This window comes from Microbacterium telephonicum (genome assembly GCF_003651225.1).
Lineage (GTDB): Bacteria > Actinomycetota > Actinomycetes > Actinomycetales > Microbacteriaceae > Microbacterium > Microbacterium telephonicum.
Map to the genome: position 1 here is coordinate 1 of NZ_RCDB01000001.1, position 110,871 is coordinate 110,871.

The following is a 110,871-nucleotide window of genomic DNA, read 5'->3' on the forward strand; positions in this document are numbered from 1 at the left end:
TGGCCGGATCACGAAGGGCCAGGTTCAGGTCATCACGGATGCCGGTGACGTCGTCCCCACTCATCGTCGGGCCGAGTTCGAGGCTGAAGCGATCGTCCAGTGTGAGGGGCGCACCCCGAACCGGCTCCGCCCGATCCTGCAGCTCCTCGCGGAACGATTCACCGACCGCACGTTCACCGAACGTCACCAAGACGCCGCCGCGGCCCGGTGCGTGCGGGTGTTTCCGGGACGGGATGGGATGTGCGACGTGGTCGCGACCGTCCCGACGGTGATCGGCGACGGGATCCTCGACCGCCTCACCCAGCAAGCACAGACCGTGATCGACGCCCGCGACCCGGAAGACGGGGATGAGCGCGGGATCGACGCGGTCCGCGCCGACGTGCTCACCGACCTGCTCCTCGCCGGGACGCCCGCCCTCGATCCGACTGCGACCGGTGACCAGCCCGGGACGTTGGGTGCGATTCGCGCGCAGGTGCAGGTGGTCGTCCCGGCGCTCACGCTGGTGGGTGCGGAGGAGGGTCCCGCGGATCTGGTGGGGCGTTCTCCGATCGATGCCGACACGGCTCGGTGTCTTGCCGCACAGTCCCCGTCGTTGACGAGGTTGTTGACGGACCCGGTGCGTGGGTCGGTGATCGCGATCGACGCGTACCGTCCCGCTTGGTCGCAGCGCCGGTTCCTGCGGGCGAGGGATCAGCATTGCCGGTTCCCGGGATGCCGGAGGGCGGCGATCCGGTGCGAGATCGACCACGCCCTCGGCGGCCCCACCACCCTCGGCAACCTCGCTCACCTGTGCCAACGGCATCACTCGATGAAGCAATTCACCCGCTGGCGGGTCCGACAACACCCGGGTGGTGTCCTGGAATGGACCTCACCCCTCGGCAGAACCTACCGCGAAGACGCACCCATGCCTCCCGTGACCTTCACCCCTGCCACCCCACCCGCCAGCACCCGCGGCGTCCTTCGAACCCGCCCCGTTCTGACCCCTCCGGGGGTTGAGTAGCCGGCGCAGCCGGCGTATCGAAACCCGCGCACCCACCCGCCCCGCCGAGGTCCGGGGCGTTTCGACTCGTCGCTACGCTCCTCGCTCAACGACCGGGAGCCGCCGCACCGCACCCACCGGTGGTTGAGTAGCGCGCGACGCGCGCGTATCGAAACCCGCGCACCCACCCGCCCCGCCGAGGTCCAACGCGTTTCGACTCGTCGCTACGCTCCTCACTCAACGACCGGAAGCGGGCGGCGCGGCGCGGGGTTTCGTCGGCGCGGGGCGACGAGCAGGGTAGGGGGATGAGAAGCATCCACGTCAGCCGAGTGATCACGGCTACTCCCGAAGCGGTCTACTCGTACGCCTCCGACCCGAGCAACCTGCCGAAATGGGCGTCGGAGCTGGCCCAGTCCGACGTCGTCCTCGACGGCGACACGCTCCTCGTCGACTCACCCATGGGACACGTCCGCGTGCGATTCGTCCCCCGCAACGACTTCGGCGTGCTCGACCACGGCGTCATACTGCCGTCGGGCGACGTTGTGACGAACCCGTTCCGCGTCGTCGCGCATCCCGAGGGATCGGAGGTCGTCTTCACCGTGCGCCAACTCGAGCTCACCGACGACGAATTCGACCGCGACGCCGCGACGGTCCGCGCCGACCTCGACACGCTCGCCGCCGCACTCAAAGACGAACCCGGAGACGAACCCGGGCGGTGACAGGCTCGACCGCTACGACACCTCGTGCAACACGAACGCCGCGAGGAACCCGAGCGTCGCCCACAAGCCGGTGAGCATCCGCTGCTTCTCGAAAGCCTCCGGGATCATCGTGTTGCACACCATGGCGAGCAGTCCGCCCGCGGCGATCGTCGTGACGACGGCGGTCAGCTCCGCCGGCGCGGACTGGAACAGGAGGTAGCCCGCGCACGCGGCAACCACCGTGATCACCGCGATCCCACCCCACAGGCCGAACACGGCACCTGCGCCGCTGCCCTGACGTTTGAGCGCAGCCGTCGACCCGAGCCCTTCGGGGATGTTGCTGATCGCGACCGCGGCGACGATCGGCACACTGAGCCCACCGCCCCCGACGACCGACAGACCCATCACGATCGACTCGGGGATGCCGTCGATGAGCGCGCCGGCCGCGATCGCGATTCCGCTCCCTCCGGCGAGCCCCGCCGCCGCGCGACGCGGGACGATGCCGGCCGGCCGCTCGGTCGTGCCTGCGGCTCCGCTCCGCGCGCGACGCGGCCGTGAGACCAGCGCGTCCGCGACGATGTAGAGCACCGCCCCCACGACGAATCCGACCACCGTCGCGACGAGCCCGCCGTCCGCACTCGCCTCCTCGACGAGCTCGAACGCCAGCGTCGAGATGAGCACACCGGCACCGATCGCCATGATCGCGGCGACGACCACCTGCGGGATACGCACGAACCACGCGGCGGCCGCGCCGAGCAGAAGCGCGCCGCCACCGATGATGCCGCTCAGCGCGGCGAGCCACAGACCCACGGCGCCACCCTAGACCTCGGCGCCACCCTAGACCTCAGCGCCGCGCGCCGCTCAGCGGCGTCGTGACACGCGGGTCCCACCCGAACGTTCGCGGCTCCATCGAGCCGCCGACGCGCTCAAACCGGGCGCGCGCGACGGTGCACGCCGCACGGCCGGCCGACCGGTCGCACGCGCGTCGACGGTCGGGCGCGAGACGATCGCAGGACGGCGGCGAGGCGCGCGCGCGACGTGCGCGACCAGCGCCGACGGCCGGTGCTCGACCACCGCGACACGCGGCTCGGCCGCCACGACGGCAGCAGCCGCCGGCGCGGGAGCGGTCACCTCCGCGTGCACGGTGTGCGACAGCGTCGCCAGCCAGGCGAAGAAAAGCCCGAACATCACGAGTTCCATCAGCGCGAGCGTGACGACCTCGGCCACGAGCAGACCGACGAACGCCACGAAGACGACGGCGCACACGATCGTGAACATGCGGATGCGGGCGAAGACGACGCGCAGCATCCGCGGGGCGGTCGACATGAGGCCGGCGAACGCGGCCGTCATCATCATCGCGGCCGCGTCGTGCAGCGGCTTGATCGTGTTCTCGGGAACGAGGCCGACCATCATGATGCCGACGCTCGCGAACACGCACAGCGCCGGGATCACCACGGCCGCGCGACGCCGCACACCCCGCGCACGCAACCGGAAGAGGTCGAGCCACAACCGGACCGCGAACGCCGACGACGCGGTCCCCGCGACGATCAGCCCGCCGTTGAACGCGAGCGACGAGAAGTCGCCGAACACCCCCAGCCGGCTGAACGCCTGCGTCCACCACATGCGATCCTGCGTCGTCAGCGCGGAGATGACGACGCTCGTCGACAGCACCGTCATCGACAGCAGGATGAGGCGCAACGACGTCGCTCGAGAGGCGAACGAGCGGGCCAAGACCTCGATGCTTCCCCACCCTCCCGAAGGCGCGGCGAGGGCAGGGGTCGCAGAAGAGAAGGGGGGAAGCATAGCCGAAAGCTACCGGATGTATATGTCCTTATGCACACAGAGGCATTTCCGGTCAGCGGCACGCCCCAGCCGAAAGGTCGGCGACGACGCCCTCGGCGACCGTCCAGTAGCGGGCGTAGTGCTGTGGATCCTTGTTCACTTGCGTCCGATGCGCGACGAGCGTCGGCTCCAGCTGCGACCGCTCGGGCTCCGGAACCCGCACGACCATCGCGTGATAGAACAGCGACGCCGCCGTGTACGGATCGAGCCGCTGCTCCCGCGTACCCCACCCGTCCTGCTGCTGGAACAGCCCGATCGACGTCGTCCGACTGCCGTCGGGGTTCGTGACGCCGTCCGTCTCCCAGTCGCCATAGTCGATGTTGCGCAGGCTCGACTCCCCCATCGCCGTCATCACCGCGATGGTCTGATCGCGCACCGGGAGCCCGGCATCCGCGCCCGCGGCGACGATGGTCTGCGCGTTCGCGAGCTGCTCGTCGCTGAATCGCACGAGCGACGACGTGCACACCGGCGCGACCTCGAGGTCGAGGGAGGCGGCCTGCACAACGGCGAATCCGCCGAGCGCGAGCGCCGGCGCCCACACGCCCGCCACCGCCGCACCCACGCCCCACCGCCGCAGCCGCGCGAGCTGCGCACGACGCGACCTGCCGCGCGAACGTCGGCGGGAGGAGGATGCCGGACGCGCCATGCCGGGAATCATGCCACGCCCCGCTGACCCGAACCCGTGCGCCACCTATCCCGTCAACTCGCCTCGCTCGAGTCCGAGCATCGCCTCGACCGCCAACGCCATCAGGGTGCGCCGCTCCCCGGTGTCGCGCCAGCGCACGAGCGCGTGCGCGTTGAGCCCGTCGATCATCCCGAGGATCTGCACCGCGACGGCCCGCGGATCGGCGACCCGGAACCGCCCCATCGACACCCCGGCCGCCACGAGCGACTCGAGATAGCCCTCCCAGTCGTCCATCGCCGCCCGCACCGCGGCGCCGAGCACCTCGCCGCCGAGCCCCCAGGACTGCACCCACACGCGGGTCACGGCGTCGTGAGTTCCGTCGAGCAGCAGGCTCAGCAGCATCCGCACCGCCGCGGTCGGGTCGGGCGCGGCGTCGGTCAGCGCCCGCAGCTCCGCCAGCTCGTCGGTGACGATGACCGTGAACGTCCGCGCGGTCAGCTCGTCCATGCTCGGCTCGTAGTGCGCCACGAGTCCGGAGGCCACCCGCATCCGCGCCGCCACCGCACGCAGCGTGACACCGCTCAACCCCTGCTCGAGCGCGAGCTCCCGCGCGGCCGCGGCGACCTCGGCGCGACGCTGACCGGCGCTGCGCCGCACGCGGGGCGTGGCACCGCGCTCATCCGTGCCAGGGGAGGCATCCGTTGACGTCACGCCCTCGATTCTGTACTGTCATCCCGAATTGATCAAGTGATCAACAACCATGGAGGTTCCAGATGGCCTGGCGCATGCCCGCGGAGACCGCCCCGCACGAACGCACCTGGATGGCGTTCCCCCGAGAGGGCCTCACCCTCGGCGACACCGACGCGCAGCGCACCGCCGGCTACGAGACCTGGACCGCCGTCGCGCGCGCCGTCGCCGAGTTCGAGCCCGTCACGATGCTCGTCGACCCGACCGAGACCGCCCGCGCCCGCCGACTCCTCGGCGACCACGCCACCCTGCTCGAGACGCCCGTCGACGAGTTCTGGATGCGCGACCACGGCCCCACCTTCGTCGTCGACGACGAGCGCCCCGGCGTGCTCGGCGCCGTCGACTGGATCTTCAACGGGTGGGGTGCCCCCGACTGGGCGCAGTGGCGGCTCTCGGCCGCCCACGCCCGCACGGTCGCTGCCCACCTCGGCGCCGAGCTCGTCAGCTCGGTGCTCGTCAACGAGGGCGGCGGCATCCACGTCGACGGCGAGGGCACCGTGCTGCTGACCGACACCGTGCAGCTCGACCCGCGCCGCAACCCCTTCGCCGACCGCTCCCGCGTCGAGGCCGAGATGGCCCGCACGCTCGGCACGACGACCGCGATCTGGCTGCCGCGCGGCCTCACCCGCGACTACGACGACATGGGCACCAACGGCCACGTCGACATCGTCGCGACCTTCGCGACCCCGGGTCGCGTCCTGCTGCACGCCCAGCAGGATGCCGGCCACCCCGACCATGCGGTCATGCCCGAGATCCGCGCCGCCCTCGCCGAGGCGACGGATGCCGCCGGTCGCCGCCTCGAGATCGTCGACCTGCCCGCTCCCGCCGCGCTGCGCGACGAGGAGGGCTTCGTCGACTGGAGCTACGTCAACCACCTCGTCGTGAACGGCGGCGTCATCGCGTGCGGCTTCGGCGACCCGGTCGCCGACGACCGCGCCCGCGGCATCCTCGCCGACGTCTACCCCGGTCGCCGCGTGGTCACCGTCGACGCGCGCGAGCTGTTCGCCCGGGGCGGCGGCATCCACTGCATCACCCAGCAGCAGCCCGTCACGGCGGTGGCCCCGTGATCGACGTCGTCGAGGCGACGATCGCCGACCTCCGCGCCGCGCTGGAGGCGGGCACGACGACCGCCGTCGACCTCGTCCGCGCCTCCCTCGCACGCATCGACGCCTATGACGGGCCCGACAGCGACACCGCCCTCAACGCCGTCGTGGTGCGCAACCCCGGGGCCCTCGCCGAGGCGGCGGCCTCCGATGCGCGCCGCGCCGCGGGTGCGGTGCTCGGCCCACTCGACGGCATCCCGTACACGGCGAAGGACAGCTACCTCGTCCGCGACCTCACCGCCGCCGCCGGCAGCCCCGCCTTCGCGCACCTCGTCGCCCAGTGGGACGCGTTCACGATCGCGCGGCTGCGCGCGGCGGGCGCCGTCTGCCTCGGGCTCACGAACATGCCCCCGATGGCCAACGGCGGCATGCAGCGCGGCGTCTACGGGCGCGCCGAAAGCCCCTACAACGCCGCCTTCCTCACGGCCCCGTTCGCGTCCGGCTCCTCCAACGGCTCCGGCACCGCCACCGCGGCGAGCTTCGCCGCCTTCGGCCTCGGCGAGGAGACGTGGTCGAGCGGCCGCGGACCGGCCAGCAACAACGCCCTTTGCGCCTACACACCCTCGCGCGGCGTCATCTCCGTGCGCGGCAACTGGCCGCTCGTGCCCACGATGGACGTCGTCGTGCCGCACACGCGCACGATGGCCGACCTCCTCGAGGTGCTCGACGTGATCGTCGCCGACGATCCCGAGACCCGCGGCGACTTCTGGCGCGCGCAGACCTGGGTGCCGCTGCCCCGCGCCGGCGACGTGCGCCCCGCGTCCTACCCCGCCCTCGCCGTCGGCGCGTCGCTGCAGGGGCTGCGCATCGGCATCCCGGCGATGTACCTCGGGCAGGACCCGGATGCCGGCACCGCCGCCCCCGGCGAGACACCCGGTATCGGCGGCCCGACGGGGCAGCGCATCACGCCGCGGCCGTCATCACTCGCCCTGTGGGAGCACGCCCGGGCCGACCTCGAGGCCGCCGGCGCGGAGGTCGTCGTCACCGACTTCCCCGTCGTCTCGCGCTACGAGAACGATCGGCCCGGCGCCGGCTCGATCGCGACGAACGGGCGCGTCACCCCCGAGTTCCTCCGGCACGAGATCGTCGACCTGTCGGCGTGGGCGTGGGACGACTTCCTGCGCGCGAACGGCGACCCGGCGCTCCCCGACCTCTCCGGCGTCGACGGCGCCCGCATCTTCCCGCAGCCGCACGGCGCGCTGCCCGACCGCTACACCGGGTTCGACGACGACATCGCCGAGTACCCCGAGTGGGTGCGCCGTCATCCGCACGTGAAGGCGATCACCGACATCCCGCACCTCGCCGACGGCCTCGCCGGCCTCGAGCGCACCCGCCGCGAAGACCTCGAGGACTGGATGGACGCGCTGTCCCTCGACCTCGTCGTCTTCCCCGCCGTCGCCGACGTCGGGGCCGCCGACATGGATGTCGACACCGCATCCGCCGACCTCGGCTGGCGCAACGGCGTCTGGATCGCCAACGGCAACCTCGCGGTCCGCCACCTCGGCATCCCCACCGTGACCGTCCCGATGGGCACGATGGACGACATCGGCATGCCCGTCGGCCTGACCTTCGCGGGCCGCGCCTATGACGACACCGCGCTGCTGCGGGCGGCATCCGCCTTCGAAGCCCTCCGACCGCGGCGCACCGCCCCGCCCCGCACCCCCCGACTCCCCTCGCCCGACCAGGAGCCCACCCCATGACCGCCCAGCCCTCCCGCATGCACGATGTGACCGACGAGACCCGCGCGATCGTCGACCTCGTGCTCGACTACTCCCACCGACGCCTGCTCTCCGAAGACACACCGCTCGACAAGCCGCTGCCCGCCGCCGAGCTCGCGCGCCTGGCCGGCGCGACGGTGACCGAGTCCGGCATCGGCGCGCGCAAGGCGCTCGGCCTGTTCGAGCACGTGCTGGCCCCGTCGTGCATCACCACCGACGACCCGCGCTACCTCTCCTTCATCCCCTCCGCGCCGTCGAAGGCGGCCGCCGCGTTCGACCTGGTCGTCTCGGCGAGCGCGCTCTACGGCGGATCGTGGCTCGAGGGCGCGGGCGCGGTGCACGCCGAGAACGAGGTGCTGCGCTGGCTCGCCGGCGAGTTCGGCCTGCCGGCCGGCGCCGGCGGCGTGTTCGTGCAGGGCGGCACCCTCGGCAACCTCTCCGCTCTCGTCGCCGCGCGCGAAGCGGCCCGTGACGCGGCGGATGCCGCCGGCACCCGCCCCGACCGCTGGCGCGTGGTCTGCAGCGCCGAGGCGCACTCCTCGATCGCCTCTGCCGCCCGGGTCATGGACATCGAGGTCGTCGCGGTGCCCTCCGACGACGGCGTGTTGCGCGGCGACGCCGTGCGCACCGCACTCGAGCAGCACGGCGCGAGCGTGTTCGCGGTCGTCGCGACCGCCGGCTCGACCAACTTCGGCATCGTCGACGACATCGCCGGCATCGCGGATGCCGCCGCCGACCACGGCGTGTGGCTGCACATCGACGGCGCCTACGGTCTGGCGGCGATGCTGTCGCCGCGCACACGGCACCTCTTCCGCGGCGTCGAGCGCGCGGACTCCGTCATCGTCGACCCGCACAAGTGGCTGTTCGCCCCGTTCGACGCCTGCGCGCTCATCTACCGCGACCCGGAGCTCGGACGCCGCGCCCACACGCAGCACGCCGAATACCTCGACACCCTCACCGAGACCGCCGACTGGAGCCCGTCCGATTTCGCCGCGCACCTCACGCGGCGCCCCCGCGGCCTGCCGCTGTGGTTCTCACTTGCCACCTACGGCGCCGGGGTCTACCGCGACGCGATCACCTCGGCGATCGACCTCGCGCAGCAGATCGCCGACGAGATCGAGCGCCGCCCCGGCTTCACGCTCGTGCGGCGCCCGCAGCTGGGGGTCGTCGTCTTCGAACGCGACGACTGGGAGAAGGCCGACTACGACCGCTGGTCGGCGCGGCTGCTCGACGACCAGCACGCGTTCGTCACGCCTTCCAGCCACGCCGGCCGCACGAACGCGCGCTTCGCGATCCTGAACCCGCGCACGTCGTTCGCGCACCTCACCGGCATCCTCGACACCATGGCCTGAGCCGGCGACGGGCGCCCGCCGTCAGCCCAGCGGCTCGGCGGGCGCGTCGGGCACGGCACGCGCGGCGGCGCGCACGGCACCGATCGAGGCCACGATCACGAGGCCGATGCCGACGATCTCGGCCCAGTGCAGGTGCTGGTCGAGCAGCAGGAATCCGGCGATCGCCGCGGTCGCCGGCGCCAGGCTCATCAGCACGGCGAACGCGGATGCCGCCAGCCGGCGCAGCGCGATGAGCTCCAGCGCATAGGGAATCGTCGACGACAGCACCGCGACCCCCGCCCCGATCAGCAGCACCTCGGGGCGCAGCAGCGCGGCACCGGCATCCGCGATCCCGAACGGCAGCGACAGCAGCGCCCCCACGACCATCGCCAGCGCCAGCCCGTCGAGTTTTGCGAACGCGCCGCCCACCCGCGCCGAGGCGAGGATGTAGAACGCCCAGCTCGCGGCCGCGCCGAGCGCGAAGAGCACGCCCAGCGGGTCGAGGCGGTCCCATCCGCCGCCGCCGAGGGCGAGCACGCCGGCGAACGCCACACCCGCCCAGAGCCACGACGATGCGCGCCTGCTCGCCACGATCGACAGCACGAGCGGGCCGAGCACCTCGATGGTCACGGTGACGCCGAGGGCCAGGCGCTCGAGCGCGAGGTAGAACAGGCCGTTCATGAGCGCGAGCACGGCGCCGAAGGCGACGACCGCGCGCCAGTCGGCGGCCGCGTGACCGCGAAGCCGGGGGCGGGCGATCGCCAGCAGCACGAGCGCCGAGAACCCCAGCCGCAGCATGACCATGCCGAGCGGCCCGGTCTCGGGGAACAGCCGCACCGCCAGCGACGCGCCGATCTCCTGGCACGCGAGTCCCGCGACGACAAGCGCGACCGCCGAGGTGGCGGGCGTCTTCACGGGATCGGGCAGACGGCCCCGGCGACGACCTGCTGACCCTGGCCTTCTGCGTCCCACGGCAGCCCGGCCTCTGGCGCGGTCTGTCCCGACGCGGCGGGTGCCTTCGAGGCGAGCGCCGCGAGCTGCCACGCGAGCGAGCGCACGACGGTGTCGGCGGCCAGCGAGTTGTTCAGCACGACCACGACCGACAGGCCGGTCTCCCGGTCGGCGAACGCCGCGGTGAGGTAGCCGGGCGTCGATCCGTACTGTCCGACGAGGCTGCCCGCCTGGAAGTCGCCGCCCTTGGCCGTGAACCACGACGGGTCACCGAGCGAGATCGGCGTCTCGAAGCGCCCGGCGGCGTCGTACGGCCGCGCACCGGCGGCGACCGCGCGGATGTAGCGCGACAGATCGCCGACGGTCGAGACGACACCGGACGACGTGTACCCGGTGGAGCTGGACAGGGTCGTCATGTCGGCCGGGGCGTCGCACTGCGCGGCGCCGTCGACGACCGGGGTCAGCAGCCCCGCGAGGCGGCCGTCGGTCGACGCGTCGGCATCCGGCAGCGACGAGCTCTCCATCGCGGTCGGCTCGAACACGTACCGCTCGTAGAGGTCGGCGGCCGACAGTCCCGACGCGCGCTCGAGCACGAGTCCGAGCAGGACGTACTCCGTGTCGGAGCCGGTGTACGTCGTGCCGGGGGCGGCGGCGAGACCTCTCGAGAAGCCGTACGCCGCGAGTTCCCGCGGGTTCCAGTCCCGCTCCGGCACCGCCGAGAAGCGCGCGCCGAGCATGGGCGCGTAGGCCTGCAGTCCGCTCGTCCCGTCGCACAGCTGCGCGAGGGTGATCTCGGGGTCGGTCGGATAGCCGGGAAGCCATTCCACGACCGCGTCGTCGAGGGCGACCTTGCCCTCGTGCACCATGCCGTAGAGCACATCGCACGTCATCGACTGCGTCACGTCGCCCGCCTTGAAGGGTGTGTCGACCGTCGCCGCGGCGCCGCCGGGGCTGACCGATCCGATCGCCTCCCGCCATCCGCCCGACCACGGCGCCTGCACGTCGACGATCGCGCCACTCGCGCCGGTGGCGGCGACGGCGGTCTCGACGGCGGCGCGCAGCTGCCCCGTGAGCTCGTCGGGAAGGGCCGCGTCGACGACCGACGGCAGCTCGACCCCCGAGGTCGAGGTGGGCGCGCACGCGGCGAGACCCAGGGCCAGCGTCGCGGATGCCAGAGCGGCGAGCGCCCGCATCGGGCGACGGTTCGGCATTCGGTCTCCCCCCGGATTTCGTCCCTTCGATTACAGCACATCGCACCCGGTCCGCCGGGCGGCGTGACGCGTGAGAAGGTGGGCGCATGCCGCACACCTTCGACGACGCCGCCCTGACGGGCGTGCTCGGCCACATGAACTCCGACCACTCCGACGACAACCTGCTCATCGCGCGGGCGTTCTCCCCGCTCCCCGATGTCGTGGCCGCCGACATGGTCATCTTCGACGGCGATGCGGGCCAGTGGCACGTGGTGACGGCGGACGGCGCGGAAGACGTCATCCGCGTGCCGTGGCCCGGTGGCGCGATCAGCGAGCGGCGCGAGGTGCGACGCGAGATCGTCGCGCTCTACGACGAGGCGTGTGCACGTCTGGGCATCCCGCCTCGCCCGCACGACTGACCGGATGACGGGGGTGGGGCCCCCGGACGAAACCTTCAGATTAGCTGTACCTAACTTGCGCTATGCTCGCCGCATGCCCGAACTCGTCCCGTTCTCCACGGCGCTCCGCGAGCGCTCCAGCGCCGCGCACTCCGGCAGCGAGCACGCCGGCTTCATGGCCGACCTCATGAAGGGCGAGGGCACGCGCGACGACTACGTCGCCCTCGTCGCCCAGCACTGGTTCATCTACGAAGCCCTCGAGGCTACCGCCGACCGGATGAAGGCCGACCCGGTCGCGGCGACGTTCATCACCGAGAAGCTCACCCGCCTGCCGGCGCTCGAAGCCGACCTCGCCTTCCTCATCGGCGACGACTGGCGGGAGCGCATCACGCCGCTGCCGACCACCGAGCGCTACGTCGCTCGCATCCGCGAGGTCGGAACGGTGTGGCCCGGCGGATTCGTCGCCCACCACTACACCCGCTACCTCGGCGACCTGTCGGGCGGCCTGTTCATCGGTCGCCTCATGGCCCGTCGGTTCGGGTTCGAGACGAACGGCATCGGGTTCTACCTGTTCGGCGACATCGCCGACCCGAAGGCGTTCAAAGACGTCTACCGCGAGCAGCTCGACGCCGCCCCGTGGGACGCCGCCGAGCAGGAGCGCATCATCGACGAGGTGCTGGTCGCCTACCAGTTCAACACCGACCTGTTCGCCGACCTCGCCGCCGACAAGCACGCCAAGTCGGCGGTCGCCTGAACCGGCTCACATCCCGGCGGCGCGCACTCCGGCCATGAACCGCCGCACGTCCGCGTCGACGAGGATGTCGCTGGGCCGCAGCGGCCGCGTGAGATACAGCCCGTCGAGCGAGGTCAACCGCGACAGCGCGACATAGGTCTGCCCCGGCGCGAACGCACCCGACCCGAGGTCGACGACCGCGCGGTCGTACGTCTTGCCCTGCGACTTGTGGATGGTGACGGCCCACGCCAGACGCAGTGGGAACTGCGTGAACTCCGCGACGATGTCCCGGGTCAGCTTGCGGGTGCCGGGGTCGTACGCGTACCGGAACCTCTCCCACACCGTCGGCTCGACGTCGTGCTCTTCGCCGTCGAGCTCGACACGGACAGTCCCGCCCGCGATGCGCGTCACCGTGCCGATCGACCCGTTGACCCAGCGCGGACCGTCGGCGTTGTAGCCGGCCGCGTCGTTGCGCAGGAACATCACCTGCGCGCCGACCTTGAGCTGCAGCTCGGCATCCGCCGGGTACGCGTCCCCGCGCCCGAAGTCGCCCGAGACCTCGGCGCGCGCCGTCTGCACCGGGCCGGTGAGGGCGTCGAGATGACGCTGGTTGATGCGGTTGACGATGTCGTTGCGTGTGGCGAGCGTGATGATCGGCGGCTCGCCGTCGACCTGCTCGGGCACCGGACGCGCGCCGGCGCTGTTGAGCTTCTCGGCGATGTCGGCCGTGACGACGCCGTAGCGCACCGCGTTGAGCATGTGTTTGAACCCGGCGTCGGCCTGACGGTGGATCTCGCGCAGCTCGGCGATGTGCAGCGGCGCGCCCACCCGACCGAGATCGAGCAGGCCGTCGGAGCGGATCGCCCCGGCATCCGCCTTCGGCCCCGCCCACACCTGCGCGTCGAAGAACCAGAACGAGCGGTAGTGGTCGTCGATGTAGCGCCGTTCGTCACCGCGCGGCGGCACGGGGGAGAGCTGATAGGGGTCGCCGAACATGACCACCTGCACGCCGCCGAAGGGCTCCGAGCGGCGACGACGCGCCTGGCGCAGCGACCGGTCGATGGCGTCCATGATGTCGGCGTTCACCATCGAGATCTCGTCGATGACGAGCGTGTCGATCGCGTTCATGATCTTGCGCGCCGGCTCGGACTGCTCCAGATCGCTGTCGGCGATGAGCCCGATCGGCAGGCGGAACAGCGAGTGGATCGTCTGGCCCTCGACGTTCAGCGCCGCCACCCCCGTCGGCGCGCACACCGCGATCTGCTTGCTCGTGTTCCACGCGAGATGCTGCAGCAGCGTCGACTTGCCGGTGCCCGCCCGCCCGGTGACGAAGACGTGGTCCCGGGTGTCCTCGATGCGCCGGAACAGCTCCTCCTGTTCGGGTGACAACGGGGGCAGGCTCACCGGATCCATGCTAGCTATCAGGCGCGCTTCCTAGACTGGAGGCGTGGACGGGGTGGAGAAGTCGACGGGCGGGCGCGCGGCCGCGCACTCCGCCGACCGTCGCCGCACCCGCATCCTGGCCCTCGACATCTCCGCGCTCGTCGTCGTCGGCGCCCTGCTGGTCGGCGCGCTGGGAGCGGCCTCCGCCGTCGCCTACCAGAAGCTCTACAGCCCCGAGGCGTTCGTGCTGCACTACCTGTCGCTGCTCTCGGAAGGACGCGCCGCCGATGCCCTCGCCGTGCCCGGCGTCGCCGTCGACTCGCGCGACCTCACGGATGCCGGCCTCCCCGACACGGCGAGCGAGGCGCTGCTGCGCCAGTCCGCCCTCGCCCCCCTCGACGACGTCGCCATCGAGTCGGTCGTCGACGGCGGCGACGCGTACGCCGTCACCGCCTCGTACGCGGCCGGCCCCCACCGCGGGAAGACGACGTTCACGGTCGGCCGGCTCGGCTCGGTCGGCCTCGCACCGACCTGGCGGTTCGTCTCGAGCCCACTCGCCGTCATCGACCTCTCGCTGCGCGGCGCGATGCAGTTCTCGGTCAACGGCTTCGACATCGACAAGCGGCAGGTGCTGACGGCAGGCGCCGACGCCGATCCGCTCGCCGACGTGCCGCTGCTCGTGTTCTCGCCGGGCCTGTACTCGATCTCGGTCGACACCCCCGTCTCGACGAGCCCGGGCGTCGCGGTGCTCTCCGACAAGCCCCGCGCCGTCATCCCGGTCGGCGTGCAGACCGAGCCGACCGCCGAATTCGTCGGCGTCGTGCAGCAGGAGGTCGAGTCCTTCCTCGACTCCTGCACGACCCAGAAGGTGCTGCAGCCGACCGGCTGCCCGTTCGGCTTCTCCGTGCAGAACCGCATCAAGGACGAGCCGACCTGGTCGATGACGACCCAGCCGACGATCACGCTCGAGCCCGACGGCGCCGGGTGGGCGATCCCCCGCACGGAGGCCGTCGCGCACATCCGGGTCGACATCCAGTCGATCTACGACGGATCGGTCCGCGAGGTGGACGTCGACGTGCCGTTCTTCCTCACCGGCACGATCACGATGCTCGCCGACGGGTCGGCGTCCATCCAGGTCGCGCCCGCCGATTGAGCCCGGTCAGCCGCGGCGGGCGTCGCGCTCGGCGAGGGCGGCCAGCCGCGCGTTGTACTCGGCCAGCTCGGCTTCGCCGCTGCGGTCGGCCTGACGGTCGGCGCGGCGCTGCGTGCGCTCGTCCGAGCGGCTCCACTGGATCGCGACGGTCATCGCCAGGATGAGCGTCGGGATCTCGCCGATCGACCAGGCGATGCCGCCGCCGGTGTACTGGTCCTCGAGGGGCGTCGCCCCCCAGGTGCGCCCCATCGCCCCGAACCACTCGGCGACGAACAGACCCGACGACATCATGATCGAGATGCCGAAGAACGCGTGCATCGCCATGACGCCGATGAGGGTCAGCAAGCGGAACGGGTACGGGTAGCGCAGCGGCACGGGGTCGATGCCGACGAGGGACTGCACGAACAGATAGCCCGAGATGAGGAAGTGGGCGATCATCCACTCGTGTCCGATGTGGTCGTACAGCGACCAGCGGAACAGGTCGGTGTAGTAGAACGCCCACAGCGACCCGATGAAGATGGCGGCGGCGAACAGCGGATGGGTGACGACGCGCGCGAACGGCGTGTGCACGGCCCACAGGATCCACTCCCGCCCGCCGCGGGTGCCGTCTTCCCGCTTGCGGATGGCGCGCGCGGCCAGCGTCACCGGAGCGCCGAAGACCAGCATCATCGGGATCGCCATCGTCAGCAGCATGTGCCCGACCATGTGCATGCTGAACAGGTAGTCCTGGTAGGCGTTGACGGGGCCGCACGTGACCCACAGCAGCGTCAGCAGGCCCGCCACCCACAGCACCGTGCGGTACAGCGGCCAGCGGTCGCCGCGGCGGTTCATGCGCCAGACGCCCGCGAGGTAGAAGAACAGGCCGAAGGCGACCACGAACGCCCACAGCAGGTCGATGTCCCACGCCACCAGCCAGCGCTCCGGCGTCAGCTCGGGCGGCAGCGGCGCACCGGTGAGCAGTTCGGCGGGTGTCGGGGCTTCCGGCAGGCTCGTGTCGACCGGCGGCGGCGTGCGGGCCAAGGCCGCGGCCGCGCCGCTCGCGATGCCGAGGAAGACGAGCTCGAGCAGGATGAGCCCCCAGAACGCCCGCGAGGCGGCATCCTCGCGGATGCGGCCGATGAGGCGCAGGCGGTACCAGGCGGCGATGAGGCCGATCGCCACGAGTGCGCCGATCTTGACGAACAGCAGCACGCCGTAGGGCGAGAGCAGGTACTGCCACGACACGACCCCGACGTACGCGCGGGCGACTCCCGAGACCGCCACGACGGCGAACGCCGCGAGCGCGATCGACGAGTACCGGGCGAGCACGTCGGCCAGCTGCGCCCGGGTGAGGGCGGGGCGGATGATCACCAGCAGCACGAGACCGCCGAGCCAGACGGCCGCGCCCACGATGTGCAGCAGCAGCGCGACGACGGCGGTGTTGTGGTTCGCCTCGTCGCCCGAGTGGCCTTGCGTGGCCATCGGCACGAGGGCGGCGAGGGCCAGGATCGCGACGATGAGCGTCGACAGCCAGCCGCGCACGGCGAAGGTGAGCACCGTCAGCACGGCGGCCGCGATCGTCGTGATCAGCCACGCCTGGCCGGGGGCGGTGTCGACGAGGAATCGGCCGAGCTGGCCGCCGAATTCGGCGCCGACGCTGGGCTGCGCGTTGAAGATGCTGAGGAACGTCAGGTAGGCGACGGCGCCGCTGGCGATCGTGAGGATCGCGGCCGACACCGAGGCGACGTCCAGGGCCAGGTCGAACGGCCGCTCGCCGGCCTTGAGAGCGAACAGGGCGACCACGAGGGAGCCGATGAGCCCCGCCGCCGACAGGTTGACGAGCAGCTTCGCGATCGGGAGGCCCCAGCGCACGACGTCACCGGGATCGGCGGCGAGCAGCGGCGCGGCACCACCCCCGTAGGAGAGGCCGAGCAGGAGGGTGAGGATCGCTGCCACCGCGAGGATCACGGGCCCGGCGACCCGGAGCGCGCGCGAGTCCACCCCACCAGCCTACGTGGGCATGCAGAAGGGGGATGCCACGCGGCATCCCCCTTCGACGGTGCGGTTCGAGGGTCTTACTTGACCGCAGCCTTGAGCTTCGAGCCCGCGGTGACCTTGACGCGCTTGCCGGCGGCGATCTCGATGGTCTCACCCGTCTGCGGGTTGCGGCCGGTGCGGGCCGACGTGGCGACCTGCTCGAACGCGATCCAGCCGGGGATCGTGACCTTCTCGCCCTTGGCGACGGCGTCCGAGACGGACGAGAACAGCGCGTCGAGCACGCCCGAGACGGCGGACTGGCTCTGACCCGTCGCGGAAGCGATGCTGGCGACGAGCTCGGTCTTGGTGATGGCCATGGGGTTGTCCTCCAGACGGCGAATGCCGACTTCAGTAACTTCGGACCGCCGGCAGTGCCGGCGGCTGGTCGGATCGACCGCCACCCAATGTACCCATGAACCGCGGAATTCCGCGGATTTCTCGCCCTCAGCGGACAATCTCCCCGGCGTGTCGCGTGTCGGGAGTGCCTGATGTGACGGATGAGGGCGTTTCAGCGCCGGTGAGCCGCGATCACGCCGCGCGCGGTGCGGGCGAACGCGGGAGCCACACGGTCCTTCCCGTCGAGGTATCCGCCCACGAGCGCCGCGTCGCGCAGGAGCACGAGCGAGGCGGCGACCTCCGCCGGCGCATCCAGCTCGGCGGCGGCCGCGAGCGCCTCGAGGGTGCCGCGGAACCATTCCCGGTGGTCGTCGGTGAGCTGCCGCACCGGCCCCGCATCCGGGTACTCCGCGGCCGCGTTGATGAAGGGGCAGCCTCGCGTGTGCCGGTCGCGGATGTCGGCCGAGATGCCCTCCACGACGAGGTCGAGCAGCACGTCGGGATCGTCGGATGCGGTGGATGCCGCGGCGAACAACTGCCGCAGCTGCACGTCCTCGCCCTCGAGATAGGCCAGCACGAGGCCTTCCTTCCCGGCGAACTGCTTGTACATCGTGGCGCGGGTGACTCCGGCCGCGTCGATGATGCGGTCGACCCCGACGGCGTGGATGCCCTCGCCGTTCGGCGTCAACGGCGCCAAGCCGCTGAGCAAGCGCCACTTCCATTTCACGTTCGGCAACGACCTCACCCGCGCCGAATCCGACCTCGAGTGGGAGCGCTCGGCGGTCAACTCCTACAACCGGGTGTTCTTCGAGGGGGTGACACGCACGCACCGCATCGTGAGCCAGGACGGCTGGGAGGAGGTCGCCGACTACGCCCTCACCTGGGCGACGTCCCACGCCGCCGCGGCCCCCGTCGCCTGAACCCCGCGCGAACGACGAAAGCCCGGACCTCCGAGGAGGATCCGGGCTTTCGCGGTGCGCGGGTGCTTACCAGCTGGACTTGGTCACGCCGGGCAGCTCGCCCTTGTGCGCCATGTCGCGGAAGCGGACACGCGAGATGCCGAACTTCGACAGGTGACCACGGGGGCGACCGTCGATGGCGTCGCGGTTGCGCAGACGCACCGGCGACGCGTTGCGCGGGAGCTTCTGCAGGCCGACGCGGGCCGCCTCGCGGGCCTCGTCGGTCGCGTTGGGGTCGATGAGGGTCTTCTTCAGCTCGGCACGCTTCTCGGCGTAGCGGGCGACGACCTCTTCACGCTGCTTGTTGCGCGCGATCTTGCTCTTCTTGGCCATGAGATCAGCGCTCCTCTCGGAACTCGACGTGCTTGCGGATGACCGGGTCGTACTTCTTGAGCACGATGCGGTCGGGGTTGTTGCGACGGTTCTTGCGCGTCACGTAGGTGTACCCCGTGCCCGCGGTCGAACGCAGCTTGATGATCGGACGGACGTCCTGAGCCTTCTTCGCCATTAGAGCTTCACACCCTTCGCGAGGAGGTCCTTCACGACCGACTCGATGCCACGGGCGTCGATGACCTTGATGCCCTTAGCCGACACGTTCAGCGTGATCTTGCGACCGAGCGACGGAACGAAGTAGGTCTTCTTCTGCACGTTCGGGTCGAAGCGGCGCTTCGTCCGGCGGTGCGAGTGCGAGATGTTGTGACCGAAGCCGGGAACAGCACCGGTCACCTGGCACACTGCTGCCATAGTGATGTCTCCTTAGTACCGTGGAGCCGGACGGCCCCACCCAAGATCCCTTGTCTGCGCCCCACACGAGAGCACTCGCATTTCCGATCGTCGAGCGAGCGGGAGGCGAGGAGAAACGCGTGGGGTGCGAACTGCGTGCTGGAGTGCGCGCAGACAAAGGTCAATCCTAGCACGCGACGGCGCGTCGCCTTGACCCGGCCTAGCTCCGGCGCCGCATGGCGAGCCATGCGTCGCCGTTCGACTTCACCGACACCACCCGGTGTCGCGGCTGCTTCGCACCGATCGTGCTGCCCGCCGACGGCGGCGCCGGCGGCGTGCTGCTCATCGTCATCGCGGCGCGCTACGAGAAGCAGCTGCGGGCGCTGCGCACCGCATACAGCGCCGTCACGTCGCTGCGTTAGGCCCGGCGCCGCGCCCCCAGCGGAACGCCGACACGGTGGGATCGCCGGGGATCCAGAACCGCCAGGGGAAGTCCGGCCCGCCGGCGGCGCCGGCCACCCCGACGCGCGGACCGGTCGCGACGGGTGTCACCGGCTCGGCGGGCAGCCAGAGCCGCGCCGAGGCGCCGGCCCGCAGCGCGCCGGTGACCGCGTCGATCCCGTCGTGGATCGGATGCCGCAGGCCCACGGCCCTGCCGAGGCGTCCGGGCCCGCGGGCGAGCTCGCGCGCGGCGCGGGCCGTCGGACGCCGCGCGAAGGCGGCATCCGCTCCCTCGACGACCTCGCCGGCGCGCAGCAGGATCCCGCCGGCGACCTCCTCCGGTCCGCTCACGACGTTGACGCACGAGTGGATCCCGTGGCTGAGGTACACGTAGAGGTGGCCGGGTTCGCCCCACATCGTCGCGTTGCGGGCGGTGGGCCCCATGCGCGCGTGCGACCCGGCGTCGGGCACGTCGCCGGTGCCGCGGCCGTGATACGCCTCGACCTCGGTGAGCCGCACCGCGACCTCGACGTCGTCGACCCGGACCCGCAGCACGGCTCCCAGCAGGCGCGGCGCGACCTCGGCGGGCAGTCCGGCGAGTGCGTCGCGGGTGGCCGGGATCAACGAGGTGCTCACAGCCGTGGCGCGTTCTGGCACCAGGAGAGGTCGAACCCGCTGAGAGCGACGACCTCGTGCCCGTCGGCGATCTCGACGATGTGGGTCTGCAGGCGCTCCGGCAGCGGCAGCATGTACGGGTCGTACGGGTTGTCGACGATGTCGGGGGCGATGGTGACGGCGGCGTAGCGGCCGCTCGGCGAGACGCAGGTGTGCACGAACGCGGCGTCGGTGGGGACGTCGAAGATGTCGCGCGCCGACCCGTCGACGCCCACGACGTTCACCGTCGTGCCGAGCAGGGTGAAGCCGTCGTCGGCCATCCGCGACAGCACCCGCAGGCTGCCGCCCGAGCCGTCGGGCAGGCTCAGCACCGTCTGCGTCAGCCCGAGCGCGGGGTCGGTCGGCGGGATCGGCCGCTCCTCCGCGGTCGCGAGGTCGACCGTGACGAGGTCGCCGTTCGGGCGCTGCACGATCGCGACGGCCGCGCCGCGTCCGATGCCGTCGATCGCGATCGCCAGGCCCAGGGCGACGGGGACGGCATCCGGGGTCACGAGGGTGAGGGCGCCGTCGAAGGTCATCATGAGGATGCTGTCGGTGCCGGGGACGAACCGCCAGTCGTCGACGCGCGAATCGCCGCCGTCGCGGACGACCGCGGTGGGCTCGGCATCGGCCTGATCGTCGAGGAGCGACGCGGTGAACAGCTCGTTCTCGCGGGCGCCGGCCTGCCCCACCGTCTCGTCGGTGTAGGTGTACCCGACGAGGTTGCCCCTGTCGGCGCTCTGCAGGTTCGTCACCAAGCCGTCGCCCGGCAGGGGCAGCTCGCGCCGGCCGCTGCCGTCGAGGCGCGTGACGACCAGGTGGGAGCGCTCGTCGGCGTCGACCGTCGAGACGACGAGGTGACTCCCGGTCGCGCGGAAGTCCTCGATGTGCGTGTCGGTGAACACCGGCTGTGCGGCGTCGCCGGCGAGGTCGGTGCGGAAGATCGTGTCCTCGCCGTCGCCGCGGCGCAGGATGTACGCCTCGAGTGCGGGCGTGGCCAGTGTCTCGGTGATCGTCGCGGCAGGCCCCCCGCCGAGTCCCTCCACATCGCGGATCGTCACCGTGTAGGTCGTGTCGTCCCACATCGGCAGGGCGAAGCGCACGCCGACGCTGCGCCCCGACGTGTCGACGGTGAAGTCGGCCGCGGGCTCGACGGTGACCTGGTCGGGCGACACCTCCTGCAGCGACTCGGTCGTCGTGATGATGAGGCGGGACCCGGATGCCGACACCGCGGCCTGCGGGTCCCACGAGGTCGAGGTCACCCGAGGACCGAGCGCCGTCGTCACGGCGGCGCCGCCGAGGCCGATGACGGCGAGCACGCCGACGACGACCGCGAAGGCGCCGAGGAACGCGCGGCCCCGGCGCCGGCGGGTGCGCTCGCGGCGGGTGGGCCCCGCGGCGCGGCGGGTGGGCTCGGCCGCGCGGCGGGACGGGGTCTCGGTGCTCATGGTCGGTCGGGGTGCGGGATCAGTACTCGTAGGGGTCGGAAGGCTCGTCGACGGTCGAGACCTCGGCGGCCTGCACCTGCAGGGTTCCGTCGACGTCGCGCACCGTGCCGGTGACGGTGACCCACTCACCGGTGTCGGGGGCGTCGGACCCGGTGACGGGCACGAACGCGGGCTGCGCGTCGATGACGCAGTGGGTGATGACCAGGCGGGTGAGCTGGAAGCCGTCGCCGCCGGGTGTCGCGAACCCCGTGAGGGTCACCTGGTCGCCGTCGAAGGCCTCGGGATTGGTCGCGGTCGCGAACACGCTCGCCCACTCGCCGATGCCGAACGACGCGGTGTCGCCGGTCGCGGCCAGCGCGACGGTGTCGGCCCCCTGGAACAGCGGCGCCGATCCCGTGTCGCGCGACATCGCGATCTCGGCCGAGAGGGAGGCCGGCGGGGTGAGCACGATGACCGCGACGGTTCCGAGGGCGACGGCGCCGCCGACGCCGACGAGTACGGACCCGAGCACCGCGGTCGGGCGGCGGGGGGCGGGAGTGCCGTGATCATGCGCGTCGCCATGATCGTGCGGGTGGTCGTGGGCGTGGTCGTGGCCGTGGTCGGCCTCGGCGCCGAGCGGCAGCGCGAAACTCGTCACCGCGCCCACGAGGGCGAGCACCGCCATCGAGACGGCGAACCACGACGACTCCGGGTTGATGTACAGCCCGAGCCGACCGGTGACGGCGAGCGCGACGGTGACGGCGGCGAGGGCGGCGGCGAGCCCCACGCCGAGCACGCGGGTCGCGAGCAGCCGCGTGCGCCGGGAGACGGGCGCGGTCGAGGAGTCAGGCAAGGAGGTTCACCACCCCACCGATGGCGACCGCCGACAGCACGACGATGACGACGATCCCCGCGAGGATGCGGGTGCGGAAGGTGGTGCGCAGCAGCGCGAGCATCTTCACGTCGACGAGCGGGCCGACCAGCAGGAACGCGACGATCGAGCCGGGCGTGAACGTCGAGGCGAACGACAGCGCGAAGAACGAGTCGACGTTGGAGCAGATCGAGACGATCATCGCCAGCGCGATCATCGCGAGGATCGACAGCGCCGGGTTGGAGCCGATCGCCAGCAGCGCGTCGCGCGGCACCAGCACCTGCACGGCACCGGCGAGCGCGGATCCGACGATGAGGGCGGGCATGACGGCGCGCAGCTCGACGACGAACTGTGCGAGGCTGCGGCGCCCCTTGCCGCCCGAGGTGCCGTCTGTGATCTGGGTCTCGACGATCTCGCAGGTCGCCAGGAAGCGCTCAGTCAGCATCCCCTCGGCGTCCGGATGACGCGAGTAGAGCCACCCGATGAGGTTCGCGATGAGGTAACCGCCGACGAGGCGCGCGATGAGGATGCCGTCGTCGAAGCCGAACGCCTGGTGAGTCGTGATGATGACGATCGGGTTCACGATCGGCGCGGCGATGAGGAACGTCAGGGTCTCGGGCACGCCGAATCCGCGCATGAGGAGACCGCGCGCGAACGGCACATTGCCGCACTCGCACACCGGAATCAGCATGCCCAGCAGCGAGAGCACCGCGCGACGGGCCCACGCCCGGCGCGGCATCCAGCGTTCGATGACGCCCGGCGGCACCCACACCTGCACGACGATCGACAGCAGCACGCCGAGCATGACGAACGGCAGCGACTCGATGAGGACGCTGGTCGAGAGGGTCAGGCCGTCCTGCAGCCGCGTCGGCAGCGCCGGGCCGGGGCTGAGCAGCGCGAGGGCCACGAGGGCGGCCACGACGAGCACGCCGAGGCCGATCCCGAGACCCAGCCGGGTGGGCCGGCGGGTCGCGACGTCAGAGGTCACGGGCCGCCGGGGTGTCGGCGGCGCGCGCGGTGCAGGCTGCGCACAGTCCGAAGATGTCGACGACGTGCTCGGCCTGCGTGAAGCCGTTGGCGGCGGCGGTCGACTGCGCCCACTCCTCGACGGCGTGCGCCTCGATCTCCACCGCCGTGCCGCACGAGCGGCAGATGAGGTGGTGGTGGTGGCCGGTGCTCGAGCAGGCGCGGTAGATCGCCTCGCCGTCGGGGCTCTGCAGCTGGTCGGCCTCGCCGGCGGCCGCGAGGGTCGCCAGGGCGCGGTACACGGTGGCCAGGCCGATGCCGGTGTTCTCCTCGCGGAGGGCGGCGTGCAGGTCCTGCGCGCTCACGAAGCCCTGCGCGTCGGAGAGGGCGCCGCGCACCCGCTCGCGCTGCCACGTGTTGCGCTGCTGAACCATGGGCCCGAGTCTACCGAGCGGTTCTCATCGGCGGCTGGGAGCCCTCACATCGCGGTGACGCGGCCCTGACGGGCCCCGACGATGCGGCAGACGAGGTAGATGAGGAACGAGATCGTCGTGATGTACGGACTCACCGGAAGGGTGCCCATGACGGCGAGCAGGATGCCGCCGACGGCCGAGACGACGCCGAACAGCGCGGCCAGCAGCGGCACGGCGACCGCGCCGGAGGACACCCGCATCGCGGCGGCGGCCGGCGTCACCAGCAGCGCCATCACCAGGAGCGCGCCGATGATGTGCACGGCCACGGCGACGATGAGACCCAGCAGCAGCATGAAGCCGAGCGAGACGCCGACCGTCGGAACCCCGCGGGCGGCGGCCGACTGCGGGTCGAGCGAGTCGAACGTGAGCGGGCGCCAGATCAGCAGCAGCGCGATCAGCACGACGGCGGCGATCGCGATGAGCCAGCCCAGCTGCGCGTTCTGCACCGACACGATCTGTCCCGTGAGCAGGCTGAACCGGTTGGCGCTGCGCCCGTTGTACAGAGACAGGAAGAGGATGCCCAGGCCCAGGCCGAACGGCATCAGCACGCCGATGATCGAGTTGCGGTCGCGGGCGCGGGCGCCGAGCCAGCCGATCAGGGCGGCGGCGACGAGCGACCCGAAGATCGAGCCGGTGACGACGTCGAAGCCGAACAGAAGCGCCGCGGCGGCCCCCGCGAACGAGAGCTCGCTGATGCCGTGCACGGCGAAGGCCATGTCACGGCGGATGACGAACACGCCGACGAGGCCGCCGACGAGGCCGAGCACGGCACCGGCCCACACCGAGTTCTGCACGAGGGCGAGGATGTCGCCGTAGTCGGCGAGGCCCCCGAACATGGCGTTCCAGACGTCGGACCAGTTCATGCGTGGTCCTCGCCGTCGTGGTGGTGGTGCGCGTCCTCGGCATCCGGTGCGCCGACGACGACGAGGCGCCCGCCGGCCTGCAACACGAAGACGGGCGCGCCGTAGAGGTCGCTGAGCACGGCGGAGGTGAGCACCTCGGCGGCGGTGCCGAGGGTGAACCGGCCGTTGGCGATGTAGAGGATGCGGTCGACCTTCTCCAGCACCGGGTTGATGTCGTGGGTGACCAGCAGCACGGCGGCGCCCGTCGCGCGGTGGTCGTCGATGAGGCGCACCACGGCCTGCTGGTTGGCGAGGTCGAGGCTCGTGAGCGGCTCGTCGCACAGCAGCAGACGCGGGTCGTCGGCGAGGGCCTGACCGGCGCGCAGCCGCTGCTGCTCGCCGCCGGAGAGCTCCCCCACCGCGCGGTCGGCGAACGACTCCGCCCCGACCGCCCGGATCAGCTCGTCGACGCGGGCACGGTCGGCGGCGCGGCGCAGGGGCAGGCCGAAGCGGTGCCCCTCGACGCCGAGCGCGACGAGGTCGCGGCCGCGCAGCGACGTCTCCCGCGGCAGCGGTCGGGCCTGCGGGAGGTAGCCGATGCGGCGGTTGCCCTTGCGGTGCACGGGCTCGCCGAGCGCGACGATCTCGCCGGAGCTCAGCGGCACCAGGCCGAGGATCGCCTTGAGCAGCGTCGTCTTGCCCGACCCGCTGGGGCCGAGCACCGCGATCAGCTCGCCGGGCTGCACGTCGAGGTCGAGCCCGCTCCACAGTTCGCGGTCACCGCGCCGGAGGCCGGCGCCGCGGATCTGCAGCACCGGGGATCCTGCGGGCGAACTCACTGCGTCAGCGTACCGGCGATGTCGTCGATGTTCTGCTGCATCCAGGAGAAGTAGTCGTCACCGTCGGGGAGGATCTCGGAGAACTCGAGCACCGGGATGGAGGCGTCGCCGGCCCAGCCGATGACCTGGTCGGTCTCGGCGCCGCCCGTCTGCGCGTTGACGATGACGCCGGCGATGTCGCCGGAGCCGAGGATGCGCTGCGCCTCGAGCAGCGTCGCCGGGGGCACGTCCCGGCCCTCTTCGACGGCCTCGCTGAACGCCTCGGGCGTCGCGTTGACCAGGCCCGCCGCCGTGAGCAGGTACACCGGCACCGGCTCGGTGACGAAGAACTGCGCGCCGGCGTGCGCCGACTCGATGTCGGCCAGGCTCGCCTCGAGCTTCTCGATGCCGGCGGCGAAGGTCTCATAGTTCGCCTCGTACGTCGCCGCGTTGGCCGAGTCGAGCTCGCCGAGCTCGTGCGCGATCTCCTCCGCGACGTGCGCGATGGTGTGCGGGTCGTACCAGACGTGCTCGTTGAAGCCCTCGATGTGGTCGTGACCCTCGTGATCGTGGTCGTCGGCCTCGTCCGTCGGCTCGGCCGTGGCGGCATCCGTCTCGTCGGCGTGGTCGTGGTCGTCGTGGGTGTCCGCGCCCGGGTAGTCGTGCGAGTACTCCACCGCCGTGACCACGGGGGCGTCGGTGCCGGAGGCCTCGAGCAGGCTGTCGACGAACGCGTCGTAGCCGCCGCCGTTCTCGATGACGAGGTCGGCCTTCGAGAGCGTGAGCTGGTCCTGGGCGGAGGCCTCGTACTCGTGGGGGTCCTGGCTCGCGGAGGAGATGATCGAGGTCACCTCGACGAGGTCGCCGCCGATCTGCGCCGCGATGTCGCCGTACACGTTGGTCGAGGCGACGATGCTCAGCTTTCCGCCGTCGCTCGTCTCCGTGGCGGTCGAGGTGCCGGCGCAGCCGGCGAGGGCCAGGACGGAGGCGGCCAGGAGGACGGCCGGAGCGAGCACGCGGGAAGTCATGCCCTCGATCGTACGCTCGTGATAATCGTTCTCAAAATCGCAAAGCCGTGAGAATGCCCGGCGAACCGACCCCGCCTGCCCTACTGCTTCGCGCTCAGTCCAGCAGCAGCGCGGGCTCCTCCAGCACCGAGGCGACGTCGGCGATGAAGCGGCTCATGCCGTCGCCGTCGATGACGCGGTGGTCGAACGAACCCGAGACCGTGGTGACGAAGCGCGGCCTCACCTCGCCGTCGACGACCCACGGCTTCTGCCGGATCGTGCCCATCGCCACGATGCCCGATTCGCCCGGGTTGATGATCGGGGTGCCGGCATCCATCCCGAACACGCCGATGTTGGTGATCGTGATCGTGCCGCCCTGCTGATCGGCGGGCGACGTGCGTCCCTCGCGCGCCGTCAGCGTGAGCTTCTCGAGCGCCTTCGCCAGTCCCCGCATGTTGAGGTCCTGGGCGTCCTTGATGTTCGGAACGAGCAGGCCGCGCGGCGTCGCGGCGGCGATGCCGAGGTTCACGAAGTTGCGCACCCGGATCTCGGCCGAGCCGTCGTCGAGCTCGACCCACGCCGCGTTCACGAGCGGCGTGCGCCGAGCGGCCCAGATGACGGCGCGGGCCATGATCAGCAGCGGCGAGACCTTGACATCGGCGAAGTCGGGCGACGCCTTCAGCCGCTTGACGAGCTCCATCGTGCGCGTCGCGTCGACATCGGTCCACACCGACACATGCGGCGCCGTGTAGGCCGAGCGCACCATCGCCGACGAGGTCGCCTTGCGCACGCCCTTGACGGGGATCGCCTCTTCCCGGTGGTCGGCGTCGGGGCCGGCCATCGCGGGACCGGGCACCGGCGGGGCGACGGCGGATGCGGCCACGTCGGCGGTCACGGGGATGCGCTGCTCGCGCTCGAGCGGGGCGGCGGGGGTCGCGATGTTGCGGAAGACGCTCGCCTGCGACGCGTGCTGCACGACGTCGTCCCGCGTCACCTCGCCGGCCGGGCCGCTGGGGGTGACGGTCGCCAGATCGACGCCGAGATCACGGGCGAGCTTGCGCACCGGGGGCTTGGCGACGACGCCGACCGACGCCTTCACGGGACGCTCCGGGCTCTTGCGACGGCGCGAGTGCACGTGGCTGCCGGTGCCGTAGCCCACGAGCACCGCGCCTTCGCCCTCGGCCTCCGCGGGCGGCTCACCGTGGGCGGTGATGCCGGAATCGGCATCCGGGGCGCCCGCGGCCCCCGCGATCGTGATGATCGCGGCGCCGACCGTCACGGTGTCGCCCTCGGCCGCCAGCAGCTCGCCGACGGTGCCGTCGAACGGCGACGGCAGCTCGACGAGCGACTTCGCCGTCTCGATCTCGACGATCACGTCGTTGACCGCGACGCTGTCGCCGGGAGCGACGCGCCACTGCACGATCTCGGCCTCGGTGAGGCCCTCGCCGACGTCGGGCAGATGGAAGGTCTGGGTGCTCATCGGTGCTCCGATTCTTGTGCGAGCGCGCGGATCAGTAGGCGAGGGCGCGGTCGACGGCTTCGAGGATGCGGTCGGCGTCGGGGAGGTACTGCCCCTCGAGCTTCGCGGGTGGGAACGGCACGTCGAACCCCGACACCCGGATGACGGGCGACTCGAGCGAGAAGAACGCCTGCTCCATGACGGTCGCCGCGATCTCCGAGCCGAGCGACGTGAACCCCGGCGCCTCCTGCGCGTAGACCATGCGACCGGTGCGGCGCACCGAATCGAGGATCGGACCGTAATCGACCGGCGAGAGCGAACGCACGTCGACGACCTCACACGAGGTCCCCTCGCCCTCGGCGAGCGCCGCCGCCTGCAGCAGCGTCGTCACCATTGCGCCGTGGCCTACGAGCGTGACATCGGTGCCGCGGCGCACGATGCGCGACGCGTGCAACGGCAGCGCGCGCTCGGCGAGGTCGACCTCGCCCTTGTGCCAGTACTTCGCCTTCGGCTCCAGGAAGACCACGGGGTCGGGCGAGGCGATCGCGTCCTGGATCATCCAGTACGCGTCGTTCGGCGTCGACGGCGAGACCACGCGCAGGCCCGGCGTGTGCGTGAAGTACGCCTCCGGGCTCTCCTGGTGGTGCTCGACCGCGCCGATGTGCCCGCCATACGGGATGCGGACGACGACCGGCATCTGCAGCCGGCCCTCGTGGCGGTTGGTCATCTTCGCCAGCTGAGAGGTGATCTGGTCGAACGCGGGGAAGACGAAGCCGTCGAACTGGATCTCGCAGACGGGACGGAACCCGGCCATCGCGAGGCCGATCGCGGTGCCCAGGATGCCGGACTCGGCGAGCGGGGTGTCGAGCACGCGCTGCTCACCGAACTCGGCCTGCAGCCCCTCGGTGACGCGGAACACGCCACCGAGGCGCCCGATGTCCTCACCCATCAGCAGCACGTGGTCGTCGGCGGCCAGCGCGGCGCGCATGCCCGCGTTGAGGGCCTTCGCGAACGCGAGGTTCTGCACCTGGGCCGTCGTCGTCGCGGCGGCGGTGGGGGCGATGTCGGTCATGCGCGTCCCTCCTCGAAGGATGCCTCGTAGTCGGCCAGCCAGCGCTGCTGCTGGGCGACCAGCGGATGCGGCTCGCTGTAGACGTGGTCGAACATCACGCTCGTGTCGATGCCGCCCAGCGCGTTGGTGCGCACGCGCACATCGTCGGCGTAGGCGGCGGCCGCCGCATCCACCTCGTCGAAGAAGGCCTGGGACGCGCCGCGTGACTGCAGGAACGCGCGCATGCGCGCGATCGGGTCGCGGCGCGCCCAGTACTGCTCCTCGTCGCTCGCGCGGTACTTCGTGGGGTCGTCGCTGGTCGTGTGCGCGCCCATCCGGTAGGTGAGCGCCTCGATCGCACGCGGGCCGTCGCCGGCGCGCGCCTCGTCGAGCGCACGCTTGGTGACGGCGTAGCTGGCGAGCACATCGTTGCCGTCGACGCGGATCGACGGCATCCCGTATCCCTCGCCGCGCTTGTACAGCGGCACGCGCGACTGGGTCGCGACGGGCACCGAGATCGCCCAGTGGTTGTTCTGCAGGAAGAACACCTGCGGCGTCTGGTAGCTCGCGGCGAACACCATCGCCTCGTGCACGTCGCCCTGGCTGGACGCGCCGTCGCCGTAGTAGACGATGAGCGCTTCGTCGCGTTCGGGGTCGCCGGTGCCGGTGCGGCCGTCGAAGACGAGCCCCATGCCGAATCCGGAGGCGTGGAGGGTCTGCGAGCCGAGAACGAGCGTGTAGATGCGCGTGTTGCCGTTGCGGGGATCGGTCGGGTCCCAGCCGCCGTGGGTGAGTCCACGCATGAGGCGGATGATGTCGATCGGATCGACGCCGCGGATCGTGCAGACGACGTGTTCGCGGTACGACGGGAAGAGGTGATCCTGCGGACGGGCGGCACGGGCCGAGCCGACCTGCGCGGCCTCCTGCCCGAACGACGGCGGCCACAGCGCGAGCTGGCCCTGACGCTGCAGGTTGGTGGCCTGCCGGTCGAAGCCGCGCACCACGACCATGTCGCGGTAGAACGTCTCGAGTTCGGCGTCGGTCAGCGCGTCGATGAGGGGCAGATACTCCTCGGCGGCGGCGCTGGGGGCGAACGTTCCGTCGTCCGCCAGGACGCGGACCATGGCGGGATCGTCGGGCGAGGTCATCCCTTCACGCTAGCGCGCACCGTATCCCCGCCACTGCATGTCTTCGACAACGGATGCCGGAATCCCAGGTGTCCTGCTCACAAACCGCGCCGCGCAAGCCGGGGGAAATCCGCTGTCAGTCACGTGCGAGGTCGACGACCGCGCACCCGCACGGCTCGAGGGCGTCCAGTCGCGGGTCTTCGTGGCGGAGGGCGATCGCGGCGCGCACGAAATGCAGCAGCGAGGCGTCGTCGTGCAGCTGCGCGCCGACCGTCGGCCGGTCGCGCACTGCGCGCCTGCACGGCATCGCGGTCACCGCTGACGAGGCGCGTGAAGTCGTGGTTCGAGGTCGGCAGCCCGACGAGTCCGCGGCTTCCCGACGCCTCGATCGGCGCGCGGGCCTCGCGCCACTGCGCCACGAAGTACCCGGCGTCGCCGCGCCCGGCGGCATCCGCCCACGCCGGCTCGTCGTCCCATGCCTCGTGCACGGTGCCGCTGCCGTTGTTCCACAGCGACTTCAGCGGCCGACCGTCGAAGTCGCCGCCGAACTGCAAGAAGAAGTCGACGTCGAACCCGGCCGGCACCGCGCGCGCCGGGTCGCCCCACTCCGAGATGAGCACGCGGCCGGGGTGGCTCTGCTCGATGCGGGCGCGCACGTCGCGCCACAGCCGCGCCGTCTCGACGTGGCCGGGGTCGTCCTTCACGAGCGACGCGGCCATGTCGACGCGGAAGCCCTGCACGCCGCGGTCGAGCCAGTGACGCATGATCTGCACGAGCGCGTCGCGGTTGCGCCGCGGGCCGGGCGCGTCGTGGAACACAAACCTGTCGTCGCCCGGGTCGGCGATCGCCTGCCGGAACCAGGGGTGCTCGTCGGAGGTGTGCCCGGCGACCAGGTCGAACAGCACGGCGATCCCGAGACGGTCGGCCTCGGCGATGAGGGTGTCGAAGGCCGCGTCACCGCCGTAGCGCGGCGCGATGTGCAGGAAGTCGGCCACGTCGTAGCCCGCGTCGCGGAACGGGGAGACGAAGCACGGGCTGATCCACACGGCATCCACCCCGAGCCAGGCGAGGTAGTCGAGACGGGCGGCGAGACCCGCGAGGTCGCCCATACCGTCGCCGTCGGCATCCGCATAGCTCTGCGGATACACCTGGTACAGCACGGTGCGGCCGAGACGGTCGGCGAGCGGAGCGCGAGCGGACATGAGGGCCGAGCCTCAGCGCGCCGCCCGGGCGACCTCCACGATGCGCTCCACCGCCTCGGCCTCACCGACCGAGATGCGCACGCCGTCGCCGTCGAAGGGGCGCACGATGATCCCGGCGGCCTCGAACGCCGCCGCGACGGCGAGCGCACGGTTCCCGGCAGGAAGCCAGACGAAGTTGCCCTGCGCGGCCGGCACGTCCCACCCGGTCTCGCGCAGCCGCTCGGCGAGGCGGTCACGACGTTCGGCGATGACGGCGACGCGCTCGCGCAGGGCGTCTTCGGCGTCGAGGCTCGCCAGCGCCGCCTCCTCGGCGGCGGCCGTCACCGACAGCGGGATGCCGGTCGTGCGCGCGGCGTCGAGGATGCGGCTGTGCCCCACGGCGTAGCCGACGCGCAGACCCGCCAGCCCGTACGCCTTCGAGAACGTGCGCAGCACGACGACGTTCGGTCGCCCCTCGGCGATGACGTCCTCGCCGCGCACCGCGTCGGGGTCGGTGACGAACTCGGCGTAGGCCTCGTCGAGGACGACGAGGACATCGCTCGGCACCGCGGCCACGAAGGCGTCGAAGGCCTCCTGGGTGACGACGGGTCCGGTCGGGTTGTTGGGCGTGCAGACGATCACGAGGCGGGTGCGCTCGGTGATCGCCGCCGCCATCGCGTCGAGGTCGTGCGTGCCGTCGCCGCGATTCGGGACCGGGACGGCGGTCGCCCCGGCGACCGTGGCCAGGCCCGGGTAGGCCTCGAACGAGCGCCACGAGAACAGGATCTCGTCGCCGGGCCCGGACGTCGCCTGCGCGAGCTGGTACAGGATCGACACCGACCCGGCGGCGATGTGCACGGCGTCGGGGGTGATGCCGAACCGGTCGGCGAGACGGGAGCGCAGACGGGTGGCGAGGGCATCCGGATACCGGTTGAACGACGTCGCCGACTGCACCGCGGCCACGACACCCGGCAGCGGGTCGAACGGGTTCTCGTTGCTGGATAGCTTGAACGCGTCGGCACCGGCCTGCTTGCCCTGACGGTACGGCGGAAGCCCGGCGATCTCGGGCCGGACGCGGACGGGGAAGGCAGCGGTCTCGTCGGGGGTCTCACTCACACGCCGAGTCTACGAAACCCGCTGTTCCCCGCGGGCGGGGCCACGTGCGAGACTGACCGCACTATGCGCTTCTTCGTCGGCATCATCATCAACGCCTTCGCGATCTGGGTGGTCAGTCTCATCGACCCGCTGCAGGTGGACGTGATCGCGTTCCCCCCGGGGGAGACCCTGCAGCTGGTGCTGACCCTGCTCGTGGTCGGGCTCATCTTCGCGCTGGTCAACACGATCATCGGCACCGTCATCAAGGTGCTCGCCTTCCCGCTGTACATCCTGACCCTCGGGCTGATCTCGCTCGTGATCAACGGGTTCCTGCTGTGGTTCACCGCGTGGGTGACGACCGGCTGGAGCTGGGGCCTGCGCGTCGAGGACTTCTGGCTCGGCGTCGTCGCCGCCGTCGTCATCTCGCTCATCAACTGGATCCTCGGCATCATCCTGCGCCCGCAGCGCAAGCGCTGACGGTTCGGCAGAGTTCGGGGCGTTTCGACTCGCTGCGCTCGCTCAACGACCGGGGGGATCCCGGTCGTTGAGCGAGGAGCGCAGCGACGAGTCGAAACGCGTATGGCGATTCCTGCGTTTCGGCTCGCTCAACGGCCGGGGGTGAGGGTCACGGCGGCGTAGTCGGTCGTCGTGACGGTCGTCGCGGCGCCGAGGTCGGCGAGGCGGTCGCGCACCGCGTCCATGCGCGGATCGGACGACGCATCCAGCATCCCGGCGGTCTCGGCGTAGCGGTCGAGCCCGTGGGCGCCGAGCAGCCACTCCCCCGGCGGCGCGTCGGGGGCCAGCGCGACCCGTTCGGCGACGAAGCTGCCCGGCGCACCCACGCCGCCCGCGACACCGCCGGCGGCGAGCGCCGACACCGGGTCGTCGACATGCCGCAGCGCGACGCTGAGCGTGCCTCCCCCGACCTCGCCCTGCACGGGCGATCCGATCGTGACGAGCGTCGCCACGTCGTAGGGCGAGTCCATCGCGAGGTGCGTGGCGACCATCGCCCCCTGCGAGTGGCCGACGAGGTGCACGCGGTCTCCCGGTGCCGCGCCGGCCAGCGCGAGCGCCTCGCGCGTCGCCGCGAGCGACGCGCTCTGCTCGTCCCGCAGGTACAGGTCGAGGTTCGAGGCGTTGTCCCACGGCTCACCCGGCTCGTCGCCCTTCGTACCGGTGACGTACGCGACGTACTGACGGGTGCCGTCCGGCATCGCGTACGTCTCCACCCTCACCCGCGCGTCGGGCGCCATCGCCATTCGGCCGACGACCTCACCGAGCGTCCCGGGGGCGACCGCCGCCGCGGCGGCCCGGGTCGGCGTGACGGAGACGGCGGGACTCGGCCCCGACAGCACGCGATCGCGCGGCACGACACCGCGCCCGGAGGCTCCGATCCCCGCGACGATGCCGGTCGCGGCACCCGAGAGCGCGACGACGCCGTACACCGCCACCGGCGAGAACGCGGCGACGACGCCGAAGCGGGCCGCGATCATCGCGAGCCCGTCGTCGCGCCGCGCCACCCAGTCGGCCTCCTCCACCGCCGCGCGCCGGGCGAGGCCGGGATCGCCGAACGCCAGCTCGTGCGCCCGGGCCCGCAGCCGCTGCGCCGCAGCGTGATCGCCGGAGAGCAGCGCGGCGGTGGCGGCGGCATCCAGTTCGACGTACTCGTAGAGATCGGCGAGGGCGTCGAGGTCGCGCGCGAGCCGCTCGAGGTCGTCGGCGGCGGCGCCGGTCGCCTGACTCGCCGCACCGAGCGCGGCCATTGCGATCCAGCCGGATGCCGGGAGCGCGTCGGCGGCGCGGGTGAGGGCGCGTCGCGGCTCGTGCAGATCGCCCGCCAGCAGCCGCAGCCGCCCCGCCGCGCCGCGCAGTTCGCCGGTGTCGACGGCGACGACCCCGCCGCTGCGGATCTCGAGGTCGTCCGCGCTCATCCGCCCACCGGCGCGCCCGCACCCGCGCCGGTGCTCAGCGCAAGACGTCGCGCGACGGCGCGCAGCTCTCCGGCGGCGTCGTCGACGCGGATCTCGACGTCGACGAGTCGGCGCGACGTGTCGCCGAGCGCGATCTGGAAGGCGTCGGCGGCGCGGGACTGCCACGCGGTCGCCCGCCCCACCACCTGCAGCCCCACCCGCACGACGGACACCAGTTCGCGCGCCCGCACGGTGAGGCGCAGCGCGTGCGCGACGGCGTCGGCGTCGTGGATGCCGGGCGGCGCGCTATCGGGGAAGTCCATGCCGGAAGGATGCCGCGCCGCGGACCGCCGTGGGCGACGAGCACCGGCATCCGCGGACCCGATGCGCACCGCGCACAGTGGGGAGGAAATCGCGGTCGCGTCGACGCGCGCGGCGGGCCAGAATGAACGGGTGCCCGAACACGACGATCCTTTCCGCGTCGTCTTCGTCTGCACCGGGAACATCTGCCGATCGCCCATGGCCGAGATCGTGTTCCGGCAGGTCGCGACGGAGTCGGGCTTCGGCGACCGTGTCACATCCTCCAGTGCCGGCACGGGCGACTGGCACGTCGGCGAACGCGCCGACGCCCGCACCCTCGAGGCCCTCGAGCGCCGTGGCTACGACGGGTCCCGGCATCGCGCGCGGCAGTTCACGCACGACGACTTCGACCGCCACGACCTCGTGATCGCCCTGGACCGGTCGCACGAGCGCATCTTGTCGTCGTGGGCGCGCACGCCGACGGATGCCGACAAGCTCGCCCTCCTGCTGACATTCGACGCGGCCGCGCAGGGCGCGCTCGACGTGCCCGACCCGTACTACGCCGGGCCGGCGATGTTCGACGACGTGCTCGGTATGATCGAGTCTGCGAGCCGGGCGCTCTTCCGGCAGCTCGAACCCGCCATCCGTCGCGCGTTCTGAGCCCTCGCCCCGCCGCAGCGATCGGAGCCGTGTGACCACTTCCCTGCCGCCCCAGCCCCTCAGCCCTCTCGACGGCCGCTACCGCCCCGCCGTCGGCGAGCTCGGCGAATACCTCTCCGAGGCCGGACTCAACCGCGCCCGCGTCGAGGTGGAGGTCGAGTGGATCATCGCGCTCACCGCGCGCGGGCTGTTCGGGTCCGCCCCGCTGTCGGATGCCGACACGCAGGCGCTGCGGGCGCTGTACCGCGACTTCGGGCAGGCCGAGATCGACTGGCTCGCCGACAAGGAAGCCGTGACGCGCCACGACGTGAAGGCGGTCGAGTACCTCGTGCGCGACCGGCTGTCGTCGCTGGGACTGGACGCGGTCGCCGAGCTCACGCACTTCGCGTGCACGAGCGAGGACGTCAACTCCGCCTCGTACGCCCTCACCGTCAAGCGCGCCGTCGAGAACGTGTGGCTGCCCAAGCTCCGCGCGGTCATCGCCGCGCTCGGCGATCTCGCCCGAGAGCACCGCGACGCCGCGATGCTCTCACGCACCCACGGTCAGCCGGCGACCCCGTCGACGATGGGCAAGGAGCTCGCCGTCTTCGCGTGGCGCCTCGCGCGGGTGGCCGACCAGATCGAGGGCGGCGAGTACCTCGCGAAGTTCTCGGGCGCCACCGGCACGTGGTCGGCCCACCTGTCGGCCGCGCCCGACGTGGACTGGCCCGCGCTGTCGCGCGAGTTCATCGAGGGTCTCGGCATCGACTTCAACGTGCTGACGACCCAGATCGAGTCGCACGACTGGCAGGTCGAGCTCTACGACCGCGTCCGCCACGCGGGCGGCATCCTGCACAACCTGGCGACGGATGTCTGGACGTACATCTCGATGGGATTCTTCGCGCAGATACCCGTCGCCGGCGCGACCGGCTCGTCGACGATGCCGCACAAGATCAACCCGATCCGGTTCGAGAACGCCGAGGCGAACCTCGAGATCGCCGGCGGCCTGCTGCAGACGCTCGCCTCGACGCTGGTGACCTCGCGCATGCAGCGCGACCTCACCGACTCGACGACGCAGCGCAACATCGGTGTCGCGTTCGGCCACTCGCTGCTCGCGCTGGACAACCTGCAGCGCGGCCTCACCGAGATCCTGCTCGCCCGCGACGTGCTGCTGGCCGACCTCGACGCGAACTGGGAAGTGCTCGCCGAGGCGATCCAGACCGTCGTGCGTGCCGAGATCACGGCGGGCCGCTCGCAGATCACCGACCCCTACGCGCTGCTGAAGGACCTCACCCGCGGGCGCCGCGTCGGGGCGCCCGAGCTCGCGGAGTTCGTGCGGGGCCTCGACATCGGCGACGCCGCGAAGGAGCGTCTGCTCGCGCTGACGCCCGCGACTTACGTGGGCCTGGCCGACGCGCTCGTCGACGAACTCTGAGCCGCGCCCGGCGTCCCGCCCCTCGCGAAGCGCGCGGGGCCTCAGGCGTTCGGCGTCTCGTCTTCGCCCGTGCCGTGCGTCTCGTCCTCGGGCAGCAGCACCGGGCGGTCGACGGGCTTGCTGACCTGAGCGGGGTCGACGGCCAGCATCAGCAGTGCGATGCCGACGAGCGTCGAGATGAACGCGATACCGGCGATCACGAGCGAGACGACCACGACGTGCTCGCGCTCGGGGCCGGTGAGCGACTGGAAGAAGCCCATCGACATGAGGGCGATGAAGCCCGCGAACAGGGCGGCGGCGAAGGCGAAGCCCAGCAGCTGCACGGGCTTGAGGATGTCGCGGCGGGTGGGGCGCTCGTCGGTCATGGGGTCCCTTCCGGCGCTTCGACGCCCGGGGCGCTCGGCGTCGACGCGGCCTCGACGCGACGCGGCGAGAAGCCGGCGATGCCGAGGAAGACGGCGATGATCGCGGCGTAACCGCCGAAGATCCCGACGCCGATCGTGATGCCGGTCAGGGTGAAGCTCTGCCCGGCCTCCTTGATGAAGTACTCGAGGCTGTAGGCGGGGTTGACCAGGAGCAGACCCACGCCGAGGGCGATCGTGATCGATCCGATCAGCACGGCGTCCCTCGCGGCCGGGTCGCCGGAGCGCCGCCCGCGGATGCCGGTCACCAGTTCGATGATGCCCGACAGGAACGCCCACGCGATCACGACGACGAAGAAGAGCGTCGTCGACCGCAGCGCGGGGATACCGGATCCCATGCCGGCCAGCAGCGTCGTGACACCCAGCAGCACGACCGCGGCGCGGGCGCCGGAGGCGTAGACGAGCCAGGCGGCGACGAGTTCGACGATCGCGGCCGCGATCGCGAATCCGCTGAACACCGACAGGCCGACGGTCGCGGAATGGTCGGGCGAGAAGGTGATCATCACCGCGGCGAGCGCCGCGAACAGCGCGCGCGCGAGCTGGAGATGGCGCACCTCGAAGGTGCGGGAAGCGGCAGCTGGCACGGCGGAACTCATCGGGGACGACGGACGCGGGATCCCCTCCAGTCTAGGTCGTCCCGCGCCCGCGTCCCCTTTGTCCCAGCCGCCAGGCCCCCCGGAGGTGGGGACCGCGGCTACACTGCCCGCGTCACGAGGTCCCGGATGCGCGCCTCGACGGCATCCGTCACCGCGATCACGGCGAACGAGGTCGCCCACATGTCGCCGTCGTCGAGGGTCGCCGGCTCGTCGAAGTTGAGCGTCGGATACCGGGTGTCGAACTTCGACTTGGGCTGCACGAAGATGACGACCTTGCCGTCGGCGTTCGCGTAGGCCGGGAACCCGTAGAACGTCTTCGGGTTCAGGTGCGCGGCCTGCTCGGAGACGATCCGGTGCACCGCGCGGGCGACTTCGCCGTCGATGCCCTCGAGCGCCTCGATCGCCGCCACGCACGCCTCGAGCTCCTTCGCGAGCTTCGCGGCCCCCTTGAGTCCCTTCGTCGTGCGCAGCTCGTCGGCGCGCTGCTTCATCGCCTGCTTCTCCTCGTCGGAGAAGCCGACTCCCTCGCTGGTCTTGCCCGCCATGGTGATTCCTTTCCTCAGGCCCGCTGCTGCAGGCGGATGGTGTTGCCGGCGGGGTCGCGGAACGCGCAGTCGCGCACCCCGTAGTCCTGGTCGATCGGTTCCTGCGAGATGTCGGCGCCGCTGGCCTCGATCGCGGCGAAGGCCGCATCCACGTCGTCGGTGAGGAAGCTCGACTGAATCGTGATGTCCATGCCGGTCACGCTACGCGCGGGACGGATGCGGCGCTTCTCGATTCCTGATCGGTCTGGTGATCTGCCGCACGATGCACCCGGGCATCCCCGGCAGGGGGACGGCGCCGTCGTCGCGGTAGACGCTCGGGGCGACGCCCACGAGCTCGCAGAAGCGCGTGCTGAAGGTGCCGAGTGAGCCGTAGCCGACCGCGAAGCACATCTCGGTCACCGACAGCGCGGTGGTGCGCAGCAGCAGCATCGCGCGTTCGATGCGCCGGGTCATGAGGTACTGGTACGGCGATTCGCCGTACGCCCGCACGAACTGGCGGCTGAGGTGCCCGGCAGAGAGGTGCACGCCGCGGGCGAACGCGTCGACGTCGAGCGGCTGCGCGAACTCGCGGTCGATGCGGTCGCGCACCTTGCGCACCCGCACGAGCGTGTCGAGGTCGACTCCGGAAGCCACGTGCTGATCCTGGCACGTGCGCCGGTCGGTCGTGACGACAGCGCGTCAGATCAGGCGCATGCCTTCGCGGATGCGCTCCAGGGTGCGCAGCACGCCGCCGGTGCGGGACTGGTCGGATGCGGCATCCGCCCCGCCGATGAGCTCCGCGAACCGCGAGACCTCGTAGCGCATGTTGTTCTCGGCGGCCTCGACGGTGCGCTCTTCGACGGTGCCGTCCAGGAGCGTGAGGCGCAGGCGGCGCGGCTGGGCGATGTGGTCGATCTCGAGCGAGCCGAGTTCGCCCTCGATCTCGCTGGGCACGTCGCTGCGGGTGATCTTGGAGAAGGTCACCTCGCCGACCATGCCGGGGTAGGCCAGCAGCGCGGTGCCGGTGCCGTCGACGCCGGTCGCGATGCGCGCGGCGAACGCCGCGATGTCGGTCGGCTCGCCGAACAGGGCGATCATCGCGCTGAGCGGGTAGACCCCGAGGTCCATGAGGGCGCCGCCGCCCAGGGCGGGGTCGAAGATGTTGGGGGTCTCGCCGGCGAGCACGAGGTCGTAGCGGGCCGAGCGCTGGCAGTAGGCGAACGCGGCGCGGCGGAGCACGCCGAGCCGCGGCAGCAGCTCGCGGACGGCGGCGAACCCCGGGTCGTAGACGTTGCGCTGACCCTCGAACACGACGACGCCGGCGGCGCGCGCCTCGGTGACGAGCTGCTCCCACTCGGCCGAGGTCGGGGTCGCGGGCTTCTCGACGAACACGTGGGCGCCGGCGGCGATCGCCTCGCGCGCCTGCGCGGCGTGGGCGCCGTTGGGCGATCCGACGTAGACGGCGTCGACCTCGCCGGCGGCGATGAGGCCGGGCAGGTCATCGGATGCCGTGGCCACCCCGGTCTTGTCGGCGAACGCGCGGGCGCGGTCGGCGGTGCGCGAGGTGACCGCCGTGACGGCGATCGACCCGTCGGGGCCGGCCTGCCGGACAGCGTCGATGAAGTGCTCGGTGATGACACTGGTCCCGATGGTGGCGATGCGGATCACGCCTCCAGCGTACGTGCGAGGGGAATGCCGCCGCCCGGGGACGGGTTTCCGGAGGGTATGAAGGCGCTTGCTTACTCCGAGTTCGGCGGTTCCGACCGCTTCACCGTCACCGACCTGCCCGACCCGCACATCGGCCCCGACACCCTGCTGGTGCGGGTCGTCGCGGCGGGGCTGAACCCCGTCGACTACAAGCTGCGCGAGGGCTACCTGCGGGGGCTCATCGACGTCGCCTCGCCCGCCGTCCCGGGCTGGGATGTGGCCGGTATCGTCGAGAAGGTGGGGCTGGACACCCCCGAGTTCGAGGTGGGCGACCGCGTGCTCGCCTACGCCCGCGCCGACGTCGTGCAGCACGGCTCCGTCGCCGAGCTCATGCCCGTGCCGGTGCGCACCGCCGCCCACATCCCCGACGGCCTGTCGTTCGAGGATGCCGCCGCGCTGCCGCTGGCCGGTCTCACGGCGCTGCAGTCGGTGCTGCGCTCCGGTCTCGGCGAGGGCGACACCGTGCTCGTGCACAACGCCGCCGGCGGGGTGGGCTCGTTCGGCGTGCAGCTCGCGCGCTTGCGCGGCGCCCGGGTGATCGGCACCGCATCCGCGGGGAAGCACGACTACGTGCGCGGTCTCGGGGCGGAGCCCGTCGCCTACGGCGAGGGACTCGTGGCGGCGGTCGCCGAGCTCGCTCCGGACGGCGTCGACGTCGTGCTCGACTTCGTCGGAGGTACGGCCCTGGACTCCACGCGCGAGCTGCTGCGCGACGGCGGTTTCGTCGTCTCGATCGCCGACTCACGCGCCGCGACCGAGTTCGGCGGCATCTCGCTGTGGGTGCGCCCGGATGCGGCGCAGCTCGCCGAACTGGCCGGCCTCGCCGCCGACGGGACCCTGAAGATCGAGCGCGCCGCGAGCTACCCCCTCGCGGAGGCCGCCGAGGCATACCGCGAGCTCGAGTCGGGTCACACCCGCGGGAAGATCATCGTCACGATCTGAGCGCGTCTTCGCTCACCAGTCGGTTGTGGCGGGCGCTGCGGCGTCCGACTGTGCGGAAGCGACTGGTGAGCGAGGCGGGGGCCGCGCTCACCGGTCGGTTGCGGCGGGTTCTGCGGCGTGTGGCTGTGCGGAAGCGACTGGTGAACGTCAGGAGACCGCGCTCACGCGAAGGCGAGGGCGCGGTGGACCGAGGCCACCGCGCTCGAGCCCTCGCCGACGGCGGCGGCGACCCGCTTCATCGACCCGCGGCGCACGTCACCGGCGGCGAAGATGCGGGGCGTCGACGTCTCGAACGGCAACGGCTCGCGCCCCAGCATCCCCCAGCGGGTCAGGGACTGCATCGTGAGGTCGTTGCCGGTGCGCAGGAACCCGCTCTCATCCGTCTCGAGCGAGCCGAGCCAGCCGGTGGCGGGGTCGGCGCCGATGAAGCAGAACAGCCCCCGCGCGTCGACGTCGCCGACGGTGTCGATGCGCACCCGCTCCAGCGAGCGTCCACCGTCGAGCTCGGTGACGTTCGCGCCGGTGTGCACGGTGATGCGCGGGTCCTGCGCCAACCGGTCGACGAGGTACGTCGACATGCCGGCGGAGAGCTCGCCGCCGCGCACGACGAGGTGCACCGCAGACCCGCTCGCGGCCAGCGACAACGCCGCCTGACCCGCCGAGTTCGCTCCGCCGACGACGACGACCGGTCCCGACGCGACCTGGCGCACCTCCAGCGGGGTCGCGGCGTAGAAGATGCCGCCGCGCTCGAAGTCCTCCCAGCGGTCCAGCCGCAACCGGCGGTACGCGGCGCCGGCGGCCACGATCGCGCTGCGGGCGCGGATCGGACGCCCGTCGGCGAGCGTGACGTCGAGCGCGTCGCCGGCCGGTTGCAGCGAGACCGCCTCGCACGGCGCGTACACGCGCACTCCGAACTTGAGAGCCTGGAGCGTCGCCTGGCCGATGAGGTCGCCGCCGCTGACGCCGAACGGGAAGCCGAGGAAGTTCTCGATGCGCGACGTCGCCGCCGCCTGACCACCCGGGGCGACGGCATCCAGCAGCACGGTCGTGAGGCCCTCGGATGCTCCGTAGATCGAGGCCGCGAGGCCCGCCGGTCCGCCGCCGATGACGACGAGGTCGACGACGTCGGCCTCCTGGGCCTGGTAGCTCAGGCCGAGCTGCTCGGCGACGAGGCCGGGGGTGGCGTGCACGATCGGCTCGCCCTGCACGAACGCGATCGGCAGGTCGGCCTCGGTCAGCTCGTGCTTCGCGAGCATCTCGGGGTCGTCGTCGGGGCCGACCGAGTAGGCGGTGTGCACGAGGTCGAGCCGCTCGGCGAACCGCCGCAACGCGAGGAAGTCGTTCGAGGTGTCCTCGCCGACGAACTTCAACGCCATCGCGGCCGTGCCGCGGCGCAGCGACTCCCGCCGCGCCCACAGGGCGTGCAGGATGATGTCGCACAGCTCGTCGTCCTCGTTCATCACCTGCCGCAGCTGCGCACGCGAGACGCGGCGCATGACCCCGGGTTCCGTCGCCCGCGCCGACAGGAACGCCGACTGCCCGTTGAGCAGCCCGAGCTCGCCGGCGAACGAGCGGGGCCCCATCGTGGACAGCACCTCCTCGCCCATCCAGCGCAGCGCGTCGCGGACGAGCTCCAGCTCCCCCTCCTCGACGAGGATCATGTCGTACGAGCGGTCGCCGCTGCGGAACACGTGGTCGCCGGGCTGCACCTCGAACCGTTCGCCGTGACGGAGCAGCCGCTCCCACTGGGCGTCGGTGAGCGCGGGCGCGAGCGTGGGGTCGGTCAGGCGCGTCATGCGGTGGCCTCCGGGGTCGTCGGTCGGCCCGCCGGCGGAGCCGCGGTGGGTGCGGCATCCGTCTCGCGGAGCGCGCGGATGAGGCTCTGCGCGTCGTAGGGTCCGGTGTGGCGGCGGCCGTTGATGAAGAAGGTCGGCACCGAGGTGATGCCCATCGCCTCGGCGTCGAGCATGTCGTCGCGCACCCGGGCGGTGACCTCGGCGCCCTCGAGGTCCTTCTCGAAGCGCGGTACGTCCAGACCCAGGTCCGCCGCGATGCGCACGATGTCGGAGGGCAGCTGGTTGTCCTGGTCGGCGAACAGCGCCCGCTCGAACTCGAAGAAGCGACCCTGCATCGAGGCCGCCTCCGACGCCTCGGCACCGGCGAGGGCGTTCGGATGCTGCTGCGTCAGCGGCGCGTGCCGCCACACGTACTGCAGCCGGTCGCCGAGCTCGTCGCGCACCTCTTGGATCGCCCCCGACGCCTTGAGGCAGAAGCCGCACTGGAAATCGCCGTACTCGACGATCGACAGCGGCGCGTCGGGCGAGCCGAACACGTGGTCGCGTCGCGGGTCGACGGGACGCAGCAGCACCCGGCCGGTGTCGGGGTCGCCGGAGGCGGCATCCGAGATGCGGAACACGATCGTCGCGACGACGAACGCGATGACGGAGGCCAGCAGCACGCCGACGCGCGCCTCGTTCTGCACGGCCTCGTCGTCGATGGCGAGGTCGACGATGAACAGTGAGATCGTGAAGCCGATGCCCGACAGGGCCGCGCCGCCCGCGATGCGGTCGAGGGTGAGCCCGGGGCCGAACTCGCCGACGCGGAACAGGCGCATGAGCGCCGTGGAGCCGAAGATGCCGAGGAACTTGCCCGCGACGAGGCCGACGACGATGCCCCACGTGACGGCCGAGCCGAACGCGGCCGCGAGGATCTCGGGGGTCACGAGCACGCCCGCGTTGGCGAGGGCGAACAGCGGCAGGATGACGTAGGCGACATACGGCCCGTAGGCCGACTGGAGTCGCTCGTTGATCGAGATCGACTCGCGCAGGCTGTTGGCGGCGGCGCGCGCGTACTCGGTGTTCGGCGACTGCCGGAACGTGCGAGCCAGCTCCAGGGCGTGCTCGACGTCGCGGCGGTTGGGGCGGTAGACCGGCACGAGCAGGGCGATCGCGACGCCCGCGAGCGTCGGGTGCACGCCGGAGGCGAGGAAGGCGAGCCACACGATCACGGCGAGCGTCGCGTAGACGAGACCCCGGCCGGAGCGCAGGTAGCGCGTGGCGTAGATGCCGGCCAGCCCCACGGCGGCGACGATCAGCGGCATCGGGGTGAACGTCTCGGTGTAGACGAGCGCGATGATGCTGAGCGCGCCGATGTCGTCGACGACGGCGAGCGCGAGCAGGAACACCCGCAGGCGTCCCGGCACGCGCGGCCCGATAAGAGCGAGGGCGCCGACGAGGAACGCCGTGTCGGTGGAGATGACGACGCCCCACGCGTGCGCCTGACCGGTGGGTGCGGCGATGAGCACGTACAGCAGGGCCGGGATCGCGAGCCCCGCGATCGCGGCGATGACCGGCACCATCGCGCGGCGCCAACTGGTGAGCTCGCCGATCGCGAACTCGCGGCGCACCTCGAGGCCCACGGTGAAGAAGAAGATCGCCATCAGCGCGTCGTTGACGAGGGCGTGCAGGGTGAAGTCCAGCTGCAGATCGCCGACGCCGATCGTCATGTGCGTCTCCCAGAACGCGTGGTACGCGCCCTCGGAGACGTTGGCCCACACGATCGCGACGACCGTGGCCAGCAGCAGGAGGAGCGCGCCGGTGCGCTGCTGCCCCATCGCGGAGATCTTCTCGGCGATCGAGCGGCGGCGGGCGGGGCGCCGGGGACGGTCCGGCCGTCGGGGCGTGCGGGGAGGCGGGGTGGTGCTGAGCTGGATCTCCGACTGCGTCATGCCACTTCCGTCCCGGGGCCATGATGGCCGCACCGATGACGGGGGTCAACTGCGCGTCTGCGGGCGGCATTCCCGCCGTGGGGGTGGACGACGGGGCCTGTCGCCCTGCGCGCCGCTCCCCTAAGGTGTCCCGCAGGGGTGTCCCGCAGGGGTGTCCCGCGGAGGGTGCCATGATGACCGTGATCGATCCGACCGTGCCGCCGTCCGGTGCGGGATGCGGCGACTGCGACGCGGTCGGCGGGTGGTGGGTGCACCTGCGCCGGTGCGCCGCGTGCGGACACGTCGGATGCTGCGACTCGTCGCCCGCGCAGCACGCGACGGCGCACTGGCGGGAGAGCGGGCACCCGGTGATCCAGAGCTTCGAGCCGGGCGAGGACTGGTTCTGGGACTACGCCGCCGGCGAGCTGGTGGACGGGCCGGCGCTCGCCCCGCCGACGAGCCGCCCCGCCGGGCAGCCGAGCCCCGGCCCCCGCGGCCGCGTGCCCCTCGACTGGCGCGCGCACATCCACTGAGGCCGCCGCATCCGCCCGCGAGCGGTGTTCACCCGTCGGTTGTGGCGGGTCTTACGGCCTCGGACTGTGCCGAAGCGACGGCGGAGCGTGTCGGCGGCGGCGCGTAGGGTCGCCGCCGTGGACGAGCGGTGCCGGTTGTGCGGGGCGGATGCCGCGGACGGGGCGGATGCCGCGGGTGAGCGGGTCTGCGCGGTGTGCGGGTGGCGGGTGGGCGACGTGCCGGACCCCGACCTGCCGCTGCCGGTGGTGGAGGTCGTCTACTACATCCGCTGGGGCGACCGCGTGAAGATCGGCACGTCGAGGCAGCCGCGGCGGCGGCTGGCGGTGCTGTGGCACGAGGAGCTGCTCGCCTTCGAGCGGGGCGGGCGGATGCGGGAGCGCGAACGCCACGTCGAGTTCGCCGATCTGCGGCTGGGAGGCGAGTGGTTCGCGGCCGAGCCGCGCCTGCTCGCGCACATCGCCCGTGTCGCGGAGGCGGGCGGTGCCGCCGACCCGTGGCACGTCTACGCCCGCTGGCTCGCCGACGCGCTGCGCGGCTGACCGCGCCGCGCGGTCAGGCGGTGAGGAAGGCCAGTGCCTCCTCGCGGAAGACGCGCGAGCCGGGCGCGTTGAAGTGGTGGCGGTCGGGGATCTCGACGAACCGGCCCTGGGGGCACGCGGCGGCGAGCGCCTTCGACCCCTCGATGATGGCGTCCTTCGACCCCGTCGCGAACAGCACCGGCTGGGCCGGAGCGTGCGCCGCATCGGGGTCGACGGTGCCGGAGCGGCGCATGCCCTCCGCGATCGCCAGCAGCGCCCGCAGGTCGTTGCCGCCCACCCGCTCGGTGAGGGCGATGTAGTTCTGCGTGACGGGATCGGTGACGGGAGTGCCGTCGTCGACGTAGGCGCGCGCCTGGGCGAGATCGAGGCGGCCGAGCGGGATCCCGTCGGGGACGCCGCCGAGCACGACACGGCCGATGCGGCCGCTGAGGTCCTGCGCCACCTCCCAGCCGACCCGCGCGCCCAGCGAGTAGCCGACGTAGAACGCCTCGTCGACGAGGTGGGTGTCGAGCACGATCTCGACATCGGCGGCCAGGCCCCTCACGGAGTAGTCCCGCGGGTCGTGGGGCTTGTCGCTCGCGCCGTGACCGAGCTGGTCGACGGCGAGCACGCGGAACCCCGCGCGCAGCAGGTCGCGCACCCACCCCGTCGACACCCAGTTGTCGCGCGCGTTCGACGCGAACCCGTGCACGCAGACGACGGTCGGCGCGTCGAGATCGCCCCACGTATAGGTCGCGATGCGGTGCCCCTCGGTCGACATCACGAACTGCGGATCGGGGAGCGAGGTGAGGGCGGGGATCGCGTCGGCCATGCTGTCCATCTTCCTCCCGGCGCTCACTCGAGGATGACGAGCTCCCGGGTGGCGCGGGTCATCGCGACGTAGCGGTCGACGGCGAGGGTGACCGGATCGTCGCCGCCCCACGATGCCGGTGCGATCAGCACGACGAGGTCGAACTCGAGGCCCTTGCTGAGTTCCGGGGTGAGCGTACGCACCCGATCGCCGTGGTCGCCGGCATCCGGCAGGCCACGGCCGATCACCGCCGCGACGCCGTCGACGTGCGCCGTCGTCCAGGCGGCGAGCACGTCGTCGAGCTCCGCGATCGCGCCGCGGCGCACCGGGATGCCGGTTCTTCGGATCGAGGTCGGCACGTTCGCGTCCGGCAGAGCGGCGCGGATGACGGGTGCGGCGGCGGCCATGATCTCCTCGGGCGTGCGGTAGTTGACGGTGAGGGAGGCGAGCGCGACCTCGCGGAACCCGATGCCCTCGAGCCGCTCCTGCCAGGACTGCGGGAAGCCGTGGCGAGCCTGAGCGCGGTCGCCGACGATCGTGAAGCTGCGCGACGGGCAGCGGCGCAGCAGCATCCGCCATTGCGCGTCGGTGAGTTCCTGCGCCTCGTCGACGATGATGTGCGCGAACGGGCCGGCCAGTTCGTCGACGTCGAGGCTCGGCAGCTCGGCCTCGTCGACCAGGCTCACCTGCGCGTCGGCGCCGCGCAGCATCCGCACCTCGCCGTTCTCGGAGTCGTCGTTGGCGATCAGCTCGTCGACGACGCGCTCCATCTCGTTCCGCCGACGCTCGAGGGCGGCTTCCCGGCGACGCCGCTGCCGGTTCTGGGCGGGGTCGCCGACGCGTCGCCGTGCCGCGTCGAGCAGCGGCAGGTCGGCGTCGGTCCATGCCCGGGGATCGGGGCGCTGGAGGGCGGCGATCTCGTCGGCGGTCAGCCAGGGCGCGCACCGACGAAGGTATGCCGGCACCGAGTACAGGTCGGCGACCACCACCTCGGGGCTCAGCAGGGGCCACGCCTTCGCGAACGCCGCCTGCAGCGCGCCGTCCCGGGTGAGCGCGCGGTGCAGGGCGACCGGCGCGATGTCGTCGTCCGCGTGGCGTTCGATGAGCGCGTCGATCAAGTGCGTCCACACCTCGTCGCGCGCCTCGTTGTGGCTGAGTGCCGGGTCGGCGCTTCCGAACGCGTCGGCCCAGGCGGCGGGCTCGACATCCACGTCGACCCACGGGGTCTCCACGCGGAGGGTGGATGCCGGAGGCTCCTCGTAGAGCGCGACCGCCGGGTCGACCGCATCCGCGAGTCGTGCGGTCGCCTTGACCCGCGCGGCGACCGGGTCGGTCTCGACTCCCGCCGCGCGTCCGCCGGGGACGAGGTCGCGCAGCGTGCAGGTGAGCGCCCCGTCTTCGCCGAGGCTCGGCAGCACGTCGTCGATGTAGGCGAGGTACGGCTGGTGCGGGCCCACGAACAGCACCCCGCCGGTGCCGCCGCGCAGGCGCGGGTCGGTGGCGAGCAGATACGCGGCGCGGTGCAGGGCGACGACGGTCTTGCCGGTGCCCGGCCCGCCGTCCACGACGAGCGCGCCGCGCGAGGTGGCGCGGATGATGGCGTCCTGATCGGCCTGGATGGTCGACAGCACGTCGCGCATCCGGCTCTCGCGCGCCGTGCCGAGCGAGGCGATGAACGCCGACTGGTCGTCGAGGGCGGCGCTGTGGTCCACGCCGTCGGCGGCGAACACCTCGTCCCAGTAGTCGACCACCCGGCCGCCACCCCACCGGTAGCGGCGGCGACTCGTCAGCCCCGACGGCTGCGCGTGCGTCGCGGCGAAGAAGGGCTGCGCGGCGGGCGCCCGCCAGTCCAGCAGCAGCCGGGAGCCATCGGTGTCGGTGAGGCCGAACCGGCCGATGTACGACACCTCACCCGCGCCGTCCCCGCCCGGGGTGCCGGCCGCGGCACCGACGATCCGTCCGAGGCAGGCGTCGAGGCCGAAGCGCCGCAGCACGCGCAGGCGGGCCGACAGCCGCTGGATCTCGAGGTCGCGCTCGAGGGCGCGTTCGCCGCGTCCGGCGGGCATCCGCTTCTGGTCGGCCAGCCGCGCTTCGACGCCGGCGACTTCGGCGCGCAGCGCCGCGCCGATGCGGGCCAGGTGCCGGGCGTCGGCGGCGATCAGCGCGGCGTCCGCCTTCCCCGGCGGCAGCGCCGCGAGATCGAACACGTCGGCGAACTCTCCGGGCTCCGACGCGACAGCGTGGACGTACTGCTTCTCGGACGGCATCCGCTCTCCCCCTCGCGCGGGCTCGGATTCCCGGCGCGACCAGCGATTCTGCCACGCGACGGGGGCCTTGCCGCAACCACCCCCTCATCGCGGATAATGGAAGGGGAAGAGATCAGTCGGAGACGACGATCTCCTTCCAGAACGCGACGTAGCCGGAGAAGTCCTTCCCGACGCGCTCGATTCCCGAGGCGTACGGATGCGGATAGCTCCAGGCGCGGTCGGCGAGCTGCTGCCCGTCGACGGTCACCGTGTAGTACTGGCACTCGCCCTTCCACGGACAGGTGTACGGCGTCGGGCTCTCCACGAGCACATCCGCGCGCACGCTCGACGGCGGGAAGTACCAGTTGCCCTCGATCGAGATGAGGTCGTCGCGATCGGCTTCTGCGATCACGGTGTCACCGAGTGTGGCCTTCATGGCGGCCACGCTACGCCGGTCAGTCGCGGCCGGCACGCCCCTTGACAGCCGCGCGGGTCTCTCGCGGGCGTCGCACGGCGAACCGGCGCCGGCCCGAGCGATCGGGCGCGACGACGGGCACGGATGCGGTGACGACGCTTTCGACGCTCATCGAGCCGTCGACGGGGCCGATGACGGGGATGGCGGTGGTCTCGGTGACGACAGCCGGGCTCACCGGCGCGTGTGCGAGGCGACGGTGCTCGCGCAGGTACGCGGGGATCAGGATCACGCACGCTCCCGCCCAGGCCAGCGGATTGGACCAGGCGACGCCGACGAACCCGGCGAGCTGAGCGAGGATGACGGCGGCGCCGACGCGCATGGCGAGCTCGACGACGCCGGTGACGGTGGGGATCATGGCGTGGCCGAGGCCCTGCAGGGCGCCGCGCAGCACGTAGAGCACGCCGAGCGCCGAGTACGAGACGCCGTTGATGACGAGCATGAGGTGCGCGAGGTCGACGACCTCGGGTGAGGCGTCGCCGACGAACAGCTGCACGGTCCAGGCGCCGAACACGATCATGAGCACACCCAGCAGGGCGGATGCGGCGATCGTCATCCAGACGGCCTGCACGACGCCGCGGCGGATGCGGTCGGGCCGGCCGCCGCCGTGGTTCTGCGCGACGTACATCGATGCGGCGAGGCCGAGCGAGCCGAGCAGGGCGACGGCGAGTCCGTCGACCCGCGACGCCGCGGTGTAGGCGGCGACCGCCTCGGCGCCGAGCGTGTTGAGCGCGACCTGCACGGCGAGGGTGCCGATGCCGATGATGGAGGCCTGGAAGCCCATCGGCAGACCGAGGCGCAGGTGCTCCACGACGTCGGCGCGGGCGACGCACCAGTCGGCGCGGCGCACGTGCAGCACCGGAACGCGGCGGCGCACGTAGTCCAGGCAGAGGACGACCGACACCGCCTGGGCGACGACCGTCGCCAGCGCCGCTCCCGCGACGCCCCACTCGAACACGCCGACCATGACGAGCACGAGCCCGACGTTGAGAGCGCACGAGATGGTCAGGTAGATCAGCGGGGTGCGCGAGTCGCCGATGGCACGGATGATCGCGGCGAGGTAATTGAAGAACAGCATCGCGGCGGAGCCGAGGAAGCTCACCTGGGCGAAGACGGTCGCGTCGGCCAGCAGCTCGGGCGGCGTCTGCAGCAGGCGCAGCAGCGGCTCGGAGATGAGCGGCGCCAAGACGGTGAGCAGCACGGTCACGATGCCCGTGATGATCGTGCCGGTCGCGACCGAGCGCCGCACGGCGGCGTGGTCGCCCGCACCGAAGGCCTGCGCGGTCGGGATCGCGAAACCGCTCGTCATGCCCCAGACGAACCCGAGCAGCAGGAACATCATGCTGCCGGTCGCGCCGACCGCGGCGAGCGCGTCGACGCCGAGGTGGCGGCCGACGACGACGGCGTCGGCGAACTGGTACAGCTGCTGCACGACATTGCCGATGAGCAGGGGGACCGAGAAGGCGAGGATGACGCGCCACGGGCTGCCGGTGGTGAGGGTGCGGGCCATGAGGGACTTTCGTGCACAGGGGGTGGAGGGGGACCGGAGAGCGGCGGCGCGCGGCATCCAGTGTATCGAATCGATTCGGCGCGCGGAATGGCGTGCCGCCGTCGAAATGCCGTCGAAGTGCGGGGGAATCCGTCGGGGATCAGCCGAGTGCGTGCTCGACGACGCCGAGCAGACGCGCGCGCAGCACGGCGGCGCGGTCGGCGAAGGCGCGCTGCGCCGCCACGTACGCGGCCTTCCCGTCGGTGGTCTCGATCGCGATCGGCGTGTACCCGTGGGCCGACAGGTCGTACGGGGAGGCGCGCATGTCGACCTCCCGGATCTCGCGCGCCAGCGTGAAGGCGTCCAGCAGCAGGTCGCCGGGCGTGAGCGGTCCGAGCTTGACCGCCCATTTGTAGAGGTCCATGTTCGCGTGCAGGCAACCCGGCTGCTCGACGGCCTCCTGGTCGGCGCGCGTCGGCGCGGTGCGGTTGCGCGGCACCGCGGCGGGGGTGAAGAAGCGGAACGCATCGTGGTGCGTGCACGTGAGGCGATGGCCGTCGACGACGGCGTCGGTGCCGTCCTGGCCGAGTCGCAGCGGTATCGGATGCCGGTGCTCGCCCTGCCGGTAGACCATCGCCCACTCGTGCAGCCCGAAGCAGCCGTATTCGGCGCGGTGCAGCGCGGTGGCGCGCAGGATGCCGTGCACGGCGCGCAGCAGCGCCCGCTTCTCGTCGACGAAGCCGGCGACGTCGACGGTCAGGTTGGGGCCGACGGTGCGGTATCCGCGCCAGCGGGCACGGTCGGTGGCCGCCGCATCCGCCAGGACGACGTCCGCACCCGGATGCCAGCGGCGCAGCACGGCGGGCTTGTAGCTGTAGTACGTGTAGAGGAAGTCGTCGACCGGGTGCGTCTGCCCGCGGGCGACGCGGGCGCGACGACCCGCGGTGAGTGCGTCGGCGCGGGCCGCGTGCGCGGCCTCGAGCGCGCGCCAGGCGTCGGCCGGGAGGATGCGCGGCGAGCCGGGGGCCGCCGGCGGGGTGGGGGCGAGGCCCTCGGTGGGGGCGACGGGCGCCGTGGGCGCGGCGGCGACGTGCATGTCAGGGTGCGAGGGTGACGGCGATGCCGCCGCCGTCGGCGGGTGCGACCCGAATCTGCAAGGGGGTCGCGACCGTCCAGGTGGGGTGCGCGGCGGCGGCGTGCGGCCCGACCCCGATGACGCGCATCCCGGCGGCCAGGCCCGCGGCGATGCCGTTGGCGGAGTCCTCGACGACGATGCACTCGCGCGGGTCGACACCGAGTCGCTCGGCCGCCAGGAGGAACCCCTCCGGGTCGGGCTTGCTCGCCGACACGTCCTCGGCGGTGACGGCGAGGTCCGGCATCCGCACGCCCGACACCCCCATGCGCGCCGACGCGAGCGGCACGGTCGCCGACGTCACGAGCGCGTGCGGCAGATCCTCGAGCGCCGCGAGCAGGGCGACGGCCCCGTCGAGGGCGACGACACCGTCGGTCTGGGCGGTCTCGGCAGCCAGCAGCTCGCGGTTCTCGGCGAGGTTGACCTCGCGAGGACGGTCCGGCAGCAGCAGCGCCATGCTCTCCTGACCCTGGCGGCCGTGGATGATCGCGAGGGTGCGCGCCGGGTCGATGTCGTGGTCGAGCGACCACTGCGTCCACAGCCGCTCCACGACCGCGGTGGAGTCGACGAGCGTGCCGTCCATGTCGAGCAGGAGTGCGGCGGCCGTGGTCGTCGTCATGCTTCCAGCGTAGGCGCGGCCGGGACTCCGACCGCGCCCGTCCGGATGGGGGTCAGGCCTGCGCGGCGCGGTGCGGCAGCACCCAGCCGGCGCGCGGGAAGTGGCAGGTGTAGCCGTTCGGGATGCGCAGCAGGTAGTCCTGGTGCTCGGGCTCGGCCTCCCAGAACGGGGCGAGCGGCTCGATCGTGGTCACCGCCGGTCCGGGCCACAGCCCGGACGCGTCGACGTCGGCGATCGTGTCGCGGGCGACGCGCTCCTGGTCGTCGGTCAGCGGGAAGATCGCGGAGCGGTAGCTCGTGCCGATGTCGTTGCCCTGGCGGTTGAGCGTAGAGGGGTCGTGGATCTGGAAGAAGAACGCGAGGATGTCGCGGTACGTCGTCTTCTCGGGGTCGAACACGATCTCGACCGCCTCGGCGTGGCCGGGGTGGTTGCGGTAGGTCGCGTCGTCGTTCTCGCCGCCGGTGTAGCCGACCCGGGTGTCGAGCACGCCGGGCTGGCGGCGGATGAGGTCTTCCATTCCCCAGAAGCACCCGCCCGCGAGGATCGCGGTCTCAGTGCCCTCGGTGCGCGTGATCTGCCCTGCGGGGAGGTTGCCGTGCGTCATGATTCGGTGATCCGTTCTGCCGGGTTGTCCGGCTCGTCGGGTACAACAACGGGCATGTCGATTCTGGTCCCGATCGGTGCGCCGTGGGCGCGGATGCCGGAATCGGGCGTCATGCGACCCGGCCGGCGGTCTGGGCCACCAGCGCGTCGAGCACCGTCTGCAGGGCGGGTGAGTCGTTCTGGCTGCGACGGTGCACGGCGGCGATGTCGCGGGTGGAGGCCGGCTGCGCGGTGGGGACGGCGACGAGCCCGTCGGGAAGTGGGGGGCGCCCCATCCGCGGCACGAGCGCGATGCCGAGACCGGCCTGCACGAGGTGCACGTGGTTTTCGAACTCCATAGATTCGTGCACGATGCGCGGGGCGTTCGCGACGCCGTCGAACAGGCGCCGCAGCCACTGGCGGCAGATCGTGGAGTCGAAGGTCGCGATCCACTCCTCGTCGGCGAGATCGGTAGGGGTGAGTTCGGCGTGCGTGGCGAGCGGGTGGTGCGCGGGCAGGATCACGTCGGCCACGTCGGTGAACAGCGGCGTCGCGACGAGATGCTCGGGCATCGCGAGCGCCACCCCGCCCCACCGGTGCACGATGCCGAGGTCGCGTTGGCCGGAGGCGACGAGGGCGACGGTCTCCCACGGCTCGCTCTCGCGCAGCGGCACGCGCAGCGCGGGATGCTCGGCACGCAGACGCGGCAGCACGTCGGTCAGGATGCCGCGCACCGCGGTCGAGAACGCACCGATGCGCACTTCGCCGGTCACCGGGCGGGCGGGGGCCTCTGCGCGCGGTCCGCCGGCGAGATGGAGGTCGGCTTCGAGACGTTCGAGGTCGGCCAGCACCGTCGCCGACGAGGTGACGAGGTGACGTCCCGCGTCGGTGAGCACGACGCCGCGGCCGGCGCGCTCGAGCAGGGCGACGCGGGTGCCGCGTTCGAGGCGCTTGATCTGCTGCGAGACGGCCGACGGCGTGAATCCGAGGGCGTCGGCGGCGGCCGCGACGCTCCCGCCGGTGGCCACGGCGCGCAGTGCGACGACGGCTTCCAGATCGATCATGTACGGATGCTACCGAATCGAGCGAAGGAATGGTCGCTGGTGTTTCCGCATCCGAGGCGCTTCGCTGGACCCATGACGGGACCCATGACACGACGCGACATGCTGCTGGCCGCCCTCGTGGCGACGATGTGGGGCTTCAACTTCGTCGTGATCGACTGGGGGATGGCCGGCATCCCGCCGCTGTTCTTCGTCGCGGTGCGCTTCCTCGTCGTCGCCCTCGCCGTATTCGTCGTACCGCGCCCGCTGGCGTCGTGGAAGACGGTCGTCGGCGTCGGACTGTTCATGAGCCTCGGCCAATTCGCCCTGCTCTACACCTCGATCGCCCTGGGACTTCAGCCGGGGATCGCCGCGCTCCTCCTGCAGGCGCAGGTGGTGCTGACGATCGTGGTCGCCGCGCTCGCGCTGCGGGAGCGCCCGACCGCCCGGCAGGCCGTCGGCGTGCTGGTGGGCACCGTCGGCCTGGGTGTCGTCGCGCTCGGTCGCGGCGGCGACGCACCGGCGGTCGCGGTCGTGCTGTGCCTGCTCGCGGCGCTGTCGTGGGCGATCGGCAATGTGATCTCGCGGCGCGCCGGCGCCGTCGCCCCGCCCAAGCGCCTCGGCGCGCTGTCGCTCACGGTGTGGTCCTCGCTGGTCGTACCGCTCCCGGCGCTCGCCCTGTCGGCGGCGATCGAGGGGCCCGAGGCGATCGCGGCGGGGATCGCGGCGTTCGGGTGGCGACCGATCCTGTCGACGCTGTACACCGCGGGGCTGTGCACGCTCGTCGGCTACGCGATCTTCAACGCCCTGCTCGCCCGCAACCGCTCGGCATCCGTCGTCCCGTGGGTGCTGCTGGCACCCGTCGTCGCGATGGCCTCGGCCGCGGCGCTGCTCGGCCAGATTCCCAACGTGTGGGAAACCGTGGGCGGCGCCGTGCTGGTCGTCGGCGTGTTCGTCGCGAACGCGCCGACGCGGCGGCGCGTTGGCGGTGGGGGCGGGCGAGGGCAGGTGGTCGCGGCCGGCGCGGAGGTGCCCGCGCACGTCACACGAACGGCCGCCCCCGCGGATGCCGACCGGCACAACGCGTGACACGCTCCGCATCCGTGTCACACGAACGGCCGCGCCCACGGATGCCGAGCCGCAGAACGCGTGACACGACCGGCATCCGTGTCACACGAACGGCCGCCCGGGCCGTCCCGCACGGGCGCTTCGCGTGACATGCCCTGGGGCGGAGCGTGCCTCCCCGTCGCGCCGATCAGGCGGTGGGCACGCTGAGGAGGGTCCAGAGCAGCGCGATCATGCCGAACACGACGCCCGCGTAGAGGATTGCGACGCAATCCAGGATGACGCCGACGAGGATCGACCATCCCGGCGCGCGGCGGGCACGGTGCGCGCGCCACGCCACGACCAGCCCGACGACGCCCAGGACGACGCTCGACGCGCAGAGCAGGGTGATCGTCTCGAGCACGTTCGACGGTGCGATCCGCCAGACGAGCGCGGTCGGTGCGACGAGGCCGACGGCGGCCGCCCCGAGACCGATCACGGCGATCGCCGCCGGGGTCGCCGACCGGCGACGGTTCGAGGGTGCGAGGGTCATGCGGGCACGGTAGCGCCCGCCCCGCCCCCGGCACTCCGCCCCTCCACAGCCCCCACCCCTCCTGCCGTCGAGATGACGCGAACGGTCCCGGATCCGCGCGATCGCGTGCGATTCGTGTGATCTCGATCGCCGCCGACCCTGGTCGGTGTCCCCCGGGGTGTTTAGGGTGGCGGCATGGACGGCATCGCAGCGACGACGGACACGATCGAGTGGCTGCTGGCAGGAGACCCGGCCGTGCGGTGGCAGGTGCTGCGCGACCTCACCGACGCCACTGACGAGCAGGTCGCCACGGAACGGGCGAAGGTCGCACACGAGGGATGGGGCGCCGCCGTGCTCGCGGCCCAGGACGACGACGGCCTGTGGCGCGCGCCCGACGAACCCGACTGGGTGCCGAACCTCTACACGATGATGCTGCTGCGGGAGTTCGGTGTCGATCCGGCCGATCCGGCGGTCTCCCGCCGGATCGATGCGTTCGAGCGCGCCTACCGGTGGGACGAGGAGTTCGGCGCCGGCCCTTTCTTCGCAGGCGAGGTCGAACCGTGCATCAACGGGCGGGTGCTCGCGCTCGGCGCGTACTTCAACCGGGCGGATGCCGCCATGGCTGCGCGTCTGACGGGTGACGAACTCGCCGACGGCGGCTGGAATTGCGAGGCACCGGCATCCGCCGTCAGCTCGTTCCACTCCACGATCTGCGTCTTGGAGGGACTGCGCGAGTACGAAGCGGCCGTCGGCGCAACGGAGGCGACGACGACGGCGCGGCGTCGCGGCGAGGAGTACCTGCTCGAGCGTCACCTGCACCGGCGCCGATCGACCGGCGAGACGGCGGCGCCCGGGTTCCTCGACTTCACCTTCCCACCGTCGTGGTACTTCGACGTGCTGTTCGGGCTCGACCACTTCTGGGCGGCGGACATCCGCGATCCGCGCCTCGCCGAGGCCGTCGACATCGTGCGGTCGAAGGCGCAGCCCGATGGCCGATGGCTGCTCGACGGCGACAGCGAGTACGTCGTCGAGTATCCGGGCCGCGAGCAGGTCGGCGAGCCCAGCCGGTGGAACACGCTGCGCGCGCTGCGAGTACTGCGCTGGTGGGATGCGGCACCCGGGCAGGCCTGACGCCGGCCGGCACGCGAGCAATCACCGCGCGCGGTTACAGGCTGCCGCCGAGCAGCGGCCCGGCCGACTCCGAGCGGCGCTCGTCTCCCCCGCGATCGCGGTACGGCGCCGCGACGTCGCCCTCCTGCGGGATGCGCTCGGCAAGCGGCACCGGATCGGCCTCTTCGCGGAGCTTCTCGGTGACGCTGTGCTCGACGACGACGGGGATGTAGTCGCGCACGTGGGCGTCGTCGAGGGTGTGGACCTCGTCGTGGACGACCTGCTCGACGTGGTCATGGTCGAGGGTCGGGAACTTGGTGGCGATCCGGTCGATGACCGCGTCGATGGCGAGCTCTTCCTGCCGGGTGTCGGCGTGCTGGGTGTTCTCCATGCCGCCATCCTGGGTCGTCGTCCCGGTAGCTGCGAGCCCCGTTGCCGCCGCGCCCGCGGGCCGCTATCCTGCGGCGGGATCCGTGATCACGAGGGTCAGCGAGACGTCCGTGTCGACCGCGACCTCGGCCGAGACCGTCGCCCCCTTGACCGTCACCGACGGCAGCGGGACGACGGTCTCGCCGCCGGCGCGCATCTTGTCGCCGATGTCCTGTGTCAGCTGGTCGAGTTGCGCGGTCGTCCATCCCCACTCGGCGGCCATGGCCTGCAGCTGCGAGGTGACCCCGGCCCAGGTCTTCGCACCGTCGAGCAGCAGCCGCACCTCCGTCACGCGATCACCCTCGGTCTCGAGCGAGAAGCTGTCGACGAGCTCGTACGCGAATGCCCCGTCGGGCGCGACGATGACGGCGGTCACCGGAGTGATGGGCGCGAAGTCCTGACGCCCGTCGGCGTCGAGACCGAGCGCGGATGCGGGCGCGGCATCCTCACGCAGTTTCACCCGCATGGTGCCCTGGCGCGTGAAGAAGTCGACGCCGGCTCGGTCGAATCGCGACATGCCGTCGGACATCTGCTGGTCGTCGCTGGCCGTGGGGTCGTCCTGAGTCCACCACGAGTTCTGCATCGCGATCGCCCCGACGACGAACCCCGCGCAGACGAGGGCGACGATCGTGATCGGCACCCACGACAGCAGCGCCTTGCGGCGTCGCTTCTCGGCGAGGGTCATGGCGTCGTCCGGGTGGTCATGAGGTCATCGCATCGAAGTCGGCCTGCGTCCACACCCGGGCCAGGCGGATGCCGCCTTCGACGGCGGCCTCGGGGAAGCGTGCGGCGATCGCGGCGGCACGCGCTTCGTCGGTCACGTCAACGAGGTAGTAGCCCGAGACGGTGATGTCGCCGGTGATCGGGGTGACCACGGCGGATCCGTCGTCGGCGCGGGTGACGGTGCTCTGCGTGTCGGCGGCGACCGCCTTGGAGTCGACGAGTTCACCGGTGTGCTCGAGGTCGCTCTCGATGTCCCAGTACAGCTGGTAGGCGGCGCCGCGCTCGTCGTCGTCCATCGCCGCGAAGAGGGCCTCGACGGCGGGGGCCACGTGGATGAGGATGAGGTATTTCATCGCGTGCTCCTCCGTTCGCGGCGCGGATTCCAGTGCTTCGACGTTACCGGAGGGGTGCGACACCCGTGCGGCCGGAGGCGCGGCGGATGACCTCGCGGCACACGTCGAGCACATCGCCCGGGTGGGTGAAGTGCACGGCGTGCTCGGGCCTTGTCTCAGCCTCCCGGCAGCGGCAGCACCGCCGGACCGGACGACCCGACGACGCGCACCATCGTCAGGCTCCCGCCTCGCGGGCCGCGGCACGGTCGGCGTGCCCGAGGGAGCGGTCGGGGGCGATGACGTCGCGGACGCGACGCTTGAGATCGACGATGTCGGGGAATCCGCCGTCGTCCTTGCGCGACCACAGCCGTACGCCGTCGGCGTGCACCTCGAAGACACCGCCCGTGGCGGGCGCGAGGCTCACGGTTCCGCCCTGCAGTTCGGCCTGGAAGGTGGTCAGCAGCTCCTGCGCGACCCAGGTCGCGCGCAGGAGCCAGTTGCACTGCGTGCAGTAGACGATCCGGACGTCGTGGGCCATGCCGCGATTATCGCAGGGCCTCCGTCGCCGTCGAGTCGCCGTCGCGCCGCCGTCGCGCCTCCCGGCACGTCATCGGAGATCTGCACTTCTGCGGACGACCGGATGCTGCGGGGTCCGAGGTTGCGCAGATCTCCGAAGAACTGCCGCACCCCGCATTCGCACGCCCGCGAGGCCGTGCCCCCGCGGCGACGACTCAGTCCCAGCCGAGGAAGTCCTCGATCAGCACACCGGTCTCCCCCGGGTGCGTGACCGGGAAGAAGTGGCCGCCGCCGTCGAGGGTCGACACACTCACGAGCGCGGGCGCCGCGGCGCGCAGAGCCTCACCGTTCGCGGGGACGGTGACGCGGTCGTCCGACCCCTGGATGACGAGCACCGGGATCGTCGGCTCCAGCACCGCCCACTCCGATTCGGGCGTCGCGGCCAGTGCCGCCTGCTGCAGCGCGGCGACGTCGGCATCCAGAGCCTGGCGCAGGATGCTCCACGTCACCGCCGCATCGCCGTCACCCGCGAGCTCGCCCATGCCGGCGAGGATCGCCGACTCGTCGGCCCCCGCGTGCAGCGTGTCGAGCGCGCGGGCCGCCTCCGCCGTCGCCGGCTGGGCGCCGTCGACGCCCAGCAGCAGCAGACCGAAGATGCGCTCGTCGTGGTCGAGGGCGACGGTGCGCGCCACCGCGCCGCCGAACGAGTGCCCGCCGACCCACGCGTCGCCGAGACCCAGGTGGTCCATGACATCGACGACGTCCTGGGCGAGGTCGTGCAGGGTGACGCCGTCGCGCGAGGCCCCGCGGAAGCCGATGCGGGTGACGCGGAAGCCCTCCTCCTCGAGCACGTGCGCGAGCGTGCCGAGGTAGGTGATGTTCAGGCGCGACCCGGGCACGAGCACGATCGAGGGGCCTTCGCCCTCGTCGACGTACGGAACGGCGCGGCCGTCAGGCTCGAAGATGCGGATCGGGCTCGGTGTCGCAGTCATGGATCTCTCTCGCACGGGGATTCGTCAGGATTCAGGGTCGGGCAGAGCGCGGCGCTCGCGCAAGTTCGCGGATGCGGGGGCCTCCCGCGTCCGGGCTCAGCCGAGCCAGGACGAGCGGCCGAAACGCTCCCACCGCTCGACGACGACGGGTGCGGCATCCGCGGCCGCATCGGCAGGCGGCACGAAGACGGGCCGGCCCTCGATGTAGACGCGCTCGACGCGCGAATCCACGGCCAGCGGGTCGCCCGACCACACGACGACGTCGCCGTCGCGACCCTCTTCGAGGGCGCCGACGCGTGCCTGCAGGCGCAGGATGTCGGCGGGGTTCGTCGTGAGCGCCTCGAGGGCGGTCGACGCCGGCAGGCCGTCGCGCACGGCGAGGATCGCCTGCAGACGGATCTGGTCGATCGGCACGACGGGGTGGTCGGTGGTGATCGCGACCTTCACGCCGGCTTCGGCGATGAGGGCGAGGTTGCCGATCGCGCGGTCGCGCAGCTCGACCTTCGACCGCGACGTGAGCAGCGGGCCGAAGATCACCGGGATCCGCTTCTCGGCGAGCACGTCGGCGATCTTGTGCGCCTCGGTGCCGTGGTTGACCACGAGCGTGTAGCCGAACTCCTCGGCCAGGCGCACAGCGGTCGCGATGTCGTCGTGGCGGTGGCAGTGCTGGTCCCAGACGAGCTCGCCGTCGAGCACGGCCGCGAGCGTCTCCTTGCCGAGGTCGCGCTCGAACGGGTCGCCCTTCTCGGCGGCGGCGTCGCGCTTGGCCTGGTAGTTCTGGGCGGCCACGAACGCGTCGCGCAGCACCGACGCCACACCGAGACGCGTCGAGGGGGTCTGCTTCTTGTCGCCGTAGACGCGCTTCGGGTTCTCGCCGAGCGCCGACTTGACCGACACGTCGTGAGCGAGCACCTGCTCGTCGACGGTGCGGCCGCCCCACGTCTTGATCGCGACGGTGCGGCCGCCGATCGGGTTTCCGGAACCGGGCTTGATCACGGCGGTCGTGACGCCGCCGCGCAGCGCGTCGCGGAAGCCCACCTCTTCGATGTCGATGCCGTCCAGCGCGCGGAAGCGGGACCCGTTCGGGTCGGTCATCTCGTTGGTGTCGTTGCCCGACCAGCCCTCGCCGTCCTCGTGCACACCAAGGTGTCCGTGCGATTCCACGAAGCCGGGGACGACCCAGCGGCCGGTCGCGTCGACGATCTCCGCGCCGTCGGGGATGACGGTGTCGGCACCTCCGACGGCGGTGATGACCCCGTCGGTGACGACGACGGTGCCGCCGTCGATCGGGTCGGAGCTGACGGGGACGACGTAGCCGCCGGTGACGGCGAGGATGCGGGACATGCCTTCCACCGTACGTCGTTGACCTGTGGCGGGCCGCCGGGGAGGATCGGGCCATGGCCCCGCTGTTCTTCCACGGCGCCGGCGGATACGACGACGACCTGCCGCTCGCGACCGGCATCGCGCGGGCGCTCGGCATGCCGCTGGAGTATCCGCGGCTGCCGACGGAGGACTGGGGTCTCGAGGACTGGGCGCGGCCGGTGCGGGAGGGTCTGGATGCGGCATCCGCCGACGATCTGGTCGCCGGACCTCAGCGGTCGTACTGCTGGCGGGTGGGATAGCGGTCGCTGATGTGGCGGTTGAAGTACGCACCGGGGCTGTCGGCATCCATCAGGGCCCGATGGACGGAGGGCGGGACGGCGAAGTACCGGTAGACGTCGCCGCTGGTGAATTCGATCTCCAGCAGCGCCGTTGCCGCGTCGTAGCCGACGCTGCGCAGCACCGACGAGGTGACCGGATGCCGGCGCACGGGCTCAGGAGGCCGTGCGGATGCGCACTTCGCGTTCCATCCGCTTCTCGTGACGCGCCCGCCCCTTGACCGCTTCGAGCTCGCGGTTCTTCGGCGGCGCGTTCGTCACGAGGTCATCGAGCAGCCGACGCGTCGCCGCGGCGATCTCGTCGATCGCCCGGTCGAACGGTTCCGTGTTCGCCCGCGACGGATGCGTGGAACCGCTCACCTTGCGCACGAACTGCAGCGCGGCCTCGCGCACCTCGTCGTCGGTCGTGGGCGGCTCGAAGTTGTGGAGCACGCGGATGTTGCGGCACATGCGGCGAGACTACCCGCGCCATCCGTGCGGCACACCGGGGTCGGGTCCTAGACGAGCTCCTGCAACTCGCGCAGCAGCGGCATCAAGGCCGGCCCCATCTCGACCTGTGTCAGGAGGATGCCGATCGTGCCGTCGGGGTCGACGAAGTAGTCGGTGCCGAGACCTCCCGACCAGCCGACGCGCCCCGCGCGGTCGCCGGTGGTCTGCACGCCGAGCCCGTAGCCCCAGCCCATGCCGTCCCAGAAGCCGCCGCCCGCGGGCTCGACCTCGACGAGCCCGGCCTCGTCGTGCCGGTAGGCGGCGGGAAGGCGGTGCGCCGCGGATGCGGGCGTGCCGTATCCGGTGTCGCCCATCCCCAGCGGCGTGAACAGGTCGTCGCGCAGGTGGTCGTCGAGCGGCCTGTCGGTGACCCGCGGGAGGATGGTGCGGTGGACTCCCCCGCCGCCGCCTTCATCGACCGCACCCTGCGCGCCGAGGCGTCCGAGTGGCGTACCTGGGCCGACGGCGACGACTCGGTCGGCGGGATGCGGGTCTACGGGGCCTCGGTCGGGGCGATCCGCGGGACCGTGCGCGATGCCCTGCGCCGTCACCGCGGGCTCGACCACGACGATGTCACCGCTCTCGCGTCGGAACTGTGGGCGCTGCCGGTGTTCGAGCGGCGTTTCGCGGCGATCGTGCTGCTGCAGGGACAGGTGGGAGCGCTCACCGCCAACGACCTGACCCGGATCGAGGGATTCCTGCGTGACGCGCGCATCGCCGCCCTCATCGAACCCCTCGCGACGGACGTCGTGCGGCCCCTCCTCGCACGCCTCGAGGGTGCGGACGCCGAGCGGGCGGGTCGCATCGTGATGCGGTGGGCGCGGGCGGATGCCGACGGGCTGCGGCAGGCGGCGGCCCTGCTGTGAGCACCCGGCTCGTTCGGCTCGCGCACAGGCGAGCCTCCTAGGCTGTAACGATGCCCGAAAACTCCCTGCTGTCCGTCGCGCCCTCGCCTGCTCGCTCCGTCGAGATCGTGGCGGTGCCGCACGACGACCCGCGGGCGGCCGGGCTGCGCGAGGTGCTCGACCTCGACCTCGACGCGCGCTACCGCGGCGCGGAGCCGGAGCCTCCCGCGGTCAGCGCCGCGCGCGCCGATGCCCTGCGCGTGCACCCCGATCAGCTCGTCGCGACCCTGCTGGCCGTCACCGCCGACGGCGAGGCGCTCGGGCACGTGATGCTGCGCCGTCTCGGCGACGAGTGGGAGCTGAAGCGGCTCGTGGTCGCGCCCGAGGCGCGTGGCGCCGGCGTCGGGCGCCGACTCGTGCAGGCCACCATCGACCTCGCGCGCACGGGCGGTGCCGCGCGCGTGATCCTGCAGACCGGTGCGGCCCAGCCGGAGTCGCTCGCCCTGTACCGCTCGTTCGGCTTCACGCCCATCCCGGTGTACGAGCCGTACGTGGCCACGATGCCCACGTCGCTCTGCTTCACCCTGCCCCTCTGACCTCGGGGCGTTTCGACTCGTCGCTCCGCTCCTCGCTCAACGACCGGGATGGGGGCACACGCCCACTCCGGTCGTTGAGCGAGCAGAGCGAGTCGACCGGGATGGGGGCACACCTCTTCCGGTCGTTGAGCGAGCGGAGCGAGTCGAAACGCCCCGAACCGCTCAGTCCTCCACGGGGGTCGGGGTGACGCGCAGCCCCGCGATGCGGCGGCGGTCGAGCGCCGTAACCTGCAGGGTCGCGCCGGGCACCTCGACGGTGTCGCCGACACGCGCCAGTCGGCCGAGCTGCTCGGTGACGAACCCGGCGACGGTGTCGGACGATCCACGCGGCAGCGCGAGCCCCGTCACCTCTTCGAAGTCGCCGAGGTTGAGGCGGCCGTCGACGATGCCGCCGGCGGCATCCGCGTCTTCGGCGGTGTCGTACTCGTCGAAGATCTCGCCGACGACCTCTTCGACGAGGTCTTCGAGGGTGACGATGCCGTCGGTGCCGCCGTACTCGTCGACGACGACGGCGATCTGGTGGCCGGCGGCGCGCAGGCGCGTGAGCGTCGGCAGCACCCGCGCCGACGACGGCACATACGAGATCGGGCGCGTCAGCGCCGACAGCGGACGATCGGCGTCCTGCGACGCCGCCTCGAACAAGTCGCGCACGTGCACGAACCCGACGATGTCGTCGATCGACTTGTCGGCGACCGGATAGCGCGAGAACGGCAGTTCGCGCACCTGCGCGACGGCCTCGCCGATCGTGCCGGTCTCATCGAGCGCGACGACCTCGGGGCGCGGGCGCATGACCTCGCTCACCTGCCGCCCGCGCAGCGACAGCACGTCGTCGAGGATGCGGCGCTCGTCCTCGGGCAGTCCCTGGTGGGTGGCGACGATGTCGCGCACCTCCTCGTCGCTGAGGTCGTCACCGGTCTTGTGCGGGTCGCCGCCGAGCAGCCGCACGAGGGCGTTCGTCGAGACCGACAGCAGCCAGATCACCGGCTTCATGACCGTCGCGAACCCGTCGAGCACGGGCGCGACGGCGTAGGCGAACTGGGCGTTGCGCTGGATGGCGAGGCGCTTGGGCACGAGTTCGCCGAGCACGAGCGACAGGTAGGCGATGACGAGGGTGAGCACGATCGTCGCGACCGTCAGGGCGGCGGATGCCGGCATCCCCCACGACACGAACAGCGGCGCGACCGAGGGGGCGATCGACGTCGCGCCGTAGGCGGCCGAGGCGAAGCCCGCGACGGTGACGCCGATCTGCACCGCCGAGAGGAACGTGTTGGGGTTGCGCGCCAGACCGGCGACCTTCTCGCCGCGGCGTCCGCGCGCGGCGATCGCGTTGATCTGACTCTCGCGCAGGGTCACGAGGGCCATCTCGGTGGCGGCGAACACGCCGCCGATCAGGACGAACGCGATGACGAGCGCGATGTTCCAGACGAGATCGCCCATCAGCGATGGGCCTCGTCGGCGGCTTCGGCGGTCGCCGCATCCGCCGGACCGACCTGCCCGCGACCACGCGTCTTGATCAGGCTCGCGACCGTCGCAACCGCGATCGTGGTGCCGATGAACAGCAACGAGAACCAGATCGGGATCTCGGGCGCCCACAGCATCGGCTCCCCGCCGTTGATGAACGGCAGCTCGTTGACGTGCATGGCGTGCAGCACGAGCTTCACGCCGATGAAGGCGAGGATGACGGCCAGGCCCTGCGCGAGGTAGACGAGACGCGCGAGCAGGCCACCGATGAGGAAGTACAGCTGGCGCAGACCCATGAGGGCGAACGCGTTCGCGGTGAACACGATGTACGCCTCCTCGGTCAGGCCGTAGATCGCCGGGATCGAGTCGACGGCGAAGATCAGGTCGACGAACCCGATCGCGACGATGACGAGCAGCATCGGGGTGACGAAGCGCCGGCCGTCCTTCTTGACCGTCAGCTTGTCGGCGTTGTATTCGTCGCTGACCGGGAGGATGCGGCGGACGAAGCGCATGAAGCGTCCGTCGGCGGGGTTGGAGTCGCCATGGGCGAACGCCTGGCGGTAGGCGAGCACGAGCAGCAGCGCGCCGAACAGGTAGAAGATCCACGAGAAGTTCGAGATCAGCGTCGCGCCGACGGCGATGAAGACGCCGCGCAGGATGAGCGCGATCACGATGCCGATCATCAGCACCTTCTGCTGGTAGATCTTCGGCACCGCGAAGCTCGTCATCACGATGAGGAAGACGAAGAGGTTGTCGATCGACAGCGCCTTCTCGGTGAGGTAGCCGGCGAAGTATTCGCCGCCGTACGTCCAGCCCGACAACATCCCGACGCCGACGCCGAAGATCAGCGCGAGGCCGATGTAGAACGCCGACCAGCGTGCCGACTCGCCGATGGTGGGCTCGTGCGGCTTGCGCACGTGCGCGAAGAACTCGTAGACGAAGAAGGCGATCGTGACGGCGATCGTGATGATCCACACGAGGGGTGTGATGTTCAAGGAAGACTCCGGGAATGGGCGTTGACTCGGTCAGCGCCAAGGTCTCTTCCATCTCCGGTGCGGAGACCGGGCGCCCGGAGTGCGGCGTTGCACACGTAATGACGAGCTGCCCGTGTCGGAGTACTCCCCTTGGACCCGGCGAGCTTACCGTCCGAAGGTTTCGGATTCCTGTGAATGGATGCCGGCCGCCGGCGGGATCGTCCGACGCATCACGGTCTTGCTCTTGCCGATGTGCCGTTCGAAGGCGAACCCCGCCTTCTCGAACATCGCGCGCGTGCCGTTGTGGAGGAACGACGACGAGGTGCGCTTGCCCGGCGCGAGCTCGTTGGGGAACGAGACGACCTCGCCGCCGCCGGCCTGCGCGATGAGGTCGAGCGCCCCGTCGAGGGCTTCGCGTGCAACACCGCGTCGGCGGTGGTCGCGGTCGACGAAGAAGCAGGTGATGCGCCAGGGGCCCGGACGCCGCTCCTCGGCGTCGTACTGCTTCCGGTGGTAGATGTTGGGCAGCTCGGCCGGGCTGCCGTACTCGCACCACGCGATCGCCGCGTCGCCGTCGAACACGAGCGCCGCATGCGCGACGCCCTCCTCGATGAGCCGGCGTTTGAACGTCGGGCCGTCGTGGTCGCGCTTGATCGTCGTCTCGGTGTCACCGTGGAAGTACGAGCACCAGCATCCGCCCCACACCCCGTTGTGCTTCTGCGCGAGGGCGAGCCAGGCCGGATAGGTCTCGAGCGTGAGCGACTTGATCACGTGGGCCGTCGTCATGTCAGCCAGTGTGCGCCGCGGTGCCGCCCGGCGACAGGGGGTTATCGAATCATGCGGGCGCTCGTGACGCCGACCGCGTGCGGGGAAGCACCGGCCGGCGCCTACGCGACGCTGACCTATCAGAACCACTCGATGCGGGCGAACAAGATGCTGCTCGAATGGGTGGCGGAGCAGGGGCTCGACCTCGATGTCACCCCGGCCGCCGAGGGCGACCGATGGGCGGGACGGTTCGAGACCTACCTCACCGATCCCCGTCTCGAGCCGCGCAAGACCCGATGGGTCACGCAGTTGGCCTTCCGCATCCGCGAGCACTGACCGGCGGCACGGTACGTCGGTGGCGGGCGCGGCGCAAGCCCCGTGCCCGCCGCATCCGCCGTTCGTACGTTGGGATGACCGACCCCACCCGGTCGGATCCCGACGAAAAGGAGTCACGCCATGGCACGCATCGACGGAAAGCGCGTCGCCTTCCTACTCACCGACGGCTTCGAGGACAGCGAACTCACCTCACCCTGGGAGGCGGCCATCGACGCCGGCGCCGTCGCGACGCTCATCGCTCCGGACGGCGGCGAGGTGACCGGCAAGAACGGCCACACCCAGGCCGTCGACCTCACTGCCGATGCTGCCGATGCCGCCGATTTCGACGCCCTCGTGCTTCCCGGCGGTGTGGTGAACGCCGACCATCTGCGGATGGATCAGGATGCTGTCGCATTCGCGCGCGGCTTCTTCGAACAGCACAAGCCCGTCGCCGTGATCTGCCACGGCGGATGGATCCTCACCGAAGCCGATGTCGTGCGCGACCGGCGGATGACGAGCTACCCGAGTCTCGCGACCGATCTGCGCAACGCCGGGGCGAGTTGGGTCGACGAGGAGGTCGTCGTCGACGCCGGCCTCGTCTCGAGCCGCACGCCCGATGATCTGCCTGCCTTCAACGCGAAGCTCGTCGAGGAGATCGCCGAGGGCGCGCACGCCGATCAGACAGCCTGAATCGAAACCGACCGACACACCGAAACGGATAGTCGAGATGACACTGTCGTTCCCCGCCGAAAGCCCCGTGCCGGCCCTGACCCCCGACCCGGCACCCGCTCCCACGCCGGATCCCGGCCCCGCACCGGAACCCGGTCCGCCGCACCCCGACGAACCGCTCGCCCCGAACCCCGTCGAGCCGACACTGCCCTCGACTCCGGAGACGCCCACGACGCCGATGTAGTCGGCGTCGGTGCGATCACCGGCTGACGCCGGTTCGAGTCACTCCGCCGCGCGGATGACCCCCGTCGCTGATCCAGGGGGCAAGATGGGGAGGTCGCGAGTGTGCGAATTCCGTGTCGGCGGCGCGAAGAGAGGTGTGCAATGGCGTTTCGGAGCAAGGAAACCCTGGAGCAGTGGCTCGCAGAGTTCCAGAGCGCCCGGACGGCAGGCGAGTCCATCCGCGTCGCCGTGCAGGACGGCGAGGGCGGGGCCGACACCGGGCTCATCGTCGTGCCCCTGCACAACTCGACGGTCTCGGTGTTCATGGAGCCGGTGGAGATCGGCGCCAGCGCATGGCGCATCACCCTTGAGCCGCAACCCGACACGACGATCCTCAACAGCCATCAGCTGCACGGTATGGCCGTGGAACTCGCCGTCGCCGCCGAACTCTGCGCGTTCCTTGAGGCGAAGTCCGTCGGCCACGAGGAAGACCCCGACGCGTATTCGCCGGTCTCGGGCGACTGAACCATCTCGCGACGTGACGCCGTAGCGTCCTGCCCGACGCGAGCGTGCCTAGCCTGGAGAGATGAGCACCGTCGACGTCAACGCCCTCCTCCGTCCGACTGCTCCTGCAGCACCGCTCGGTGCGCGCGTTCACCGACGACGAGGTCTCCGACGCGACGATCACGGCGATCGTCGCGGCCGCCCAGTCCGCCGCGAGCTCGTCGAACAACCAGTCCTGGAGCGTCGTCGAGGTGCGCGACCCCGACCGGCGTCGGCGCCTCGTGACGGAGCTACGGCATCATGACTGCTGCGCAACGCGGCGCAGCCGCACGGCTCCGATGACACCGAGGAGCAGGAAGACGGATGCCACGACGAGCGACCACCGCGTCGCGTCCGCGAAGCCCTGGGCGAGGGCGCCCACCGCCGCGTCGTCCGATCCACCCGCGCGGAGCTGCGTGATGACCGTGCCCGCCGACTGGCGCGTCGACGCAGCGAGCTCGTCGGCCGCGGTCCCGGTGATGCTGGCTTCGGCGAGAGCCGCGGGGAGCGTGATGGCGAGCGCGACCGACAGGGCTGCGCCCGCGAACGCCGTCCCGAGGGCCGAACCGATCTGGCGGACCGTGCTCTGCGTGGCGGATGCCTGCCCCGACACCCCGACCGGCACGTCGCGCAAGACCGTTCCGGTGAGCTGGGCCGACGCGAGTCCGAGCCCGACGCCGTAGACGACGAGCGGGATCGCCACGACCCACGCGGCGGTGGAGCCGGAGATGAGGAGCACGAGCGCGAGCACGCCCACGAGTTCGAGCGCCAGACCGATGAGGACCGTTCCGGGAGAGCCGAACCGTGCCGCGAGATGACGCGCGGACGCGCCGGAGAAGAACGCGCCGACGGCCATCGCGGCGAGGACCAGGCCCGCGCCCATAACGCTCAGTCCGAGCGCGTTGATGAGGTACAGCGGCAGCACAAAGATGATGGCGAACTCGCCGACCGCCACCATCGCCGCCGTGAGGTTTCCCCACGAGAACGTCGCGAGCGAGAAGAGGCCGAGGTCGAGCAGCGCCGAGCGCTGCACGCGCTCACGATGCCGCTCCCACACGACGAAGAGCGTGAGCGCGACCGCGGAGAGGGCGAGCGCGACGGGCACGGCCGACACCGCCGCATCCGCCGGCCACACCCAGCCGAACAGCTCCAGGTCGCGCTGCGGGGTCCACCAGCCGAGATCCGGACCTTCGATCACCGCGAAGACGAGCGCGCCGAACCCGATCGCCGACAGCAGCGCCCCGTCGACATCGGCGCCCGGTCGCTCACGCCCGCCACGGGTCGCGGGGACGGTGAGCATGCCGGCGACGAAGATCAGCGCGCCGAGGGGCAGGTTCACGAGAAAGATCCAGTGCCACGACGCCCACTGGGTCAGCGCGCCGCCCGCGAGCGGGCCGACTGCGGCGGCGCCGGAGATGACGGCACCCCACACGCCGAACGCGGCCGCGCGGTACTTTCCGCGGAACACGGCGTTCACGGTGGAGAGGGTCGAGGGCATGATCAGCGCGGCGCCGACCGCCTGGACGGCGCGCGCCGCGATGAGCGGCCCTGCGGCATCCGACATCGCCGCGAGCAGACTCCCGCCGACGAAGACGACGAGTCCGGCGAGGAAGAGGGTCTTGCGGCCCCACCGGTCGGCGAGTTTGCCGGTCGACAGCAGGAGCGCCGCGAGTACAACGGCGTAGAGGCTGTTGACCCACTGCGCGTCGGTGAGGTCGAGGCCCAGGTCGGCGATGATGTCGGGCAGGGCGACGCCGACGATCGTGCCGTCGAGCACGATCAGTCCGAGGCCGATCGACAACACCGCCAGCGCGAACCAGTCGCGGCACGTGGGCGGTGCGTCGATCACGGCGTCGGCGGCGCTCACGGTGCGGCGACCGCCAGCGGTTCGGCGGTGGTGACCGCGCCCGCGGCGCGATCGCGCTTCAGAGCGCGACCGAGCGAAAGGAAGAGCAGGACCACCCCGGCGGTGAGCAGGATGTGGCCCGTCCCGGCGATGCCCGCGATCATCTTGCTCGACTCCTCTCCCAGCACGGTGAGGATGCCGTGCCAGATCAGCATGGCCGAGGTGAGGACCACGCCTGCGTTGTACAGCCAGAAGAACCAGCCGAACAGCTTGCTGCGCGAGAGCGCGAAGACCTTCTCGAGCACCAGCACGATGAGAAGCACGATGAACCCGAGGGTGAGCAGGTGGGTGTGCGCGAGGCCGAGCTGCGTGGGCGCACCCTCGGGGAAGCCGTTGAGCTTCGTGAACTCGCGGTAGAACAGGCCGGAGAGGACTCCGGCGGCCATGTAGGCGAACGAGGCGATGTAGAGGCGACGCATGGTTTTCCTTTCGACGTCACTCTCCACTGTGCGCCCCGCGTGGGCGAGGCGGATCGTCCGAACGGTTGAGATCGGCGCGCCGGCATCTCACAGGATGCCGCGCTCACGGGCGACCGCGACGGCCCGCGCACGGCTGTCGACCCCGAGCTTGTCGAAGAGGTGCACGAGGTGCGTCTTGACGGTCGCCTCGGTGACGAACAGGCTCTTCGCGATGTCGCGATTGGATGCCCCGGTGCCGAGCAGCCGCAGCACGTCGGCCTCACGGTCGGTGAGGCGCACGCGGGGCGCGCGCATGACGTGCACCATCCGCGCCGTGAGCTCGGGTGAGAGCACGAGCTCACCCGAGGCGGCTCGCCGGATCGCGGTCGTGATCTCTTCTGCGGGGGCGTCCTTCAGGAGGTAGCCCGCGGCGCCCGCCTCCACCGCCTGCAGGATCTCGGCGTCACGATCGAACGTCGTGAGGATGACGACGACCGGGGCGGGGTCGAGGGCGCGCAGGCGGCGCGTCGTCTCGACGCCGTCGATGCCCGCTCCGAGGCGGAGGTCGCAGAGGACGACGGCGGGCCGCAGGTGCCGGGCGAGGGCAACGGCCTCCTCACCAGTCGCGGCCTCACCGACAACCTGCACGGAACCGTCCGCGGGGAAGAGCGAGCGCATGCCGGCCCGGACGATCGGGTGATCGTCAACGATGATGAGCCGCAGGGGAGCCGCGGGCGCCGGCGCCGTCACTGCGCACCTCCGTGCGAGTCTCCGAACGGGAGCGAGGCGGAGAGGGCGAGTCCGTCGCCGGGGGTGCTCTCGATGTCGAGGTCGCCGCCGAGTTCGCGCAGGCGTGCGCGCATCGCGCGCAGCCCGTACCCCGAACCGTCGGGGCGGCGCGCGGCGCGCCCCCAGCGGGTGGCGTCGAAGCCGACGCCGTCGTCGGCGATGTCGAGGCGGACCGCGTCACCGGCATCCGCCATCGTCACGACGACGCGCGACGCACGCGCGTGCGCGCGGACGTTCGCGAGAGCCGACTGCGCCGTGCGCAGGAGCGCCACCTCGGCGCCCATCGAGAGCGCGGGCAGCCCCTCGTCGATGCGGAGGTCGGTGCGGATGCCGGTGTCTTCCTCGAGCTGGGCGAGCATGCGCCGGAGGGCGTCGCCAAGGGCCGACCCCTCCAGCTCTGTCGGCGCCATCGCGTTGACGATGCGGCGGGCGTCGACGAGTCCGTCGCGCGAGAGTCTGTCGATCTGGTCGAGCGCGTCGGCCATCGCGGGCGCGGAATCGGTGCGCGCCGCGCGTGCGAGCATCCCGATCGACGACAGCGACTGCGCGACGGTGTCGTGGATGTCGCGCGAGATGCGGGTGCGTTCGACGCCCGCACCCGACTCGCGCTGCGTGCGGGCGAGCTCGTCCTGCAGCTGCGCCGTCTCGGCTTGCGCGGCAACGAGCGAGGCGATGAGACGGCGCCGCTCCCGTTCATCGCGGACGAGCTCGAGGTACCCGCGGGCGATGCCGAAGGCGAAGACGCCGCCGACGACCGGTCCGATCACGTTGGCGTAGGTCGTCGTTCCGGAGTGGAGGACGGGCGCGGCGACCACGACGGCGAGGATCGTGAAGCTGAACGCGATCGCCCACGGCAGGCGCAGGATGAAGCCCGCGAGCAGCCACAGCGGAAAGGCGAGCCAGACGAACTCCGCCGAGACGGCGACGGTGCCCGCCCAGATGAGCGCAAGCCCGCCGAGCCACCACGCGGCGAGCGCGGCGTCGCGTGTGCGGGCGCCGAGGATGAGCCCGCCGACGTACCAGCCGGCGAACACGAGCGCGAGCGACACCGCCCACACGAGCGGCGTGCCGTCGCCGGCCGCGCGAACCACCGCGATGACGAGGAGGACGGTCGTGATCGCGGTCTGGCCGAGTCGGATCGCCCAGGCGGCGCCGCCCCGGCGCCCGCGGCGCGCGCCGTCACGCACCTGCGCGGGCCGGGGCTCGATCGACGTCATGGTGCGATTCTTGCGCGTCGCTGCCGTTCGCACCGGCGGAGGCGCGGCTCGGCCACCACATCCGGTCTCCGAGCACCGCGAACAGGGCGGGGACGACGAGCGTGCGGACCACGAGCGTGTCGACGAGCACGCCGATGCCGACGATCAGGCTGATCTGACCGAGCGTCACGAGTGGAAGGAGCCCGAGCGCGGCGAACACGCCGGCCAGGATGACGCCCGCGCTCGTGATCACGCCGCCCGTCGTCGCGAGCGCCGTCACCATTCCGTTCCGCGTTCCGAGGGCGCGGGCTTCGGTGCGGGCGCGGTGCACGAGGAAGATCGTGTAGTCGACGCCGAGGGCCACGAGGAAGAGGAACGACAGCAGCGGCACTTGCAGATCGAGAGCGTCCCAGCCGAACAGCGCGCGCCCCAGCCACGCGCCCGCACCGATCGCCGCGATGGCGCTCAGGGCGTTCACCGCGAGGAGGAGCAGCGGCGCGACGACAGCGCGCAGGAGCACTGTCAGCACCAAGAATGTCAGCAGCAGGATCACGGGCGCGATCAGCAGAAAATCGCGGAGATTCCCGTCACGGGCATCCACCTCGACCGCACCCTGCCCTCCCACCAGCGCGTCCGCACCCGGGACGGCGTGCACAGCGGAACGCAGTTGACCGACGAGCGCGCGACTCTCCGCCGTGCCGGGGGCGGACTCGCCGACGACCGAGAGCCGGGCGAGCGCGCCGTCGTCGCTCGTCGTGGCGACGTTGACGCGCACGACACCCGGGACGGCTTCGGCCGCCGCCGCCACGTCGTCCTGCGATTCGGTGCGGGTGACGATCGTGAAGGGCTGAGCCTGGCCGGCGTCGAAGTGCTCGGAGAGGACCGTCAGACCCGCGGCCGACTCCGACGGCACGCGGAACTTCTCGGTCTGACTGAGCCCGAGCGATGCGCCCAGCAGGCCCGAGGCCATCACGGCGAGCAGGGCGAGGCCGCCGATGAGTGGCATCCACGGCCGACGCACGACGCCCTGCGCGACGCGGCGCCAGACCCGGCCGCGGTCGCGGGTCTCGCCGACGCGCGGAACGAACGGCCAGAACACACCGCGGCCGCAGACCGCGAGGGCGGGCGGCAGCACGAGCAGCACCGCGGCGAGCGCGATCACGAGGCCGAGCGCGCACGCCAGTCCGAGCCCCCGGGTGCCCGGGATGACGGCGAGCACGAGGGTGAGCAGAGACAGGACGACGGTGACGTTGGATGCCACGATCGCCGGTAAGGTCGCACGCCACGCCTGCGCGAGCGCGCGCCGGTGGTCGGGTTCCGCGACGAGACGTTCGCGGTAGCGGGAGATCAGCAGGAGCGCGTAGTTCGTGCCGGCACCGAACACGAGAACGCTCACGATCCCGGTGTCGAACGAGAGACCGAGCGCGGCGCCGAGCGCGGTCGTCGCCTTGCTCGCCGCCTGGTCCGCGAGCGCGACGACGAGGAGGGGGATGAGCCACAGCACGGGCGAGCGGTAGGTGACGATCAGGAGCACCGCGACGATGCCGATCGTGACGAGCAGGAGCGTGAAGTCGGCGCCGTCGAACGCGGATGCCACGTCGACGCCGAACGCCGGTCCGCCGGTGACCTGCAGTGTGAGGCCGTCGATGCCGTGGCCGTGCACGACACCGCGGACCTCGTCGACGAGCGCGCGCTCGGCGTGCGCGTCGTCTCCGCCGACCGCGGCGGTCACCTGCACGACCGCGGCACGGCCGTCGTCGCTCGCGAAGGGACCGAGAACGCGCGCATCCGCGTTGCCCTTCAGCGCGTCGGCGAGGCGCTCGAGGCCGTCGTTCTGGGCGGTTGTCAGTTCCGCTCCGTCGGGGGCCGCCGCGACCACGAGGAGCGTGCGGTCATCTGCATCCGGAAACTCGCCGGTCAGCGCCGCGACGCGCACCGACTCGGAGTTCGGTGGCGCACTCTGATTCGACGCGGCCGTCGTGGCGCGTCCGAACGCGCCGATGAGGCCCAGCAGGATCAGGATGCCGATGATGAGAGAGACCCACGCGCCGCGGCGCGAAGTGAGGACGTGGACGAGAGCGAAGGAGAACGAACGCACACTTCGAGTCCAACGGAGGCGGCCACGTCCGACATCGCCCGGTGAGCCGATCGCGGCATCCATCGAACGGTGGATGCCGCGCACGCCCGCCTCATACCCCGAGCTTCGATCGGCTACCCATTCAGGCGACACGAACGCTTCCTGGACGGGCGCTCGTGGATCACGCCCCCGAAATGTCCCGATGGACCCACCGTGGACATTTCATCCGCGAAACGGACAACTTCAACCGGAACCTACACCTGCGGACGTCACCCGAAGTCGCCGGGTGCCATGTCGGTGAAGCGCGAGAAGTGGCCCTGGAAGGCGACCGTGACGGTGTCGGTGGGTCCGTTGCGGTGCTTGGCGACGATGAGGTCGGCCTCGCCGGCGCGCGGGCTATCCTTCTCGTAGGCGGCTTCACGGTGGAGGAGGATGACGATGTCGGCATCCTGCTCGATCGATCCCGACTCGCGCAGGTCGCTGATGGCGGGCTTCTTGTCGGCGCGCGCCTCGGCGCCACGGTTCAACTGCGACAGCGCGATGACGGGCACCTGCAGTTCCTTCGCGAGCAGCTTGAGCGCGCGGGAGAACTCCGAGACCTCCTGCTGACGCGACTCGACGCGCTTTCCGCTCGTCATCAGCTGCAGGTAGTCGATGACCACCATCTTCAGACCGACGCGCTGCTTGAGCTTGCGGCACTTCGCCCGGATCTCCACAAGCGTCATGTTCGGGCTGTCGTCGATGTAGAGGGGCGCGTCGTTGATGCGTCCGCGCGTGGAGGCGATGGTCGTCCAGTCACGGCTGTCGAGCATGCCCTTGCGCATGCTCTGCAGCGGCACCGCGCCCTCGGCGCTCATGAGGCGCATCGCGATCTCGCTGCGCCCCATCTCGAGCGAGAAGAAGATGGTGGGCTGGTTGTTCTTGATCGCCGCCGCGCGGGCGAAGTCGAGCGCGAGCGTCGACTTTCCCATCGCGGGTCGCGCGGCGACGACGACCATCTGACCGCCGTGCAGGCCGTTGGTGAGCTGGTCGAGCGCCTGGAAGCCGGTCGGGATACCGGTCATCTGCCCGTCGCGACCTCGTGCGGCTTCGATCTCGTCGACGGCCGCGTCGACGGCGATCTGCAGCGGAACGTAGTCCTCGGCCTGCTCGGCACCGGTCACCGAGTAGATCTCGGCCTGCGCGTTGTTGACGAGGTCGAGCGCTTCGCCCTGCCCGTTGTAGCCCATCTGCACGATGCGCGTGCCGGCCTCGACGAGACGGCGCAGCAGCGCGCGCTCGTGCACGATCGACGCGTAGTACGCGGAGTTGGCGGCGGTCGGGACGATCGAGGTGAGCGAGTGCAGATAGTCGGCGCCGCCGGAGCGCTGCAGGTCGCCCGTCTTGATGAGCTCGTCGGTGACAGCGACGACGTCGGTGGGTTCGCCGTGCGAGTAGAGACTGAGGATCGCCTCGAAGATCAGCTCGTGCTTGGGCACGTAGAAGTCGGTGCCGCGCAGCGACTCGACGACGTCGGCGACGGCATCCGGCGAAAGCAGCATGCCGCCGAGGGTGGACTGCTCGGCGAGCATGTCGTGCGGCGGGGTGCGCTCGTTCTCGCGGCGTCCGCCGTAGCGCTCCTCCGAGATGTCCGCGATCGACATTCAGCCTCTTTCCACCGGGTACGGCCCAGCCGGGGTCCCGGGCCACACGCCACGCTAAGGACGGGTTCCGACAGTCGCAAACGAGCCTGTGGATAACTGTGTGGAGAAGATGCGCGAAACGCCGTACATGCTGTGTACAGGTTCTGTGGAGAACTCCCGTGCTCGAGAGGAGTTTTGCGGTCTTAATAGTCGCTGACCGGGAGTTTCACGTTCCCCAGGCTGTGGAGGGAATTGTGGTTTAAGTACCACTTGAAGGTTGGTTGCGCGCTGTGGGTTATACACAGTCCGGTTGTGGATGCAAGTCGGGATTTTGCGCGCAGGGGTGGACAGCCCGGCATCCGCGCGCTAACGTCGCCGCTACCAGGCACCCTCAGTGCGATCGTCGCGGATCGCACGTCGTCTACGACGCGTTGGAGGTGGACATGGAGACGGCACATACCCCCCGATGGGGCCATCTCCGGCGACTCGCGCTGTGCGCGCTCGCCCTCGCGTTCGCCTGGATCGCGCTCGGCCTTGCCCTCGGCCTCGGTTCGACGGCGTCGCGCGCGGCAGACGACGAGGGTGTCCTCGACCCGGTCACCTCGACCGTCGACGGCCTTCTCGGTGCCGTCACCGGCACGGTCGATGCGGTCGTCTCACCGGTCGCCGACCTCGTCGGCGGCACCGTCGAAGGCGTCACGCAGGTGCTCCCGGCGCCGGTGCGCGGACCGGTCGTCGAGGCCGTCGATTCCATCGGAGGCGTCGGGGATGCCGTGACCGACGTCGTCGATGCCGCTCCCGTCACCGCCGTCACCGGCGCCGTCGTCGACACCGTGACGGCCGTGCCGGTCGTCGGCGACGTCGTCGAGGTGTTGGGCGTCGACGACGCCGTGACCGACCTGGGTGAGAGCGTGGACTCCACGCTCGGCGCCACTACGACCACCGTCGACGTCGTCGTCGACGACGTCCTTCCCACCCCCGCTGCCACGGTCACTCGTCCCGCGCTTCCCTCTCCGGATGTGGCGCCTCCGCAGCCCGCAACCGACGAGGCGCACGCGACGGTGGACGCGGTCGCCGCCGGCGACGCCGTGATCCCCGCCGCCACCTCGTCCGTCCCCCTGCGCCCGTCTCAGCTGCGGCAGAACGCCGCCTTCGCCGCCGCATCGTCGGCCCTGGGCGCGGGCGCCGTCGACTCCGCCTCCGACGAGACTGCATCCGATCCTCCCGGCCCGCCCGATGGGCCGTGCCTTGCCCTTGCCGCACCCTCCGGCGCCGCAGGGTCCTCCGCCGCGACATCCGGCGCGCTGCCGCCTTCCGGATCGCTGGACGACCACCGTGCCTGGGGTCGATCCGTGCTCTCCGGCGACGACGCCGTGCCCGGTTCGCCCGCGGCCTCGCCCGACGTCTCTCCCGACTGACGTTGCTGCCGCCGTCCCTCGCGGACGGCAGAGCATCCGCGCGCATCCGCGCGCACGTCACCCACCTTCAAGGAGAGAATCATGCGCACGTTCGTCTCGCGCGCCCTCTGGGGCGTGCTCATCGCCGGCGGCATCTCGCTCGCCGGAGCATCGGTCGCGCAGGCGGCCGAGACCGACGGGGAGGACGGGCTGCTCTCGGGCACCCAGGCGCTCCTCGACGTCAACCTTCCCATCACCATCACCGACACGTCGATCTCGCTGATCGGCGACGCCACGAGCTCCGCGGCCGGAGCGGCAGCACCCGCTGCCGATCCGTCGTCGGAGACCTCGGCTCCGACGACGAGCGGCTCGGACGGCATCGCGTCCGGCACCCAAGGTCTCGTGAGCATCAGCGTCCCGATCACGATCGAGGGCAACGCCTTCTCGCTGCTCGGCGACTCCGCCGGCGAGGGCGCGGATGCTGCGGCACCCGCACCTGCCGAGGCACCGGCGCCCGCACCGGCGACGCCGGCTACGTCCGGAACGGACGGCACCGCCTCCGGCACCCAGGTGACCGCACCGATCTCGGTTCCGATCAGCATCGAGGGCAACGCCATCTCGCTCCTCGGCGACGCCGCATCCACCGGCAGCTCAACTGACTCGGCAGGCACGCCGGCCGCCGCCACTGCCGCGACCGGCACCACGTCGGGAACCGACGGCACCCTGTCAGGCACCCAGGTCACTGCCCCCGTCACGGCACCGGTCACTGTGACCGGCAACGCCATCTCGCTCCTCGGCGACTCGGCATCCACCGGCAGCACCACGGGCACCACGCCCACCGGAACCGGGCCCACGCCAGGGATCGGCGGCGTGACGACCGGCGATGACGGGCTGCTGTCCGGCACGCAGCTCACGGCTCCGCTCGCGCTGCCCATCACCATCGGCGGCAATGCCGTCTCAGTGATCGGCGACACGACGACGACCCCCACCGTCGTCGACCCGGTCGACCCCGTGGACCCGGTCGACCCGGTGGACCCCACCGATCCGACCGACCCGACCGACCCCACCACTCCGGTCGACCCCGCCGACCCCGGCACCACGACGGGCACCACGCCCGGCGCGACCGTGACGGGTTCGGCGGCGACCGTCACGGCGGCGCTCTTCGCCCCGCGCGCGGCGCTGGCCGAGACGGGCGGCGCTCCGATGTGGCCGCTCGCGGCCCTCGCCACCCTGCTGCTGCTCGCGGGAGGGGTGATGCGCCTGACCCGACGCCTCGCAGACTGACCGCGGACCCGGGGACGCCGCCCCCGCCTGGTGCGGCATCCCCGGCATCCGCTTCGAGATGACGCGAAGTGTCGCCCACGCGACGGGATCACGACATTCCGCGTCATCTCGCCTCCGCACACCTCCGGAAACGACGGATGCCGCAGACCCGAAGGGCTGCGGCATCCGTCGTGCGGCGAAGGATTACTTCGCGGCGACCACCTGGAGGGTGATCACGGCGGTGAGGTCGTCGCGGAGGCGAACGGTCGCCTCGTGCTCGCCCACCGACTTGATCGCCGAGGTGATGTGGATCTTGCGCTTGTCGAGGTCGCCGAGACCGGCGGCCTTGACGGCGTCGGCCACGTCGGCGGGCTTGACGGCGCCGAACAGGCGGCCCTCGGCACCGGCCTTGACCGACAGCTTGACCTTGTTGGACTCGAGCGAGTCCTTGAGGGCCACGGCCTCTTCGTGGTCGTGGATCGCGCGGGCCTCGCGAGCGGCGCGGATCGACGCCACCTGCTTCTCGCCACCGCGGGTCCAGGCCACGGCGAAGCCCTGGGGGATGAGGTAGTTGCGGGCGTACCCGTTCTTGACCTCGATGACGTCACCGGCGCTTCCGAGCCCGGCAACCTCGTTCGTGAGAATCAGCTTTGCCATGTCGGTGCTCCTTAGCGGCCAGCGCCGGCGTAAGGCAGGAGCGCCATTTCGCGCGCGTTCTTGATCGCCTTCGCGATCAGACGCTGCTCCTGCACCGAGACACCGGTGATACGACGGGCGCGGATCTTCCCGCGCTCCGAGATGAACTTGCGGAGGGTTGCGACGTCCTTGTAGTCGATGACGCCGACGCGGATCGCCTTTGCGGGAGCGGCGTTCTTCGCGCCCTTCCGCGGCTTGCGGCGATCGCCGGTAGCCTTTCCAGCCATTGGTCTTCCTTTACGAATGTGGATGTCGGAACCGACATCCGAGAATTATGCGAGGTTTTCGACACGCCGCCCTGCGGGCGGCTGCTCAACCTTGACCCGATCGCGCATCAACGCGGCTGCGCCGCACTGATCCGCGCCGCGTCAAAACGGGGTGTCGTCGCCGTAGGCGCCGGGGGCGCTCCAGGCGTCGGGGGCCGCCGAGCCGGGGGTCGCCCACGGCTCGTCCTGGACCTGCTGCTGCGGGCGGGCCTGCTGGCCACCCCCGCCGCCGCCGAAGTTGCCGCCACCCGACGAGGCCGCGCGCGTGACCTGAGCGGTCGCATAGCGCAGCGAGGGGCCGATCTCGTCGACCTCCAGCTCGATCGAGGTGCGGTTGTTGCCTTCGCGGTCCTGGTAGGAGCGCTGCTTCAGGCGACCGGTCGCGATGACACGGGAGCCCTTCGTCAGCGAACCGGCCACGTGCTCGGCGAACTCCCGCCACACCGACGCGCGCAGGAACAGGGCCTCGCCGTCCTTCCACTCGTTCGCCTGACGGTCGAACGTGCGGGGAGTGGACGCGATGGTGAAGTTCGCGACCGGCAGGCCGTTCTGCGTGTAGCGCAGTTCGGGGTCTGCCGTGAGGTTGCCCACGACGGTGATGATGGTTTCGCCGGCCATCGTCTTTACGCCTTCGCAGCCTTGCGGGCAGCCTTGGCCTCGGCGCGCACCTTCTCGGCGGCGACCTGGGCGATCGCCTCCTCGGCACGCAGGACCTTGGTACGCATGATCTGCTCGTTCAGCTTCAGCTGACGGTCGAGCTCCTGCGTGGCCTCGCTCGTGGCGGTGAAGTTCACGACGGCGTAGATGCCTTCGTTCTTCTTCTGGATCTCGTACGCGAGACGGCGCTTGCCCCAGATGTCGACGTTCTCGATCGAGCCACCATCAGCGGTGATGACCTTCAGGAAACCGTCGAGCTTGGGAGCGACCTGGCGCTCGTCGATCTCGGGGTCGAGGATGACCATGAGCTCGTACTGGTGTGAGTGCGTCACTAACCCACCTCCTTCGGACTAGAACGGATGCCGGGCGGTTCCCGGCATCAGGAGGGTTGATGCACGTGTCCGTTTCCGCGCATGGGCGCAGACGGACAACCACAACAGTCTAGCGGATGGGGCGCGGGTCGCGGAATCGTCATCCCACCGCTGCCGACGCCGTCACCCGCGCCAGCACCGCACGGAGCGTCGCGAGCGGATCGGCGGCCGTCATGAGCTCCGCCTGATGCCGGGTCGCCGTGCGGAAGGACGCCTCCGACAGGACCTTCTCGACCGCGTCCCGGACCTGCGCGGGGCGAGGGGTGTTGGTGCGCAGATTGACGCCCACGCCCGCCCAGCCCACGCGCGCCGAGACCTCGATCTTGTCTTCGGTCTGGCCGGCGACGACGAGCGGGATGCCGTGGCTCAATGCCTGCTGCACGCCGCCGTAGCCGCCGTTGGTGACCATCACCGCGGTGCGGGGCAGCAGCGCACCGTAGGGCAGGTACTCGGCGGCCCGGGCGTTGGAGGGCAGCGGCCCGAGCGTCTCGACCGCGCGTCCCCCGGTGGACACGACGGCCAGCACGTCCAGTCCGGCGAGCGCCTCGAGCGCGGGCCGGAGGAGGAGCGACGGATCCGCGTTGGCGACGGTGCCCTGCGTCACGTGCACGACCGGCCGCCCCGCATCGAGATCGCCCCACCAGTCCGGGAGGGGATGCTCCGCTCCCGGACTGGGCAGCAGCGGGCCTGCGAAGACCACCCGGTCGGAGAGATCCGATCGCGGGTACTCGAACGCGGGGACCGTGAACTGCACGATCGCGTCCGCCCCGCTGTGCCAGTCGAGGAAGAAGCGCGAGAAGGGGACGCCGACCGCGCGCCTCGCGACGGCGTCGGCCTCCTTCCGCACCGGACCGAACACGATCCGCTGCGCGACGACGCTCAGCGCGGCGTTCCGCATGCGCCCCACCGCTCCCGCCCGCGGCGGGATCCCCAGTCCGAAGGGCGCCGTGTCACGACTGGTCACTCCGAGCGGCAGGATGCCCAGCGCGATCACCGGGGGGCGGCCGGCGGCGGGCGTCTGCGCCAGCAAGGCGGCGCCGACGAACAGCGGTTCGGTGAGGATGGCGTCGGGCCGATGCGCGTCGATGAGTCCGCGCAGGGCGGCGAACTGGCTCTCTCCCGGGCGCAGGAAGAGATGGAGCATGTCGAATCGGATGGCCGCCGGCCCGGTCAGCCCCGCGCGCCCCGGCACGGACCCCGCGTCATCGAGGTCGACGTCGGCGTCGGCGGGCAGCGCGGCGAACTCCGCGCCGGTCGCGCGGACCCGGTCGGCGTAGCGCGGGGATGTGAGGAACACCACTCGGGCGCCGTCCCCCACGAGGCCTCGAGCGATGGTCAGAAGCGGCGTCACGTGGCCGTGCGCCGGAGTCGAGCAGAGCAGGTACGTCGTCATGATTCCCCCAGGTAGAGTTGATCTGCCCGAGAAAGTATTCACTACCCTGCGAGGATATGCAATATGTCGGATGCCAGTCGTTCGCGGCCGTACCGGTCCGCACTGCGGACCGAGCAGGCGCGGCGGACGCGTCGTCGCATCCTGGAGGCGGCAGGCGAGCTCTTCGCGGCCGGCGGCTTCCAGGCCACCACTCTCGCCGCGATCGCCCGCAGCGCCGGCGTCTCCGCGGAGACCGTCAAGAACGCCGGGACGAAGGCGGAGCTGCTCATCGGTGCCTTCGAGGTGGTCTTCGCCGGCGAGGAGGGAGCCGGGAGCCTGAGCGCCACGGCTGCCGCCGACGGCGTGCTGAGCCTCCCCGACGAGGAGTTCCTCGCCGCGACGGCCGCCACCATCGCCGCCGCGAACGCCCGCAGCTCGCGCCTGTGGACAGTCCTGCTCGGGGCATCCCTCTCGGATTCGCAGGTCGACGCGGCGCTGAGCGGAATGCTGGCCCACCGCCGCGCCGACTATCGGCTGCTGGCCTCCGAGCTGCACCGACGCCGCGTGATCGACGACGGCGCGGGTATCGACGACCTCGCCGCCCGACTCTCCTTCCTGATGTCGCCCGAGAGTCACCAGCAGCTGGTGGTGCAGTCGGGCTGGACCACGGCGCGCTATCACGACTGGATCATGCGGGCGCTCACCGGTCGGTAGCCGCCGGTAGCGTGGGCGCATGGAGTGGGAGCCGGACGTCAGCGCGGGGGACTGGCTGCGGGAGCGCGTGGACGACCCGTGGCGCGGGACCATCCATGACTTCGTGCCCCGCGGCTTTCCGGCCTACGCACGCATCCTGCATCCGGCGTCGGTCCAGTCGCTGCCGGCCGGCGAGCGGCTGCCCGCGCCGGAGGAGTGGGCGACGCTTCCGTGGGACCGGATCGCCTCGCTGAGCAGCCGCCTGCGGTGGGATGCGGTGGGGTGGGCGGAGGCCGCCGCGCTGCGGGAAGTCACCTGGGGGCCCACGACGCCGTGGCACGAGCTCATCGGCCGGCCGTGGGACGCTGCGGGCCACGATGTCCTGCTCGACGACGGCAGCTGGCTCAACCCGCCCGATCAGGGCCGCCTCGACGACGACACGATGCGGGCGCTGCTGCCGGTGATCGAGGCGCACACGGCCGCGCCCGCCGACGCGTACGCCGCCGTGTGGGAGGGCTGGGGCGGGCTGGTCGGCAGCCTCGGCTACACCGCGCCGTCGGCCGCCCTCATCGGGGATGCCGATCCGCGCCACTCGGCCGTGATGTACACGTCGCTCCGCGACGTCTTCGACCGCGGTTTCCGCAAGCCGGTGTGGCGCCCCGGGCTCCTCTCCGACGAGATCTCACGCGGACCGAGACTGGTGCTGCCGCATCGCGACCACGTCCTGTTCCGCGGCCCGCTGCGCGACATCACGCGCGCCGACGTGCCCTGGCGCGAGACGGGCGACGCGGTCGCGGCCACCACGCCGAGCATCATCTGGCCCCGGGACCGAGCGTGGGTCGTGGTCACGGAGGTCGATGCCGACTCGACGATCGTGGGCGGGACGGCGGGCCTCGTCGCGGCGATCGCCTCGACGGACGGCATCGAGGCGGTCGCGCTCGACGAGGGCGCCGTCCTGAGCGGGGATGCCGACGGGGTGGGGCGGTGACCGAGGCCGACTTCCGACCGCTCACCGAACCGGTCGAGCGCGCCGCCGCGCGCGCCCACGTGCAGCAGCTGAAGCAGAGCGGACGCCTCCCCGCCGACGCCGCTCCGGTCATCGCGATCGTCGTCATCGCGATCGTCGTGGGCGTCTTCGTCGTGTTCGGCATCATCGCCGTCGGCATCCTCACGACCGCGCTCGGCGCACTGAGCGGCGGAAGCCCGCTGGGCGGCGTGTTCACGATCGTGCCGCTCCTGGTGATCGGCCTCGGGATCGCGGGCGCGGTGTACGCGATCGTGCGCGCCGTGCGCGGCTCGTCGGGGGAGCGCGTGTATCGGCTCGACAGGTTCGCGCAGGCCAACGGGATGCGGTGGTTCGCTCGCGCCGACGCCCCGCCGCTCCCGGGCATGCTGTTCGGCGTCGGGCACAGCCGCCGCGCGACCGACATCGTGCGCGGCGATCGGCCGCGCCTCGTGGAGTTCGCGAACTACCGCTACAAGACGGGCTCGGGGAAGAACGAGACGACGCACGCCTGGGGCTACGTCGCGGTCAGGCTCGCGCAGCCGCTCCCGCACATCGTCCTCGACGCCACGAGCAACAACTCGCTCTTCGGCTCGAACCTGCCCGCCTCATTCGATCGCGGCCAGCGTCTCAGCCTCGAAGGCGACTTCGACGACCACTTCGCGCTCTACTGCCCCGCCGGCTACGAGCGGGATGCGCTGTACCTCTTCACGCCCGACATCATGGCGCGCTTCATCGACTCCGCCGCCGCCCTCGACGTCGAGATCGTCGACGACTGGCTCTTCCTCTACGCCAAGCGCGACTTCTCCACGCTCGATCCGGCGACCTGGGCGTGGCTGTTCTCGGTCGTGGGCGCCCTGCTCGGCAAACTCGCGCAGTGGGAGCGGTGGCGCGACGACCGCCTGACCGGCGACGCGGCCGGCCTGCCCTTCGCGGCGCCCGCCGGCAGTCTGCGTCCGCCGGTCGGCGTCGCGCCGCAGGGACGTCGGCTCGCGCGCGGCATCCCCTGGGCGGCGATCGTGATCGTCGGCGGGTTCGTCGCCTTCTGGCTCTTCAGTCAGCTGGGCGTGTTCGCAGGGCTCTTCGGCTCGCTGCTGCGTTGATCGGGCCGCGCTCAGCGCCAGGCGCGACGGATGAGCGACTGCACTGCGCCGGTGAGGAACATGAGCAGGAGCGGCCAGTAGCCGAGCACCGGGAACAGCAGAGTCACCCCGAGCGCGATCGCGAACATGATCATCATCGACAGGTCGACGGCGAGATCTCCCCGGGTGGCGCTGGGCGCGGCCGACGAGATCTCGGGGTGGCGGCGCACGTAGAGCCGGATGACGAAGGAGACCGCGCATACGGCGAAGAGGCTTCCGATGTACACGACGCGGACGAGCCCCTCCGCGTCGGAGAACTGCCCCGACATCGACGTCGCCACGGGCAGCCACACGATCGTGAGTAGCCACGCCGAGACGAGCCACATGAGCCCGGTGGGCACGGCCGAGATCCGCCGGAAGAGCCGATGGTGGATCATCCAGAACAGCGCGATCATCACGAAGCTCACGAGGAAGCTCGTGAGCTGTTCCTGATGGTCGCCGAACCAGCGCCCCGCCGATCCGCCCTCGGCGCCGGCATCCGACACCGCCTCCATGAGCGGGAGGATCAGGAGGGTCATCGCGATCGCCACGACCGCGTCGATGAACGCCGCACACCGCTCGGCGCTCAGGTACCGGTCGGACGTCGTCTCGTCGGTCATGACGCGATCGTAGCGAGCACCCGCCTGTGCGGCGATCAGTCTCCTGAGGACCCCGGCGACGCCGCGCGACGAGCGGCCTGCTCCACCGGATCCGGAACCGGCAGCGACGCGATGAGGCGACGCGTGTAGTCGTCCTGCGGGTCGCTGAGCACCGCGGCGGTGCGACCGGCCTCCGCGATCTCGCCGCGGTGCAGCACGACGATCGAGTGGGCGAGCATGTCGACGACCGCGAGGTCGTGCGTGATGAACAGGGTCGCGAAGCCGAACCGCTCCTGCAGGTCGACGAACAGCTCCAGCACGCGCGCCTGCACCGACACGTCGAGGGCACTCGTGGGTTCGTCGGCGATCAGCAGCGGCGGGTCCAGCGCGAGCGCCCGCGCGAGCGAGGCGCGCTGACGCTGCCCACCCGACAGCTCGTGCGGGAACCGGTCGGCGAACCCGCCGCCCAGCTGCACGGCGTCGAGCAGCTCGTCCACGCGCGGCCGCGCGGTGGTCACGTCGGCGGCCGCGCCGTGCACCAGCAGGGGTTCGGCGATGTTCTGGGCGATCGTCAGCAGCGGGTTGAAGCTCGTCGCCGGGTCTTGGAAGACGAAGCCGAGCTGCTTGCGCAGGGGGCGGAACGCCCGTTCCCGGATGCCGTTCATCTCGGCCCCGAGCACCCGCAACGACCCGCCCGCGACGGGGGTGAGCCCCGCGATCGCGCGGCCGATGGTGGTCTTGCCCGACCCGCTCTCGCCGACGAGGCCGACGACCTCGCCGGGGGCGATCGAGAAGCTCACCTCGTTGACGGCGCGGAACCCGGCGCGACCGAACCGCCCCGGATACTCGATGACGAGCCGGTCGGCCACGACGACGGGAGCGGCATCCGCGGCGGTCGCAGGAAGCGCCCGGTCGGCGATCTCGAGCCGCGGCACGGCGGCCAGCAGCTGCTTCGTGTAGTCGTGCCGCGGTGCGGCGAACAGCTCGCGCACCGGCGCGGTCTCGACGATCTCGCCCGCGTACATCACCGCGACGCGGTCGGCGAGGTCGGCGACGACGCCCATGTTGTGGGTGATCAGCACGATCGCGGTGCCGGTCTCGTCGCGTAGCCGTCGTAGCAGGTCGAGGATCTCGGCCTGCACGGTGACGTCGAGCGCCGTCGTCGGCTCGTCGGCGATGATGACCGTCGGCTCGAGCGCGAGCGCCATCGCGATGACGATGCGCTGCTTCTGCCCGCCCGAGAACTGGTGCGGGTAGTCGTCGACGCGCCGCTCCGGCTCGGGGATGCCGACGCGACGCAGCATCTCGACGGCCTTCTCGCGCGCCGACTTCTTCGACACGGAGCCGTGCGCGCGCAGTCCCTCGGCGAGCTGCCAGCCGACCGTGAAGACCGGGTTCAGCGCCGTGGACGGCTCCTGGAAGATCATCGCGGCGCGCGTGCCGCGCACCTCGCGCAGCTTCTGACGGTCGAGGCCGATCACGTCGGTGCCGTCGAGCACGACCGCGCCGTGCGCGATGGCCGTCTCGGGCAGCAGTCCCAGGATCGAACGCGCCGTCACGGTCTTGCCGCTGCCCGACTCGCCGACGATCGCGAGCACCTCGCCGCGGGCCACGTCGAGCGTGACGCCGCGGACGGCGTGCACGTCGCCGCCGTCGGTCGCGAAGGTGACATCGAGCGCGCGGATGTCGACGGCCTGCGTGGCCCGGTCGCCCATCACTCCACCTCTCCCATGAACTCGCGGGATGCCGGCTGCTCGGCGGCGACGGCATCCGCGGGGGTCTTGCCGGCACCGGCGCGGCGGCGGGCCCGCAGGCGCGGGTCGGCCAGGTCGTTGAGGCTCTCGCCGATGAGCGTGATGCCGAGCACGGTCAGCACGATCGCGACACCGGGCGGGATGGAGGTCCACCAGATGCCCGCGGCGACGTCGCTGATCGACTTGTTGAGGTCGTAGCCCCACTCGGCGGCGGCCGTCGGCTCGATGCCGAACCCGAGGAAGCCGAGGGCGGCGAGGGTCGAGATCGCCTCCGAGGCGTTGAGGGTGACGATCAGGGGCAGGGTGCGCGTCGAGTTGCGCAGCACGTGGCGGAACATGATGCGCGGCGTCGAGGCGCCGATCACCTTCGCCGACTCGACGAACGCCTCCGCCTTGACCCGCACCACCTCGGCGCGCACGACGCGGAAGTACTGCGGGATGAAGACGACCGTGATGGATGCCGCCGCCGCGAACACGCCCGGCCACAGGCCGGACTGCCCGCCGCTGATGGCGATGGCCACGACGATGGCCAGCAGCAGTGTCGGGAAGGCGTAGATCGCGTCGGAGACGACGACGAGCACACGGTCGACCCAGCCGCCGAGGTAGCCGGAGACGAGGCCGAGCAGAATGCCGATGAACACCGACAGCACCAGCGCGACCGCGACGACGTAGAGGGCCGTCTGGGCGCCCCAGATGACGCGCGAGAGCACGTCGTAGCCGCCGACGGTCGTGCCGAGCGGGTGTGCGGCGCTCGGCGGTTGCTGCGCGCCGAAGTTGCCGTCGGGTCCGGCCAGCTGGCTGTAGCTGTACGGCGCGACCCATGGCGCCAGCAGGGCCGTGAGCAGGAACACGCCGACGAGCACCAGGCCCGCGATGAGCATGCCGCGCTGAAGGCCGACGCTCTGGCGAAGCTGGTGCACGACGGGGAGGCGCCCGAACACGGAGCGCTTGCGGGCGGGAGTGGAGGTCTGGGTCGTCACGGTCAGTACCTCACTCGCGGGTCGATGAAGGCGGCGATGACGTCGACGAGGAAGTTCGTCACCGCGACGATGATCGCGATCATCGCGACGATGCCCTGCACGGCGACGAAGTCGCGCGCCGACAGGTACTTCACCAGCTGGAACCCGATCCCCTGCCATTCGAAGGTCGTCTCGGTCAGCACGGCGCCGCCCAGCATGAGGGCGATCTGCAGGCCGATGACGGTGATGATCGGGATGAGCGCCGGCCGGTAGGCGTGCGTGCGCACGAGCCTGCTCTCGCGCACGCCTCGCGAGCGGGCGGCATCCACGTAGGGCATGTTGAAGGTGCCGATGACGTTCGTGCGCACGAGGCGCAGGAAGATGCCCGCCGTCAGCAGACCCAGCGTCAGCGCCGGCAGCACGGCGTGCAGCAGCACGTCGGCGATGTAGTCGGGGTTGCCGGAGGCGATCGCGTCGATGAGGTAGATGCCGGTGCCGCCACCCCCGCGTTCGAGGGCGATCTCGGTGCGCACGTTGGCGCGGCCCGAGACGGGCAGCCAGCCGAGCCACACCGAGAAGACGAGCTTGGCGACGAGACCGGCGAAGAAGACGGGCGTCGCGTAGAAGAGGATGGCGCTCACCCGCAGCGTCGCGTCGGGCCAGCGGTCGCGCAGCGCCGCGGCGACCATGCCGAGCGGGATGCCGACGATGAAGGCGACGACCAGCGCGTAGACCACGAGCTCGAAGGTCGCGAGGCCGTAGGTGGCCAGCACCTGCGCGACCGGCTGGTTGTCGGTGATCGTGGTGCCGAAGTCGAGCGTCAGGATCTGGCCGAGGTATTCGATGTACTGCACGAAGATCGGACGGTCGTAGCCCGCCTCGTGGATGCGCTCCTGCAGCTGGTCGGCGGGCAGTCGTCCGCCGAGGGCCGCCGTGATCGGGTCGCCGGTGAGCCGGATCAGGAAGAAGACGAGGGTGACCAGGATGAGGACGGTCGGGATGATGAGCAGGAACCGCACCAGCAGGTAGCGGCCCAGCGTGCCGCCCCCGCCCTTGGTGCGGGCGTGGAGCAGTGCGGGTGGATCGGCGACGTCGGTCGTCATGGGTGAATCCCTTACGAGCGGTGGGGGCGTTTCGACTCGCTGCGCTCGCTCAACGACCGGTGAGGTGCCACCGGTCGTTGAGCGAGGAGCAGAGCGACGAGTCGAAACGCCCGGACCCGCGTGTTACTTGTGGATCGGCGCGAAGCGCAGCTTGAACGACGCGTCGAGCGTGACGCCGGAGACGTCGGCGCCGGTCACGGCGACCTGCGCACCCTGCAGCAGCGGCAGCGTCGAGAGGTCGGCCGCGACGAGCTCCTGGATCTTCTCGATGTCGGCCTGACGCGTGGCGGCATCCGGCTCGACAGCCTGCTCGAGGATCAGGTCGTTGACCTCGGGGTTGTCGTAGTGGTTGCCGAGGAAGTTCTCCTTCAGGAAGAACGGCGTCAGGTAGTTGTCGGCGTCGGAGTAGTCCGGGAACCAGCCCAGCTGGTAGGCCGGGTAGACGTCCGAGGTGCGGTCCTTGGAGTACTGCACCCACTCGGTGGACTGCAGGTTCACCTGGAACAGGCCGTCGGCCTCGAGCTGCTGCTTGACCAGCGCGTACTCGTCACCGGAGGACGGACCGTAGTGGTCGGGGCTGTACTGCAGGCTCAGCTGCACCGGGGTCGTGACGCCGGCCGCCTCGAGCGTGGCCTTGGCCTTCGCGGCATCCGGAGCGCCGGCGCCGTCACCGTAAAGACCCTTCAGCGCCTCGGTCGCACCCGTGAAGCCCTCGGGGACGTAGGAGTACAGCGGGGTATAGGTGCCCTTGTAGACCTGCTCCGAGATGGCGTCGCGGTCGACGAGGTCGGCCACGGCCTGACGGACGGCGAGCGCCTTGGCCGGGTCGGCCTCGGCGGTCGCGGAGCCGTAGGGCTGCGTGTTGAAGTTGAACACGATGTAGCGGATCTCGCCGCCGGGGCCCTCGACGACCTTGACCGCGTCGTTGCCCGAGAGGTCCTCGACGTCGGTGGCCGACAGGCTCCGGTACGCGACGTCGACGTCACCCTCCTGCACGGCGAGCTTCAGGTTCGACGACTCGGCGAAGTAGCTGAGGATCGCCCCGCCGTTCTCGGCGGCCGGGAGCAGGCCCTTGTAGTTCTCGTTCGGGGTGAACTCGACGGTCTTGTTGAAGTCCCACGAGGTGATCGCGTAGGGACCGCCGAAGGCGTTCGCGTCGACGATCTCCTGGTCGGGCGTGATCGCGTCGGCCGAGAAGACGTCCTCGTCGACGATGGCGCCCGGGAAGCTCGTGAGGATGTACGGGAAGACCTGGTCGTTCTCGGTCTTCAGCGTGAAGACGACGGTGGTGTCGTCGGGCGTCTCGACGCTGTCGAGGTTGTACAGCAGGCTCGACGCGCCGTTGGGGTCGGCGATCTTCAGGTTGCGGTCGAACGAGAACTTCACGTCCGACGAGGTGAGGTCGTTGCCGTTGGCCCACTTGAGGCCTGCGGGCAGCGTCACCGTGTACTCGGTCGGCGAGGTGAACTCGGCCGACTCGGCCAGGTCGGGGACGACCTCGGTGGAGTTGTAGTCCGTGTTGACCAGGTACGGGAAGACCTGGGTCTGCACGGCGAGCGAGCCGTTGTCGTACGAACCGGCCGGGTCGAGCGTCGTGACCTTGTCGGTGGTGCCGACGATGATGGGGTCTCCCGACGCTCCGCCGGTGGAACCACCGGTCGAGCCGCCGCCGGCGCAGCCGGCGAGCAGGAGCGATGCGGCGCCGAGCGCGCCGACCGCGAGGCCGATGCGGCCGCGCGTGCTGTGGTGCAGTGACATGCGTTGTACCTCTGCTGTGATGGTGACGCCCGTCGGTGGGCGGGCGTCACTCATCATTCACCTGCCGGTGCCGGATGCGGTTATTCGCGGCCGTTTTGTAACGAGACCGAAACCCTCTCCGAACGGGACCGGATGCCGCATCGCCGCGGATCGGCGGGGCTGCGGGCACCGTTCACGCGGCGTGGACGACAGATTCTGCGGCAGGCGCCGTCCGCGACACGCCGTCGTGATGCGGTGGGGATCGTGTTCGTCCGCATCCGCGCCCGCTGGGCCCTCTTCGCCGCCACCCGTCAGACGCTCGCGCAGTTGATCGTGTTCGCGGTGCTGAACGTCGGCATGACCGTGCTGCAGCTCGTGCTCATGCCGATCATGAAGGCGCTGTTCGGGATGACCGCGCTCGTCGACGTCGGGTTCCAGGCGCTGCCGATCGGCTCGGAGTACTACATCTTCGACTACGCGGCGGGGCCGCTGCCCGACGGCGGCGGCGGGCTCGCGTACTTCCTGGCGGTGCAGCTGACCCTCGCGATCGCGCAGGTGCTGAACTTCTTCGCGCAGCGCAACATCACGTTCAAGTCGAACAGCAACCCGTGGGTCGCGGCCGCCTGGTACACGCTCGCGTACGTCGTGATCTCCTTCGGCGCCGCCGCCCTGCAGGGCCTCTACAAGGCGCCGGTCTACGACCTGTTCATCTCGGTGTGGGGGCTCGGCGCCACCGGAGAGGCGATCGCCGACATGGTGACGATGCTCATCAACGCCCTCATCTCGTGCGCCGTCTACTTCCCGATCTTCAAGATCATCTTCCCGAGCACGCCCGCACCGGTGGTCGTGGTGGCGCGGGAGCACGCCGACGCCTGAGCCCGCCTGCGCGCTCAGGTGCGCGGAGCGAGCCCGAAGTGCACGAGCTCGTCGCCCGTCAGCATCCGGCTGCGGATGATGAACCGCTTGCCGGTGGGCCCCTCGACGCTGAACCCGGCGCCACGCCCCGGCACGGCGTCGATCGTGATGTGCGTGTACTTCCAGTACTCGAACTGCGCCTCCGAGATGAAGACCTCGATGGGGTCATCCAGGCCCACCTCGAGCTGTCCGAGCTTCACGTCGCTCGGGCCGGTGAGGAACATCCCGACGGGATAGCACATCGGTGCGCTGCCGTCGCAGCATCCGCCCGACTGGTGGAACATCAGCGGCCCGTGCTGCACCGTCAGCTCGCGCAGCAGCCCCGCCGCCTCGTCGGTCACCGCGACGCGGCTGAAGGTGTCGGTCGTCGTCATGTCGTGCTCCTTCGTGATCCGTCCGTGCCCAAGGTCGCCGAGATCCGCGAGACCTCAACCGCCGGACGAGACAGTGGGGCGAAACCCAGGTCTCGTCCGTCAGCTGAGGTCTCGCGGGTTGGGGATCAGAAGAAGCCCATCGCGCCTTCGGCGTACGACACGAGCAGGTTCTTGGTCTGCTGGTAGTGGTCCAGCATCCGCAGGTGGTTCTCGCGGCCGATGCCCGACTGCTTGTACCCGCCGAACGCGGCGTGCGCCGGGTACTGGTGGTACGTGTTCGTCCAGACACGACCGGCCTCGATGGCCCGGCCGGCGCGGTAGGCGGTGTCGCCGGAACGGCTCCACACGCCGGCGCCCAGTCCGTAGAGGGTGTCGTTGGCGATGGAGATCGCGTCGTCGAAGTTCTCGAAGCTCGTCACCGAAACGACCGGACCGAAGATCTCCTCTTGGAAGATGCGCATCGAGTTCTGACCCTCGAACACCGTCGGGGCGACGTAGTAGCCCTCGGAGAGGTCGCCGCCGAGGTCGACCCGCTCCCCGCCGGCGAGCACCTTCGCGCCCTCGGCCTTGCCGATGTCGATGTAGCTGAGGATCTTCTCGAGCTGGTCGTTGGATGCCTGCGCGCCGATCATCGTGGCGGGATCGAGCGGGTTGCCCTGCACGATCTTGCCGACGCGGTCGAGCGCATCGCCCAGGAACCGGTCGTAGATCGACCGCTGGATGAGGCCGCGCGAGGGGCACGTGCACACCTCGCCCTGGTTGAGGGCGAAGAACGTGAAGCCCTCGAGCGCCTTGTCGTAATAGGAGTCGTCGGTGGCGCGCGCGACATCCTCGAAGAAGATGTTCGCGCTCTTGCCTCCGAGTTCCAGCGTCACCGGGATGAGGTTCTGGGAGGCGTACTGCATGATGAGGCGCCCGGTCGTGGTCTCACCGGTGAAGGCGACCTTGCGGATGCGCTTGTGCTGCGCGAGCGGCGCGCCCGCCTCGATGCCGAAGCCGTTGACGATGTTCACGACGCCCGCCGGCAGCAGATCGCCGATGATCTCGAACAGGAACAGGATGCTGGCCGGCGTCTGCTCGGCGGGCTTGAGCACGACGCAGTTACCGGCGGCGAGGGCGGGGGCGAGCTTCCACGTGGCCATCAGGATGGGGAAGTTCCACGGGATGATCTGCCCGACCACACCCAGCGGCTCGTGGAAGTGGTACGCCACCGTGTCTTCGTCGATCTGGCTGAGCGAGCCCTCCTGCGCGCGCAGCACGCCGGCGAAGTAGCGGAAGTGGTCGACGGCGAGCGGGATGTCGGCGGCGAGCGTCTCGCGCACCGGCTTGCCGTTCTCCCACGTCTCGGCGACGGCGATCTTCTCGAGGTTCTCCTCCATGCGGTCGGCGATCTTGTTGAGGATGACGGCGCGCTCGGCGGGCGTGGTCTTGCCCCAACCGGCGAACGCCTGCCAAGCGACGTCGACCGCACGGTCGATGTCTTCGACGGTGCCACGGCCCACTTCGCAGAACGGCTTGCCGTTGACGGGCGAGATGTTCTCGAAGTACTGGCCCTTGACGGGATCGACGAACTCGCCGCCGATGTAGTGGCCGTACCGGGGGCGGTAGTCGGCGACAGCTCCGCGCTGGCCGGGTGCGGCGTAGACGCTAGAGACGCCCTCTTCGACGATGGTCATGTCTGTCTCCTTCGACGGTCCATGAATCCGCGGCATCCGTTGCCGCGTTCGGATGCCGGGCACGCTACGCCCCGCAACGTTGCATCCCGTTGCGGGGGAGTTCGGGGCGTTTCGACTCGTCGCTGCGCTCCTCGCTCAACGACCGGGAGGGCGACACCTCCGGTCGTTGAGCGAGCGCAGCGAGTCGAAACGCCCCGATGGGCGGCGTCTCCCGGTCGTTGAGCGAGCGGAGCGAGTCGAAACGCCCCGAACCGGTCAGCGGCGCAGGGCGCGGTCGACGGCGGCGGTCAGCGACAGGAAGCGCTCGTTCGCGGGGAGGTCCTCGACCAGCACCGCCGCACCCGCCGAGTCGGCCAGCGGGATCTGCCAGTTCGGGTATTCGAGGTCGGTGCCGGGCTGGTTCTGCACGCGCCGCTCGCCGACCGCATCCACGAGCGCGACCCCGAGCAGGCGCGAGGGCGACGCCGCGATCAATACGTTGAGCGCCTCGATGATCTCCACCTCGGCATTCTGCGCCGTCGCATCCGGGCGGATGAGCCCGCGCTCGCGCAGCACGGCGAGCATGGCCTCGCGCTCGCGCTCGGCATCCGCCAGCTCGTCCTCGACGGGCCGGGTCAGCAGTCCGAGGCGCGCGCGCAGGGCGACGTGCTCGTCGGCGAGGTAGCCGGCCGTCGGCGGCAGGTCGTGCGTGTTGACGGTCGCCAGCAGCGCCTCGCGGTACTGCTCCGGCGGGCGCGGTCGGTCGCCGTCCTGCTCGAACCACAGCACCGACGTGCCCAGGATGCCGCGCGCCGACAGGTAGTCGCGCACCCACGGTTCGACGAGTCCCAGGTCTTCCCCGATGAGCACGGCGCCGGCACGCTGCGCCTCGAGGGTGAGCACGCCGATCATCGCCTCATGGTCGTAGCGCACGTAGGTGCCGGCGCCCGGTCCGAGGCCGGCGGGGATCCACCACAGCCGGAACAGTCCGATGACGTGGTCGATGCGCAGCGCGCCGGCGTGACGCAGGAGGGTGCGGATCATGTCGCGCAGCGGCGCGTAGCCGGCGCGGGCGAGGGCGGCGGGCAGCCACGGCGGCTGATTCCAGTTCTGACCCTGCTGGTTGTACATGTCCGGCGGGGCGCCCACGGTGATGCCCGGCGCGTACATGTCGCGCAGCGACCACGCGTCGGAGCCGAGCGTGTGCACGCCGACCGCGAGGTCGTGCATGATGCCGATGGTCATGCCCGCGGCGTGGGCGGCGGCCTGCGCCGTCTCGACCTGCTGGTCGGCGATCCACTGCAGCCACACGTGGAACCGCACGCGGTCGTCGACCTCCGCGCGCAGACGGGCGACGAGGGGCGAGCCGATGTCGCGCGCCTCCGCAGGGCGTTCCACGCCGTCGTAGTGCTCCTCGAGCGCGCACCACAGCGCGAAGTCGAGCAGCGGCTGCCCCTCGCGTGCGGTGAAGGCGGCGAGTTGCGCGGCGCGACCGGCCGAACGCGGCACGGCGAAGACGGCCTCCAGCGCGGCCCGCTTGGCGAGCCAGACAGCGTCGCGGTCGATGCGGCCGGGGTCGGTGTCGTGGGCGGCGACGGGAGCGCGCGCCGCGTCGAGTGCGGCCCGGCCGGCGGCATCCAGGTACCCGGCCTCCCGGATGTCTTCCGGTCGCACATAGAGCGGCGCCAGAAAACGCCGGGTCGCCGGCAGGTACGGCGACGGCTCGATGCGCGGCGTCACCTCGGCGGCGTGGATCGGGTTCACGAGCAGGAAGTCCGCGCCCTGCGCACCGGCGACCGCGGCGAGGTCGCCCATATCGGCGAAGTCGCCCATGCCCCACGACCCGCGCGAGCGCACCGAGTACAGCTGCGCCATCAGCCCCCAGCCGCGTCCCCCCTTGTCGGCGCGCGCCGGTACCGGTGCCAGCCGTTCGGGCGTGACGACGAACGGCGCCGAAGCCGTACGGTCGACGTCACCGCCGCCGAACGGCCGCTGCCATGCCCACAGCGTGTGCCAGCCGAGCGGAAGGTCGGCGGGGACCGGCACCTCGAGCCGCCACCGCAGCACCCCGTCGACGAGGCGGGCCGAAGGATGCTGCTCGGGCAGCGCGAGGTCGCGCCAGGCGCCGTCCTCGAGGGCGACCGACAGCGTGACGTCGTGCGCGTCGGCGACGTGCACGACGATGGTGCCCGCACCGGGGCGTGAGACGACCGACGGGGGCAGCAGCTCCCGCCAGGGTCCGTCGGCCGCGGAGGCGGCGGCGGCGGTGATCGCGGCATCCGTCGAGGTGTCCACGCCCATCGCGGTGAGGATGGCCCGCAGGGTGGCGGCGGGCACGACCACCCGGTCACCGAAGAACGACCAGTACTCCGTGGCGATGCCGTGCGCCTCGGCGAGGTGGGTGAGCGCGGGGGTGGGGCGGTCGTCGGTCATGTCGGTCCCTCCGTCTGGCTTCATCCTGCCAGGGTGGATGCCGGGCCGGGCAGTGCCGGAACCGGGCGAAGCGCGTCAGGGCTCGGGAGTCTCGCTCCGCTCGATGCGGGCCACCAGGCCCGAGCGCTTCGGTGAGCGGGCCGGCAGCAGCGACAGGGCCAGGCGCAGCACCTCGACGTCGTCGGCGCCGTCGCTCGTCTCGGCGTAGGCGAGCAGCACGTCGACCGAGGCCTCGGCCAGCAGCGCATCGCGCAGCGTCGTGCGCACCGTGTCGCGGAACTCTTCGACTCCCGGGGCGGTCGAGTCGGGCAGCACCGGGCCGCGGGAGGCGGCGAGCGCGACGCGGTGCGCGCCGCGGCCGAGGAGCGACAGCACCTGATGCGCATCGGTCTCGAGGTCGGTCGTCAGCCGGTAGGGGCGAGAGGCGGGCACGAGATGCGGCGCCGTCTTCTCGAGCACCCGCCGCAGCCGCACGAGCTCGGGGCGCAGGGTCTCCACGGCGGGCTCTCCGTACACGAGGGTCGCGAGCTGCTCGGCCGAGAGCCCCTGCCGGTGCACCGCGAGCATGAGCAGGATCTCGGCGTGCCGGGCCGACAGCTCGGTGAGCGACTTGCCGGTGTCTCCGCCGAGCTCGAGCAGCGCACGGTCGCGACCGAGCACTCGCAGCGTCGCGGTCCGTCGCACCGGCGGGGCCGCGTGACGGCGGGCGAGCCGGGGTGCGGCCGCACGACTGCGCAGGCGCGCGACCATGAGCTCGGCCTCGATCGCGCGGGCGGTCGCATCGACGAGCAGCTGCGCCTGCGGCGAAGCGGCATCCGCGTCACCGGTGACGTCGATGACCCCGAGCAGGGCGCGGGTCTCGGGATCGTGGACGGGCGCGGCGGTGCACGACCACGGCTGCACGAGACGGTTGAAATGCTCGGCGCCGTGGATCTGCACCGACCTGTCGAGGGCGAGCGCGGTCCCGGGCGCGGAGGTGCCGACGGCCTGCTCCGACCAGTTCGTCCCGGCGACGAACCCCATGTCGCCGGTGAGCGCGCGGATGTGCCGGTCGCCTTCGACCCACAGCAGTCGCCCGGCCGCGTCACCGACCGCGACGACGACACCGGCATCCGGTTCGGGAAGCAGGAGGGCGCGGATCATGTCCATGGCGCCCGCGAGCGGGTGGGCGCTGCGGTACGCCTCGAGTTCGGCATCGGTGAGTTCGAGCGGCGGCAGGCCTTCGACGCCGACGAGACCGTCGACGGAGCGGTGCCACGACTCGCGCACGAGCGGACGCACCTGCGCGAGGCGGGCGTCGGCGATGTTGCCGGCGACGAGCTCCTCGTGGGCGCGCTCGATCAGCAGGCGCGAGGACTGCGGCGACAGGTCGCGGCGGGACGACCACGGCGAAGGCACGGCGACTCCGTTCGTCGGCGAGCGGGTGCGACCAGTGTAGGCGGCCGTCCGCGCCACCGCGAGGGTGCCGGCGCGCGGGCACCGGTGGCCGCCGACGTCGCCGGTTCCGCGCCGAGTTCGCCGCTTCGGTGCCGACCTCGCCGGCGAACCCGCGGCCAGAGCGGCGAGCTCGCGTGCAGACCGGCGAACTCGCGCGCCGGCGCGCCCGCGTCAGCGGCGGGTCAGGTTCGCGTCGGCCCAGACGCCGAGCTGGTCGAGGATCGGCACGAGCCGCTCGCCCGCGTCGGTGAGCGCGTACGTGACGGCGACGGGGGGACCGGCGTCGACACGGCGTTCGAGCAGGTTCGCCTCGCCGAGTTCGGTGAGCCGATCCGACAGCACCGCGTCGCTGATGCCGGCGACCGCGCGGCGCAGCCCGACGAACGAGAGCTCTCCGCCGCCGAGGGTGTCGATGATCATGCCGTTCCAGCGCTTTCCCAGCACCGAGAACGCGTGCGACACCGCGGCGTCGCAGACGCGGGGGTCGTGCTCCTCGGGCATGTTCTCATGCTACCCGTGCTACGCTCCCGCTAGTCGCTTTGTTTTTCGTAGTAACTCTGATGGGAGAAGCGAATGTCCCTGTTCCGCCTCGACGCCAGCATCATGCCGGCCACCTCCGCCAGCCGTGCCCTCGGCGACCTCGTCGAGCAGGAGTGGCTCGACGCCCACCCCGGCACCGAGGTCGTCCGCCGTGACGTCGCCGCCGATCCGATCCCCTCCACCGCCTGGACCGACGCCGTCAGCGCCGGATTCACCCCGGCCGAGCACCACACCGAGGCCCAGAAGGCCGCGCTGGCGCTGCGCACCCGCCTCGCCGACGAGCTCATCGACGCCGACGCGATCCTGCTCACGATCCCCCTCTACAACTACGGCGTCTCGCAGCACGCGAAGCTGTGGTTCGACCTGGCCTACACCGATCCGCGCATCGACCCACAGGGCACCGCACTGCGCGGCAAGCCCGCGACGCTGGTCACCGTGCTCGGTGGCAACTACGACGTCGGCACGCCCAAGGAGGGCTGGGACCACTCCACCGGGTGGCTGCGCCGCGTGCTCGAAGACGTCTGGGGCCTCGACCTCACCGTCGTGACCCGCCCGTTCACACTCGTCGGCGTCAACCCGGCGCTCGACGCGTTCGCCGACACCGCCGCCCAGCTGAAGGCGGATGCCGAGGATGCCGCGCGCGACGCCGGCCGATCCCTGGCCGCCGCGCGGGCCTGACGCCCACCCTGGAGCGCCCGTGCCGATCAGGTGCGGGCGCTCCACCATTCCCGCAGCCGACGCTCCGCCTCCGCCTCGTCGATCGCGCCCTCGTCGAGGCGGATGTCCATGAGGAACCGGTACGCCTCGCCCACCTCGCGGCCGGGGCGGATGCCGAGCACCTCCTGGATGCGGTTGCCGTCGAGTGCGGGACGCATCGCGTCGAGCTGCTCCTGCTCCGCGAGCTCGCCGATGCGGCGTTCGATGTCGTCGTAGGCGCCCGCGAGCTTCGCGGCCTTGCGCTTGTTGCGGGTGGTCACGTCGGCGCGGGTGAGGATGTGCAGCCGCTCGAGCTGGTCGCCGGCGTCGCGCACGTAGCGGCGCACGGCCGAGTCGGTCCACGCCCCCTCCGCGTATCCGAAGAAACGCAGATGCTGCTCGATGAGCTGCGCGACGGCGGCGATCGTGTCGGAGTCGAACCGCAGCGCCTGCAGACGCTTGCGGGCCATCCGCGCACCCTTGACGTCGTGGTGGTGAAAGCTCACACCGCCGCCGGGTTCGAGCTTGCGGGTCGCGGGCTTGCCGATGTCGTGCAGCAGCGCCGCCAGGCGCAGCGTGACGTCGGGTGCGGCATCCGGATGCCGCGCGTGCTCGAGGGCGATCGCCTGTCGCAGCACCGTCAGCGAGTGCTCGTAGACGTCTTTGTGGTGGTGGTGCTCGTCGACCTCGAGGCGCAGGGCCGGTACCTCGGGGAGGAACTCCTGCAGCAGCCCGGTGTCGACCATCACCCGCAGGCCGCGCACCGGGTCGTCGGTGGCGAGCAGCTTGACGAGCTCGCCCTGCACGCGCTCGGGGCTGACGATGCGGAGGGTCTCGCGCAGCCGCGCCATGGCCTCCTCGGTGTCGGGGGCGACCGTGAAACCGAGCTGGCTCGTGAAACGCGCGGCCCGCAGCATCCGCAGCGGATCGTCGCCGAAGCTCACGTCGGGGTCGGAGGGGGTGCGCAGGATGCCGGCCACGAGGTCTTCGACACCACCGGTCGGGTCGACCAGGGCGGGACCGGGGATGCGCAGCGCCATCGCGTTGACGGTGAAGTCGCGGCGCAGAAGGTCGGCCTCGAGCGTGTCGCCGAAGGCGACCGTGGGCTTGCGGGTGACGCCGTCGTAGCTGTCGGCGCGGTACGTCGTGATCTCGACTTGGTCGGCGGGAGAGTCGGCGACGCGGATCTTCGCGCCGATGGTGCCGAACGCGCGGCCGATGTCCCACGTTGCCGTCGCGAGCGGCTTCACGATCGCGAGGATGTCGTCGGGGCGGGCGTTGGTCGTGTAGTCGAGGTCGCTGACCCTCCGGCCGAGCAGCGCGTCGCGTACCGGACCGCCGACGATCGCCAGTTCGAACCCGGCCGCGGCGAAGGCCTCGGCGAGGGTGGCGGTCACCGGCGACGCGGCGAGCGCGCCGAGGCGGGCGAGGCCCTCGGCCATGTTGAGCATGGCTTCGAGCCTACGGCGTGGGCGTCACGCGAACGTCAGGAAGCCGGTGAAGAGCAGCTCGCGCACACGGGGAAGCAGGTCGGCGGCGAGCGCGTCGGCATCCACCTCGAGCAGCTCGGCGATCGCCGCCACCAGCACACCCACCGGCAGGTCGCCGTCGCACGCGCCGACGAGGGCGGCGAGCCCGGGGTCGACCGCGATCGTGCGCGCGAACCCGCCGCCCTGTCGCAGTTCGATGACGGTCGGTGCCTCGTCGCCGGGACGGTGGTGGCGTGCCTCGGTCACATCGGGCGCGACCCGCAGCACGGTCCCCGACAGCGCGGCGTCGTCGAGCCCGACCAGCGCGTCCCACGCGGCGAGCGCGTCCCCGAGGTGCACGCCGAGCGATCCGGCCACCGGCTGCGACAGCTCTTCGTAGCGCGCGAGGGTCGCCGATCCGGACACCGGCCGTCGCAGCAGCACGTATCCGAACCCGATCGCGCTCACCCCGCGGGCGGCGAAGTCGGCCAGCCAGGCGTCGATCAGCCGCGCGTACTCGGGCGAACCCGGAACCGTGCCGCCGTCGCGCACCCACAGCTCGGCATAGGCGAGCGGATCGAGCCGCTCGCGTTCCACGACCCACGCGTCCAGGCCCACGGCCGACGCCGCGACCCAGTCGCGCACGCGATCCAGCCCGCCACGGTCGTCGCGGTACTCCCAGTTGCCGAGCAGCTGCGCCGTGCCACCCGGCGCGAGCACGTCGCCGACACCCGAGACGAACGCGGCCACGAGGTCGTCGCCGGCGAATCCCGCGTCGCGGTACTCGTACGCCGGAACGCCCTGCACCCGCGGCGTGATGACGAACGGCGGGTTCGACACGACGCGGTCGAACTCCTCGCCGGTCACCGGCTCGAACAGGCTCCCGTGACGCACCTCGACGGCGTCGGTCTGCGCCAGCAGTGCGTTGAGCCGCGTGAAGGCGAGCGCACGGTGCGAGATGTCGGTCGCGACGACGTGCTCGGCCGACAGCAGGGCGCGCAGCGACTGGATGCCGCATCCGCTGCCCACGTCGAGGGCCCGCGCGACCGGGGTCGCGAGCTGCAGCCCCGCGAGAGTCAGCGAAGCGCCGCCGACCCCGAGCACGTGATCGGTGGGCAGCGCACCACCGAGAGCGGCCTCGTCGAGGTCGCTCGCGATCCACCACCGCACCTCGGTCCCCTCGGCATCCTGGGGACGCACCAACGCGGCCGGTGTCACGGACCCGCCGCGGATGCGGGCGAGCCCCAACCCGGAGAGTCCGGCGGCACCGCAGCGCGGCAGCGCCGCGTCGACGGCCGCGACGGGCTGGGCGATTCCGAGGAACAGCATCCGCGCCAGCGTGGCGAACGCATCGTCGCGGCCGGCGAGCGCCGCGAGCGCCGGGCCGTGCAGGCCGTGCCCGACGGCGGCATCCGCCACGGGTCCCCAGCCGGACCGCACCGCGTCGGCGGTGTACCCGGCCGTCTCGAGGTCGGCGCGCAGGGCGGCGGCGAGGGCGGGGTCGGGGGTGATGGCCGGCATGTCTCCCATTCAATCGCGGTGTCACCCGTCGCGCGGCCCGCCTCGGCGGCTGCACAGCGGCCGAACCCTAGAATGCAGGCAGTCGTGCGGTCCGAGATCGCACCGGATCACCATGACCGACATCACGCCCGATACCTTGCCGCGCGCCGCCACGCGGCCGCGACCGCGCCACCGCCGTGGCCACCGCCCTGGCCGCGCGAGCGTCCTCGCGGCGGCGCTGCTGTCGGCCCTGCTGCTGGCCGCACCCGCGAGCGTGCTGCCCGCGACGGGCGCAGTCGCGGCGACCAGCCCGTCCCCGGGTCCGACCCCACCAGGGTCGACGGCCGTCGCGTTCGCGATGGCTCCCGGCGATCGCGGCATCGTGGGCGCCGGGGGTGCGGTCGTGGTCGACCTGTCGGTGTCGAACCCGGCCTCGACGATGTTGAGCGCCGGCGAGGTGCGCGTCGAGCGGGGGAACACGCCGCTTCCCACCCGGGAGGCTCTGGACGCCTGGCTCGCCGACGGCTCCGGCGTCGACGGGTACACCGCGGCGGGCTCCACCGTGCTCGACACGGTTCCCGCGCGCGGAACGACGTCCGTGCCGCTGGGGCTGGACGCCGCCGCCTTCGCCGACGCGCCGGCCGGCGTGTACCCGCTGCAGGCGACGTACACGACCCCCCGCGGCGAACTCACCTCCCGCAGCACGGTGGTCGTCACGGCCGGCGACCAGCCGATCGGGTCGGTGACGGTGATCGTGCCGATCACCGCCGGCGCGATCACGACGGCGCTGCCGACCTCCGACGAACTCGCCGCGCTCACCGCGCCGGACGGCCTGCTGCGGGCCCAGCTCGACGCCGTCTCGGGGACGAACGCGGTGCTGGCCGTCGACCCGGCCATCGCCGTCGCGATCCGCGCACTGGGAGGCGCGGCTCCCGGCACGGCCACCGCGTGGCTCGACGAGCTGCTGTCGCTGCCGAACGAGCGGTTCGCGTTGCAGTTCGGCGACGCCGACCTCGCCACCCAGATCGGCGCGGGCCTGACCGCACCGCTGTCGGTGGGCGACGTCACGGCGCTCGCCCCCGACCTGGCTCCGGCCCCCACACCCACGCCCACCGCGACCGCGGGATCGACCGGTACCGGCACGATCCCCACCCTCGACAGCATCGGCCTCGCCGCTCCCGCCGTGCTGTGGCCGGCATCCGGCAGCGTCGGGTCGACGCAGATCGGCGCGCTCGGTGCCGTGACCGTCGACGACGCGCCCTCGCTGACACTGGTCGACTCGGCATCCGTCACCGGGTCGTCCACCGCGGCGTCGGCCGCGCACGCCCGCGCCGGTGAGGCCGATCTGCTCGTCTACGACACGGCGGTCTCCGATGCCCTGCGGCGTGCCAGCGAGGCCGTGACCGAGGTGGCTCAGGATGCGGCCGTCGCCGAGAGCTCCGCCTACTCCGCGCTCAGCGACCCCACGACGCCCCTCGCGGTCGCGGTCGACCGCTCGACCGCGCGCACGTCCGATGGGATCGCGGCCGCGATCGCCGCCGCCACCGCGCTGCCCGGGCGGGAGCTGGTGGGGCTGAGCGCCCTGCGCGCGGTGTTCCCCGTCGACGCGGCACCGGCCGAGGTCACCGCCGACGAGACCGACGTCGCCTGGATCGACGCGTTCACACAGTTCCGCGGCGATGCCGACGCCCTCGCCCAGTTCGCGACGATCCTCGCGCAGCCGGCGCTGCTGACCGTCCCCGACCGGGCACGCACCCTGCAGGTCATCGGCAACGCGTGGCACGGCAACTCCGCCTGGGCAGACGCCGTCGCCGGTCAGCGCGAGCGCACCGCCCAGACCCTCGATGCGGTCGAGCTCGTGCCCGTCACCGAGATCAATCTGTTCGGCACGAGCGCGCCCCTGAGCTTCACGGTGCGCAACGACCTCGCCTTCCCGGTGTCGCTCGTGCTCTACACGCTGCCCGGCGACCCCCGCATCATCGTGCAGACCACCACGACCGTCGAGGCCGGCGCGGCACAGGCGACGCGCGTCAACGTCCCCGTCGAGGCCCGGGTCGGCAGCGGCGAGGCGCAGCTGTCGCTGCAATTGCGCAGCCCCACCATGGTCGCGATCGGCGACCCGATGGACGTCACCGTCAACGTGCGGGCCGAATGGGAGCAGATCGGCGTCGTCGTGCTGTCGGTGCTGGTCGGCGGGTTCCTCGTGATCGGCGTCATCCGCACGGTGCGCCGACGCCGGCGCGGCGCCGACGACGGCGACGGCGACGGCGACGACACCGAGAGCACCACGGGCGCCGACGACACCGTGGGCGCCGGGACGGAGGACTCCGATGGCTAGCCTCGGACGCGCCAGCGCGATCATCGCCGCCGGCACCCTCGCCTCGCGCGCGACGGGACTCATCCGCAACATCGTCCTCGCCACGGCGCTCGGCACGGTCGGCTCCGCCGCGGCCGACGCGTTCGGCATCGCCGTGCAGCTGCCCAACAGCATCTACGACCTCATCGCGTCAGGGCTGCTGGCGGGCGTCATCGTGCCGCAGATCGTGAAGGCCGTGCGCGAGCACAGCGACCGCGGCAGCGCCTTCGTCTCGAAGCTGCTCACCCTCGGCGTCGTCGTGCTCGCCGGCGTGCTGGTGCTCGCGCTCATCGGCGCGCCGCTTCTCGTGCAGATCTACGGCTCCCGCCTCCCCGGCGAGACGCAGGCCCTCGCGCTGTCGTTCGCGTACTGGGTGCTGCCGCAGCTCTTCTTCTTCGGGCTGTACGCGCTGCTGGGCGAGATCCTCAACGCCCGCAAGGTGTACGGCCCCTACTCCTGGTCGCCGATCATCAACAACATCGTGTCGATCGCGGGCCTCGGCAGCTTCGTGTGGCTGTTCGGCCTGCACCGCGACGCCATCGGCTGGACGCCGCAGATGATCTCCTACGTCGGCGGCACGGCCTTGCTGGGCGTCACCCTGCAGACGGTCGCCCTGCTGTTCTTCTGGCGACGCGCCGATCTGGTCATCCGTCCCGACTTCCAGTGGCGCGGCATCGGTCTGCGCCACATCGCGCGGCTCGCCGGCTGGACGTTCCTCATGGTCGCGGTCGGCCAGATCGCCGGCCTCATCCAGATGACCAACGTCAGCGCGGCCTCCGGCAAGGCGGCCTCGGTGAGCACCCTGCAGACCGCGTGGGCGATCTTCATCCTCCCCTACTCGGTCATCGTCATGTCGATCGGCACCCCGTTCTACACACGGATGGCCGAGTACGCCACGGCCGGCGACCTTGGCGCGGTGAAGAAGTCACTGGGGTCGCAGACGCGTCTCATTTCAGTGCTCATGGTCGGCGCGCTCGCGGCGATCGTCGCCGCGATCATCCCCATCTCCCGCGTGTTCACCGACGACGCATCGGATGCCGTGTCGTTCGCGCTCGTGCTCGGGGCCTACCTGCTGGCGCTCATCCCCCTGTCGCTGCAGTTCGGCATCCAGCGCACCTTCTACGCGTTCCACGACACCCGCACGCCCTTCTTCTTCACACTGGTGCAGGCCGTCATCGTCGTGACGACGACCCTCATCGCCGTGCAACTGCTCGACAACGGAGCGCTGCCGCTCACGCTGCTCGCGTTCGCCATCGCGCTGGGCCAGTCGCTCGCCAACTTCGTGCAGTTGGGATTCGCGGGGACGGCGCTGCGCCGCAAGCTCGGTCCCCTCGATCTGGGTGGCCCGCTGCGCTCGCTGGTGCTGTTCCTCGCCGTGGGGGCGGTCTCGGCCGCGATCGGCTGGGGCGTCTTCCTGCTGCTGGGCGGCGTCTCGGGGTGGGCGGCGTCCGAGAAGTGGACCGGGATCGTCGCCGCCGGCGTCATCGGGATCGTCACCCTCGGCGTCTACGGGCTCGCGATGCTCGTGCTGCGGGTGCCTGAGGCGCACACCGCTCTGCGGATGCTGCGCCGCATCCTGCCCGGACGCTGATCCCCACACGCCCGCAGCCTTCCCCGTCAGGAATGCCCGCCGCTTACCATTGGTTGAATGTGCCGGGACGTCTCCCGTCCCCGCGAATGAAGGAGCAGTCGTGCGCAAGGTCATCATCATCGGATCGGGTCCCGCCGGGTTCACCGCCGCCATCTACGCGGCGCGCGCGAACCTCGAGCCGCTGCTGATCGCGAGCTCGGTCGAAGCCGGCGGCGAGCTGATGAACACGACCGAGGTCGAGAACTTCCCCGGGTTCCCGGAGGCCATCATGGGCCCCGACCTGATGGCGAAGATGCAGGAGCAGGCCGAGCGTTTCGGTACCGAGGTCGTCTACGACGACGTCGTCGAACTGGATGTCGCCGGGCCGGTGAAGAAGATCACCCTCGGTTCCGGCAAGACCGCCGAGGCGGAGTCGCTCGTGTTCGCGACCGGGTCGGCGCCGCGCAAGATCGGCATCGAGGGCGAGTCCCGCCTCTCCGGCCGGGGCGTGTCGTACTGCGCGACCTGCGACGGGTTCTTCTTCCGCGAGAAGGCGATCGCGGTCGTCGGCGGCGGCGACTCCGCGATGGAGGAGGCCACGTTCCTCACGAAGTTCGCCTCCAAGGTCTACGTCATCCACCGCCGCGAGGAGCTGCGCGCCTCGAAGATCATGCAGGAGCGTGCGTTCGCGAACGAGAAGATCGAGTTCGTCTGGAACAGCGAGGTCGCCGACATCCTCGGTGACGACGCGGTGACCGGCGTCGTTCTGCGTGACACCGTCACGGGCGCCGAGCGCGAACTGGCCCTGGACGGCGTGTTCGTCGCGATCGGCAACGACCCGCGCACCCACCTCGTGCACGAGAAGCTCGACCTCACCGAGCACGGCACCATCTGGGTCGACGGGCGCACCTCGCGCACCTCGGTGGCGGGCGTGTTCGCCGCCGGCGACGTCATCGACCCGACGTACCGCCAGGCCGTCACCGCCGCGGGCAGCGGAACCGTCGCCGCCCTCGACGTCGAGCACTACCTCGCCTCGCTCGCCGATGCCGGCGCCCCCGCCGCCGACGTCGCCGAGATCGACGGACTCCCCGACGCCGACGCGGCCTGAGGGTCGCTGGAGACCGGAACAATCCCGCGCTCATGCGCGTTGGGGCAGAAGACGGGTCCCGCCTGGGATACCCGCACACGAAGGAGACATTGACATGACCGCAAAGGCCACGAGCGAGAGCACCTGGCAGCAGGACGTCATCGACGCCGAGGGTCCGGTCCTGGTGGACTTCTGGGCCGAGTGGTGCGGCCCGTGCCGCATGGTCGGCCCGATCCTCGACGAGATCGCGACCGAGAACGGCGACAAGCTGACCGTCCTCAAGCTCAACGTCGACGAGAACCCGCAGCTCGCGATGAAGTACCAGATCACCTCGATCCCGGCGATGAAGGTGTTCCAGAAGGGCGAGGTCGCGACGACCATCATCGGCGCGAAGCCGAAGTTCGCCCTCGAGCAGGACCTCGCCGCCTACCTCGCCTGACCTCCCCGGTCCCGGTGGTTGAGTAGCCCGCGCAGCGGGCGTCCTCTCCGGTGGTTGAGTAGCCCGCGCAGCGGGCGTATCGAAACCACGCCAACCAGCAAAGAATCCCCGATCAGAAGCTGATTCTGGTCGGGGATTCCGCTGTCTACGGGTGGTCGTTCACGAGGCTTCGGCGCGTGTCGACGCGTCCCAGCGCCGGTGTGGCTCCCGCCCGAGAAGACGCCACACGGCGCGGGTGAGCGGCGGATGCTCGAGCGCGATCTGACGGAGCACCCGGTAGTTCCGCGACTCGGTCGGGCGTACTCCTCCGTCGGAGGCGATGTTCTCGGCGCGCAGCATCAGCACGACCAGCTCGTCGACGCTCGGGAGGTCTTCCATGAAGTCCCAGGGGTCCTCCCCTGCGCGCAGGCGCTCTTCCACGAGCACCGACAGCTCGTCGGCCGCCTCGGCGCGCAACAGCTCGAGGCTGGCGCGGCGTGGAAGCTCGGGCTGATCGGTCACGCTCTCCAGGGTACGCGCGTCAGAAGGCGCCGTACTCCGTTTCCCCGATGTCGGCGAGGATCCGATTGAGGTCCTGGATCGACGCGAAGTCGATGTTGATCTGGCCCTTCTTCGCGCTCAGACTGATCCTGACCTTCGTGTTCAGTCGGTCTCCGAGTCGCTCCGCGACTTCGTCCAGATGGGCGCGTCGAGCGCCGGCCTTGGGAGCCGGTGTCTTCGTGCCGCCGGCACCCGGGAGCTTCGCGGCCGCCTCCGCCGCACGCACCGAGAGATCTTCGTTGACGATCTTGTCGGAGAGGCGCTGCATCGCCTCCGGGTCGGCGAGCGACAGGATGGCGCGCGCATGACCCGCGCTCAGCACACCCGCGGCGACGCGCTGCTGCACCGGTACCGGCAGCTTGAGCAGGCGGATGGTGTTGCTGATCTGGGGACGGGAGCGTCCGATGCGGCCCGCAAGCTCCTCCTGCGTGATGCCGAAGTCCTCCAGAAGCTGCTGGTAGGCCGACGCCTCCTCGAGCGGATTCAGCTCGGAACGGTGCAGGTTCTCGAGGAGCGCGTCGCGGAGCAGGTTCTCGTCGGTCGTGTCGCGCAGGATCGCGGGGATCGAGGTGAGCCCTGCTTCACGCGACGCCCGCGTGCGCCGCTCCCCCATGATGAGCTCGTATTCGCCCGCCTCGTTCGTGCGCACCACGATGGGCTGCAGCACGCCGAACTCGCGCACCGAGTGGACGAGTTCCGCGAGGTCGTCCTGGTCGAAGTGCGTACGCGGCTGCCGCGGGTTCGGGACGACGGCGTTCGGATCGACCTGGATGAGGCGCGCACCCGGGATGCTCAGCAGCTCCTCCCCGGGCTCGGTATCCGTCGACCGTTCAGCGGTCGCCGTCGGGCGGGATGCACCCGGAAAGAAGACGTCCACCGGACGTGCTTCATCGGAATCCGCTGCAGTGGGGATGAGCGCGCCGATGCCACGCCCCAGACCGGTTCGCTTCGCCATCAGGATGCCCCTTCGTTGTTGTTCTGCCCACGTCGGGCCATTTCCACCGCCGCCTCGCGGTAGGCGACGGCCCCGGCCGACGCACCATCGTAGGCGATCACCGTCTGACCGAAGCTCGGCGCCTCGGAGACGCGCACGGAGCGCGGGATCACCGTGCGCAACACCTGCTCGGTGAAGTGCGAGCGCACCTCATCGGCGACCTGCTGGGCGAGGCGGGTGCGCCCGTCGTACATGGTCAGCAGGATCGTCGACAGGTGCAGTCGCGGATTCAAGTGCTTCTGGATCATCCGCACGCTGCCGAGCAGCTGACTGAGGCCTTCCAGGGCGTAGTACTCGCACTGGATCGGGATCATGAGCTCATGCGCGGCGGTGAACGCGTTGATCGTGAGCAGTCCGAGTGACGGCGGGCAGTCGATGAGCACGAAGTCGACAGGTTGGACATCGCCGGCCAGATAGTCGTCGAGTGCCGTACGCAGCCGATGCTCGCGCGCCACCTGGGAGACGAGTTCGATCTCGGCGCCGGCGAGATGGATCGTGCTGGGTGCACAGAAGAGCCGGTCGGATTCCGGCGAGATCTGGATGATGTCGGCGAGGGGGAACTCGTCGATCAGGACGTCGTAGACGCTCGGCGTGTCCGCGGTGTGCGGCACTCCGAGCGCCGTCGATGCGTTGCCCTGAGGATCGAGGTCGATCACGAGCACCCGAGCGCCGAGCGACGCGAGCGCGGAAGCGATGTTCACCGTGGTCGTGGTCTTGCCGACCCCGCCCTTCTGGTTGGACACCGTGATCACGCGTGCCGGTCCATCGAACGCCAGCGAGACACCGTCGAGCACCTTCCGGCGCGAGGTCAGATCGGCCAGTTCGCGGGCGATGGGGCTGTCGTCGATGGAGAACGGTGCGGCCGCGTCGTCCGAATCCTGCACCTGAAAACTCCTGTCGTGGGGGACTCTCCCACTTTAGTCGAGCCCACCCCCGCCCGCCGTTTCACGTGAAACACCGAGCCAATGCCGGCCACTCCGGTGGTTGAGTAGCGGCCGAAGGCCGCGTATCGAAACCACAGCCGGCCCCCCGTTTCACGTGAAACACCCTCGACCGTGTGGTTTCGTTACGCCGACTGCGTCGGCTACTCAACCACCGGTGGCGGCGAGTAGCAGATCACGGCTCAGCCGGTGGTTGAGTAGCGGCCAAGGGCCGCCTATCGAAACCACAGCCCGCCACCCGTTTCACGTGAAACACCCTCGACCGTGTGGTTTCGATACGCCGGCTTCGCAGCTACTCAACCATCGGTATGGACGGACGAGCAGTAGTTCCCAGCCCACCCCGGTGGTTGAGTAACGGCTGAAGGCCGCGTATCGAAACCACAAACACCAGCTTCTTTCACGTGAAACACCCACCACGCATGGTTTCGATACGCCGGCTTCGCCGGCTACTCAACCATCGGGATGGACGGACGAGCAGTAGTTATTGGCTCACCCCGGTGGTTGAGTGGCGACTGAAGGGCACGTATCGAAACCACGGCCGCGCCTCCGTTTCACGTGAAACACTCGCGGTGGAGTGGTTTCGATACGCCGACTGCGTCGGCTACTCAACCACCGACAAGGCCGAGCTGCAGATCACCGCTCACCCCGGTGGTTGAGTAGCGGCCGAAGGCCGCCTATCGAAACCACAGCCCGCCACCCGTTTCACGTGAAACACCCACGACGCATGGATTCGATACGCCGGCTTCGCAGCTACTCAACCATCGGGATGGACGGACGAGCAGTAGTTACTGGCTCGCCCCGGTGGTTGAG

Annotated in this window: 118 protein-coding genes and 2 pseudogenes; 36 read left to right on the top strand and 84 right to left on the bottom strand. The window is 71.4% G+C overall.

The window, feature by feature from the left end; translation table 11 throughout:
• Window positions 1–802 (bottom strand): hypothetical protein (locus C7474_RS15450; protein WP_422385767.1); only part of this gene is annotated, 802 nt, incomplete at its 3' end.
• 482 nt (window positions 803–1,284) lie between these two features.
• On the opposite strand from C7474_RS15450, the gene C7474_RS00010 reads away from it, so the two are divergent.
• Window positions 1,285–1,698 (top strand): SRPBCC family protein, encoded by a 414-nt coding sequence (locus C7474_RS00010; protein WP_121056504.1) that lies wholly within the window; start codon window positions 1,285–1,287, stop codon window positions 1,696–1,698.
• A gap of 12 nt (window positions 1,699–1,710) precedes the next feature.
• Here the strand turns inward: C7474_RS00010 and C7474_RS00015 are convergent, their stop codons facing one another.
• The 4 genes from C7474_RS00015 to C7474_RS00030 form a co-directional block, all read right to left on the bottom strand.
• Window positions 1,711–2,487: a ZIP family metal transporter gene (locus C7474_RS00015; RefSeq protein WP_121056506.1), complete on the bottom strand. Its 777-nt coding sequence runs from the start codon at window positions 2,485–2,487 to the stop codon at window positions 1,711–1,713.
• A 51-nt stretch (window positions 2,488–2,538) separates the two neighbouring features.
• Entirely contained in the window at window positions 2,539–3,408 is an 870-nt protein-coding gene (locus C7474_RS00020; protein ID WP_158597280.1) for a DUF998 domain-containing protein, read from the bottom strand.
• 124 nt (window positions 3,409–3,532) lie between these two features.
• Entirely contained in the window at window positions 3,533–4,165 is a 633-nt protein-coding gene (locus C7474_RS00025; protein ID WP_121056510.1) for a peptidase M23, read from the bottom strand.
• A 45-nt stretch (window positions 4,166–4,210) separates the two neighbouring features.
• Window positions 4,211–4,855 (bottom strand): TetR/AcrR family transcriptional regulator, encoded by a 645-nt coding sequence (locus tag C7474_RS00030; protein WP_241965024.1) that lies wholly within the window; start codon window positions 4,853–4,855, stop codon window positions 4,211–4,213.
• 62 nt (window positions 4,856–4,917) lie between these two features.
• On the opposite strand from C7474_RS00030, the gene C7474_RS00035 reads away from it, so the two are divergent.
• Genes C7474_RS00035 through C7474_RS00045 form a run of 3 tightly spaced genes read left to right on the top strand, consistent with a single transcriptional unit; the run spans window position 4,918 to window position 9,064 of the window.
• A complete protein-coding gene (locus C7474_RS00035; RefSeq protein WP_121056514.1) occupies window positions 4,918–5,958 on the top strand; it encodes an agmatine deiminase family protein in 1,041 nt (346 codons plus the stop codon).
• Window positions 5,955–7,694 carry an amidase gene (locus C7474_RS00040; RefSeq protein ID WP_121056516.1) on the top strand — a complete coding sequence of 580 codons (1,740 nt, stop codon included), beginning with the start codon at window positions 5,955–5,957 and terminating at the stop codon, window positions 7,692–7,694. The genes C7474_RS00035 and C7474_RS00040 overlap by 4 nt, the downstream gene beginning before the upstream one ends.
• Entirely contained in the window at window positions 7,691–9,064 is a 1,374-nt protein-coding gene (locus tag C7474_RS00045; protein ID WP_121056518.1) for a pyridoxal phosphate-dependent decarboxylase family protein, read from the top strand. The genes C7474_RS00040 and C7474_RS00045 overlap by 4 nt, the downstream gene beginning before the upstream one ends.
• Before the next feature lie 21 nt (window positions 9,065–9,085).
• Here the strand turns inward: C7474_RS00045 and C7474_RS00050 are convergent, their stop codons facing one another.
• Both C7474_RS00050 and C7474_RS00055 read right to left on the bottom strand, forming a co-directional pair.
• Window positions 9,086–9,958, bottom strand: a complete 873-nt coding sequence (locus C7474_RS00050; protein WP_121056520.1) for an EamA family transporter — start codon at window positions 9,956–9,958, stop codon at window positions 9,086–9,088.
• On the bottom strand, window positions 9,955–11,205 hold the full coding sequence (locus tag C7474_RS00055; protein WP_121056522.1) for a serine hydrolase domain-containing protein: 1,251 nt from the start codon (window positions 11,203–11,205) through the stop codon (window positions 9,955–9,957). The genes C7474_RS00050 and C7474_RS00055 overlap by 4 nt, the downstream gene beginning before the upstream one ends.
• Window positions 11,206–11,291: 86 nt before the next feature.
• Between C7474_RS00055 and C7474_RS00060 the strand changes: the two genes are divergently transcribed.
• The gene (locus C7474_RS00060; protein ID WP_121056524.1) at window positions 11,292–11,603 is read left to right on the top strand and encodes a DUF2470 domain-containing protein; all 312 of its coding nucleotides are present in this window, start codon (window positions 11,292–11,294) and stop codon (window positions 11,601–11,603) included.
• A gap of 73 nt (window positions 11,604–11,676) precedes the next feature.
• The gene (locus tag C7474_RS00065) at window positions 11,677–12,336 is read left to right on the top strand and encodes a biliverdin-producing heme oxygenase (RefSeq protein WP_121056526.1); all 660 of its coding nucleotides are present in this window, start codon (window positions 11,677–11,679) and stop codon (window positions 12,334–12,336) included.
• 6 nt (window positions 12,337–12,342) lie between these two features.
• Here C7474_RS00065 and C7474_RS00070 read toward each other — a convergent pair whose 3' ends face one another.
• Entirely contained in the window at window positions 12,343–13,728 is a 1,386-nt protein-coding gene (locus C7474_RS00070; RefSeq protein WP_121056528.1) for an ATP-dependent DNA helicase, read from the bottom strand.
• 34 nt (window positions 13,729–13,762) lie between these two features.
• On the opposite strand from C7474_RS00070, the gene C7474_RS00075 reads away from it, so the two are divergent.
• Window positions 13,763–14,851: a hypothetical protein gene (locus tag C7474_RS00075; RefSeq protein WP_241965025.1), complete on the top strand. Its 1,089-nt coding sequence runs from the start codon at window positions 13,763–13,765 to the stop codon at window positions 14,849–14,851.
• 6 nt (window positions 14,852–14,857) lie between these two features.
• On the opposite strand, the gene C7474_RS00080 is transcribed toward C7474_RS00075, so the two are convergent.
• From C7474_RS00080 to C7474_RS00090, 3 genes are all read right to left on the bottom strand, one after another.
• Window positions 14,858–16,831, bottom strand: a complete 1,974-nt coding sequence (locus C7474_RS00080; RefSeq protein ID WP_121056530.1) for a bifunctional copper resistance protein CopD/cytochrome c oxidase assembly protein — start codon at window positions 16,829–16,831, stop codon at window positions 14,858–14,860.
• Window positions 16,832–16,905: 74 nt separating this feature from the next.
• Entirely contained in the window at window positions 16,906–17,184 is a 279-nt protein-coding gene (locus tag C7474_RS00085; RefSeq protein WP_121056532.1) for an HU family DNA-binding protein, read from the bottom strand.
• 191 nt (window positions 17,185–17,375) lie between these two features.
• Entirely contained in the window at window positions 17,376–17,891 is a 516-nt protein-coding gene (locus tag C7474_RS00090) for a TetR/AcrR family transcriptional regulator (RefSeq protein WP_241965026.1), read from the bottom strand.
• On the opposite strand from C7474_RS00090, the gene C7474_RS00095 reads away from it, so the two are divergent.
• The gene (locus tag C7474_RS00095) at window positions 17,869–18,123 is read left to right on the top strand and encodes a hypothetical protein (RefSeq protein ID WP_241965027.1); all 255 of its coding nucleotides are present in this window, start codon (window positions 17,869–17,871) and stop codon (window positions 18,121–18,123) included. The two genes, C7474_RS00090 and C7474_RS00095, sit on opposite strands and share 23 nt — an antisense overlap.
• Window positions 18,124–18,189: 66 nt before the next feature.
• Here C7474_RS00095 and rpsN read toward each other — a convergent pair whose 3' ends face one another.
• The 3 genes from rpsN to rpmB are packed head-to-tail and all read right to left on the bottom strand — an operon-like array spanning window position 18,190 to window position 18,906.
• Window positions 18,190–18,495 carry a 30S ribosomal protein S14 gene (gene rpsN / locus C7474_RS00100; RefSeq protein ID WP_121056536.1) on the bottom strand — a complete coding sequence of 102 codons (306 nt, stop codon included), beginning with the start codon at window positions 18,493–18,495 and terminating at the stop codon, window positions 18,190–18,192.
• Between the two features lie 4 nt (window positions 18,496–18,499).
• Complete coding sequence (gene rpmG, locus C7474_RS00105) at window positions 18,500–18,670, bottom strand: 50S ribosomal protein L33 (protein ID WP_005051772.1); 171 nt, start codon at window positions 18,668–18,670, stop codon at window positions 18,500–18,502.
• On the bottom strand, window positions 18,670–18,906 hold the full coding sequence (gene rpmB / locus C7474_RS00110) for a 50S ribosomal protein L28 (RefSeq protein WP_018187658.1): 237 nt from the start codon (window positions 18,904–18,906) through the stop codon (window positions 18,670–18,672). Before rpmB ends, rpmG begins: the two co-directional genes overlap by 1 nt.
• A 215-nt stretch (window positions 18,907–19,121) precedes the next feature.
• Between rpmB and C7474_RS00115 the strand changes: the two genes are divergently transcribed.
• Complete coding sequence (locus tag C7474_RS00115) at window positions 19,122–19,307, top strand: hypothetical protein (RefSeq protein WP_121056538.1); 186 nt, start codon at window positions 19,122–19,124, stop codon at window positions 19,305–19,307.
• On the opposite strand, the gene C7474_RS00120 is transcribed toward C7474_RS00115, so the two are convergent.
• The 13 genes from C7474_RS00120 to C7474_RS00180 form a co-directional block, all read right to left on the bottom strand.
• Window positions 19,291–19,962, bottom strand: a complete 672-nt coding sequence (locus C7474_RS00120) for a DNA-3-methyladenine glycosylase (protein ID WP_121056540.1) — start codon at window positions 19,960–19,962, stop codon at window positions 19,291–19,293. The two genes, C7474_RS00115 and C7474_RS00120, sit on opposite strands and share 17 nt — an antisense overlap.
• Window positions 19,959–21,428, bottom strand: coding sequence for a hypothetical protein (locus C7474_RS00125; RefSeq protein WP_121056542.1), 1,470 nt, complete (start codon window positions 21,426–21,428; stop codon window positions 19,959–19,961). Before C7474_RS00125 ends, C7474_RS00120 begins: the two co-directional genes overlap by 4 nt.
• A 19-nt stretch (window positions 21,429–21,447) precedes the next feature.
• Window positions 21,448–22,260 (bottom strand): TIGR03943 family putative permease subunit, encoded by an 813-nt coding sequence (locus tag C7474_RS00130; RefSeq protein ID WP_241965028.1) that lies wholly within the window; start codon window positions 22,258–22,260, stop codon window positions 21,448–21,450.
• Entirely contained in the window at window positions 22,253–23,266 is a 1,014-nt protein-coding gene (locus tag C7474_RS00135; protein ID WP_121056544.1) for a permease, read from the bottom strand. The genes C7474_RS00130 and C7474_RS00135 overlap by 8 nt, the downstream gene beginning before the upstream one ends.
• Window positions 23,256–23,678: a Fur family transcriptional regulator gene (locus C7474_RS00140; protein ID WP_121056546.1), complete on the bottom strand. Its 423-nt coding sequence runs from the start codon at window positions 23,676–23,678 to the stop codon at window positions 23,256–23,258. The genes C7474_RS00135 and C7474_RS00140 overlap by 11 nt, the downstream gene beginning before the upstream one ends.
• Before the next feature lie 44 nt (window positions 23,679–23,722).
• Window positions 23,723–24,580 carry a metal ABC transporter permease gene (locus C7474_RS00145; protein ID WP_121056548.1) on the bottom strand — a complete coding sequence of 286 codons (858 nt, stop codon included), beginning with the start codon at window positions 24,578–24,580 and terminating at the stop codon, window positions 23,723–23,725.
• Window positions 24,577–25,398, bottom strand: coding sequence for a metal ABC transporter ATP-binding protein (locus C7474_RS00150; RefSeq protein ID WP_121056550.1), 822 nt, complete (start codon window positions 25,396–25,398; stop codon window positions 24,577–24,579). The genes C7474_RS00145 and C7474_RS00150 overlap by 4 nt, the downstream gene beginning before the upstream one ends.
• Entirely contained in the window at window positions 25,395–26,405 is a 1,011-nt protein-coding gene (locus tag C7474_RS00155; protein WP_199692329.1) for a metal ABC transporter solute-binding protein, Zn/Mn family, read from the bottom strand. The genes C7474_RS00150 and C7474_RS00155 overlap by 4 nt, the downstream gene beginning before the upstream one ends.
• A gap of 94 nt (window positions 26,406–26,499) precedes the next feature.
• Window positions 26,500–27,864, bottom strand: a complete 1,365-nt coding sequence (locus C7474_RS00160) for a dihydrolipoamide acetyltransferase family protein (RefSeq protein WP_121056552.1) — start codon at window positions 27,862–27,864, stop codon at window positions 26,500–26,502.
• Between the two features lie 31 nt (window positions 27,865–27,895).
• Window positions 27,896–28,915 carry an alpha-ketoacid dehydrogenase subunit beta gene (locus tag C7474_RS00165; RefSeq protein WP_121056554.1) on the bottom strand — a complete coding sequence of 340 codons (1,020 nt, stop codon included), beginning with the start codon at window positions 28,913–28,915 and terminating at the stop codon, window positions 27,896–27,898.
• Window positions 28,912–30,042, bottom strand: coding sequence for a thiamine pyrophosphate-dependent enzyme (locus C7474_RS00170; RefSeq protein ID WP_121056556.1), 1,131 nt, complete (start codon window positions 30,040–30,042; stop codon window positions 28,912–28,914). The genes C7474_RS00165 and C7474_RS00170 overlap by 4 nt, the downstream gene beginning before the upstream one ends.
• A 119-nt stretch (window positions 30,043–30,161) precedes the next feature.
• On the bottom strand, window positions 30,162–31,223 hold the full coding sequence (locus C7474_RS00175; protein WP_121056558.1) for an alpha-amylase family glycosyl hydrolase: 1,062 nt from the start codon (window positions 31,221–31,223) through the stop codon (window positions 30,162–30,164).
• Window positions 31,224–31,235: 12 nt separating this feature from the next.
• Window positions 31,236–32,318: a histidinol-phosphate transaminase gene (locus tag C7474_RS00180; RefSeq protein WP_121056560.1), complete on the bottom strand. Its 1,083-nt coding sequence runs from the start codon at window positions 32,316–32,318 to the stop codon at window positions 31,236–31,238.
• A gap of 63 nt (window positions 32,319–32,381) precedes the next feature.
• Here C7474_RS00180 and C7474_RS00185 point away from each other — a divergent pair, with 63 nt between their 5' ends.
• Window positions 32,382–32,774 (top strand): phage holin family protein, encoded by a 393-nt coding sequence (locus C7474_RS00185; RefSeq protein WP_121056562.1) that lies wholly within the window; start codon window positions 32,382–32,384, stop codon window positions 32,772–32,774.
• A gap of 128 nt (window positions 32,775–32,902) precedes the next feature.
• Here the strand turns inward: C7474_RS00185 and C7474_RS00190 are convergent, their stop codons facing one another.
• The gene (locus tag C7474_RS00190) at window positions 32,903–34,228 is read right to left on the bottom strand and encodes a lipase family protein (RefSeq protein ID WP_121056564.1); all 1,326 of its coding nucleotides are present in this window, start codon (window positions 34,226–34,228) and stop codon (window positions 32,903–32,905) included.
• Window positions 34,225–34,530 (bottom strand): hypothetical protein, encoded by a 306-nt coding sequence (locus C7474_RS00195; protein ID WP_121056566.1) that lies wholly within the window; start codon window positions 34,528–34,530, stop codon window positions 34,225–34,227. Before C7474_RS00195 ends, C7474_RS00190 begins: the two co-directional genes overlap by 4 nt.
• Before the next feature lie 196 nt (window positions 34,531–34,726).
• Here C7474_RS00195 and C7474_RS00200 point away from each other — a divergent pair, with 196 nt between their 5' ends.
• Window positions 34,727–35,167, top strand: coding sequence for a low molecular weight protein-tyrosine-phosphatase (locus C7474_RS00200; protein ID WP_241965099.1), 441 nt, complete (start codon window positions 34,727–34,729; stop codon window positions 35,165–35,167).
• A gap of 31 nt (window positions 35,168–35,198) precedes the next feature.
• Window positions 35,199–36,581, top strand: a complete 1,383-nt coding sequence (gene purB / locus C7474_RS00205; RefSeq protein WP_121056570.1) for an adenylosuccinate lyase — start codon at window positions 35,199–35,201, stop codon at window positions 36,579–36,581.
• Window positions 36,582–36,622: 41 nt separating this feature from the next.
• On the opposite strand, the gene C7474_RS00210 is transcribed toward purB, so the two are convergent.
• From C7474_RS00210 to C7474_RS00235, 6 genes are all read right to left on the bottom strand, one after another.
• Window positions 36,623–36,946: an amino acid transporter gene (locus C7474_RS00210; RefSeq protein ID WP_121056572.1), complete on the bottom strand. Its 324-nt coding sequence runs from the start codon at window positions 36,944–36,946 to the stop codon at window positions 36,623–36,625.
• Window positions 36,943–37,587 (bottom strand): acyl-CoA synthetase, encoded by a 645-nt coding sequence (locus tag C7474_RS00215; RefSeq protein WP_241965029.1) that lies wholly within the window; start codon window positions 37,585–37,587, stop codon window positions 36,943–36,945. The genes C7474_RS00210 and C7474_RS00215 overlap by 4 nt, the downstream gene beginning before the upstream one ends.
• Window positions 37,588–37,697: 110 nt before the next feature.
• Window positions 37,698–38,144 carry a hypothetical protein gene (locus C7474_RS00220; RefSeq protein ID WP_121056576.1) on the bottom strand — a complete coding sequence of 149 codons (447 nt, stop codon included), beginning with the start codon at window positions 38,142–38,144 and terminating at the stop codon, window positions 37,698–37,700.
• Window positions 38,145–38,158: 14 nt separating this feature from the next.
• Window positions 38,159–38,335, bottom strand: a complete 177-nt coding sequence (locus C7474_RS00225; RefSeq protein ID WP_199692330.1) for a VOC family protein — start codon at window positions 38,333–38,335, stop codon at window positions 38,159–38,161.
• A gap of 10 nt (window positions 38,336–38,345) precedes the next feature.
• Window positions 38,346–38,777 (bottom strand): helix-turn-helix transcriptional regulator, encoded by a 432-nt coding sequence (locus C7474_RS00230; RefSeq protein ID WP_121056578.1) that lies wholly within the window; start codon window positions 38,775–38,777, stop codon window positions 38,346–38,348.
• 45 nt (window positions 38,778–38,822) lie between these two features.
• A complete protein-coding gene (locus C7474_RS00235; protein ID WP_121056580.1) occupies window positions 38,823–39,791 on the bottom strand; it encodes a Gfo/Idh/MocA family protein in 969 nt (322 codons plus the stop codon).
• A 57-nt stretch (window positions 39,792–39,848) separates the two neighbouring features.
• Between C7474_RS00235 and C7474_RS00240 the strand changes: the two genes are divergently transcribed.
• Window positions 39,849–40,772 carry an NADP-dependent oxidoreductase gene (locus C7474_RS00240; RefSeq protein WP_121056582.1) on the top strand — a complete coding sequence of 308 codons (924 nt, stop codon included), beginning with the start codon at window positions 39,849–39,851 and terminating at the stop codon, window positions 40,770–40,772.
• 161 nt (window positions 40,773–40,933) lie between these two features.
• Here C7474_RS00240 and C7474_RS00245 read toward each other — a convergent pair whose 3' ends face one another.
• Both C7474_RS00245 and nhaA read right to left on the bottom strand, forming a co-directional pair.
• Window positions 40,934–42,568 carry an FAD-dependent oxidoreductase gene (locus tag C7474_RS00245; RefSeq protein ID WP_121056584.1) on the bottom strand — a complete coding sequence of 545 codons (1,635 nt, stop codon included), beginning with the start codon at window positions 42,566–42,568 and terminating at the stop codon, window positions 40,934–40,936.
• Complete coding sequence (nhaA, locus tag C7474_RS00250) at window positions 42,565–44,499, bottom strand: Na+/H+ antiporter NhaA (RefSeq protein ID WP_121056586.1); 1,935 nt, start codon at window positions 44,497–44,499, stop codon at window positions 42,565–42,567. Before nhaA ends, C7474_RS00245 begins: the two co-directional genes overlap by 4 nt.
• A gap of 170 nt (window positions 44,500–44,669) precedes the next feature.
• Between nhaA and C7474_RS00255 the strand changes: the two genes are divergently transcribed.
• Window positions 44,670–45,011, top strand: coding sequence for a UBP-type zinc finger domain-containing protein (locus tag C7474_RS00255; protein WP_199692331.1), 342 nt, complete (start codon window positions 44,670–44,672; stop codon window positions 45,009–45,011).
• A gap of 117 nt (window positions 45,012–45,128) precedes the next feature.
• Complete coding sequence (locus C7474_RS00260) at window positions 45,129–45,551, top strand: GIY-YIG nuclease family protein (RefSeq protein WP_121056590.1); 423 nt, start codon at window positions 45,129–45,131, stop codon at window positions 45,549–45,551.
• 13 nt (window positions 45,552–45,564) lie between these two features.
• Here C7474_RS00260 and C7474_RS00265 read toward each other — a convergent pair whose 3' ends face one another.
• From C7474_RS00265 to C7474_RS00300, 8 genes are all read right to left on the bottom strand, one after another.
• Complete coding sequence (locus C7474_RS00265; RefSeq protein ID WP_121056592.1) at window positions 45,565–46,362, bottom strand: alpha/beta fold hydrolase; 798 nt, start codon at window positions 46,360–46,362, stop codon at window positions 45,565–45,567.
• 23 nt (window positions 46,363–46,385) lie between these two features.
• A complete protein-coding gene (gene helR, locus C7474_RS00270) occupies window positions 46,386–48,608 on the bottom strand; it encodes an RNA polymerase recycling motor ATPase HelR (protein ID WP_241965030.1) in 2,223 nt (740 codons plus the stop codon).
• Window positions 48,609–48,720: 112 nt separating this feature from the next.
• Window positions 48,721–49,023 carry a DUF427 domain-containing protein gene (locus tag C7474_RS00275; RefSeq protein WP_121056594.1) on the bottom strand — a complete coding sequence of 101 codons (303 nt, stop codon included), beginning with the start codon at window positions 49,021–49,023 and terminating at the stop codon, window positions 48,721–48,723.
• A gap of 19 nt (window positions 49,024–49,042) precedes the next feature.
• Window positions 49,043–50,569 carry an MATE family efflux transporter gene (locus tag C7474_RS00280; protein WP_121056596.1) on the bottom strand — a complete coding sequence of 509 codons (1,527 nt, stop codon included), beginning with the start codon at window positions 50,567–50,569 and terminating at the stop codon, window positions 49,043–49,045.
• A 139-nt stretch (window positions 50,570–50,708) separates the two neighbouring features.
• The gene (locus tag C7474_RS00285) at window positions 50,709–51,644 is read right to left on the bottom strand and encodes a 3-methyladenine DNA glycosylase (protein WP_241965031.1); all 936 of its coding nucleotides are present in this window, start codon (window positions 51,642–51,644) and stop codon (window positions 50,709–50,711) included.
• Window position 51,645: 1 nt separating this feature from the next.
• The gene (locus C7474_RS00290) at window positions 51,646–52,299 is read right to left on the bottom strand and encodes an HAD-IA family hydrolase (RefSeq protein ID WP_121056598.1); all 654 of its coding nucleotides are present in this window, start codon (window positions 52,297–52,299) and stop codon (window positions 51,646–51,648) included.
• Between the two features lie 52 nt (window positions 52,300–52,351).
• A complete protein-coding gene (gene msrA / locus C7474_RS00295; protein WP_121056600.1) occupies window positions 52,352–52,903 on the bottom strand; it encodes a peptide-methionine (S)-S-oxide reductase MsrA in 552 nt (183 codons plus the stop codon).
• Between the two features lie 109 nt (window positions 52,904–53,012).
• The gene (locus C7474_RS00300) at window positions 53,013–53,945 is read right to left on the bottom strand and encodes a LysR family transcriptional regulator (RefSeq protein WP_121056602.1); all 933 of its coding nucleotides are present in this window, start codon (window positions 53,943–53,945) and stop codon (window positions 53,013–53,015) included.
• Between the two features lie 72 nt (window positions 53,946–54,017).
• Between C7474_RS00300 and C7474_RS00305 the strand changes: the two genes are divergently transcribed.
• On the top strand, window positions 54,018–55,010 hold the full coding sequence (locus C7474_RS00305) for an EamA family transporter (RefSeq protein WP_241965032.1): 993 nt from the start codon (window positions 54,018–54,020) through the stop codon (window positions 55,008–55,010).
• Between the two features lie 166 nt (window positions 55,011–55,176).
• On the opposite strand, the gene C7474_RS00310 is transcribed toward C7474_RS00305, so the two are convergent.
• The gene (locus C7474_RS00310; protein ID WP_121056606.1) at window positions 55,177–55,518 is read right to left on the bottom strand and encodes a hypothetical protein; all 342 of its coding nucleotides are present in this window, start codon (window positions 55,516–55,518) and stop codon (window positions 55,177–55,179) included.
• A gap of 174 nt (window positions 55,519–55,692) precedes the next feature.
• Between C7474_RS00310 and C7474_RS00315 the strand changes: the two genes are divergently transcribed.
• The gene (locus C7474_RS00315; protein WP_121056608.1) at window positions 55,693–56,628 is read left to right on the top strand and encodes a hypothetical protein; all 936 of its coding nucleotides are present in this window, start codon (window positions 55,693–55,695) and stop codon (window positions 56,626–56,628) included.
• Window positions 56,629–56,662: 34 nt separating this feature from the next.
• Here C7474_RS00315 and C7474_RS00320 read toward each other — a convergent pair whose 3' ends face one another.
• From C7474_RS00320 to C7474_RS00345, 6 genes are all read right to left on the bottom strand, one after another.
• Window positions 56,663–56,998 carry a three-helix bundle dimerization domain-containing protein gene (locus C7474_RS00320; RefSeq protein WP_121056610.1) on the bottom strand — a complete coding sequence of 112 codons (336 nt, stop codon included), beginning with the start codon at window positions 56,996–56,998 and terminating at the stop codon, window positions 56,663–56,665.
• Window positions 56,999–57,061: 63 nt separating this feature from the next.
• Window positions 57,062–57,721: a hypothetical protein gene (locus C7474_RS00325; RefSeq protein ID WP_121056615.1), complete on the bottom strand. Its 660-nt coding sequence runs from the start codon at window positions 57,719–57,721 to the stop codon at window positions 57,062–57,064.
• Window positions 57,722–57,737: 16 nt separating this feature from the next.
• Window positions 57,738–58,112, bottom strand: coding sequence for a YciI family protein (locus C7474_RS00330; RefSeq protein ID WP_121056617.1), 375 nt, complete (start codon window positions 58,110–58,112; stop codon window positions 57,738–57,740).
• 214 nt (window positions 58,113–58,326) lie between these two features.
• Entirely contained in the window at window positions 58,327–58,629 is a 303-nt protein-coding gene (locus C7474_RS00335; RefSeq protein WP_121056619.1) for an Rdx family protein, read from the bottom strand.
• A gap of 193 nt (window positions 58,630–58,822) precedes the next feature.
• Window positions 58,823–59,599 (bottom strand): alpha/beta fold hydrolase, encoded by a 777-nt coding sequence (locus C7474_RS00340; RefSeq protein ID WP_121056621.1) that lies wholly within the window; start codon window positions 59,597–59,599, stop codon window positions 58,823–58,825.
• 96 nt (window positions 59,600–59,695) lie between these two features.
• Entirely contained in the window at window positions 59,696–60,943 is a 1,248-nt protein-coding gene (locus C7474_RS00345; protein WP_121056623.1) for an amidohydrolase, read from the bottom strand.
• A 53-nt stretch (window positions 60,944–60,996) separates the two neighbouring features.
• Here C7474_RS00345 and C7474_RS00350 point away from each other — a divergent pair, with 53 nt between their 5' ends.
• Window positions 60,997–61,221, top strand: coding sequence for a hypothetical protein (locus C7474_RS00350; RefSeq protein WP_121056625.1), 225 nt, complete (start codon window positions 60,997–60,999; stop codon window positions 61,219–61,221).
• On the opposite strand, the gene C7474_RS00355 is transcribed toward C7474_RS00350, so the two are convergent.
• Genes C7474_RS00355 through C7474_RS00365 form a run of 3 tightly spaced genes read right to left on the bottom strand, consistent with a single transcriptional unit; the run spans window position 61,191 to window position 62,129 of the window.
• On the bottom strand, window positions 61,191–61,409 hold the full coding sequence (locus C7474_RS00355; protein WP_121056627.1) for a KTSC domain-containing protein: 219 nt from the start codon (window positions 61,407–61,409) through the stop codon (window positions 61,191–61,193). The two genes, C7474_RS00350 and C7474_RS00355, sit on opposite strands and share 31 nt — an antisense overlap.
• A 4-nt stretch (window positions 61,410–61,413) precedes the next feature.
• Window positions 61,414–61,707: a DUF2277 domain-containing protein gene (locus C7474_RS00360; RefSeq protein ID WP_121056629.1), complete on the bottom strand. Its 294-nt coding sequence runs from the start codon at window positions 61,705–61,707 to the stop codon at window positions 61,414–61,416.
• Between the two features lie 47 nt (window positions 61,708–61,754).
• On the bottom strand, window positions 61,755–62,129 hold the full coding sequence (locus C7474_RS00365) for a serine hydrolase (protein ID WP_121057818.1): 375 nt from the start codon (window positions 62,127–62,129) through the stop codon (window positions 61,755–61,757).
• A gap of 6 nt (window positions 62,130–62,135) precedes the next feature.
• On the opposite strand from C7474_RS00365, the gene C7474_RS00370 reads away from it, so the two are divergent.
• Together C7474_RS00370 and C7474_RS00375 are read left to right on the top strand one after the other, a co-directional pair.
• Window positions 62,136–62,612, top strand: coding sequence for a DNA alkylation repair protein (locus C7474_RS00370; RefSeq protein ID WP_241965033.1), 477 nt, complete (start codon window positions 62,136–62,138; stop codon window positions 62,610–62,612).
• Between the two features lie 50 nt (window positions 62,613–62,662).
• The gene (locus C7474_RS00375; protein WP_121056633.1) at window positions 62,663–63,187 is read left to right on the top strand and encodes a GNAT family N-acetyltransferase; all 525 of its coding nucleotides are present in this window, start codon (window positions 62,663–62,665) and stop codon (window positions 63,185–63,187) included.
• A 162-nt stretch (window positions 63,188–63,349) separates the two neighbouring features.
• Here the strand turns inward: C7474_RS00375 and C7474_RS00380 are convergent, their stop codons facing one another.
• From C7474_RS00380 to C7474_RS00390, 3 genes are all read right to left on the bottom strand, one after another.
• Complete coding sequence (locus C7474_RS00380) at window positions 63,350–64,624, bottom strand: hemolysin family protein (protein ID WP_121056635.1); 1,275 nt, start codon at window positions 64,622–64,624, stop codon at window positions 63,350–63,352.
• Window positions 64,624–65,643, bottom strand: coding sequence for a TerC family protein (locus tag C7474_RS00385; protein WP_121056637.1), 1,020 nt, complete (start codon window positions 65,641–65,643; stop codon window positions 64,624–64,626). The genes C7474_RS00380 and C7474_RS00385 overlap by 1 nt, the downstream gene beginning before the upstream one ends.
• A gap of 144 nt (window positions 65,644–65,787) precedes the next feature.
• Entirely contained in the window at window positions 65,788–66,408 is a 621-nt protein-coding gene (locus tag C7474_RS00390; RefSeq protein ID WP_121056639.1) for a GNAT family N-acetyltransferase, read from the bottom strand.
• A 63-nt stretch (window positions 66,409–66,471) separates the two neighbouring features.
• Here C7474_RS00390 and C7474_RS00395 point away from each other — a divergent pair, with 63 nt between their 5' ends.
• The 5 genes and pseudogenes from C7474_RS00395 to C7474_RS15455 form a co-directional block, all read left to right on the top strand.
• A complete protein-coding gene (locus C7474_RS00395; RefSeq protein WP_147436653.1) occupies window positions 66,472–66,723 on the top strand; it encodes a GyrI-like domain-containing protein in 252 nt (83 codons plus the stop codon).
• Window positions 66,724–66,843: 120 nt separating this feature from the next.
• The gene (locus tag C7474_RS00400) at window positions 66,844–67,392 is read left to right on the top strand and encodes a type 1 glutamine amidotransferase domain-containing protein (protein WP_121056643.1); all 549 of its coding nucleotides are present in this window, start codon (window positions 66,844–66,846) and stop codon (window positions 67,390–67,392) included.
• 37 nt (window positions 67,393–67,429) lie between these two features.
• Complete coding sequence (locus C7474_RS00405; RefSeq protein WP_121056645.1) at window positions 67,430–67,615, top strand: hypothetical protein; 186 nt, start codon at window positions 67,430–67,432, stop codon at window positions 67,613–67,615.
• 140 nt (window positions 67,616–67,755) lie between these two features.
• Window positions 67,756–68,118 (top strand): hypothetical protein, encoded by a 363-nt coding sequence (locus C7474_RS00410; protein ID WP_121056647.1) that lies wholly within the window; start codon window positions 67,756–67,758, stop codon window positions 68,116–68,118.
• A gap of 119 nt (window positions 68,119–68,237) precedes the next feature.
• Window positions 68,238–68,612 (top strand): annotated as a pseudogene (locus tag C7474_RS15455) (nitroreductase family protein); the annotation flags it as partial.
• An 86-nt stretch (window positions 68,613–68,698) separates the two neighbouring features.
• Here C7474_RS15455 and C7474_RS00420 read toward each other — a convergent pair.
• The 6 genes and pseudogenes from C7474_RS00420 to dnaB all read right to left on the bottom strand — a co-directional run.
• Window positions 68,699–70,003 (bottom strand): annotated as a pseudogene (locus tag C7474_RS00420) (MFS transporter); the annotation flags it as partial.
• Complete coding sequence (locus C7474_RS00425; protein WP_121056651.1) at window positions 70,000–70,461, bottom strand: DUF2871 domain-containing protein; 462 nt, start codon at window positions 70,459–70,461, stop codon at window positions 70,000–70,002. The gene C7474_RS00425 and the pseudogene C7474_RS00420, both read right to left, overlap by 4 nt.
• Before the next feature lie 87 nt (window positions 70,462–70,548).
• Window positions 70,549–71,163 carry a response regulator gene (locus tag C7474_RS00430; protein WP_422385778.1) on the bottom strand — a complete coding sequence of 205 codons (615 nt, stop codon included), beginning with the start codon at window positions 71,161–71,163 and terminating at the stop codon, window positions 70,549–70,551.
• 23 nt (window positions 71,164–71,186) lie between these two features.
• Complete coding sequence (locus C7474_RS00435; protein WP_121056653.1) at window positions 71,187–72,446, bottom strand: sensor histidine kinase; 1,260 nt, start codon at window positions 72,444–72,446, stop codon at window positions 71,187–71,189.
• Window positions 72,409–74,523 carry an MMPL family transporter gene (locus tag C7474_RS00440; RefSeq protein WP_241965034.1) on the bottom strand — a complete coding sequence of 705 codons (2,115 nt, stop codon included), beginning with the start codon at window positions 74,521–74,523 and terminating at the stop codon, window positions 72,409–72,411. The genes C7474_RS00435 and C7474_RS00440 overlap by 38 nt, the downstream gene beginning before the upstream one ends.
• Before the next feature lie 248 nt (window positions 74,524–74,771).
• Window positions 74,772–76,145 carry a replicative DNA helicase gene (gene dnaB, locus C7474_RS00445; protein WP_121056655.1) on the bottom strand — a complete coding sequence of 458 codons (1,374 nt, stop codon included), beginning with the start codon at window positions 76,143–76,145 and terminating at the stop codon, window positions 74,772–74,774.
• 422 nt (window positions 76,146–76,567) lie between these two features.
• Here dnaB and C7474_RS00450 point away from each other — a divergent pair, with 422 nt between their 5' ends.
• On the top strand, window positions 76,568–77,542 hold the full coding sequence (locus C7474_RS00450; RefSeq protein ID WP_121056657.1) for a hypothetical protein: 975 nt from the start codon (window positions 76,568–76,570) through the stop codon (window positions 77,540–77,542).
• Between the two features lie 81 nt (window positions 77,543–77,623).
• Window positions 77,624–78,805, top strand: coding sequence for a chaplin family protein (locus C7474_RS00455; RefSeq protein ID WP_121056659.1), 1,182 nt, complete (start codon window positions 77,624–77,626; stop codon window positions 78,803–78,805).
• A 183-nt stretch (window positions 78,806–78,988) separates the two neighbouring features.
• Here C7474_RS00455 and rplI read toward each other — a convergent pair whose 3' ends face one another.
• The 5 genes from rplI to C7474_RS00480 form a co-directional block, all read right to left on the bottom strand.
• Window positions 78,989–79,441 carry a 50S ribosomal protein L9 gene (gene rplI / locus C7474_RS00460; protein ID WP_121056661.1) on the bottom strand — a complete coding sequence of 151 codons (453 nt, stop codon included), beginning with the start codon at window positions 79,439–79,441 and terminating at the stop codon, window positions 78,989–78,991.
• 11 nt (window positions 79,442–79,452) lie between these two features.
• Entirely contained in the window at window positions 79,453–79,707 is a 255-nt protein-coding gene (gene rpsR, locus C7474_RS00465) for a 30S ribosomal protein S18 (RefSeq protein ID WP_005054609.1), read from the bottom strand.
• 141 nt (window positions 79,708–79,848) lie between these two features.
• A complete protein-coding gene (locus tag C7474_RS00470; RefSeq protein WP_121056663.1) occupies window positions 79,849–80,364 on the bottom strand; it encodes a single-stranded DNA-binding protein in 516 nt (171 codons plus the stop codon).
• A gap of 5 nt (window positions 80,365–80,369) precedes the next feature.
• Entirely contained in the window at window positions 80,370–80,708 is a 339-nt protein-coding gene (rpsF, locus tag C7474_RS00475) for a 30S ribosomal protein S6 (protein WP_121057821.1), read from the bottom strand.
• A 166-nt stretch (window positions 80,709–80,874) separates the two neighbouring features.
• On the bottom strand, window positions 80,875–82,167 hold the full coding sequence (locus C7474_RS00480; RefSeq protein WP_121056665.1) for a glycosyltransferase: 1,293 nt from the start codon (window positions 82,165–82,167) through the stop codon (window positions 80,875–80,877).
• 63 nt (window positions 82,168–82,230) lie between these two features.
• Between C7474_RS00480 and C7474_RS00485 the strand changes: the two genes are divergently transcribed.
• Genes C7474_RS00485 through C7474_RS00495 form a run of 3 tightly spaced genes read left to right on the top strand, consistent with a single transcriptional unit; the run spans window position 82,231 to window position 84,945 of the window.
• Window positions 82,231–82,860 (top strand): TetR/AcrR family transcriptional regulator, encoded by a 630-nt coding sequence (locus tag C7474_RS00485; RefSeq protein ID WP_121056667.1) that lies wholly within the window; start codon window positions 82,231–82,233, stop codon window positions 82,858–82,860.
• Between the two features lie 19 nt (window positions 82,861–82,879).
• Window positions 82,880–83,827: a hypothetical protein gene (locus C7474_RS14955; RefSeq protein ID WP_158597281.1), complete on the top strand. Its 948-nt coding sequence runs from the start codon at window positions 82,880–82,882 to the stop codon at window positions 83,825–83,827.
• Complete coding sequence (locus C7474_RS00495) at window positions 83,824–84,945, top strand: hypothetical protein (protein WP_121056669.1); 1,122 nt, start codon at window positions 83,824–83,826, stop codon at window positions 84,943–84,945. The genes C7474_RS14955 and C7474_RS00495 overlap by 4 nt, the downstream gene beginning before the upstream one ends.
• Before the next feature lie 11 nt (window positions 84,946–84,956).
• Here C7474_RS00495 and C7474_RS00500 read toward each other — a convergent pair whose 3' ends face one another.
• From C7474_RS00500 to C7474_RS00520, 5 genes are all read right to left on the bottom strand, one after another.
• Complete coding sequence (locus tag C7474_RS00500) at window positions 84,957–85,583, bottom strand: TMEM175 family protein (protein WP_121056671.1); 627 nt, start codon at window positions 85,581–85,583, stop codon at window positions 84,957–84,959.
• Between the two features lie 35 nt (window positions 85,584–85,618).
• Window positions 85,619–87,277, bottom strand: coding sequence for a dipeptide ABC transporter ATP-binding protein (locus C7474_RS00505; RefSeq protein WP_121056673.1), 1,659 nt, complete (start codon window positions 87,275–87,277; stop codon window positions 85,619–85,621).
• Window positions 87,277–88,302: an ABC transporter permease gene (locus C7474_RS00510; protein ID WP_199692363.1), complete on the bottom strand. Its 1,026-nt coding sequence runs from the start codon at window positions 88,300–88,302 to the stop codon at window positions 87,277–87,279. Before C7474_RS00510 ends, C7474_RS00505 begins: the two co-directional genes overlap by 1 nt.
• A complete protein-coding gene (locus C7474_RS00515; protein WP_121056678.1) occupies window positions 88,299–89,378 on the bottom strand; it encodes an ABC transporter permease in 1,080 nt (359 codons plus the stop codon). Before C7474_RS00515 ends, C7474_RS00510 begins: the two co-directional genes overlap by 4 nt.
• Before the next feature lie 123 nt (window positions 89,379–89,501).
• Window positions 89,502–91,136 carry an ABC transporter substrate-binding protein gene (locus C7474_RS00520; RefSeq protein WP_121056680.1) on the bottom strand — a complete coding sequence of 545 codons (1,635 nt, stop codon included), beginning with the start codon at window positions 91,134–91,136 and terminating at the stop codon, window positions 89,502–89,504.
• Between the two features lie 234 nt (window positions 91,137–91,370).
• On the opposite strand from C7474_RS00520, the gene C7474_RS00525 reads away from it, so the two are divergent.
• Window positions 91,371–91,991 carry a hypothetical protein gene (locus C7474_RS00525; RefSeq protein ID WP_241965035.1) on the top strand — a complete coding sequence of 207 codons (621 nt, stop codon included), beginning with the start codon at window positions 91,371–91,373 and terminating at the stop codon, window positions 91,989–91,991.
• Window positions 91,992–92,005: 14 nt separating this feature from the next.
• On the opposite strand, the gene C7474_RS00530 is transcribed toward C7474_RS00525, so the two are convergent.
• The 5 genes from C7474_RS00530 to C7474_RS00550 all read right to left on the bottom strand — a co-directional run bounded on the left by C7474_RS00530 (window position 92,006) and on the right by C7474_RS00550 (window position 98,430).
• The gene (locus tag C7474_RS00530) at window positions 92,006–92,404 is read right to left on the bottom strand and encodes a DUF779 domain-containing protein (RefSeq protein WP_121056682.1); all 399 of its coding nucleotides are present in this window, start codon (window positions 92,402–92,404) and stop codon (window positions 92,006–92,008) included.
• A gap of 125 nt (window positions 92,405–92,529) precedes the next feature.
• Complete coding sequence (gene exaC / locus C7474_RS00535; protein WP_121056684.1) at window positions 92,530–94,080, bottom strand: acetaldehyde dehydrogenase ExaC; 1,551 nt, start codon at window positions 94,078–94,080, stop codon at window positions 92,530–92,532.
• A gap of 255 nt (window positions 94,081–94,335) precedes the next feature.
• The gene (malQ, locus tag C7474_RS00540) at window positions 94,336–96,492 is read right to left on the bottom strand and encodes a 4-alpha-glucanotransferase (RefSeq protein WP_121056686.1); all 2,157 of its coding nucleotides are present in this window, start codon (window positions 96,490–96,492) and stop codon (window positions 94,336–94,338) included.
• 75 nt (window positions 96,493–96,567) lie between these two features.
• Complete coding sequence (locus C7474_RS00545) at window positions 96,568–97,890, bottom strand: GAF domain-containing protein (protein WP_121056688.1); 1,323 nt, start codon at window positions 97,888–97,890, stop codon at window positions 96,568–96,570.
• Between the two features lie 210 nt (window positions 97,891–98,100).
• Window positions 98,101–98,430: a winged helix-turn-helix transcriptional regulator gene (locus C7474_RS00550; protein WP_121056690.1), complete on the bottom strand. Its 330-nt coding sequence runs from the start codon at window positions 98,428–98,430 to the stop codon at window positions 98,101–98,103.
• Between the two features lie 72 nt (window positions 98,431–98,502).
• Here C7474_RS00550 and C7474_RS00555 point away from each other — a divergent pair, with 72 nt between their 5' ends.
• A complete protein-coding gene (locus tag C7474_RS00555) occupies window positions 98,503–99,147 on the top strand; it encodes an FMN-dependent NADH-azoreductase (RefSeq protein WP_121056692.1) in 645 nt (214 codons plus the stop codon).
• A 26-nt stretch (window positions 99,148–99,173) separates the two neighbouring features.
• Here C7474_RS00555 and C7474_RS00560 read toward each other — a convergent pair whose 3' ends face one another.
• Both C7474_RS00560 and C7474_RS00565 read right to left on the bottom strand, forming a co-directional pair.
• Window positions 99,174–100,616, bottom strand: coding sequence for a CCA tRNA nucleotidyltransferase (locus C7474_RS00560; RefSeq protein WP_121056694.1), 1,443 nt, complete (start codon window positions 100,614–100,616; stop codon window positions 99,174–99,176).
• A 24-nt stretch (window positions 100,617–100,640) separates the two neighbouring features.
• The gene (locus tag C7474_RS00565; RefSeq protein WP_422385768.1) at window positions 100,641–102,155 is read right to left on the bottom strand and encodes a DUF7059 domain-containing protein; all 1,515 of its coding nucleotides are present in this window, start codon (window positions 102,153–102,155) and stop codon (window positions 100,641–100,643) included.
• 112 nt (window positions 102,156–102,267) lie between these two features.
• Between C7474_RS00565 and C7474_RS00570 the strand changes: the two genes are divergently transcribed.
• The 4 genes from C7474_RS00570 to trxA all read left to right on the top strand — a co-directional run bounded on the left by C7474_RS00570 (window position 102,268) and on the right by trxA (window position 107,586).
• Entirely contained in the window at window positions 102,268–104,472 is a 2,205-nt protein-coding gene (locus C7474_RS00570) for a DUF6049 family protein (RefSeq protein ID WP_121056698.1), read from the top strand.
• Window positions 104,465–106,081 (top strand): murein biosynthesis integral membrane protein MurJ, encoded by a 1,617-nt coding sequence (gene murJ / locus C7474_RS00575; protein WP_121056700.1) that lies wholly within the window; start codon window positions 104,465–104,467, stop codon window positions 106,079–106,081. Before C7474_RS00570 ends, murJ begins: the two co-directional genes overlap by 8 nt.
• A 100-nt stretch (window positions 106,082–106,181) precedes the next feature.
• Window positions 106,182–107,168: a thioredoxin-disulfide reductase gene (gene trxB, locus C7474_RS00580; RefSeq protein ID WP_121056702.1), complete on the top strand. Its 987-nt coding sequence runs from the start codon at window positions 106,182–106,184 to the stop codon at window positions 107,166–107,168.
• Between the two features lie 94 nt (window positions 107,169–107,262).
• Window positions 107,263–107,586, top strand: a complete 324-nt coding sequence (trxA, locus tag C7474_RS00585) for a thioredoxin (protein WP_121056704.1) — start codon at window positions 107,263–107,265, stop codon at window positions 107,584–107,586.
• Between the two features lie 159 nt (window positions 107,587–107,745).
• Here the strand turns inward: trxA and C7474_RS00590 are convergent, their stop codons facing one another.
• The 3 genes from C7474_RS00590 to C7474_RS00600 are packed head-to-tail and all read right to left on the bottom strand — an operon-like array spanning window position 107,746 to window position 110,004.
• Window positions 107,746–108,087, bottom strand: a complete 342-nt coding sequence (locus C7474_RS00590; protein WP_121056706.1) for a tryptophan synthase subunit alpha — start codon at window positions 108,085–108,087, stop codon at window positions 107,746–107,748.
• A 19-nt stretch (window positions 108,088–108,106) separates the two neighbouring features.
• A complete protein-coding gene (locus C7474_RS00595) occupies window positions 108,107–109,081 on the bottom strand; it encodes a ParB/RepB/Spo0J family partition protein (protein WP_121056708.1) in 975 nt (324 codons plus the stop codon).
• Window positions 109,081–110,004 (bottom strand): ParA family protein, encoded by a 924-nt coding sequence (locus C7474_RS00600; protein ID WP_121056710.1) that lies wholly within the window; start codon window positions 110,002–110,004, stop codon window positions 109,081–109,083. The genes C7474_RS00595 and C7474_RS00600 overlap by 1 nt, the downstream gene beginning before the upstream one ends.
• Between the last annotated feature and the right edge of the window lie 867 nt (window positions 110,005–110,871).

Coding starts and splice junctions, on each gene's coding strand:
- exaC (WP_121056684.1), bottom strand. CDS start 94,080: ATGACCATCGTCGAAGAGGGCGTCTCTAGCGTCTACGCCGCACCCGGC.
- C7474_RS00405 (WP_121056645.1), top strand. CDS start 67,430: ATGACACTGTCGTTCCCCGCCGAAAGCCCCGTGCCGGCCCTGACCCCC.
- C7474_RS00300 (WP_121056602.1), bottom strand. CDS start 53,945: ATGATCGATCTGGAAGCCGTCGTCGCACTGCGCGCCGTGGCCACCGGC.
- C7474_RS00305 (WP_241965032.1), top strand. CDS start 54,018: ATGACGGGACCCATGACACGACGCGACATGCTGCTGGCCGCCCTCGTG.
- nhaA (WP_121056586.1), bottom strand. CDS start 44,499: ATGACGCAGTCGGAGATCCAGCTCAGCACCACCCCGCCTCCCCGCACG.
- C7474_RS00380 (WP_121056635.1), bottom strand. CDS start 64,624: ATGGGCGATCTCGTCTGGAACATCGCGCTCGTCATCGCGTTCGTCCTG.
- C7474_RS00190 (WP_121056564.1), bottom strand. CDS start 34,228: ATGAGCGCGGACGACCTCGAGATCCGCAGCGGCGGGGTCGTCGCCGTC.
- C7474_RS00505 (WP_121056673.1), bottom strand. CDS start 87,277: ATGGGCGACCGGGCCACGCAGGCCGTCGACATCCGCGCGCTCGATGTC.
- C7474_RS00195 (WP_121056566.1), bottom strand. CDS start 34,530: ATGGACTTCCCCGATAGCGCGCCGCCCGGCATCCACGACGCCGACGCC.
- rpsF (WP_121057821.1), bottom strand. CDS start 80,708: ATGGTCATCCTCGACCCCGAGATCGACGAGCGCCAGGTCGCTCCCAAG.
- C7474_RS00035 (WP_121056514.1), top strand. CDS start 4,918: ATGGCCTGGCGCATGCCCGCGGAGACCGCCCCGCACGAACGCACCTGG.
- C7474_RS00515 (WP_121056678.1), bottom strand. CDS start 89,378: ATGACGACCGACGTCGCCGATCCACCCGCACTGCTCCACGCCCGCACC.
- C7474_RS00390 (WP_121056639.1), bottom strand. CDS start 66,408: ATGACGACGGCCCACGTGATCAAGTCGCTCACGCTCGAGACCTATCCG.
- C7474_RS00175 (WP_121056558.1), bottom strand. CDS start 31,223: ATGTCCGCTCGCGCTCCGCTCGCCGACCGTCTCGGCCGCACCGTGCTG.
- C7474_RS00065 (WP_121056526.1), top strand. CDS start 11,677: ATGCCCGAACTCGTCCCGTTCTCCACGGCGCTCCGCGAGCGCTCCAGC.
- C7474_RS00450 (WP_121056657.1), top strand. CDS start 76,568: ATGGAGACGGCACATACCCCCCGATGGGGCCATCTCCGGCGACTCGCG.
- C7474_RS00350 (WP_121056625.1), top strand. CDS start 60,997: ATGGCCCCGCTGTTCTTCCACGGCGCCGGCGGATACGACGACGACCTG.
- rpmB (WP_018187658.1), bottom strand. CDS start 18,906: ATGGCAGCAGTGTGCCAGGTGACCGGTGCTGTTCCCGGCTTCGGTCAC.
- C7474_RS00160 (WP_121056552.1), bottom strand. CDS start 27,864: ATGAGCACCCAGACCTTCCATCTGCCCGACGTCGGCGAGGGCCTCACC.
- C7474_RS00265 (WP_121056592.1), bottom strand. CDS start 46,362: ATGGCCGACGCGATCCCCGCCCTCACCTCGCTCCCCGATCCGCAGTTC.
- C7474_RS00155 (WP_199692329.1), bottom strand. CDS start 26,405: ATGACTTCCCGCGTGCTCGCTCCGGCCGTCCTCCTGGCCGCCTCCGTC.
- C7474_RS00255 (WP_199692331.1), top strand. CDS start 44,670: ATGATGACCGTGATCGATCCGACCGTGCCGCCGTCCGGTGCGGGATGC.
- C7474_RS00140 (WP_121056546.1), bottom strand. CDS start 23,678: ATGGTTCAGCAGCGCAACACGTGGCAGCGCGAGCGGGTGCGCGGCGCC.
- C7474_RS00555 (WP_121056692.1), top strand. CDS start 98,503: ATGTCCCTGTTCCGCCTCGACGCCAGCATCATGCCGGCCACCTCCGCC.
- C7474_RS00455 (WP_121056659.1), top strand. CDS start 77,624: ATGCGCACGTTCGTCTCGCGCGCCCTCTGGGGCGTGCTCATCGCCGGC.
- C7474_RS00500 (WP_121056671.1), bottom strand. CDS start 85,583: ATGACCGACGAGACGACGTCCGACCGGTACCTGAGCGCCGAGCGGTGT.
- C7474_RS00310 (WP_121056606.1), bottom strand. CDS start 55,518: ATGACCCTCGCACCCTCGAACCGTCGCCGGTCGGCGACCCCGGCGGCG.
- C7474_RS00085 (WP_121056532.1), bottom strand. CDS start 17,184: ATGGCCATCACCAAGACCGAGCTCGTCGCCAGCATCGCTTCCGCGACG.
- C7474_RS00530 (WP_121056682.1), bottom strand. CDS start 92,404: ATGACGACGACCGACACCTTCAGCCGCGTCGCGGTGACCGACGAGGCG.
- C7474_RS00410 (WP_121056647.1), top strand. CDS start 67,756: ATGGCGTTTCGGAGCAAGGAAACCCTGGAGCAGTGGCTCGCAGAGTTC.
- C7474_RS00550 (WP_121056690.1), bottom strand. CDS start 98,430: ATGCCCGAGGAGCACGACCCCCGCGTCTGCGACGCCGCGGTGTCGCAC.
- C7474_RS00145 (WP_121056548.1), bottom strand. CDS start 24,580: ATGAACTGGTCCGACGTCTGGAACGCCATGTTCGGGGGCCTCGCCGAC.
- C7474_RS00480 (WP_121056665.1), bottom strand. CDS start 82,167: ATGACGACGTACCTGCTCTGCTCGACTCCGGCGCACGGCCACGTGACG.
- C7474_RS00330 (WP_121056617.1), bottom strand. CDS start 58,112: ATGAAATACCTCATCCTCATCCACGTGGCCCCCGCCGTCGAGGCCCTC.
- C7474_RS00435 (WP_121056653.1), bottom strand. CDS start 72,446: ATGACGTCGATCGAGCCCCGGCCCGCGCAGGTGCGTGACGGCGCGCGC.
- C7474_RS00025 (WP_121056510.1), bottom strand. CDS start 4,165: ATGGCGCGTCCGGCATCCTCCTCCCGCCGACGTTCGCGCGGCAGGTCG.
- rpmG (WP_005051772.1), bottom strand. CDS start 18,670: ATGGCGAAGAAGGCTCAGGACGTCCGTCCGATCATCAAGCTGCGTTCG.
- C7474_RS00210 (WP_121056572.1), bottom strand. CDS start 36,946: ATGACCGACGAGCGCCCCACCCGCCGCGACATCCTCAAGCCCGTGCAG.
- C7474_RS00560 (WP_121056694.1), bottom strand. CDS start 100,616: ATGCTCAACATGGCCGAGGGCCTCGCCCGCCTCGGCGCGCTCGCCGCG.
- C7474_RS00520 (WP_121056680.1), bottom strand. CDS start 91,136: ATGTCACTGCACCACAGCACGCGCGGCCGCATCGGCCTCGCGGTCGGC.
- trxA (WP_121056704.1), top strand. CDS start 107,263: ATGACCGCAAAGGCCACGAGCGAGAGCACCTGGCAGCAGGACGTCATC.
- C7474_RS00335 (WP_121056619.1), bottom strand. CDS start 58,629: ATGGCCCACGACGTCCGGATCGTCTACTGCACGCAGTGCAACTGGCTC.
- rplI (WP_121056661.1), bottom strand. CDS start 79,441: ATGGCAAAGCTGATTCTCACGAACGAGGTTGCCGGGCTCGGAAGCGCC.
- C7474_RS00220 (WP_121056576.1), bottom strand. CDS start 38,144: ATGGCGGGCAAGACCAGCGAGGGAGTCGGCTTCTCCGACGAGGAGAAG.
- C7474_RS00470 (WP_121056663.1), bottom strand. CDS start 80,364: ATGGCCGGCGAAACCATCATCACCGTCGTGGGCAACCTCACGGCAGAC.
- C7474_RS00320 (WP_121056610.1), bottom strand. CDS start 56,998: ATGGAGAACACCCAGCACGCCGACACCCGGCAGGAAGAGCTCGCCATC.
- C7474_RS00115 (WP_121056538.1), top strand. CDS start 19,122: ATGGCGAGCCATGCGTCGCCGTTCGACTTCACCGACACCACCCGGTGT.
- dnaB (WP_121056655.1), bottom strand. CDS start 76,145: ATGTCGATCGCGGACATCTCGGAGGAGCGCTACGGCGGACGCCGCGAG.
- C7474_RS00325 (WP_121056615.1), bottom strand. CDS start 57,721: ATGACCCTCGCCGAGAAGCGACGCCGCAAGGCGCTGCTGTCGTGGGTG.
- C7474_RS00360 (WP_121056629.1), bottom strand. CDS start 61,707: ATGTGCCGCAACATCCGCGTGCTCCACAACTTCGAGCCGCCCACGACC.
- C7474_RS00340 (WP_121056621.1), bottom strand. CDS start 59,599: ATGACTGCGACACCGAGCCCGATCCGCATCTTCGAGCCTGACGGCCGC.
- C7474_RS00565 (WP_422385768.1), bottom strand. CDS start 102,155: ATGCCGGCCATCACCCCCGACCCCGCCCTCGCCGCCGCCCTGCGCGCC.
- C7474_RS14955 (WP_158597281.1), top strand. CDS start 82,880: ATGGAGTGGGAGCCGGACGTCAGCGCGGGGGACTGGCTGCGGGAGCGC.
- msrA (WP_121056600.1), bottom strand. CDS start 52,903: ATGACGCACGGCAACCTCCCCGCAGGGCAGATCACGCGCACCGAGGGC.
- C7474_RS00045 (WP_121056518.1), top strand. CDS start 7,691: ATGACCGCCCAGCCCTCCCGCATGCACGATGTGACCGACGAGACCCGC.
- C7474_RS00570 (WP_121056698.1), top strand. CDS start 102,268: ATGACCGACATCACGCCCGATACCTTGCCGCGCGCCGCCACGCGGCCG.
- C7474_RS00060 (WP_121056524.1), top strand. CDS start 11,292: ATGCCGCACACCTTCGACGACGCCGCCCTGACGGGCGTGCTCGGCCAC.
- C7474_RS00225 (WP_199692330.1), bottom strand. CDS start 38,335: ATGGACATCACGATTCAGTCGAGCTTCCTCACCGACGACGTGGATGCG.
- rpsR (WP_005054609.1), bottom strand. CDS start 79,707: ATGGCTGGAAAGGCTACCGGCGATCGCCGCAAGCCGCGGAAGGGCGCG.
- C7474_RS00165 (WP_121056554.1), bottom strand. CDS start 28,915: ATGACCGACATCGCCCCCACCGCCGCCGCGACGACGACGGCCCAGGTG.
- C7474_RS00285 (WP_241965031.1), bottom strand. CDS start 51,644: ATGCACGTCGCCGCCGCGCCCACGGCGCCCGTCGCCCCCACCGAGGGC.
- helR (WP_241965030.1), bottom strand. CDS start 48,608: ATGCCGTCCGAGAAGCAGTACGTCCACGCTGTCGCGTCGGAGCCCGGA.
- C7474_RS00010 (WP_121056504.1), top strand. CDS start 1,285: ATGAGAAGCATCCACGTCAGCCGAGTGATCACGGCTACTCCCGAAGCG.
- C7474_RS00055 (WP_121056522.1), bottom strand. CDS start 11,205: ATGCCGAACCGTCGCCCGATGCGGGCGCTCGCCGCTCTGGCATCCGCG.
- C7474_RS00400 (WP_121056643.1), top strand. CDS start 66,844: ATGGCACGCATCGACGGAAAGCGCGTCGCCTTCCTACTCACCGACGGC.
- C7474_RS00245 (WP_121056584.1), bottom strand. CDS start 42,568: ATGACGCGCCTGACCGACCCCACGCTCGCGCCCGCGCTCACCGACGCC.
- C7474_RS00275 (WP_121056594.1), bottom strand. CDS start 49,023: ATGAAGGCCACACTCGGTGACACCGTGATCGCAGAAGCCGATCGCGAC.
- rpsN (WP_121056536.1), bottom strand. CDS start 18,495: ATGGCCAAGAAGAGCAAGATCGCGCGCAACAAGCAGCGTGAAGAGGTC.
- C7474_RS00095 (WP_241965027.1), top strand. CDS start 17,869: ATGCCCTCGCCGTTCGGCGTCAACGGCGCCAAGCCGCTGAGCAAGCGC.
- C7474_RS00290 (WP_121056598.1), bottom strand. CDS start 52,299: ATGACGACGACCACGGCCGCCGCACTCCTGCTCGACATGGACGGCACG.
- C7474_RS00345 (WP_121056623.1), bottom strand. CDS start 60,943: ATGTCCCGCATCCTCGCCGTCACCGGCGGCTACGTCGTCCCCGTCAGC.
- C7474_RS00125 (WP_121056542.1), bottom strand. CDS start 21,428: ATGAGCACCGAGACCCCGTCCCGCCGCGCGGCCGAGCCCACCCGCCGC.
- murJ (WP_121056700.1), top strand. CDS start 104,465: ATGGCTAGCCTCGGACGCGCCAGCGCGATCATCGCCGCCGGCACCCTC.
- C7474_RS00425 (WP_121056651.1), bottom strand. CDS start 70,461: ATGCGTCGCCTCTACATCGCCTCGTTCGCCTACATGGCCGCCGGAGTC.
- C7474_RS00375 (WP_121056633.1), top strand. CDS start 62,663: ATGCCCGAAAACTCCCTGCTGTCCGTCGCGCCCTCGCCTGCTCGCTCC.
- C7474_RS00200 (WP_241965099.1), top strand. CDS start 34,727: ATGGCCGAGATCGTGTTCCGGCAGGTCGCGACGGAGTCGGGCTTCGGC.
- C7474_RS00170 (WP_121056556.1), bottom strand. CDS start 30,042: ATGACCTCGCCCGACGATCCCGCCATGGTCCGCGTCCTGGCGGACGAC.
- C7474_RS00315 (WP_121056608.1), top strand. CDS start 55,693: ATGGACGGCATCGCAGCGACGACGGACACGATCGAGTGGCTGCTGGCA.
- C7474_RS00485 (WP_121056667.1), top strand. CDS start 82,231: ATGTCGGATGCCAGTCGTTCGCGGCCGTACCGGTCCGCACTGCGGACC.
- C7474_RS00595 (WP_121056708.1), bottom strand. CDS start 109,081: ATGGCGAAGCGAACCGGTCTGGGGCGTGGCATCGGCGCGCTCATCCCC.
- C7474_RS00280 (WP_121056596.1), bottom strand. CDS start 50,569: ATGGCCCGCACCCTCACCACCGGCAGCCCGTGGCGCGTCATCCTCGCC.
- C7474_RS00070 (WP_121056528.1), bottom strand. CDS start 13,728: ATGGATCCGGTGAGCCTGCCCCCGTTGTCACCCGAACAGGAGGAGCTG.
- C7474_RS00240 (WP_121056582.1), top strand. CDS start 39,849: ATGAAGGCGCTTGCTTACTCCGAGTTCGGCGGTTCCGACCGCTTCACC.
- C7474_RS00185 (WP_121056562.1), top strand. CDS start 32,382: ATGCGCTTCTTCGTCGGCATCATCATCAACGCCTTCGCGATCTGGGTG.
- malQ (WP_121056686.1), bottom strand. CDS start 96,492: ATGACCGACGACCGCCCCACCCCCGCGCTCACCCACCTCGCCGAGGCG.